Origin of the sequence: Mesorhizobium sp. LMG 17147 (genome assembly GCF_024297145.1) — a bacterium.
Taxonomy (GTDB): Bacteria; Pseudomonadota; Alphaproteobacteria; order Rhizobiales; family Rhizobiaceae; genus Mesorhizobium.
Genome location: NZ_JANCTC010000007.1, coordinates 54869 through 168997, shown reverse-complemented (window position 1 = coordinate 168997; position 114129 = coordinate 54869). Strand labels below are relative to the sequence as shown.

Here is a 114129-nt window from a genome sequence, read left to right as displayed (position 1 = left end):
GGTAGCGACGGTCGCACGCATACTCGCCGACTGCGGAGTCAAGCTCGCCTCGGCCGCCGAGTTGGCGGCTCAATGGAACGCGCCGTTTCGTTCCATATGACAATGACAAACCAAAGCCTATTTTCGGCGGCAAGGTCGCATAAGGCATAGAGAGGCGGCTGCAATGTCATCGCCACGGAAGAACGACATGTCCCCGCCCGCGGCGCGGCGATTGCAACAACAGTGCCGGTCGTTGTAACCATTCCGGCCGCTTGATTTTGGAGGAGACGCAGCATGGACCGATTCACCGGCGGGTGCCTGTGCGGCAACGTCCGAATTGTCGCGTCGGGACGCCCATACCGGGTCGGCCTTTGTCACTGTCTCGACTGCCGCAAGCATCATGGAGCCCTTTTTCACGCTTCCGCGATATTTCCTCAGGATGCGGTGATGGTCGACGGCGAACCACGCGACTACGCCGGGCGGTTTTTCTGTCCCCGCTGCGGATCGTCCATTTTCGGACGCACCGGCGACGAAATCGAAGTGAACCTGGGATCCCTGGATGCGCCTGACCAACTGATGCCAACCTACGAAAGCTGGATCATCCGTCGCGAGTCCTGGTTGCCGCCGTTTCCGGTCACGAGACGATACGAGCGCGATCGTGACGCCACGGGTCGCTTTGAGGAATAGGTCGCACGAACCGTGCGACGGCGCCGGCGCGTCACTCCGGAAGGCCGGCCTTACGGAAGCCGTCAACGAAATGCTCAAGCGTCGCAGCGTCGCGGAATGGCTCCGTCGCCGCCCAGTGGCGGGTTGTGAAATGCGGGTTACCGACGAGAAACAGTTCGACCTCTGCGCGCGCCTCGTCGAGCCGGCCGAGTTGGGCAAGGCTTGCCGCCAGGAAACGGCGTGAGCTTGTACGATAGGTCTCGTCCCTGCGCAGTGTCTCGACAGCGGCTTCGTATTCGCCGGCTGCATATTGCGCCTGGCCGAGCGCGAGATAATACCAACTTGCCGGGAACGGATTCAGCCGGAACGCCTTGCGAATGTGCTCAAGACCCTCCTCGACCCGTCCGGCCAGGACCACGATGTCGGACAATGCCGCCCAGGCATCGGCCTCGTTCGGGTCGAGCTCGATCGCCTTGGCGAATTCGGCATCCGCCTCGGCGAAGCTGCGCTCGTAGGCAAGCAGGTAAGCCAAAACCCAGCGGCAGCCGGGATCGTTGGGGTCGATCGCCACGGCTTTGCGCGCGAGTTCCAAAGCAGCGCTACGGGATGTTTCGGTTGGTCCGCCGGAATGCACCCATCCCATCCAGTGGTTCATGGCAAGCCAGCGATAGGCCTCGGCATATTCCGGATCGAGCGAAACCGCGCGGGTCAGCATCAGATGTGCTTCCTGCGCCGTCAGCGGCGAATCATCCATCAGCTTGCGCGCCCGCACGCAGAGATCGTAGGCCTCGAGATTTTGGGGCCGATTGCGCGGCGGCGGTGCGCGCAGCCGGCCGAGTAACGCCGCGACGATCTTGTCGGTGACCTCGTCCTGAACGGCAAAAATATCTTCCAGGCTGCGATCGAAGCGTTCCGCCCCTAGATGATCGCCACTCACCGCGTCGACCAGTTGTGCGTTGATGCGCACGTGCCCTGCGGCGCGCCTTGCGCTACCCTCCAGCAGGTAGCGCACGCCAAGGTCCTCAGCGATCCCGCGCACGTCCATCGCCTTTCCTTTGTAGGCAAAGGCCGAGTTGCGTGCGATGACGAACAGGCCGGAGACCCTCGACAGGTCGGTGATCAGGTCTTCGGTCAACCCGTCCGCGAAGGATTCCTGCTCGGGATCGTTGCTGACATTGACGAAGGGCAGCACGGCTATCGATGGTTTGTCGGGCAGCGGCAAAGGTTTTCGCTTCGCGACGCCGAGCTGTTCGACGGCGCCCGTGAAGCGGTAGCCGACGCGCGGAACCGTGGCGATCCATTCACCGCCGTCGGCGGCCGGGCCAAGCAGCTTCCGCAGCAGCGCGATCTGGACGGTTAGGTTGCCTTCCTCGACGGCTGTACCCGGCCACGCCGCGTCCATCAACTCAGCCTTTTCAAGGATTTCGCCGGACCGTCCGACGAGCGCCGCAAGCAGCTTTAGCCCGCGGTAGCTAACGGCAACGGGGACATCGTTCCGAAGGAGCGTTCCCGCACCCGGATCAAGCACGAACGGACCAAAGGCAAAGCGCGGTCCCTGCATACGGCGCATCTATAGCCCGTTTGGAAGTTTTGAGAACTATTTGGGAGAGCTTAATTACGACGCCGGTCGTATCCTGCAGAATTCAGCCTCTTTCAGGTCGAGGGCCCTACACTCCCAAAATCGTATGGGCCCCTCAAACCACATGGAGGTTGCCATGAACGATATTCCCACCTTTGCCTCGGCCCCGCTTGAGGCAACGCGGCCGGCGGAAGCATCGCCTCGGCGCTACAGCCTGGCGACGCTGCGAAGCATTATCGCGGCCTGGCGCGAGCCGACACGCTTTCGCTGGGATCTCAAGCGATTGGCGGAGACCAATCCCCATCTGATCGACGATATCGGTCTGACGAGGCGACAGGCCGAGGAAGAGATCGCCAAGCTGCCCTTCTGGCAGCGATAGGCGGATGCTGCACAACACCGGATCACCAACGACCAGCGGCTGATTGCAGATGAAGACGAAGCCGCCGCCCCGAAATGATGATCACAGGCTAGTGGTCGCGGCGACAATCAACCCGCCCAAGACGGCAACATTGGTGAAGCCGGTACGAAGCGCTTCGCGTTCATCGCCGCTGTAGGCCAGAAGTTGAGCGCCATGAACGACGCCGTAATGGCGAATACGGCCAGGGCCGCGGCGGGAAAGGGCCCACCAAGGCCCGTTGCGAGGCAAAAGCCGCCTGCGATCTCCAGCACCGGTCCGGCCGCGAGAAGAGGCTTGGGAGCAGGAAGCCCCGCCCGGCCAGGGACGCTGCAATCGCCCGAAATCTGAGGACATGCTCGGCGCCCGCCCAAATCAAGACGTCGCCGAGCAAAACCAACCCGAGGTGGGAGGAACGCGATCATTCATTGCTGCCGTCTTCGGTGTAAACCGCTAGCTCGTAACCGTCCGGGTCCGCGAAATGAAAGCGCCGGCCACCAGGGAACCCATAAATCGGCCTGACGATCTTGCCTCCCGCTTCCTCGACACGCTTGACCGTTCCCGGCAGATCATTGGCATAGAGAATGACGAGCGGGCCTCCTCCGGACCTCGCTGGGCCAGCAGCAAAGCCACCTGACAAGCGCCCATCGTTGAACTCGCAATATTGCGGGCCGTAGTCGGTGAAGGTCCAGCCAAACGCCTTTCCGTAGAAGTCGCGTGACCGCTGAATGTCTTTCACGTTGAATTCGACATAGTCGATCCGTTGGTCGTTTTTGTTGCTCATGACGCATACCTCTCATGTGATGTACGACGCCGAAAGATAAGCACGCATCTCGCTTGCCTTATTGAACAGAACGGCCATTGACGGCGCTGCCGACGGCGATGCACGTGCCATCGCCCCCACCTGCCCTCTTCGTTCCGGCCGGAAGAAAACAACCGATTCTTGCAACCGTTCTCGATTGGAAGACGTTGTCTCGAGCGACGGCCGGGCGCAGCCGCTGCGCCGTAGGTTCACCGCCGCTAATCCGAAGGGGAGCGAGATGAGCTATCCCGTCCCAGCGCAGGCAACGGGTTCATTTCAGCAACGTCCAGCGTCGGCGCGGCTTCGCGGGAGCTTTGCTTCGGTGTGGGTGCATCGAATGGACCCGGCGGACTCACCGCCAATCGTCATCATGCCCGACACGACGATCGATTTGCAATGGATCGGAGGCAGCTTCCGAATTGCCGGCCCTGACAAGGAACCGCAGACCGAGGTTCTAGCGGCGGACGAGGTCGTGATCGGCTTGCGCTTCCATCCTGCCGCGGCGGCGGCATGGCTCGGCGTGCCGCAAATCGAGCTGGTCGGCAAGAGGCTGTCGCTCGACGATTTGTGGGGGGCGCGAGCTCGCCGCCTCGCCAGCCGCGTGCGCGCCAGCGACAGTCTCGAGGATCTGGCCTGCTCGCTCCAACAGGTCGTCGCCGAGGAGGTGCCCGCGCCCGCGACCGACGTTCCCATGCAGGCGGCATATCGTTTGATCGAGCGCGGGCCGCCACCCGACGCGCCGCTCGTCCCTTGGTTGATGCGCGCGCTCGAGATGAGCGAAAGGACGTTGCGCCGGCGCTTCGACACGAGCTTCGGCTATGGCCCCAAGACGCTTGACCGTATCCTCCGCTACCAGCGCTTTCTGCGGCTTTCGAGCCGCTCCAGCAGCTCCACCGCCATGCTAGCGGCCGAGGCGGGCTATTCCGACCAGGCACATCTTGTCCGCGAGAGCCGCCGCCTGACGGGAAGCACCCCGCGACAGATTCATTATCTGCTGCACTGCCAGTGAATTCTCGGCGCGTTCTTCGACCAGAGGAGACTGCTATGAAACCGCACATTCGGTTTTGACTATCGCTGGCGCCGACCTTGGCGGCCAGCACAACCCCGAGGGGCTGACTATGTTGCTCCATCCAGATTGGCCTCGCCTGCATGACGCATCATGCGGCGAAAGCTCATTGAGATATGCGCCCGCCTTATGTGCCCTATGGACTCCCAGTCACCGATCTCGGCGGCGGCAAGGACCTCTTCCATTTCGCGGCGGAACGCGGTGAACTCCTCGACAAGGCCCAATTGCGGCATCATCTTCAGGACGACGCGCGCGACCTGAAAATACAGGCGCTCGCTGATCTCGCGCAGCGGCTGGTTGCCGGTCATCGCCGTGAGCTCGTAGAAAAAATCCATGTTGAGGCGCAGGAAAGCGCGCTGGTCGGGATTGAGTATATCGGCATCGCAACGCGCGATGAGCGCCCGTATCCGGTCGAGATCGTCCGCCGTGCGCGGGATCGGCGAAAGCTTGCCGACGAGGAGCGCCAGCTCCAGGCGCAAATGATAGACCTGCTGCAATTCCTCGATATCGACATCGGTGACGATCGTGCCGACGCCGTGGACGGATTGAACCAGACCCTCGGATTCGAGCCGCGCCAGGACACGCCGGACCGGCGTGCGGCTGATCTCGAATTCCTGGGCAAGTTCTTCCTCGGACAGATGGCTTCCCGGCGCATAATCGAGCAGGCAGATGCGGTCGCGCAGTATCCGGTAAATGCGTTCAAATCGCTCCCGGGCCGAGAGCGGACGTGGCGGCGCGGCGGTCACGGCTGTGGGCGTGGCATCTGTCTCAAGCGTCATCCAGCCTCCAGGACAGCGTGCAGGAACTGCCGTGTCCGCTCGTTCTTGGGGGTGCCGAACAACTCGCCTGGCGGCCCCTGCTCGCAGATCTTGCCCGCGTGGAAAAAGCAGACACGATCAGAGAATTCCTTGGCAAATCCCATCTGGTGGGTGACCATCAGCATGGTGAGGTCATGCTCCCTACCAAGTTTTCGGATGACTTCAAGCACTTCGCCGACGAGTTCGGGGTCCAGGGCCGAGGTCACCTCGTCGAACAGCATGATCTTGGGCCGCATGGCGCAAGCGCGTGCGATGGCGACACGCTGCTGCTGACCACCGGAGAGCTGCGAGGGATAGTGGTCCTTCTTATCCGATAAGCCGACCATGTCGAGCAGTTCGGCGGCACGCGCCTCCGCATCGGCCCGCTTCATGCCGAGCACGGTTATCGGTGCCTCGATGCAGTTCTGCATCGCCGTCATGTGCGGGAACAGGTTGAACGACTGGAACACCATGCCGATCTTGGCGCGGATCTTTCGGATGTGGGCGAGATCGGCGGGAACAAGTTTGCCGTTCCTTTCCATATGGGTCAGCGGCTCGCCTTCAACCCAGATGACACCGTCATTGATCGTCTCCAGCGTCATCAGCATGCGCAGCACCGTCGTCTTGCCGGAGCCGGACGGGCCGATGATGGAGACCTTTTCGCCGCGTGCTATTTCCAGATTAAGCCCGTCGAGAACGGTTAACGTGCCGTAGCGTTTCGATACATTGTCGAAGCGAACCATCGGTTGTTCCGTCATCGCATGGTCCTCCGGTTGAGCAGGCCTTCGAGGGAGCGAATGAGCGCAGCAGAAACCAGGCTCATGGCAAGGAAGAACAGGCCGACCAGCGTCATCGGCTCGGTGTAGCGGAAGGTTTCGGAGCCAATGATCTTGGCCGTCTGCATCAGCTCCAGCACGGCGATTGCGGACAGCAATGGCGTCTCCTTGAACAAGGCAACCAGATAGTTGCCGAGCGCCGGAACGATCGGCGGAATCGCCTGCGGAATGATGATGTCGCGGAACGTTGTCCAGGCCGAAAGATTAAGTGCGATCGAGGCTTCCCACTGGCCGCGAGGGATGTTGTCGAAACCGGCGCGATAGACCTCGGAGCAATAGGCGGCATAGTGGATGCCGATGGCCAGCACCCCGGCGGTGAAGGCGTCGAGCACGACACCGAATTTCGGAAAGACAAAATAGAGAAAGAATATCTGGATAAGCAGCGGGGTCGAACGGATCAGTTCGACCAGCACCGAAATTGTCCAGCCGGTCCACGGCACGGCGATACGGACGACGGCCAGCACCAGGCCAAGCGAGGCGGCAAGTGCAAAGCCGATCAGCGTCGCCTCGATGGAGACGATGGCCGCGCGGGCGAGCACCGGCAGGATTTCAAAAGCAAATGCCCAGTCCCAAATCATGCTGCCTTGCCTCGCGCCAGTCCGATCGATGCCCGCCTTTCGAGAAGCCGCATGCCGATGGTGAGAACCAGCGACATTGCCAGGTACATCAAAAGGACAAGTGTGAAGATCGGAATGGTCTTGAACGTATTCTGGTTCATTTGCTGCGCCTTGAAGGCGAGGTCGGACAGCGTGATCAGCGAGACCAGCGCTGTCGATTTCAGAAGCTCGATGAACAGATTGCCCCAGGGCGGGATCATCGCGACAAAGGCCTGTGGCAGGATGATCCGGCGCAACATCTGTGGGCGGCTCATGTTCAATGCCGTACACGCCTCCCACTGGCCGCGAGCGACCGACAGGATCGCGCCACGCACGACCTCCGACCCGTAGGCACCGACGTTCAGGCCGAGTGCCAGGACTGCCACCACGAAAGCGTTGATCGTGACGCCGAATTGCGGCAGCACGAAAAACAGCCAGAACAATTGTACCAGCGCCGATGTTCCGCGGAAGATTTCGACATAGACCGTGGCCAGCCATCTGAGCGGCGCCGGGCCATACATCCGTGCAAGTGCTGCAAGCACGCCCATGACGATTGCGAGCAGGCTGCCGAGGACGGCGATCTCGATTGTCAGGACCGCGCCTTGCAGCAGCCCCGGCATGAACACTCGATAGCTTTCCTGTGTTGCCAAGGCGCCGATCACGACGAGCGCGATGACCAGCATGGCAACGAGCGTACGGATACCCATGCGATTCCCCCGGGAAAAAAAGGGCGGCGCTTTCGCGCCGCCAGCAGTTGGGAACCTACTTGCCCGCGCAAAGCTCCGCGGTGGTCTTGTTGGGGAGGTAGTCCTTGCCGAAGCCGAGCGGCTCGACCAGCGCGATATGCTCCGGCGAACCGATGAACTTCTTCAGCTCGGCGTTGAACGCCTCCAGCAGATCTGTATCTTCCTTGCGGAAGCCGAAGCCGCCATGGCCTTTCACCGATTTGCCGGCAACCTCGCCGAAGGGCTTGGTCGATTCGACACCGTCGGCTTTCTTGGCCATGTCGGCGATCGAAAGAGCGGTCAGCGCAGCAGCGTCGGCGCGGCCCGACTGGACGGCCGCGACCAGGCTGGACTGGTCGGGCAAGGCGACGATCTGTCCATCGGCGACGCCCGCGTCCTTGGCGTAACCGCCTTCGACCGCGCCGGCCATCACGGCGAGCTTGAGATCCGGATTTTCCTTGAAGCTGGAAAAGTCCTTCACGCCTTTCGGATTGCCTTTTGCGACCAGCATGGCCTGACCGATGCCGTAGGACGGCTCGGAGAAATTGATCTCGGCGCAGCGCTTCGGGTTGATGAACATGCCGGCGGCGATGATGTCGAAGCGGCCGGCCTTGAGACCCGGGATGAGCGAACCGAATTCGGTCAGCACACCGTCAACCTGCGGGATGCCCATCTTGGCGAGCACCGCCTTGGCGACTTCAGGAGCCTCGCCGGTCAGCTTGCCGTCAGGCGTGGCGTAACCGAACGGCGCCTCGTTGGCGAAACCGACGCGGATGTAGCCGTCCTTCTTGGCCCGTTCGAGGGTGGTTTCGGCGTGAGCGGATAGCGGCGTCAATGACGTCGCGGCGAGCGCGATGCAGGCAGCCGCTTTCACGACCATGCGGCGCGATATTGATGAATTGAGCATGCTTTTCTCCCATTGGACAACTGTGGATGGTTCCCAGGGCGCGGCCTTCTTCGAGGTCGACGCCTGCTTGATAAGACGTATACAACTGCCCTAGACATTTCGCAAGCAGAGATATAGAAACCATGAAAACTCGGCGATAATTCGTAGTTAGCCAACAAATTGACGTCGAGTTGTGCACAATTTGGCCTGTTTGCCCATGTTGATCAAAGGGCAAGCGGCGTACCTGGAAGGCAAGCATTTCGGTGGCGACCGCGGACGGGTTCGGGACATTCACGCAAGCGGAGTATGGGCAGCGCCTCGCCGGCGTGAAGACACGCATGCAAAAAGCCGGCTTCGATCTCATCGTCTGTCAGGATCCAGCCAACATGTGCTGGCTGACCGGCTATGACGGATGGTCGTTCTATGTTCCGCAGTGCGTCCTCGTCCATCTGGAGGAGGATCGGCCGATCTGGTTCGGCAGGGCGCAGGATGCCAAGAGCGCGCGCCTGACAACCGGCCTGCCGGAGACAAACATCGTGCCGTTCTCGGAGCGGCTGGTGCAGCAGCCCGTCGAACACCCCTATGACGAACTCGCCCGACTGATCCGGTCGCGCGGCTGGGAAAAGGCCCGTATCGGCGTCGAGATGGACGCGCATTATTACACTGCGCGCTGCCACGCCCACCTTGTCGAGGGACTGCCCGACGCGCACTTCGCCAACAACCACGATCTCGTCAACTGGGCGCGGCTGGTCAAATCCGAAGCCGAGCTGGTGCTGATCCGCGAGGCGGGTGCGATCTGCACGCATGCGATGAACCGCGCCATCGAGAAAATGCGGCCCGGCGTGCCGCAGAACCATGTCATTGCGGAAATCTATCACGCACAGATCATGGGCATGCCCGGAGCGGGCGGCGACTATGCCGCGATCTGTCCGCTTATGCCCGTTGGCGAGGGCACCAGCACGCCGCATCTGACGTGGTCCGACGCGCCGCTGCCGGACAGCGGCCTCGCCATTCTGGAGATCGCCGGCGTGCGCCGCCGCTATCATGCGGCGCTGACCCGGACGGTACATTTCGGCGAGCCGCCGCAAGCCATCCTCGACATGGCCAAGGCGATCGTCGAGGGCGTGGACGCTGGCCTCGAGAAGGCGCGCCCCGGCAACACCGCCGAACAGGTGGAAGCCGCCTGGCAGGCAGTCCTGCGACGGAACGGGCTGAAGAAAGACAGCCGCGTCGGCTATCCGGTCGGGCTCGCATACCCGCCCGATTGGGGTGAACGCACCACAAGCTTTCGTCCGGGCGATACTACCGAGATGCAGTCTGGGATGTGCTTCCATTTCATGGCCGGCGTCTGGCTCGACGATTTCGGCATCGCCATCTCGGAATCGTTCGTCGTCACGGAACGCGGCGGCAAACGCCTCTGCGATGTGGCGCGCGAACTCATCGTCATCGACTGACATGGCGGCCGGGAAACCGGCTGCCGAAGGACCATGCCCGCCAGCAAGCCGGCAACAAGCACGAGGACGCCCGATGGACCGCAATCCTTTTTCCGAAGCCGAAATCGCCGGCCGCCTGGCAAAGGTCCGTACTGCACTGATTGAGCGTGAGCTCGACGCGGCAGTGTTTGCCTCGCCGGAGAACGTCTTCTATCTCACCGGGCTTGATCACTGGGGGTATTTTGCCCCTCACCTGCTGATTGTCCTGCTCCGGGGAAAACCTGTGCTGGTCACCCGCTCGATGGAGAAGGTGACAATCGAGAAGCAGGTGAAGGCAGCGGAATTCCGTGGCCATTCCGACAGCGAAACGGCAGCCGATCTTGCCGCGCGGGTGCTTGCAGAGCTCGGCCTATCCGGCAAGCGGATCGGCCTCGAATACTGGACAGCCGGCCTTAGTCATGGACTTGCCGTCGCACTCCAGATGAAAGCCGATGCAAAGTGGAGCGATGTCTCCGGTCTGATCGACAAAATGCGGCGGGTGAAGAGCGCTGAAGAACAGGCGCTGATGCGGCGGGCGGCACAAGTGACGGACGCCGCCGCCGGTGCCGCGATCGCGGCGATCTCGGATGGCGCTTCCGAACAGGAGGTCGCCGCCCAATGTGTTGCGGCAATGATCCGCGCCGGCGGTCATGCGCCGGGCTTCGGACCGTTCATCCGCCCGGCCGCGCGCCTGGGTGAAGAGCACACGACCTGGGGCGACGGGATCTACCGCAAGGGCGAGCCGGTCTTTGTCGAACTGTCCGGGTGCATCTCGCGCTACCACGCCCCGCTCGGCCGGCTCGTTCGCATCGGCCACATCAGCGATGAAGACGCCACAATGGCGGAGGTGACCGCCAAGGCGTTCAACGCGGTCGTCGAGGCGCTACGGCCGGGCGCCAAGGCGCGCGATGTCTACGCCGCCTGGCAGGCCGTCGCCGACGAGGCCGGTCTTTCCCACTATCGCCGCCATCACTGCGGTTACCTTGTCGGCGCCGGCCAGCCGCCGTCATGGACCGGTGGCAATTCGGTGACCGGCTTGCGACACGATTCCGGCCTCGAGATCGAAACCGGGATGAGCTTCCACATCCTGTCGTGGCTGATGGGCACGGGTCGCGGCAATGACTTCGTCTCCAACACGGTGCTGTTGACCGGGGCGGGCGCCGAAGTGCTTACCCGCACGCCGGCCGGCCCGATCATTCGATAGGCCTGCACACATGGCGCGCTACTCGGCATTTTCGGTTTTCCGCAACGCGCTGTCAGGCCAGAAGAACTGGCAGCGAGCCTGGCGGGCCGCGGAGCCAAAATCGTCCTATGACGTGATCGTTATTGGCGGCGGCGGACACGGCCTCGCCACCGCCTTCTACCTCGCCGAGAACCACGGCATCCGTGACGTCGCGGTGCTCGAAAAGGGTTATGTCGGCAGCGGCAATGTCGGCCGCAACACCACCGTCATCCGCTCCAACTACCTGCTCGATGGCAACACCCAGTTCTACGAATTCTCGATGAAGCTTTGGGAGGACATGTCTCAGGCGCTGAATTTCAACGTAATGTTCTCCCAGCGCGGTCAACTCGTCACCGCGCATTCGGCCGATCAGCTCGACGGTTTCAGCCACCGCGCCAACGTCATGCGGCTGAACGGCATCGACGCCGACATCCTCGACCGCGAAGACGTGCGCCGGCTGGTGCCCTATCTCGATTTTTCCGACACCGCCCGCTTCCCGATCCATGGCGCGATCTTTCAGGGCCGCGCGGGCACGGCACGCCACGACGCCGTCGCCTGGGGCTATGCGCGTGCCGCCGACAGCCATGGCGTGGACATCATCCAGAACTGCGAGGTGACAGGCTTTGTCCGTGACGGCGACAGGATCGTCGGCGTCGAAACGACGAAAGGCCGGATCGGCGCCGGCAAGGTCGGCCTCGCGGTCGCTGGCCACACGTCCGTGCTCGGCGCCAAAGCCGGGCTTGAACTGCCGATCGAAAGCCATGTGCTGCAAGCTTTCGTCACCGAGCCGCTGAAGCCACTGGTAGATCACGTCGTCGCCTATGGCGCCGACCATTTCTACGTCAGCCAGTCGGACAAGGGAGGATTGGTCTTCGGCGGCAATCTCGACGGCTACAATTCCTATGCCCAGCGCGGCAATCTCGGAGTCGTGCGCGAAGTGGCGGAGGCAGCGATTGCGCTGATGCCATGCATTTCGCGCGTCCGCCTGCTTCGACATTGGGGCGGCGTCATGGACATGACCCCCGATGCCAGCCCGATCATCTGCCCGACGCCCATCGAGGGTCTCTATCTCAACGGCGGCTGGTGCTATGGCGGCTTCAAGGCGACGCCGGCTTCGGGCTGGTGCTTCGCCCACACGATCGCCACCGGCAAACCGCATCCCTTGATCGCGGCCTACGGGCTCGATCGTTTCCGCACCGGCCACACGCTCGACGAGGCCGGCGCGGGCCCTTTAGCCTGGCTGCAATAGGAGGCGGGACAAAATGCTGCGCATCGAATGCCCCTGCTGCGGCCCGCGCGATCATGACGAGTTCCGCTATGGCGGCGATGCCTCGGTCAAGCGACCGGCCCATGACGATCCCGATCCGGAGGCCTGGTACCGTTATGTCTATATCAGGACAAACCCGGCCGGGCCGCACCGTGAATTCTGGCAGCACGTGACCGGTTGCCGGCAATGGCTGGTGGTCGAACGCGACACACGCAACCACGCCATCGCAGCCGTCGACTTCGCCAGAAAATTGCCGGCCAGGAAATCAACTCTCAGGAAGTCCCCGGCATGAGTTCAAACCGCAAACGGCTGTCGGTGGGTGCCCGCATCATTCGCGAGCAGCCGGTCGAGTTTACCTTCGACGGCCGCAAGCTGGCTGGATATCGCGGCGACACGCTTGCCTCCGCGCTGCTCGCCAACGGCGTCACGCTGGTCGGGCGCAGCTTCAAATATCATCGCCCGCGCGGCATTTTTTCCGCCGGACCCGAAGAGCCGAATGCGCTGGTTACGCTCGGGACCGCCGGGAGGCGCGAGCCGAACCTGCCGGCGACCACACTGGAACTCGCCGACGGTATGGTCGTGGAGAGTCAGAACCGCTGGCCATCGCTTGCCTTCGACATGCAAAGCGTCAACGGGCTGTTGGCACCGTTTCTGTCCGCCGGCTTCTACTACAAGACCTTCATGGGCCCGACGCGCCGCGCCTGGATGTTCTACGAGCACTTTATCCGCAAGGCTGCCGGTCTGGGCAGAGCCGGCACCGGCGTGGATCCCGACCACTACGAGGTTCGTCATGCCTTCGCCGATGTCGCCATCGTCGGCGGCGGCCCGGCGGGATTGTCGGCGGCGCGGGCGGCCGCCGCGGCCGGCGCGCGAGTCGCGCTGATCGAGCAGGATTTCCTGCTTGGCGGCCAGCTTCTGGCGGAACCGTCCGACAGCGCAGCGGCCGCATGGCTGAGGCAGGCCGAGGCCGAGTTGGAGGGCTTCGAAACCATCACGCTTATGAAGCGGACGACCGCTTTCGGCAGCTATGACGGCAATGTCCTTGGACTGGTCGAACAGCGCGATCCAACCAATCCGCAGCCGAATGGCGAGACACGGCAAACGGTTACTATGCTGCGCATCCGCTCGATCGTTTTCGCCACCGGCGCCATCGAGCGGCCGATGGTGTTCTCGAACAACGACCGGCCCGGCGTCATGCTTGCCTCGGCCGCCCGGACCTATCTCAACCGTTTCGCCGTCCTGCCGGGCAAGAAAATCGTCGTGGCCACCACCAATGACGGTGCCTGGCGCACCGCCTTCGACTATGCCGCAGCCGGCGCGGAGGTGACGGTTGCCGATCTGCGCCCCGTCCCGCCCGCAGCACTTGCCGCAGAAGCCGGACGGCTCGGCGTGGTGGTGCGGGCCGCAACGCGCATCGTCGACCTGCATGGCGGCCATGCCGTCAGGCGCGTAACGCTCAATGGTCCGGAGGGACAATCTTCGGCCGCCTGCGACTTGGTCTGCATCTCCGACGGCTGGTCGCCAACCGTGCATCTCACCTCACACCTCGGTGTCAAACCTGTGTATCGCGACGACATTGACGGCTTCGTGCCGGGCGTCTTTTCAGCCAGCCAGTTCGGCGCCGGTGCAATGATAGGAGCCTATGCGACAGTCGCTGCCATCGAGGACGGCCATCGCGCCGGCATCGAAGCGGCAGCCTCCTGCGGCAAGTCGGCACCAGTGTCCGCTCCATCGAAACTCGATCTCGGTGAGACCGGCTCGAGCGTCCTTCGCGAAGCCCTGCCCGCTGGACGTGCAAAGGCCTTCGTCGATTTCCAGATGGACGTGACAACCGGGGATATCGAGCTCGCCCATCGCGAGGGCTATGAATCGGTCGAGCACCTGAAGCGCTACACTACGCTCGGCATGGGCACCGACCAAGGCAAGACCAGCAATTTTCCCGCACTTGCCGCGATGGCAGCGCTGCGCAACGCAACGATTCCTGAGACCGGCACCACGACCTTCCGCCCGCCCTATACGCCGGTTGCCATCGGCGCGCTTGCCGGGCGCGCCATCGGCCATCATTTCAAGCCGATCCGCCGCACGCCGATGCATGACTGGCACATGGCGAACGGCGCCGAGATGCTCGAGGTCGGGCTCTGGATGCGGCCCTATTTCTACCGGCAGTCGGGACGTGACGTGAACGACGCGTATGTCGCCGAAATGCGGAATGTGCGCCAGGCCGCGGGGCTGATGGACATCTCCACGCTCGGCAAGATCGATGTCCGGGGCCCGGATGCGGCAATCTTCCTCGATCGCGTCTACGCCAACGGCTTTGCCAAACTGGCGGTAGGCCGCGCCCGCTACGGCATCATGCTGCGCGACGACGGTATCGTCTTCGACGACGGCACCACGACGCGGCTGGCGGAAAACCGGTTCTTCATGACGACCTCGACCGCCAAGGCCGCGGATGTGCTGTCGCGTCTCGAATTCCTGCTCGACACGGCCTGGCCGGATTTGCGGGTAGCCGTGACCTCCGTGAGCGATGAATGGGCGGCGATGTCGGTTGCCGGGCCTAACAGCCGCGCAATCCTCGGTGCTGCTTTTCCTGCCCTTGACGTTTCCGATGAGGCACTTCCGCACATGGGACTACTCGAAAGCGAGTGGGAGGGTCGTGGGCTCCGCATCCTGCGTCTCAGTTATTCCGGCGAGCGCGCTTACGAAATCTATGTCGGCGCCACTGCCGGTGAACAGCTCTGGAGCTGTCTGCTCGAAGCCGGCAGACTGCTTGCCCTGAAGCCCTACGGCGTCGAGGCGCTTGGCGCGCTGCGGGTCGAAAAGGGCCATGTCGCCGGACCGGAGATCGACGGGCGCACGACGCTCGACGATCTCGGCCTCGGCCGCATGGCGGGCAAGCGCAGCGGCTTCGTCGGCGACGTCCTGCGACGGCGCCCTGCCCTCCAGGCCCCCAACCGACAGCGCCTGGTCGGACTGGAATGCATTGAGGACGGAAAACGCCTGCGCGGCGGCGCCATCCTGTTCCTGCCGGATGAGAAACCCCATGGCCATGGGCGCGGTCGCGTCACCTCCGTCACTTTCAGCCCCGAACGCGGCCATTATGTCGGGCTGGCCCTGCTTGCCGGTGATGTCGCGGCAGAAGGAAGCGAGGTCGTAGCAGTTTATCCCATGAAGGCCGAAACGGTTCGCGCCCGCGTTGTCTCGCCGGTATTCGTCGATCCACAGGGAGAACGGCTGCATGGCTAGCTTGACCTCTTCTCGGGATTTCAGCCTGTCCCTGGCAGATTGTCCGCTCATCCAGATCGAGGGCTGGGACGCGACATTGACGCAATTCGAAAAGAGCGTCTCGGCCCGCTGGGCAAGAAACTTCCCGCTTCGGTCGGAGAGACGGTTCGCCACAAGGGGCTTCTAATTATCCGCGTTGCACCTCGCCGCCTCTGGCTGGCTCTAGACGAAGGCACGCAAGCGCCTGCGCTTGCCGTCGACCCCGATCTCGGCTGTTCCGTTCCCCTCGAGGAAGGTCGTGTTCGTTTGAAAATGGCCGGCCCTGGTATCGCAAGGCTTCTGTCCGGCTGCATTGCCGTCGACTGGCACGCGCCGGCCGCCGCTCCGGGCCGCGCCGTGCTGACATCCTTCCATCACGTGTCCGTGCTCTTCCTGCGCACCGGCGAGACCGCGTGTGAACTTATCGTGCCGCGAAGTTTTGCCCGCAGCCTCTCGGATTGGATCGCCGACGGCTAGCCCTGGCCGAGATCCGCCAATTCGAGGGCGCAGCTGAGGTCCGCCCTAGACTCTAACTGACGGCAAAGCTGCAACGGGCTGCCAGGCCCTCGCCAGGCGCAAGCACCGACAATCCATTCCATTTGTCGATCGAACCACGATTGTGAGCATCGACAGCATGACTGACCGGTTCAAAACAGAAGAAGTCGCTCTCGTCCGATGGCGAATAGACCAGGTAGAAATTCAAGGGCGATGAAGCTTCGATCCGCAGGCTGCAACTGTGCTCCGGCCACGATATGGTGGCGACGCCGCTCCAACCGGCAAACAGATTGTTTATCCATCCACTCGGCAATACGACTGGGGCGCCGAAATCCCAATCGGGATGGGTTTTGACATCCACAAACCGTTCAGGGAGATGGTTGGGCAGTTCGAGACAAACCTGCGAGGCCGGCGCATGAAGCGCGGTTCGTGCCGTTCTCGGGAACCATGGATGGATGCCAAGCCCGAACGGCAATCTGATCGATGCCTGATTGACGATGCGAAGGTTCAACTCGAGTCCCTGTCCGGCCAGCGCGTAGCTCACCTCGGCGCGATATCGGTATGGGCCGGGCCCGTTGCTGATGAGGGAAAGCTTAGCGTTGTCTTGCGCTACGCTGTCGACGTCCCACTCGCTGGAAAATCCATTGCCGTGGATGGGAAATGGCTCGCCTGCAACATTGGCAGGCAGTTCGTGGAATTTGGAGTCGAATGTGAACCCGCCGCCTGAGATGCGATTTGACCATGGCAAAAGCAGGTTGCAGGCAAGGTCGAACGGTTTGCTGCTCCCGCCGTTTGGCCAAGGCCTGAAGAGCGGCACGCGCCCATAGTCCAGTCTCGCAAGACCGGCCCCAAGCGCTGGGACGATTTCAGCAGACAGGTCTCCGCTTCTGATCTTGATCGTCCCGACCATCCGCTTCAGACGGTATCGGCCTTGGCAGCGGCGATCGGCTGTTGACGGCGGCCTTTGCGAGCCACTGCAAGAAGGTCGTTCGACGCGATCCCGATGAGCGCCCTCATCTGATCGTGAGCGTCGTCGGCCCTGCGCATCCTAATTGCCTCCAGCACGTCGCCATGCGCGCTGAGCGTCTGCTGGTAATTGGCGGTGGCCGATGTGGTCAAGCGGAAGGAGAAGCTGAGAGCGGCCGCAAGCATATTGCCGAGATTGGCGAACACCGGGTTGCGGCTGGCACGAAGAATGGCGGTATGAAACCTGACGTCGGCATCGAGACACGCAGCGAGATCGTCCTGCGGAGCAATGCGCATGGCTTCATAGGCCGCTTCGATGACTGCGAGATCGCCTGACGTCGCCATCTTGGCCGCAAGTTGGGCGGCAGCGGGTTCAATGACCAGTCGCGCCTCGATCAATCCGCGGACGAAATCGAGATCGGGCTCGATATCGCGCATCCATTCCAGAACCTGTGCATCCAGCCGGTTCCATTCGCTCGACGCGCGTACACGCGTCCCGGCCCGCTTGCGTGCCTCGATCAATCCTTTCGCCGAAAGCGTCAGAAGAGCATCGCGAAGTGCAGTGCGGCTCGCCCCGTAGATGACGCAAAGTTCGGCTTCCGTTGGCAGCACGGAATGCTGCGCGTAGGAACCGGCGAGGATGCGCTGTCCTAGATCGCGTGCGATGCGATCCTTGAGCGATGACGTGGTGCCATCTGCGGCAGGAATGTCCTGCTTGCCCTGGCCAGTCGAAGCGATCGCCGCGTCCATCGTCATGTCCTGTTCAAGTGGTACTCGGCAATTACCACAGCAAGTATCAGCAGCGAGCCCTTGGCAAGCAACTGATAGAAGGTTGGCACGGACGTCAGTATCATCCCGTTGTTGAGGACGCCAATGATGGCGACGCCCAGCAGCGCGCCGATGATCGTACCCTTCCCGCCCTGCAAGGCGCAGCCACCCAGCACGGCCGCTGTGATGGCCTCGAGTTCCAGACCTTGGGAACCGGATACGGGCTGCCCCGAGCCGGTACGGGCAGCCAACAGAATCCCGGCCAATCCGGCCGCCACGCCACTCATGATGTAGATGCCGACGCGGTAGCGGTTGATGTTGATGCCGGAGAAGCGCGCTACAACGGGATTGCCGCCCAGGGCATAGATGTTACGCCCAACGATCGAGCGGGCAAGGAAGAGATGGAACACGATCGCGGTCAGCAAAAGAATCCAGATCAGCAGAGGCAGGCCGAGGATTCGTCCGATCCCGATGAAGCGGAACGTGTCGCTGAAGATCGCGATCGATTGCCCATCGGACATGATGAATGCGATGCCGCGGAAGATCGCCATCGTACCGAGAGTCGCGATGACTGCGTTGACCCGCCCATAGGTGATGATGATGCCGTTCACAAGACCCGCAAGACCGCCCAGGACCAGGCCGGCAACAATGCCCACCGCAGGCGAGCCCGTCGACTGGATGGCCATTGCCGTCGATACAGTGGTCAGACCAACAATTGCGCCAACGGCGATATCAAGTCCGCCCGCGACAATGACCACCGTCTGGCTCATCGCCAGAACGCCCAGGATGGTGATGCCGAGGCCGATGTTCAGCAGGTTTCGGCTGGAGAAGAACACATCGCCTCTGATCGTGCCGAAGATGAGCACGAGGATGGCGAGAGCAACCAGTAGGCTTATGTTGTGAATGCCGATGCGCTCCGCGATGCGCAAGGACGCGCGCCTTTTGTCGGTTTGTGCTGTTGCTGTCCTGAGCTCAAGGCTGTTCACTGAATTTGTCCTCCGAGCGATGGTACAGATTGCGGCATTGCGTGTTTCAGGATCGTGGCCTCGTCGATGTCGGGGCGGGAAAGTTCGGCGGTGATCCGGCCTCCAGCCATGACGAGCACCCTGTCGGCGAGCCCGATCAGTTCCGGCATTTCCGAGGAAATCAGGATTATGCCGATGCCGCCGGCGGCGAGTTCATCGATCAGGCGATAGATTTCCGCCTTGGCGCCGATGTCGATGCCGCGGGTCGGTTCGTCGAGGATGAGAAGCATCGGCTGCCGCGCAAGCCAGCGCGCGAGAACGACCTTCTGTTGGTTGCCGCCCGACAGTTTCGAAACCTGTTCGTCGAGGTTAGGCGCCTTGATCGACATCTTTGCTGCGAGCGGTGAGACAATCTCCAGCGCCTTGCGCCGGTTGAAGAAGCCGAAGGTCGACGTCCTGTCGGGCACGCAAAGCGAAGCGTTGTCAAGAATGCTGCGGAACAGCAGCAGGGCTTCGTGCTTGCGGTCTTCCGGGGCGAAGCCGATGCCCGCCACGATCGCGGCATGCGGGCTGTTAGGGCCAACGGGCACGCCATTCATCGTTATGGTTCCGCCGAGGCGCCGATCATAGCCGACGATCGCCTTCGCCAGTTCGGATCGGCCCGCCCCCATAAGGCCGGCGATGCCGAGCACCTCACCGCGGCGGACCGTGAGGCTCACATCGGTGACGCGGTTGGTGGTCAGGCCCGTCACCTCCAGCAACGGTTTTCCCGATTGCCACGTCTCGCGCGTAAACAGATCGGCGATGTCGCGGCCGACCATGAGCTTGGCTATGGTCTGCTCGCTGGCACCGGCAGCGGGGGAATCATCGACCAGCCGGCCGTCCCGCAAAACGACAACGCGGTCTGCTAGGTCGATGATTTCGTTCAGCCGGTGAGAGATGTAGACGATCGAAGTGCCCTCTTCGCGCAGCCGGCGGATTACTGAAAACAGACGGCGCGCTTCGTCGTCGGTCAGTGACGAGGTCGGCTCGTCGAATGCGATCAACTGGCCGCCGGCATGTATTGCGCGCATGATTTCGATCATCTGACGCTGCGCCGGACCGAGCGTGCTGCAGAGTTGCCGCGGCCGCATATCCTGTTGCATGCCGAAGGTCGCAAGCACTTTATCGGTCTGCTCCTCCAGCCTGTGCCAGTCGAGCAGGACGCCTGCCAGCCGCGGCAGTTCCCCAACGAAAATGTTCTCGGCCACGGTCAGGTTCGGAACGATCTCCGGCTCCTGATGGATGACGCGTATTCCGGCTCTGTGGCTGTCGCGCGGTTCGCTGAAAACGATCGGCGTGGAACCGTGCCGCACAGTGCCGCTGTCGGGCTCGAACACGCCCTCGAGAATTCGCATCATCGTCGATTTGCCGGCCCCATTCTCGCCAACCAGGGCGAGCACCTCTCCCGGCCGAAAGGCAATCGAGACGTTGTCGAGCGCCTGCACGACGCCGAAGCGTTTGGATATCCTATCGAGCGAGAAGAAATCCGATTGCATCAAAGCTCACTCCCGAGGATCGATCCCGTGTCGGTGGCGTGTGCGCGCTGACAACCTGCCGGCCCAAAGAGCGTCACGCGCCCTGCGGCGCATGACGCGTAGCCGGCTCAGTGGCAGAGCTTGGCTTTGTAGTCCGACGCAAAATTATCGGCGGTGATGTATTCCGGGTCGGTGAAGGATTGAACCGGCAGCTTCGTTCCATCCTTGATCGAGGCCAAGAGAATCTTCACCGCAAGCGCGCCGTGATTTTCCGAATTGAGCCACATAGTCCCACGGAATGCCGAGGGCTTTCCTGATCCGAAGGCGTCGCAGGCGCGGCTCCCGTCGATGCCTATCCCCATGCCCTGGTCTGCGGTATAGCCGGCATTCTCCAGTGCTCGCGCACCACCCAGCACGCCATCATCGTTGCATGAGTAGAATATCCAGTTCGTGACGCTGGGATTGGCCGTCAATGTGGTGGTCATCACGTCGATGGCGTTGACCATCGTGTTGTCGTAGGGGACGCGCACGATATTCCCGGGCTTGAAATCGGGCACCGCCTTCAGGAACGCTTCCTCCGCGCCCTTATTGCGCTGCATGCAGGTATCGGCCTTGCGGTCCTCGATCGAGGCAATGCGCACCTCTTTGCCCGCCCAGCCGTCGGCCTTGTAGAGCTTGGCGAGCTCTTCGCCCACCCGCGCACCGATGTTGTAGGCATTCATGCCGACATAGGGGACCTGGGTGCCATCCTGGTAGTAGATGTCGTCGTCGACCGCCACCAAGGGAATTTTTGCGGCCTTTGCTTTCTCCGCGATGACCGGTCCCAGCGCCTTGTCGGGGACGACGATGGCGATGCCTTTCACACCATCGCCGACCATCGTATCGAAGGTCGTGATCGTCAAATTGGCGTCGAACTGGACGTCCTGCGACACGAACGCGGCCCCCGCCGCCTCAGCCGCTTTCCTGGCGCCGCCAACTTCGGCGACAAACCATGGGTGGTCTCCCATCTTGTTGATGTAGCCGATCTTGATTTCGTCTGCGCTTGCTGCACCACTCATCAGTCCGGCAGCCAGTACCGCAAATGTCGCCAAAGCCTTTGTTGTGGTTTTCATGAAGATCCTCCCTGAGAGCTCTTTTGTGGTTGCTAGTCGTGGTAGAGAACCGAGCGCCCACCATCGATGGTGATCGTCTCGGCATTTATGAACGGCGCTTCGTCCGAAGCGAGGAAAACCGCCGTCATTGCAACCTCGTCCGGCCGACCGATGCGCTTGGGCGGATGGAGGTCGTAGGCTCGCCGCTTCTCCTCGGCGGGGTTCGGGAATGTGTTCCAGTAGGCGTCCGCGATCGGCGTCTCGATATAGCCGGGGGCGATCGCGTTCACGCGGATACCGCGTGCGGCGTATTCGATGGCCAGCGAACGGGTCAGGCCCAAAAGTGCATGCTTGGCGACCGGGTACGGGAACGTATGGGGAATGATCTGGAAGGCGTGACAGCTCGCTATGTTGACGATGGACCCCGAGCCCTTCGCCAACATCGTCGGCAAAACCGCCTTGGCGCAGAACCACGCGGCCTGGAGGTCGAGCTTGAGGCAGCGCTCCCATTCCTCATCCGGCATCATCAATGGTTCGTAGAAGACGTTGGCACCGGCATTGTTGACCAGAATGTCGACGCCACCATAGGCCGTGATCGTCCGCGCGACCATGTCCGCGACTGCGGATGCGTCGGTGACGTCAGTCTCGACGAACAGAGCGTCCGCGCCTTGTGCCAGCAGTTCGTCGGCGATCGCTTTCCCGCTTGCCGCATTCAGTTCGGCAATAACGGTCTTTGCCCCATGCATCGCAAAGGCGCGGGCGGTGGCGGCACCAATGCCCTGGCCCGCTCCCGTGACGATTGCGATCTTTCCTTGCAGCCGGCCTGCCATCGCATTCACCAGTCGACCACGGTGCCGTCCGGCATGACGGCATTACGGGCATGCAGCACTTCCTGCTTGAAGGGGTGGCGCGCGATCACGTCCTCATTGACGGTGACGCCAAGGCCCGGCAGTTCGGGCAGATCCCAGCGGCCTGGTTTACGCTGAATTGGCCAGGTGACGACGTCGTCATACCAGGCGACGGCACCGGACATCTCCTCCTGAATGACAACGTTCGGCGTCGATATGCCGAAATGAAGAGCAGCCACACCGGCGATCGGACCAAGCGGGTTGTGCGGCGCAAGGCCGATGCCTGCGGTTTCCGCCATGGCCGCGATCTTCTTCGTCTCGAGCAGACCGCCAGTGTGGCAAATATCAGGCTGGGCAATGTTGAAGGCGCGGACTGCGATCGAGTGCGTAAATTCGCGGCGTCCGATCAGCCGCTCGCCGGAGGCGATCGGCACGGCTGATCGCGCGGTGATATGCGCCAGTCCGGCAACATCTTCGGGTGGAACGGGCTCTTCCGCGAACATGATGCGGGCCGGCTCGATTGCCTTGAGATAATCCATCGCCGCGTTAACCGATGCAGGGCGTCCGTGGAAATCGACCATGATGTCGATATCCGGGCCCACCGCCTCGCGAAGCGAGCCAACCATATTGGCAACGGAGTCGACTGCCTTGGCGGGCGATACGTAGTGGGTGTAGGGAACGCAGACGACCTTGACCGCATCGTAGCCTGCTTGCGTCACGATGCGTCCGCGTTCCACGATGGCATCCGCGGATCCGGTCTCATAGACCGCCTTCATCTCCCCGAGGCCGAGATGCGTGTAGGTGCGCAGATAGTCGCGGACCTGGCCGCCCAGAAGGCGCCAAACGGGGACGCCCAATGACTTGCCCAGGATGTCCCAGAGCGCGATCTCGATGCCGCTGACGGCAGACATTCCCTCGACGCCAAGACGCCAAAAGCCGTGGCGCGTAAGTATCTGGTAGCACTGCTCCACGTTGCGCGGATCTTGCCCGACGAGCAGGGCCTCAAGATCCTGAAGCGCCCCAACGACGGCTCGGGTCTTCCATTCCAGCGTCGCCTCACCCCAGCCAAACAGCCCGGGCTCGTCGGTTTCGACCCGAACGAAGACCCAGTTGCGCATTTCCGCATTGCAGACGCGCGCCTTGATGGCCGTGATTTTCATCGGTCCTCCCAGACCTGCCGTCTTTTTTGAAGGCAATATGTATGATTTATTACCAATAATATGGACGAGTCAAGCGCAACGTCGATGTGGGACCAGGGCCGCACCTCGATGTCAGCTCGCAAACGTCATGTCCTCGCCGCCCATCCAGCGCAGGTATCGGCAGCTCACTCAGCTTGCCTGATCGTGGCGGCGAACGTCATTGCTGTCGCACCGACAATGCGCCGGCGGCGATGATCGACCGTGTCGGGAGCCTTACTCGCATTCATGATGAAGCTCTATGATGACCAACAAGCGGGAACGACTAAACCGCCCCATTGGCCAACAGGAAATATTGCGCTTATTTCGATGGTGACTGCGCCGAATCCAGTATTGCAACCACTCGGCCCGGGGGCAGTGCGGCGAGTTCTGACGGAATGTCAGTAAGGTCCAGCGTTTCCTCGATTTCCCTTCGGAGAAATTCGAGATGTAGACCGTCCCCGCGCTTGGAAGCGGCTGGATGTAGCATCCGCAGAAACGGCAGCATGAGAATGACTCCTGATCTTCTGTGGGGAGAGAGGGAAATGTTGCGTCTGATCTTATGCTCGGGCCACCCCGGCTTCAGACGAGGCCCTCACGATCCATTGCGATGCGCACAGCCGGTCGGGCAGCCATTCGGGCGCGAAGGGCTTGCAAAGGCGCGGGAACAGGGACGTGGAAGCGCGCCGCCCAAAGCAGCATTACGAAAAGATAAAAATCCGCGACGCTGGGTTTGTCGCCGAACAGATAGTCGGTCTTGAGCCCGTCTGCGAGGAACTCGAGTTGGCTCGTAATCGTCGCGCTCGCCTTGGCCTTTTCAGCATCGCTGCTTTGGTGCCACATCGGCTTGAAGCTTCGATGTATTTCAGTCGAGACATAGGTCAGCGCTTCGAGAACGCGCGTACGGCCCAAAGGCCCTTCCACTCCCAGTGCCGGGTACCGCGACGCGAGCCAATCGAGGACGGCGATGTTTTCCGTCAGCGTCTCGCCGCTATCCAGCACGAGGGCTGGAACATAGCCCTTGCGCGTCACGGTGGTGAAATCATCCCCGGACGCCGTCCGCTTGGTTTTGAGATTGACGGTTTCGCGCTCGAAGGATGCACCAGCCTCCTCCAGCGCGATGTGGTCGGCCAGGCTGCACGCGAGAGGGCTGTAGTAGAGTTTCACCGCTTTCCCTTTTCTGAACCCGATTGAATCGCGCTGGTCGTCGCCGGGCGGAAAACCTGCCACGCGAGACAACCGCTCCAAGAACTCGCACCTGGCGGGGACGGCGACTACGACACCGACAGCTAGACGTGCCTATGCCGAGGTATGGTCGGGCTGAAGTTTGGGATCGCCGTGCGCAATGCCGGGGCAAATCCCAGCTCAGTGGCCAACGGTTATTGGGAGGAATCCAGAACCTTCCATGATGGCATCATCGCCAGCCCGGCCAGTCCTTCGCTCAGGAAATCCTAAACGAAAGTATTGGACGCGCGCGCCGTTGGCACGATGGCTCACACCCGGCCACGGCCGGCATATTTCGGGCGATATGAGCAGACTGGAAAGGCGAAAGCCGTGGCCTGCTTTTGCTCGATTGCCACCAACTCGATGACGCAGCTTCCAGCAACAGGAGTCGCCACCATGGCCGACCTTTCCGAAACCTCCACAGCCGAGCACACATTGCGCGTCGAAGCGCCCGCCGCGATCGAGGTCGACGTCTCATCGCTGACGCCGGGAACGTCGCTGATCGTCGACTGGCATGGCAAGCCGGTGGTCGTACGCAACCGCTCCGAAAAAGAGAGGAAGGACGCCGAGGCGGTCAGTCTCGCCGAGCTCAAGGATCCAATCGCCCGCAATGCCAACCTGCCGGCCGATGCGCCGGCGACCGATGCCAATCGAACCACGCCGGGCAAGGAAGCCTGGGTAGTGATGATCCAGGTCTGCACCCATCTCGGCTGCATCCCGCGTGGTCAGGAAGGCGATTTCGGCGGCTGGTTCTGCTCCTGCCATGGTTCGCAATACGACACCGCCGGCCGCATCCGGAAGGGGCCGGCACCCGAGAACATGGCGGTACCGGTGTTCCAATTCGTCTCCGACACCAAGATCCGTATCGGCTGAGGCAGAGGGCTTTCGATGAGCGGCGACAAATACTCGACCTATACGCCCAAAACCAGAATCGAACGTTGGCTCGACGCCCGCCTGCCGCTGCCGCGGCTGGTCTATGACAGCTTCATCGTCTATCCCGTCCCGCGCAACCTGAACTACGCCTATACGTTCGGCGGCATTCTCACGATCATGCTGGTTTCACAGATCCTGACCGGCATCGTGCTGGCGATGCATTACGCTCCTGATACGGGGCTGGCCTTCAATTCGGTCGAGAAGATCATGCGCGACGTGAATTCGGGCTGGCTGCTGCGCTATCTCCATTCCAACGGCGCGTCGTTCTTCTTCATTGCCGTCTACATCCATATCTGCCGCGGGCTCTACTATGGTTCGTACAAGGCGCCGCGTGAGCTGCTGTGGGTGCTCGGTTGCACCAACCTCCTGCTGATGATGGCGACGGCCTTCATGGGCTACGTGCTGCCTTGGGGACAGATGTCGTTCTGGGGCGCTACTGTCATCACCAACTTCTTCACGGCCGTCCCACTGATCGGCGACTGGCTCCAGCAGCTTTTGCTCGGCGGCTTCGCGGTCGATAATCCGACGCTGAACCGCTTCTTTGCGCTGCATTACCTGCTGCCATTTGTGCTTGCGGGCGTGGTGACCTTGCATATCTGGGCGCTTCACGTCGTCGGCCAGAACAATCCGACCGGCATCGAGGTCAAATCGAAAACCGATGTCGTGGACTTCACGCCCTATGCGACCGTCAAAGATGCCTTCGGCATCCTCGTGTTCCTGTTCTTCTTCGCCTACTTCGTCTTCTACTTGCCGAACTATCTCGGCCATCCAGACAACAACAGCATCGCCAATCCGCTGAAGACGCCGGCCCACATCGTGCCGGAATGGTACTTCCTGCCGTTCTACGCGATCCTGCGGGCCATCACGTTCAATATCGGGCCGATCGATTCCAAGCTCGGCGGCGTGCTCGCGATGTTCGGCTCGATCGCGGTGCTGTTCCTTGTGCCGTGGCTCGACACCTCGAAAGTGCGCTCGGCGGTCTATCGCCCCTGGTACAGGGTGCTCTTCTGGCTATTCGTTGCCAATGCCCTCTTTCTCGGCTGGCTCGGCTCCCGGCCGGCGGAAGGCGCATACGTCGTCATGTCCCAACTGGCGACGCTTTACTATTTCGCGTTCTTCATCATCGCCATGCCGGTGCTCGGGCTGATCGAAAAGCCGCGACGGCTGCCGAATTCGATCACCGAAGCAGTGCTCGAAAAAGACAAGGCCAGCGGCAGAGGCCCGATCGCCGGGCCGGAGACCAAACATTGAACTGGGCATTGCGGTGATCGTTCATGAACTGGTGGAACTCTCCTCTGGTCTACATCGTGTTGCTCGGCCTCGCCGGGATCGTCGTTTGGTCTCTCATCCCCAGACGCTTCGCCAATGCGAAGCTGGTCGTCCAACTTGGCTTTTTCCTCGCGATGTCGGCCATGGTTCTCCACCTGCGCGTCGTGCCGTACGAGGCCGCAGGGAACAACGAAACAACCGGGGGAGCGATCCTCATCGGCTCGGTCAAGCTGCTCTGGTGGGTTCACCTTGCCTGGGCGCTGATCGGATTTGTCCGCATCTATCTCGTCTTTGAGCGAAAGCCGCGCGAGGCACGTCTCCTGCAGGACGTCGTGGTCGGAATCGTCTATGCTGGAATGTTCCTGTCGATCCTGGCGTTCGTCTTTGCAGTGCCGGTCGGAACGCTCATTGCCACGTCGGGCGTGTTTGCCGTCATGCTGGGACTGGCGCTCCAGAATACGCTTGGTGACGTATTTTCTGGGATCGCGCTTAACCTCGGCCGCCCTTACGTGCTTGGAAACTGGATCATTCTGGGCGACGGAACCGAAGGCCGCGTTGTCGAGACCAACTGGCGGTCGACTCAACTCCTTACCCCGACCCACAATGTCGTCGCGCTGCCAAACAGCCTTCTCGCCAAGATCGGGGTAACAAATTTAAGCGGTCCGGACGAGAGCCATGGACTTGCCGTCACCGTCAAGATGGCGCCAACGAAGACGCCGGCGATCATCGTAGATCTCATGCGCACTGTCTTGCTGAGCTGCAATTCAATCCTCCAGGACCCTTCGCCTTCGGTTACCATCAGAAGCCTGGATGCTGCAGCTATCGAGATCGAGTTGTCGTTTCGCGTCGCAAGTATTGACCAGCGAAGTGCCGCTCGGAACGACATCTTCGATCTCATTTATCGCCATTCAAAGTCGACCGGCATGCTGCTGGCGCAGCCACTTTCGGGCTCGATTGCCATGACCAACCGGCCGAGCGACGAGACGGCAGCCTCGCAAGGCTTCACCCCGATCGAGCTTATCAATTCCATACCGGTATTCTCGGCACTGACGGGTACCGAGCAGGAGTCGCTCGCCAAAGCGGCCTCGGTTCACACCTACCATAAGGGCGAGATCATCGCACGACAGGGAGAGATGCTGCCGTCGCTCATGATCGTACGGACGGGCGTCATCGTCCGGCAAATTGGCGAGGACGACGATCAACTGCAGGAGATCGGCCGGCTTGCACCTGGCGATTTCTTCGGCGAGACCGGCCTGCTCGCCGGCATTGGCGAGATGTCGAGTTTGCGGGCAATGACCCCTGTCACGGTTTACGAGATAGACCAGGAAAGCTTTGCACCGCTGCTGCACGACCGGCCCGAAATGGCCGAAGATCTTGCCGCGATCCTGTCGATGAGGGTGTCGGCTTTTAATGAAAGCGGCATCGCCGGACAGCACCACGCGAGCTCCAAATTCGCGCTCCTCAAAGCCATTCAGACGGTCTTTCGCGCCGCTCCGTTCAAGCGCGTTCGAGCACCTGGCTGACAAGGCATGCAGAAGGACAGAGATCCATGACCATCCGCCAAAGCGATATCACAGGCATCGATCCAGCCGGCTATCTGTGATTTTGCGGACGGACTGAAGGTAGGGCGCGTATTGCCTCCTCGAATCGCCTCATGGTCGGGCCCTTCGTCCTGTTCGACCATTTCGGCCCGCTATATTCGACGCAGGTCACGGCTTCGATATGGCACCGCATGATAAGGCAGCGGATGGTGACCTCTGCGCCGCGACAGCTTTACGCCGCTGGCACGAGCAGACCACTACGACATCAAGTAGAGAGCGTTCATCGTTTCCTCATCGAGCAAACCGTCGAACCAGACGTCGAAGATTGTCTCGAGCAGGAACTCCTCGTTGCTTGCTTCGGAAAACAGCGTGAGGGACGCGTGCACCTTCTTCGCATCAACCTCACCGAAGACAGCGCGAGCGCTCAGGCCGGAGAGCCGTTGCAGGGTGCCGACGCATTCCCGATAACGGCCTCCCAGTATCGGGGATGAGAGATAGGCGCTGGCTTCGTCGAGCGATGTGATTGCATATGGCTCAGGCGCTGCACCACTTCGCCTTGCGGCCAACCTTGGGAAGATGAACTCCATATAGGGAGTGCACATCATCCCTCGACGTAGAATGGCCAGCGCGTCGTCGTAGACCGGATCCTGTGCGCTGACGAACCTCTGCAGATCATACTCGTCGGGCATTTGGATAGATCCTTGGGAAACCCTCAACATTCGTGCCCATGACTAGCCGCAGACGACATCTGCATAGTCCGGGTGCTTGGCGAAAAAGCGGCTCATGAAGGGACATTTCAAGATCGCTTTACGGCCGGTTTTGCGGAGCAGTTCGAAGGTCCCTTGGGCCAATTGCGACGCGATCCCCTGTCCGGAAAATTCCGACGGGACTTCGGTGTGTATCAGCGCAACCTTCCCGCCTTCGAGCCGATAATAGGCCGCCGCAAACATATCGCCGGCGATCGGCAGCTCGAAACGGTGCTGTTGGACGTTTTCGACGACTTGTGCATCCATCTTTATCTCTCGATTGTATGTCACGTTTGTCACCGGAGGCAGATTGGCGGGCCGCTATCGCATCGCAGGCAACCGCAGAGTGACGGTCGTACCTGCTCCAAGTGTGCTCTGAATATCGATGCTTCCGCCTGATTGCTCGGCAAAGTGCTTCACCATCGGCAAACCGACGCCGCCGAGGCCTTCGCTTTTGGTGGTGAAGAACGGATCGAAGGCGCAGACCATCGTCTCGCTGGTCATCCCGATACCGTTGTCCGCGACACGGATATCTACCTGACTGGCGGCGGAGGTTTCAGAGGCCAAGCCGGCATCGATCGAGATGAAACCGCCGTCAGGCATTGCATCGCGTGCGTTGAACAGAAGATTCAGAACGGCATTTTGCAACCCAAAGCGATCGCATCGCACCAAAGGCAGGTCGGACCCGACCCGAAGCTCAAGACCGAAATTGGCGTCCAAGGCGCTCCGTACGAGGGTCTCGATCTCAGCCAGGCAAGCACCTACGTTTGTGTATTCGATTTCAGCGTGGCTCTCTCGGGCCAGGCTGATGGTTTGCCGGACAAGGCCCCCGGCCCTTTCCAAAGCCGTTTTGGCGCCGGCTATTACAGACCTGAGCGCCGGAGCCGCTTGGATGCTCGGATCGCGGGCCAGGTGGTTCAACGCCGACGAGGCGACCTGAATGAGATTTCCCAGGTCATGGACGATGCCGGCCGTCGACATTTGCACGGACATACCACTTCCAGGGCCATCGGGCGGGCCGTCGAAGACATCTTCTTTTATGTCCGGACGAAACATTTCATTCCCCGCTGGCTAAGTCGTCACCTATTTGCTTCAATACGCTATAATTTGCGACATTTTCTACTATATCTAATAAGACTCTGATGCATACTTCCGTATATTCAATCGCGAGACCATGCTCTATTGGTATCCGACCCCGCTGATGTAGTTGGCAAGCAGCCGTTCCTGCAGTTCCTCTTGTTTAAAGAGCGCCTTCATCGCATCACGGATATCGAGGACGCCTAGCGGTTTCGAGTCAGCCCCGAGCACCGGCACATTCTGCAGGCCTTGCGCGGCCATGGTCTGCCAGACTGAATGAAGATCATCATCGGGACCACAGGACACGATGGACCGGCTCATCAATGCCGCAATCGGCGCTTCTGTTGGCCCTGAATTCGCCAGATGGCGGACAAGGTCGGACTTGCTCAGCACGCCTGCCGCCTCCCCACTGCCGTGGCACACCACGACCAGGCCTATTGCGGGCCTGGAAAGTGAGAGTGCCGCACTGCGGAGTGGAGCGTCGACATCGACCACCATAAGACGGGCCGATATTACTGGATGCAGACTGTCAATGCGCATGACGCCCTCCTGAGAGCGCCTCGCGGCCGCGGCCGGGAGGCTGAGATCGGTTCCAGTGTTGGTCGCCGAGCTCGGCGACTTTGCCCGGCCGCTCAGAATGGCTCACAAACAAGCGCCATTCTGACCCATTCCAAAGATTAGCTCAGTGCTGCTTTGCTCAGGCCAAACTTCGCATCGCCCGAGCCCGGGACGGGTTTGAAGCCGATGTTCAGACGGTTCCAAGAGTTGACCGCCATGACAACGAAGGTCAGATCGGAGATTTCCTTCTCGGAAAGCTGCGACCTGACCCGATCGTAGATCTCGTCCGGGACACCCTGCTCGGGCAACTTCGTCAAGACTTCCGTCCATGCCAAGGCTGCACGCTCGCGAGGAACGAACAAGGTCGAATCCCGCCAGGCTGCCAGGTGGTAAAGGCGCAGTTCGCGCTCGCCATGAATCTTTGCCTGTTTGACGTGCATATCGAGGCAGAAGGTGCACCCGTTCAGCTGCGCGGCTCGGACGGCAACAAGATCCCGGATTGGCTCTTCGATCGACCCCTCTCGCGTCGCACCAAGAAATTCAATAAATTTCTTCAGAAGTTCGGGCGACTGCTCAGCATAACTCGCGCGTTGGGCGGCGGCTTTTCCTTTCGGAGCGACCGGTGACGCTGCAATATTCATTACTTTATCTCCTTGAGGTGTTTGCAATCCATTGCAGCGTAAGGATGAGCGGCGAGCCAAATTGTTGCTATCGTGCCCGATGATATGTATTGCCATTCAATAGGTCGGCGCGCCTAAACCGAAGTATAGGAAGCGGTGGAACGCTGCCCTCGGCAATTCGCTTTGCCGCAGGCATGCGACAGGCGCACAGCGTTTTGGGTCATATGAAGGGGTCGGCTGAGCTGGCCGGCGTCGATCGGGAGACCTGGATCGAAACTGCGTTCACTCTTCGAAGGGAGCGTTCATCACAAGATCAACTGCCGAAGTCGCTTTGTAGCCTGAAACAAAGCGCTCGCCGAAGTCCCGGGCAAAGTTGTCGTAGGTGGTTTCGGGCCTGATCTCGGCGATATGGCAAAAGCATCGCGTCATCCGCCGCTTCATCCCGAGGCGCGGAAACTCACCGATGATCTTTGCAATCTCGGCTGACGAAATGAGGCTGTATTGCAAGCCGACGACATCGAGACAGATGCCGGCTGTGCAAAGCGCCACCTCAGCCTCCTTGTAGAGGCCGATCGACGGCGTCGAATTGAGGGCGACGCTGTCCCAGATCAATTGGGCGCGCCGCTCGTCGAAGCCACCTTCCCGAACGAAGGTGCGGGCAAGATCGGCGCCTTCCACTTCGAAACGGCGCGGCCCGGCGAAGTCCTCATTGAGCGTGATGTCATGCAACAGGGTTGCAACGGCAACAACCTCCGCGTCGTGCTGGATATTCTGCATCTGTCCGATCCGGGCCGCGAAAAGCCAGGATCGGACCACGTGGTTGAACAGGTAGGGTTCACATCGCTGGCGGGCATGTTCGATCGCTCGGCCAACAAGCGGTGTATCGGGGACCAAAATCCCCGCAAGTGTGCGGCTGGCGATCGAATTCATGTCACTGACCGTCCTTTCGCATACGCCCCGATGGTCCCAGGGGCTACGATTTCATTTCGCGTTCGTCGTCAGTTCCGTCTCGCTGGTGTCGACGACGAAAATAGCAAGCAGGCGAGCGCCTTCCGTCTTGCTGGCGTTTTCGCTGACGGCATGACGGTCGCCCGGGAATTCCGAGAAACTCTCGCCGACGCGATAAGTCTTCACCGGCCCATCGTTGACCTGGCTTCGGATCGCCCCCTCCAGAACCGTGGCATAGATGAACGCAGATTTGGGATGGGTATGGGCCGGCGACGTACCCCCCGGCGCGTACTCGACGAGCACGGCCTTCATGCTCTTGCCGGGCACGTTTGGAAGGGCCTGGTCGTAGACAAGCTTCACGCTGGCGGCGTCATTGGCCATTGCTGCGGTGACGGAAGCGGCGGTGAGCGCGGCGCAGAGAAGTGTTCTGATCATATCTGGTCTCCTTGTTGTGAGAATGGCCTATCCGATGATTGCTTATTTCGGTGGCGTGTATCGGCTGAGCCAATCATCGAAACGCACGGCGCCGATGCGCGCATTCTCGCCGGGCACCAGTGTTCGATCGTCGATTGCCACTTGGCCGTAGTAGAGCGCACCGGGATCCGGGACGACTTTGCGCGGGTCGTTGGTGGCCTTCAGGAAGCGCTCGACAAGTTCGCTCATGCGAACCCGCTCCGGGCCGGCAATTTCGATCATGCCGTTCAACGGCGCGGCAAGCGCGACGTCCGCCATCGCATCGGCAACATTGTCAGCCGCCATGGGTTGGAAGTAGGCCGGCGACATATGAATGGTATCCCCGACGGCGCCCGTGTTTGCGATGGCGGCGGTGAACTCGAAGAACTGAGTGGCGTGAACGATGGTGTAAGGAATTCCGGATTCCCTGATCAGCTTTTCCTGAAGCAACTTGCCGCGGAAATAGCCCATGCCCTGCAGCCGGTCGGTACCGACGACGGACAGCGCCACGTGATGACGGACGCCGGCGGCCGTTTCGGCGGCAAAAAGATTACGCCCGGATGCCCCGAAGAACTCCAGGGCAGCCTTTTCCTCGAACGACGGCGAGTTCGCCAGGTCGACGACGACCTGCGCACCGGCAAGCGCGGCCGCCAGACCCTCTCCTGTAACGGTGTTGACGCCCGAATTCGGCGACGCCGCAAGCACGTCGTGTCCTTTATTTCGCAGCCTCTCCACGGTCTTTGAACCGATCAGCCCGGTTCCGCCGATGACGACGATCTTCATGTCTGGTCTCCTGGTGTTGCGTGTTTGTTTTCGTTGCTCGATCGGATGCAGGCGCTTCCAGCTTGCTACTGACTGACCGATGCAGCAGCATCCTCGATGAGTGACGTGACCTCGTCGGGATGCGAAACCATGAGCGCGTGGGACGCACCCTCGATGACGACGGTCTTTACCGCGTGCGCACGCTTGGCCATGAAGCTCATGACGGCTGCCGGGATGTTGCGGTCATCCGAGCCGTAGATCATGTAGGACGGCAGCGTCTTCCATGAGGCGACGCCCGAGGTTTCAGCCAGAGCCGCCTGAGCAACAGGACGTTGAGTGGCAGCCATCAGCAAAGTCTGCTCTTGCGGAACGTCGGCGGCGAACTGGGCGCGGAACTTGGCCGGCTCGATGAAGAGGTCTTGCCCGCCGTCCGGCAACGCTACCGGAGCAAGCGCGCTCCCCAAGGTGCTGCCGGGAAACATGCTGGACAACGTAAGGCTCGATTCGCCGGTATCCGGCGCGAAGCCCGCCACGTAGACCAACGCCTTTACATTGGGATTGCCATTGGCGGCCTCGGTGATGACAGGCCCGCCGTAGGAATGCCCCACCAGCACGACCGGCCCGGAAACCGACCGGACGATGGCTGAGACTGCTTTCGCATCGCTGGCAACGCCGCGGAGCGGATTAGCTGCGGCTATCGCTACATAACCGTCTTTGCTGAGCTTGGTGATGACTGCGTCCCAGCTCGACGATTCCGCGAAGGCGCCGTGCACCAGTACGATCGTCGGCTTGGGCTGAGAATCGGCGGCCTGCGCCATGCCGCCGCCCGACGCGGTCAGCACTGCGGTGAGCGCCAGGGCTCGAGTTATGTTTCGCATTTGCTTTCTCCCGTGTGGCCTGTGGTGACCAATGCTCAGGAGAATGCGCCTATGCAGCCCGCCAACCTATTGTGCGGAAGGGTCTGTCATACAATGCCAAGGTGCAGGGTAGGTCACCGGGGAGATCAGGTGCACTGCAGCATAATTGAGGTATCTATGCCGGGTGTGCATTGTCGGCGGACGCCGGAACAGACACTGAGGGCGCGCGGCCGGAGAGCTGTGTTTGCAAGACGCCGCTGCCGCCGTGGCGAGATCTGGCGATCCGACTTCTCTTGCGCGTCGATCCCTGCAATGCGACTTGCTATTTACGTGGCTCAATTTGCGCCACGTCGACAAAACGTGTCGCCTCCGACCTATTTGGCGCGACTCGTGCGGCAGCTTCCCAAAAAATTTTCGTGAGGAAGACCGATTGCTCAGCCGATAACCGGCAGTCTATTGGCGCGATCTCGCAGTCATGGCTCACAGCACTGCCATCCCGCCATCCACCCGCAGATTGATGCCCGTGACGAAACTGCTCGCGCCCGAGGCAAGGAACAGGGCGGCTTTTGCCAGCTCGTCCGGCTGCCCCATCCGGCCCAGGGGTATTGCCTCCGCCATCGCCTTTTCAAACAGCCCGCGCTGCTCAAACGGTATGCCTAGCTTATCGAGAATAGCCGTATCCACGGGACCTGGGCTGAGCACGTTGACCCGGATGCCGCGAGACTTCAGTTCGATCGCCCAAGCACGCGCAAAGGCATTTATGGCCGCTTTCGAGCCCGCGTAAACAGCATGACCGTCCAGAACCTTCTCGCTGGCGAGCGAGCCTGTGAGGATGATTGCGCCGCCGTTCCGCATGATCGGAATCAGCTTCTGGACGCCGAAGAAGACGCCTCGCGTGTTAACGGCAAATTGCGCATCATATTCTGCCTCGGAGACGTCGGCCGAGTGCGTAATGGTGTTTATGCCGGCGTTCGCCATATAGATGTCGAGCGCCCCGAACCTCTGGCGGATCTGCTGCACTACCTCGTCATGGTGCGACACGTCGGCCACATTTCCCTGAATGCCCAGCGCGCCTGCCCCGATCTGTGCGACCGCTTCCTCGACCGCCTGCCGCCGGCGGCCGGTAATGACGACTTGCGCGCCCTCGGCCGCAAAGATTTTTGCAGCCGATAGTCCAATCCCGCTGTTTCCGCCGGTGACCACCGCGATCTTGCCTGAGAGTGCGCCCATGTCGTTCCTGCCTTCGAAAAATTGTGCCGGTGCTGCTGCGATCGTCGCAACTGCTGGCCAAGAAAATTTCACGCCGAATTGAGACCGCCAAAATGAGCGACAATCGCAAAAGGCTACCGATTGATAAACTCCTGGCGATTAGCCAGTTTGACGTCCTCGAGAGCGCTTTGGCCTTCAAGGCGCGGCGGCGACCCCGGCGATCGCCTCCGCGCTGCACAGGCGCAGTCGCCCGAATGGCAGCCCTGTCGCAGCATATGTTTGCCGCCTTTGCCAGCGCTCCAACTCGATTGCGCAGTGGTTCGGTTCCACAATCCGGGACATGAGTCGACAGAACCGGCATTCAGGCCACCGCTCGGCTATGCGAGCGCACAAGGTTTGACCTCGCGCGCCACCTGAAATGCTGTTCAGGGCGCGCGAAATATTGCCAAAGGTGGTCATCGGCGGCTCCAAGGAAGTGCGGACAACATGCGGTCGTGTCTGAGGGCGTACTATCCTTTGATGAAGGCGAGCAGGTCAGCATTGACCTGATCCTGGTGTGTGGCCGTGATCCCGTGGGGCGCGCCGGGGTAATAGATATCCTTTGCGCCTTTGATCAATCGGGCCGACTTGACTGCCGAGTCCTTGACGGGGACGATCTGGTCGTCGTCGCCGTGCAGGACCAGGGTTGGTACGTCGAACTTCTTGAGGTCCTCGGTAAAATCGGTCTCGGAGAACGCCTTGACGCTTTCGTACGCGTTGACGAGACCCGCCTGCATGCTCCAGAGCCAGAACTGATCCAGAGTCCCCTGGGAAACCTTGGCGCCCGGCCTGTTCGCGCCATAAAACAACGGCGCGAGGTCCCGGTAGTACTGCGAACGATCCTTGACGAGGCCAGCCCTTATGCCGTCGAATACCTCGATCGGCAGGCCTTCCGGATTGGCCGGCGTCTTCACCATGATCGGCGGAACAGCGGCGATAAGAACAGCCTTGGCCACCCGCTTCGTCCCGTGCCGTCCGATATAGCGAGCAACCTCGCCTCCTCCGGTGGAATGGCCGACCAGCGTGGCGTCCCGGAGATCCAGCGCCTCGATCACGGCTGCAAGATCGTCCGCATAGCCGTTCATGTCGTTGCCGGACGTCGCCTGGCTCGATCGGCCGTGGCCGCGCCGGTCATGCGCAACGACGCGAAAGCCGTTATGGGCAAGAAAGAGCATCTGGCCGTCCCAGGCGTCGGAATTCAGCGGCCAGCCGTGCGAAAATGTGACGACAGGACCCTTGCCCCAATCCTTGTAGTAGATTTCGGTGCCGTCCTTGGTCGTGATGGTGCTCATCGTCTTGGTTCCTTTGATGGAGGGGGAAGAGGAAAGCTTTTGTTTTCGGCTCGTTGCCGAAGCAGCGCGGGGCAGTCCGGCGGCTACCGCAGAGATCAGGCCTGCCAGCAAGACATCGCGGCGAGATCCGCCGACGGAGAAAAGTCCGTCTTTGTTCATCATGTCCATCCATGTGCTTTGAACATCCTGCTCACCATCACGACCGTCGAGTCGGCCTATGCGGTCGCGTTCGGGGAGGAGCGAGCGAGGAGCGGTAGAAACGCGACGGTCGTGATGGCTTGCGAGGAACAGGATGCACCGATCCGGGCCGCGAACCTATTCTACCGAAGCATCTGTCATACGATGCCAAGGTGCAGGGCAGGCACGCCGAGGATAGGGGCGGGCCAAGGCAAGCTCTTATAGACACACGTCAATTTAGGCTTGGGTAGCGGCGCGGGGACCGACGCGGCATGGCCGGCCTCAGTTGTTGTTGCATGGAATGTTGCGAGTTTGTCGGTCAGGCTGGGCCGCCAAGGAGCGCCGCTCAATGGTAACCGATGTTGGCGCGGGCCTTGCCGCGAAACACCCAACAGGACTACCGATGTACATCAGGATCACCCGCACCAGCACGAGCGTACCGACAGCAGGAAGGCCTGGGCGCGCAGAGGAAGCAATTTCCCGCAGCCTGAAGCAGCCGGGCGCGCCGGGCGATCCTATTGGATGGGGCGTGGATCGGCTTGTGCCAAATTCTAGGCCTGGCGCATCGGCGCGGGCAGCGTTTCCCATGTCCTGATCAGCTCACCGATGGAAGCGGCCTCCATCTTGCGCATGACATTGCCGCGGTGAAGCTTGACCGTCACTTCACTGATGCCGAGGTCGAAGGCGATCTGCTTGTTGAGGCGTCCGCGCGCCACTTCTCGCAGAACCTCGCGCTCGCGCGGCGTCAGCGTCTCGACGCGCTCTACGTTGCGCTTGACGATCACCGCATCCGCCCGCCGCTTGGCGTCCACCGCAATGCCCGTGATCACGGCGTCAAGCAGCGTCTGATCCCGCACCGGCTTGGTGAGAAAGTCCACGGCGCCGGCCTTCATCGCTTGGACAGTCATCGGGATATCGCCATGCCCGGTCAGGAAGATGATGGGTTTGGGGTTGCCGTTTTTCGCAAGATGGTGCTGCAGATCGAGACCGCTCGTCCCTGGCATGCGCACGTCGAGGATCAAGCAGCCGGGACTTTCCAACACATCGGCGTCAAGCAATTCGCGGGTCGAGGTAAAGCTGACCGGCAGGAAACCCGCCGACAGGATCAATTCCGACAGCGCCTCCCGAACAGAGGCATCATCATCAACAATAATGACCAGCGGCTGCTCGGCTTCAGCCCTCCGCTGCTGTGATGACGGCGTCGATCTCCGTAATGGCAATTGGTCAACTGTCATGTTTAGGCTCCGTTTTTGGGTTGCGTAAAGCATCGCCGATCGCCGCAAGCAGGGCCTGGCCATCGAAGGGCTTGCAGAAAAGCCCGCCAATGCCCTTGGCGCGGTGCTGATCCACTATCTCGTGGCGACCGGTGATCAGGAACACAGGCAGGTCCGGACGCGCCTTCTTGACCAGGTCACGAAGTTCAAAGCCGTCCATGCCGGGCATCCCGATGTCGGTGATGAGCATGTCCAATCCAGACAGGCCGCTGACCAGCAATGCCCCCGGCGACGAGAAGCTGCGGGCCACATAGCCGGCGGACTCCAAGAGGTCCTCCAGCGACTCGAGCAGTCTTGGGTCATCGTCGACAATCGCAACGACAGGCCTCCGCTTGCTCACCCTCAGCTCCCCCCTGCCCGGCGCGAGTGCGTGATCGGTATTCCCAATCGCTCGGCGATGCGCACTAGGTCGGCGAGCGACGCCGCGATCATCTTCTGCATGACGTTCCTTCTATGAATTTCCAGCGTAACTTCGCTGATCCCTAGTTCAGCGGCGGCCTGCTTATTGAGCAGGCCGCTGACCACCAGCGGCAGCACCTCACGTTCGCGCGGCGTCAGCTCGAGATAACGTTGCTTCAACACGCCCAGCTCGGCGCGCTCCGATCGCTGTACCCGATCCTGGGCAATCGCCGCATGGATTGCGGCCATGAGGTCTGCATCGCTGAAGGGCTTGGTCAGGAAATCCACGGCACCGTGCTTGATCGCACGCACGGAGGACGGGATATCGCCATGTCCTGTCAGGAAAACGATCGGCGGATGATTGCCCTCGGCAATCTGCCGCTGGAGATCGAGGCCGTTAATATCCGGCAACTCGATATCGAGGATGAGGCAGGCAGGGACGTCCGGCTTGTCAGCGCGGATATAATCGCCCGCCGATCCGAACGCTGCGGCACGCAGGCCATGTGCGGCCAGCAGCTCACTAAGCGCCTCCCGGATGCGTTCATCGTCATCTACGATGAAGACAATTTGGCCGTCCGTCGTCATGACGCCGCTTCCATTTCAACCGGCAACGTGAAGATAAACGTCGCTCCACGTGGTTCGTTCTTCTCGACCCATAGACGCCCGCTGTGGGACTCGATGATCGAACGGCAGATCGCCAGTCCCATGCCCATCCCTTGCTCTTTCGTGGTAAAGAACGGTTCGAATATCCGGTCGGGAAACTCGACGCCCCGGCCGCGATCTCTGACTTCGGTCTGGACAACATCCCCGATAGGGCGCACGCGGATGCTGATAACTCCGTCATCCGCACCAGAGTCCATCGCCTCCATGCCGTTGCGAATGAGATTGACCAGAACCTGCTGGATCTGGACGCGATCGAGCGCGACTAGCGGAATGTCGCTTTCGACATCAACGCTGATGCGAACGCCCCGCCGCATCGCTTCCTCAGTCACGAGGTCGCGTGCCTCTGCGATGACACTGCTGAGCGCCCCATTGGTCCTCGTCTCGGTGGATTGCTTGAACAGCGCGCGGATGCGGCCGACGACGTCCGCCGCCGAATTGGCGTCCCGGATAATGCGCTCGGCCGTAATCTTCGCGCGTTCGACGTTCGGCGGGACGGCGCCCAGCCAACGGTGGCATGCATGGGAATTGGCGACGATCGCGGCCAGCGGCTGATTCACCTCGTGCGCGATCGAAGCGGAAAGCTCGGCGAGACTTGCAGCCTGAGTGGCTTGCGCGAGTTTGTCGGAGGCTTGTCGCAGCGCTTCCCGCGCGCGCACCTCTTCGTCGATGTCGAGGGAAACCCCGTACCATTGCACAACCGCCCCGTCTTCATCACGCCGCGGCTCGACCCTGCACTCCGCCCAGCGATAACCATCTTTTTCGCGCCAGCGAAACCGCATCGCGGAACCGCCGCCTGTTTCGAAACAGGTCAGCAACGTGCGCAGCACCTCGGGAGCATCTTCGGGATGAACCAGTTCTTGCAGCAATTCCTCGATGCGCGGCTCTCTGAGTCTTTCGACATTGGCGATGACGGCGCGGAAATGGTCTTGGTATCGCTTGTTGAAGTAGACCGGCCCGCCGGTCGGCACCGCGCTCCAAATGCGGACCGGCACAGCGTCGATCATCTGCTGAAGCTGCAATTCGCTCCGCCGCAGCGCCTCTTCGGCTTGCATCTGATCGTCTATGTCGTGACAGAGGCCGTACCACTGCACGATCAGGCCGGCGTGATCGCGCATCGGCTCTGCCCGGCTCGACATCCAGTGATAGACGCCATCGGCGCGGCGCAGGCGATACCTCATGGAGAAGCGCTCGCCGGTAGCAAGGCAGTGACTGAGCGTGTCGCCGAATGCTGCTGCGTCGTCCGGATGGACGGTGGCCGCTATCATCGCCGCCAGCCGGCCGATGCCCTGTTTGTCCAAATCCGTTACGTCAAGGCCGAGAAAGTCGACCATTCGCTTGTTGAAAAAGGTCGGCTCGCCGTCCGGCGTCAGGCGCCAAACGTGGCTCGGAACCATGTCGACAAGCTGCGAGAGCTCCCGCTCCCGGTCGCGCAATGCCTCCAGGCTTTCGCGCAAAGTGAGCACCGCCGCCTGATGCTGCCTGGAAATGGCGGCCACGACGAGCGCCGAAAATGCAGAGATGCCCAGAAAAAGCTGCAGCATGATCTGGTTGTGCTTCTGGGACTCGGGATCGCCGGCAAATTGGCTGGCGCCGGATATCGTGAATACCGCCGTGATCAGAGCGAGAACGGTCAATGCTACGGCGGCGCCTCGGAACTCAAAGCGCACCGCGGCCCAAAGAAGAGGCGGCATGATGATGTAGGCGAAGGGTAGATAGCCGCTCAAGGAAAGGGCGGCGATCCCAAGAAAGATCAGCCCTAGGACGCAAGCTTCCATCCACCGCGCTGCCGAGAGCTGCGCCTTGCCGCGCCAGTTCTGGAACACGACCAGCGCCAGTGGCGCTACGATCAGGACTCCCGTCGCGTCTCCGATCCACCACAGCGGCCAAGCCGTCGCAAAGCTTTGCGATTGTATGCCAAACCACGCAAGCGCCGCACTTCCGACCGTGGCGCTTGCAACCGGCGCAACTCCAGCGGCCAGTACGACGAATGCGAGGACGTCCCGCAACGTTTCCAGCCGAACTGGGCGCTTGCAGGTCTGGTTCACAAGCCATGCCCCGGTCACCGCTTCAAGAGCATTGCCGGCAAAGATCAGGAAGGCCGCGGGCAGCGGAGTGTGGAACCACAAGAAGTTGCTGAACAGTTCTGCCACACAGGCCCCCAACACCCACCACGGCCAGCTGTACCTGGAGGCGAAGACAAGCGTAGCGATGAAAAGCCCGCTCGGAGGCCAAATGGAAATCCCTGTTCCAGGTATAATTGCGAGCGACTGGGCGAAGCCGCAGCCCAGGACATAGGCCGTAATAAAAAGCCCCAGATGCAAGAATTGAGGGCGGTGCGACCAGACGCGCGACAACCTGCCTCTTTCAAGATCGCTGATCATGTTGCCGCGAATCAGGCCCGGTTCATTCGTCGCGAAAGGTCGGCCACTTCCTGGTCCGGATCGGTCCAAGTCATGCGTTAACGCGAGCGTTGCGTTGGAATCGGTCTCGCCAAGTGAGTTGGGCGCTATCGTCATCGGGTGCCCCTGACGGACAAACAAAATCTGGAGATTGTCGGCGCTTCGTGTAGCACTTGTTCTTGATAGCTGGACTGGGCTGACGGACTCACGTCGCCACCCTAATCCCGCCACGCCCCAACCGCACCTCATGGAAATCCATGCATTGCACGGGGCGGCGGCGCCCCTTCACCGAGAGCCGAAAACCAAGCGCTTACTGAGCGCCGCCGGTGGCCGAGGTGTCGCCCGACTTATTGCGCAGCTTTCGCTTCAACCGGGAGAGTGAAGATGAATGTCGCCCCACGCGGCACGCTATTTTCCACCCAAAGGCGTCCGCCGTGAGACTCAATGATCGAACGGGAGATCGCGAGCCCCATGCCCATCCCGTTCCCTTTCGTTGTAAAGAACGGCTCGAATATCTTGTTAGGACGTTCGATACCCGGGCCTCGGTCGCTGACCTCGGTCTGGATCGTGTCCTCTATCCGGTGCACGCGCATCCCAAGAACCTTGTCGCCCGCGGTGGTGTCCATCGCCTCCATGCCGTTGCGAATGAGGTTGACCAGGACCTGCTGGATCTGGACGCGATCGAACGCAACCAGCGGAAGGTTGCTTTCGACGTCGATGTCCATGCGAACGCGACGCCGCATGGCTTCCTCGGCCATAAGGTCACGGGCTTCCGCAACGACGCTGGGGATCGGCGTACTGGTTCTCATTTCAAGCGAAGGTCTGAACAAGGCACGGATGCGGCTGACGACATCCGCCGCCGAGTTGGCGTCGCGGATGATGCGCTCGGCAGTGATCTTCGCGCGCTCGACGTTCGGGGGCTCGGCGGACAGCCAACGGTGGCATGCGTTCGAGTTGGCGACGATGGCGGCCAGCGGCTGGTTCACCTCATGAGCGATGGATGCGGAGAGTTCGGCAAGGCTCGCCGCCTGACTCGCACGCGCAAGTCTCTCTTGTGCCAGTCGAAGCTCCTCTTGTGTCCGCACCTCATTTTCGATGTCGAGGCAGATAACGTTCCATTGCACTATGGCGCCTTCAGCATTGCGCATCGGCGCGGCACGCGTCTCGACCCAGCGATATTCACCATCGAAGCGCCGCAGACGGTGCCGTCGCGCATACGGCTCGCCTGTGGACAGACAATGGGCATATCTTTCTTTGACACCTGTCAGGTCGTCGGGATGAACACCGGCGTCGAGTGTGCCAGCCAGCCGCGACTTTCCCGCTTCGTCCAATTCCTCAAGATTGTATCCGAGGAATTCGCGGAGCTGCTGGCTGCGATATATCGGTTCGCCATCCGGCGCGGCGCAATCGATCATTGCCGGCAGCGTTTCAACGAGCTGCCAGAGAGCGCGTTCTCTCTCGCGCAGCGCCGCTTCGACGCGCAGCTGATCGTCGATGTCGTGCGTAAGACCGTACCACTGGACAATGCGCCCGCCGTGATCCCGCAGCGGCTCCGCGCGGCCCTCCATCCAACGATAAACGCCATCGGCGCGGCGCAGGCGATACCTCATGAAGAAACGCTCGCCGGTGGCAAAGCAGCTGTCGAGTGCTTCCTTCAGGCTGGCTGCATCGTCGGGATGGACGACGGTGGCAATGAAGGCCGCCAGCAGGCTCGTGTCCGGCTTTTCCGCGTCCGCTATGTCCAGGCCGAGAAAATCTATCAGGCGCTTGTTGAAGAAGGTCGGCTCACCGTTGGGGGACAGCCGCCAGAGGTAGCTCGGAACCATGTTGACGAGTTGCGAGAGCTCTCGTTCCCGGTCGTGCAACGCCGCTTGCGTGGTCACCAGGTCATGGATGTCGACGCTCACACCGTACCATTGGAGAATGCTGCCATCTTCGTCGCGCAGCGGCTCGGCGCGAGTCTCGGTCCAGCGATAGCCGCCGTCGGCCCGCCGTTGGCGATATCTCTGAACGTAAGGCACGCCCGTTGCGAATGAATGGCGGATCGCCTGCCGTGCGGTGTCGATATCGTCTGGATGGATGACGCTCAGCGACGGCGAGCCGTCCGGGGCCGTGATGTCATGGAGCGTGGCCCCGGTTACATCGGTGAACCGCTTGTTGACGTAGGATGGCGTCCCTTCCGGTGTCGTACTCCAGATCAAAGCGGGCACGGTGTCGATAAGCTGCTGAAGGCGCCGCTCACTTTTGCGCAACGCCGCCTGCGCACGCACCTCATCGTCGATGTCGAGAGAAACCCCGTACCACTGCACAACCGTTCCGTCGTCATCGCGCCGCGGCTCGACCCTGCACTCAGCCCAGCGATAGGTGCCGTCTTTTTCGCGCCAGCGAAACCGCATCGCGGAGCCGCCGCCAGTTTCGAAACAACTCAGCAACGTGCGCTGCACCTCGGGAGCATCTTCGGGATGAATCACCTCGTACAGCAACGTTTCGATTCCCGGCTCGCCGAGCGCGTCAAAGTTGGCGATAACGGAGCGGAAATGGTCCTGGTATCGCTTGTTGAAGTAGACCGGCCCGCCGGTCGGCATCACGCTCCAGATACGGACCGGCACGGCGTCGATCATGTGCCGAAGTTGTTGCTCGCTCTGCCGCAACGCCGCTTCGGCGTGCATCTGATCGTCTATATCGTGACAGAGGCCATACCACTGGACGATGCGGCCGGCGTCATCGCGCATCGGCTCCGCCCGGCTCGACATCCAGCGATAGACGCCATCGGCACGGCGCAGGCGATAGCGCATGGCGAAGCTCGCACCGGTAGCGAAGCAACCGCGGAGTGCATCGCCGAATGCTGCCGCGTCGTCCGGATGAACGGCGGCCTGTATCATCGCCGCCAGCCGGCTCATGCCCGGTCGGTCCAGATCCGCTACGTCGAGGCCAAGAAAGTCAACCATGCGCCCATTGAAGAAGATCGGCTCGCCGTCGGGATCGAGCCGCCAGATGTGACTCGGGACCATATCCACGAGCTGCGAGAGTTCCCGCTCCCGGTCGCGCAATGCTGACTCGGCCCGCTTCTGGTCCTCAATGTCTATTGTCGTGCCGTACCATTGAATGATGCGCCCCTGGCTATCGCGAAAAGGTCGTCCTGAGCTTCGAAACCAGCGATAGGCGCCATCGGCGCGCCGCAGGCGATGCTCGGTATCATAGGGATCGCCGGTCTCGAGGCAATGCCGCCATCTGGCGGCTACAGGATCATAATCGTCGGGATGGACGGCTCGACGCCAGCTGAACTCATCGTTGTCTTCGGAGGTGTTGAGACCCTCATGCGTGTTGCCGATGAACGCCAGGGTATTTGGGCTGACATAGGTGAACCTTCCGATGGCATCGGCTGCCCACGCGTTGCCGGGCATGCTCTCGATGATTTGCAGCGCGAGCGTTGCTTCGGGGTCGATTTCGCCAAGTGAGTCGGACGCTGCTGTCATTGGCTTCTCCTGTCGGACAAAAAAGCCTGGGGAGGGTCAGCGCTTGATATAGCACTTGTTTTCAATATCTGGACAGGCGAACTCACCGCCTAAATCTAGTTCCGCCATGCCTCGGCTGCATCTCATGGAAATCCATGTATTGCGCGGAGATATCGCCGCTACGAGGCCCCTAACGATGGCCTCGCGTGAGGCTAACGCGGTGCGACACGCAGCCCGGCGGCATCGAAGAGATGCATGCGCTCCGGCGGCAGAGCGAGGTTGATCGGCGGCCCTTGCGTTTCAACGCCCTGCTGCTTGAGAACGGCGATCAGTTTGCTGTCGCCGGCAATGGTGGCGTGGACAACGGTTTCCGGTCCCAACGCCTCGGCCAGCGTTACCCGCGCTTCCACCGATCCCTTGCTGCCATTCGAAAGTTGGATGTCGTGTGGCCGGATGCCAAGCGTCGCGTCGTCTCCCGGTTTCAGCGCGACCCCATCGGCCGCGATCGAGGCTGAGAGCCCGCCTGGACCTTCGACACGCACCTCGGCGCCGCTTGCCGAACGCACCTTCACCGGCAGCAGGTTCATCCGCGGCGCACCGATGAAGCCGGCGACGAACAGGTTGGCCGGCGCGTTGTAGAGATCGAGCGGCCGGCCAACCTGTTCGATCCGCCCCGAGCGCATGACCACGATGCGGTCCGCCAGCGTCATCGCCTCGATCTGGTCATGGGTGACGTAGATCATCGTGGTTGCCAGCCGCCGGTGCAGGCCCGCCAGTTCAGCGCGCATGGTGATGCGCAGTTCGGCATCGAGGTTGGACAGCGGTTCATCGAGTAGAAAGGCGGTCGGATTGCGCACCACCGCACGGCCGATCGCCACGCGCTGCTTCTGGCCGCCCGACAGTTGACCGGGCCGGCGGTCGAGATAGGGAGCGATTTCCAGCATGCGCGTCGCTTCCGTGATCCGCGCGTCGATCTCGGCCTTGGGCATACGGATGTTTTCGAGGCCGAAAGCGAGGTTCTGGCGCACGCTCATGTGCGGGTAGAGCGCGTAAGACTGGAACACCATTGCCAGACCGCGCTGCGCGGCCGAAACGTTGGTGACGTCGACCCCGTCGATCTCGATCTTGCCGTCGGTCGGTCGATCGAGCCCGGCAATTAGCCGCAGCAGCGTGGACTTGCCGCAACCCGACGGGCCGACGAGGACCAGCATCTCGCCGTCACCGACGTCGAGGTTGATGCCGTGCAAGATCTTCATCTTGCCGTAAGCGCGATCGATGTTGGTCAGCGTTATCCGTCCCATGACATCCTCACTTCAGCCCGGTGCCGGCAATGCCGGAAGTGATGTAACGCTGCAGGAAGACGAAGACGAGGACGACGGGGATCATCGTCACGACGGTCATCGCCAGGATGTAGTGCCACTGCACGTTTAGCTGGCCGGCATAGGTGTTGAGGCCGACCTGGAGTGTGTAGAGTTCCTTGCGCGACAGCACCACCAGCGGCCACAGAAAGTCGTTCCAGCGCCAGACGACCGAGAAGATCGCCAGCACGGCGAGCGCCGGTGCTGCAAGCGGCAACACGATGCGCCAGTAGATCTGCCATTCGGAAGCGTTGTCCATGCGCGCCGCATCGAGCAGCTCGTCGGGGATGGTCAGCATATATTGGCGCAGCAGGAAGACGCCGGTTGGCGTCGCCACGGTCGGCAAGATCACGCCCCACAGCGAATCGAGCAGCCCAACGGCGCCCACCACCGAATAGAGCGGCACCAGGATGACCGACAGCGGCACCATCAGCGTACCGACGATAACAAGCATCGTCAGATCGCGACCGCGGAACTTGTATTTCGACAAGGCGAATGCGGCCATCGAATTGGTGAGCAGCGTGATCAGCGTCGCCATTGCCGTCACAAAAACCGAATTGCGCAGATAGCGCAGGAAGTCGAAATGGACGAAGGGCTCGGTGTAGTTCTCCGTCGCGAAGCCGATTTCGCGCACCGGCTGCCGGTCGGCGATGTTGACCTTCACGACATCGTTCGGCGCCTGCGGGTCTACCATCTGCGCCATGATGCCGATGCGCCGCACCTCGGCCAGCACCTTGGTCGAACCATCCGGCAACTTCACCCTGTAGAGGGCCAGCGGCTTGTCGTAGCCTTCGACCGTCGCCTGTTGGCTGACATAAGGCATTATGGTCGGCGGGAACTCGGCGAGCTGTGCCGGCGTCTTGAATGACGAACCCACCAGCCAGACGGCCGGACCGAACATGATGACAACGCCGCCGAGCAGCCACAGCCAGCTCACGATATCCGTCCAGTGCCAGCCGCGACCGCCGCGCCGGCGGGTCAGGAATGTCACGACCCGGCTCATTCGCGGGCTCCTTTCCGCTCACCCCGGCGTCCGACCTGCAGCTGAACCAAGGTGAGCACGACCAGCACCAATCCCATCAGGATCGAAGCCGCCGAAGCCAGCCCCGGATTGCGCAACAGGGAGGCGAAGCCGATCTCATAGATATACTGCGTGATATAGAGGGTCGAAGTTCCCGGCCCTCCACCCGTCAGCACATAGACTTCGTCGAAGATCTGCACAGCGCGGATCAGCGTCAGTACGATGACGACAAGCAGATTCGGCATCAGCAGCGGCAGCGTGATGCGCCAGAACACCCGCGCCGGCTTCGTGCCGTCCATCTCGGCCGCTTCGTAAAGGTCGCGCGGGATCGCCTGCAATCCGGCAAGCAGGATGAGCGTGTAAAAGCCCATATGTGCCCAGACCGAAACGCTGACGGCGGCGGTGAAGGCCCAGAAACGGTCCGTCAGCCAGTTGTGCGGCTCGCCGCCCAGATCATGGACGATCAGGTTGAGCAGGCCCTGGCGCTGCAAGATCCAACGCCAGATCAGGCCGGTGACGACGGGCGACAGCAGCACCGGAAAGAAGAACACCGCGCGCCAGAAGCTGCGCCCGACGATCTCGCGGTTGAGGATCAACGCTGTCGCCATCGACACGACCGTCATCAGTGCCACCTGCACGACGACGAACAGGCCCGTATTGTGCACGGCCTTCCAGAAGAGATCCTCGTGGCAAGTGGCAGTGTCCAGGTAGTTGCCGCAATCGAGCAGGCGCTGGTATTGCTCGAGCCCCACATAGGTTCGGTCCTGCAGGAAGTAGGCCGTTCCCGACGTGGCCGAATAGAAGAAGTTGATGATCATCGGCACCAGGACGAAAATGCCGAAGATCGCCATGTTTGGCGCGAGGAAGAACGCGGCCATGCCACCGGTGCCTGTCGCGCGCTGCCAGAACTTCAGCGGCACGTTGACGATCGATGCCAGCCAGACGACCGGCGCCGCGAGCGCGGCGCCAGTCCATGCCTTCAGTGTCGCGGCGGCGGTCACTTCGCCTCGGCAACCTTGTCGGCGATATCCTGGTCGATCCTGCCCCAGGCCTCGTCGAGGCTGAGTTCGCCGGCCATCACTTGGCTGACGCGCGTCACCAGCGCGGCGAAGTAAGCGTTGGCCCACTTCCACGGCGGCAGCGCATCGGCCGCCGGCATGGTTTCACCCGCCGCCTTGACGAACTTGTCGAGCGCCGGACCGACGTTCTTGTCGGCCGAGACCCATTTCAGCCCGCCCTTGTCTACGACGCCCTTGTGCGCGGGCAGAAACAGCGTGCGCTCGCTGAATTCTTTCACCACGTCTTCACGGGCCAGATAATCCATGACCTTGGCGACGTCCTTGGGATTCTTGGTGTATTTGATGGCAACCAGCGCCGCGCCGCCCTTCACACCCGAACATCCTGCGGTACCGCAGGGCGAGCCGGTTGCCACCCAGTCGAAACTGTCGCCGATCTTGGTCGACAGATTGGCGACCTGCCAGCTGCCCGAATAGTAGAATGGGATCTGGGCGTTGATGAAGTCGTCGGCGGCCGCGCGATAGGTCGAGCCTGCCGCCGACACCCAGGTATCCTTCAGCATCAGGCCCTTGGCGGTCCAGTCGACGAGCTTGCCGACGAACGCCTTGGTGCCGTCGTCCACTTTCGCCGGCATGCCATCGGAGCCGATATAGTTCGCTCCGAAGGAGACATTCGGACCCGAAATGCGGTGACCGGAACGGTCGATGGCGAAGGCAGCCGGAAGCTGCTGGCTCTTCGCCACCTCGGCGGCGGCGGCGATCCAGTCGTCCCAGGTCGCCTTGTCACCGGGCAGCGGCACGCCGGCCTGTTCGAACAGCGTCTTGTTGGCGAAGCCGCCAGTGAGCGTGAGCTGGGTCATGAAACCCGGGATGGCGTTGGAGCCATCGGGGCGCATCCAGTCCAGCGTGTCAGCGAAATTGGCCTCCCAGTATTTCGGATCGGCCACCAGTGGCCTGAGATCGAGCCAGTGCTGGGCAAGCTCCTTGATGTTCGTGACGCGGGCGATGTCCGGCCCCTGGCCGGCTTCGAGCTGGATGGGCAGCTGCTCCTGGATCACCTTGTAGGCGACGTTGTCGAGCGTGACGTGGATGTCGGGATTGTCCTTCATGAAGCGGTTCAGAATGTCCTGGATGACATCGCCCTCGACACCGTCCGAATACCACATGATGCGCACGTCACCGGCAAACGCGCTGGTCGATGCGAGCAGACTGACCGATAGCGCGGCCAGCAAAGTGCGGGTCTTATTCATGCTTCGTCTCCTCCTTTAGCGGGGCGGGCCCCGATGGTTCAAGCGGCCACGCCCTCTCCTCTTGAGCGTCGCAGCCGATTTCCTCCCTATTCTCCTTGCTTCATGCGCATCGCCTCACCGCGCACGATCCAATTGGCCGGATCGAGTGTACGTCCCTCAGCCACGATCCTTGCGTCGGCCAGGAAATGCACCGTGCCGTACTCCGGATCCTCGACGGTCAACTCGCCGTCGGGACCCGACCGCACAGACAGGCCGGCAAAGGCGCCCGCCCAGGCGTCGAGCGCCGGCAGATTGGCATTCCGATCACCGAGGCGGACGATCCATGTCGTCCTGCGTCCCGCCGCCCGCAACTCGTTGCCGGCGGTCGGGCCGGCCACGACCTGCGTGAGCGGAACATCCGTCTTCAGCATAACGAAGGCGTCGCCAGATTGCGCGAACGCCCGATCGCCACCCACTTGCACGGCGTCGAAGGCACTTGCGGGGAACCAGGCGTGTGTAAAGTCGGGCTGTTCATCCGAGCAGGAGAAGCTGACTATGGCGAGGTCGCGGTATTGGTGAAGCCGGGGCAAAGTGCCTGAGCCGCCCCAATATGATGGTCTGCCATATCCCGACTGCAGCACTTCGCCGGGGTGGTTGATCCAGATCTGCGCATCCGGATTCTTGCCCAGCCGGGCGTGAATGACGGTTTCCTGATAGCCCCATTGGTTCCAGCGGTAGCCAGCGGCGCTGCCCATCGCATGGTTGCGCGTCTTGTAGTGGTAGAGCCGCGCGAAGCGGTCTTGTCCCTGCGCGAAAGTCCATTCCCACGCCGTATCGTCGGTGAGGGAAGCAATTGCAGCCAATCCATCGGGAACGCTCAAATCATGATCCCGCAGACAGAGTGCCAGCTGCGGCAGCGCGTGAAAGCGCATGCCGTAATTGCCCTTGCCCCAAAGCATGCGGCAGATGCCGGATAATTCCAGGGAACGCGCGGCGCGCAGCGTGTGCTCATAGGAGCGGCCCTGCGCCCCGGTGAGGATACCGCGATGCGCCGAGCGCGCGACGATTTCAAGCAGGCGTATGATTGCCCTGCCGGCACGTTCGGCGATGTCCTTGTCAGGGGCAAGCGCGTAGAGCGCGCACAGGCCCTTGAGGTCGATCGGGAAATAAGGCGCCGAGTTGAACTCGGCCATCTCCCATGCCTCGAAATGGTCGAGCCAGGCGCGTACACGCGCGGCTCCAACCGCGGACTGTTCGCGGCCAAGGCGGCCCGACCGCACGAACCGCACATCAGGCAACAGGCCCCCAGCAATATAGGCGGCGGTGTGGAAGAGCAGCGCGTGGTTCTCGGAAAAGTACCACTGTACATCATTGCCGGGCTCGTCCATCCAGTAGCGATAGCCGAGGATGGCGTTGTCGACGCGCGCGCGCAGGCGCGCTTCCAGCCGATCGCTATAGGCCTTGCGGCACCACAGCAGCGGCACCAGGATGAAGTCGGCGCAATCGTGACAATCCTCGATCGCCGGCAGCGTGCCGGCGATCATGGCGTCGGTCTCGGCGCCCTGCTGTCCGATCGCCAGGCGCGCCAGCGCGCGCACGGTGTCGGCCTCGGCGTGATCGGCGACCTCGTGCAGGGCTTCATCTATACGCGCGGTAAGCGTTTCCGGCGCATCGCCCTGACGGCGCGCGTGGCATATCTCGACGCCGAAGACACGCGCTACGGCATGGTCGGCGACCTTCAGTGTCACCTTGAAATGGCGAAAGTCGGCCGGCAGCTGCTCGGTATCGGCGATCGGCAGCCGCGCCTGGCCCGCCGGCAGATCGAAGGCGAAGCGCACCGGCGCCTCGATCGACATGAAATCGCCTTCGATCTCGACCTCGACTTGCGCGTCGCGCGGCAGGGCCACGCCGGTGACCAGAGCCACCTGGCCGCCGTCATAGGCGGGACGCTCGAAATGCATGTCGTCGAGGGCTGCTTCCATCGCATCGGCAACGCCGCTCTCGGCCTCGATCGGCAATGCGACCGAAGCAGCCGGACCGGATAGATAATCGAGCTGGAAATAATAGCGGGCGTCGCGCTCGGCGAGATCGTCGAACCACACGCGAACGTCGTTACGGCCGGCCTTCAGCGCGATCTTGAAATGCGCGGCACTTTCCAGATTGCGGCCGTAGGGCGCCATCCAGCCGGCTTCCCCACCGTTGGCAAAGAGTATGGCGCCGCCGCATGTGCGCAGCCGCACCACCGCCTCGCCAGTCGAGGCCGCCTCGATAGTGGTCTCGGCCCAGGTTCCAAGCACCGTCGGCCGAAACCAGAAGCCCGACAGGTCGATGCGCGGTGAGGCGAAGGGCAGCCAGATGCGCTCGGCGCCGAATTCGGCGCTGACCTGTGGTCGCTTGCCGCGGCGTTCCGCTGCGAACTGCGTGCGGCACGGATATTCATGCGGAATGAAATTCTTGTGCTTGGTCAGGAAGAAGAAGGGATCCATCTCGCCTTGCATGGGCTGGTCGGCCACGTCGTAGCGCTGCCCGGCGATGGACCCGAGCCGCCAATAGACGATAGGCTGCCCCGCCGTGAGCGGCCGGCGCAGCGTAAAGTCCGTCCGAACGCCTTGCGCGGCCTCGCTCATCGCAAATCCTTCACGGCAACTGGATCGACATCGGCATAGGCCTGGTTCTCGCCAGTCATGCCCCAGACGAAAGCATAGGGGCCGGTGCCGGCACCCATATGGATAGACCAGGCGGGCGACAGGACGACGTCGCCGTCAGCGACCATCAGGTGGCGCGTCTCGTCAGGCCGGCCCATCAGATGGACCACGCGGTCGGCCTCGGCGAGGTCGAAGTAGCAATAAGCTTCCATGCGCCGCTCATGCAGATGCGGCGGCATGGTGTTCCACACACTGCCCGGCGCGAGGTCGGTGATCCCCATCAGCAAGAGGCAGGACGGGGCCACTTCGGGATGGATGTACATACGCAGCGTGCGCCTGTTCGCACGGGCCTCGTCGCCGAGCACAAGCGGCTTGGCTTCGCTGCTGACGATAAGGCGATGCGCAATATCGGCGGCGGCTGGCACCGAGTTCATGTAGAAGCGTGCCGGCCTCTCCGGATCGTCGCTCTCCAGCGTCACCTCACGCGCTCCGCGTCCGACATAGACGATGTCGCGGTTAGCCACGTGAAAGCGCCGGCCGTCCACCGCGACCGCGCCATTGCCGCCGAGATTGGCGATGCCCATCTCGCGCGCGTCAAAGAAGAGCGGGGTGCCGACTTCGGCCCCGTTGCCGAATGCCAGCGGGTTGGCCAGCGGCACCGCACCACCGACGATCATGCGGTCGACATGGGTGTAGACGAATTCGATCGCGCCGGGCCGGAACAACCCGTCGACGAGGAACTCGGCCCTCAGCCGGTCCGTGTCCATGCCGGCAATATCGGCCGGCGACGCGCCATAGAGCGTCCGCATCACGCCGCCTCCACTTTCGACTGCAGATGCCGCGCGCCTTCGGTCAGGCACAGAATGGCCAGCGCCTGCCCGTAGCCCGTCGGATGGATGGGGATATCGCGATAGAATTGCAGGTCGGCGCCCATGCGTGTGCCATAGGACACGTTCGCAACCACACCTTTGTCATCGATGTTGGCCACCACGGCTTCCAAGGCGCGGAGGCCGGCGGCACGGCACTCTGTCGAGCCGATTCCGAGCCGCGCGGCTTTCATCAAGCCGTAGCCGAAGCCGGCGGTGGCGGAAATCTCCTCGTAAGACGTCGGGTCGTCGAGCAGAGTGTGCCAGGCGCCCGAACTCGCCTGCACCTCGAGCAGGGCGTTGATCTGCGTCTCCAGCACGCCGAGCAGATAGGCCCGAACCGAAGGCGCAACTTCGGCGAACTCCACCAGTTCGAGGATACCGACGGTAATCCAGGCATTGCCTCTCGCCCAAAGCGCGCGGGCGAAATTGTGCCGGCCCGCGAACGTCCAGCCGTGGAACCACAGCCCTGATGCCGGATCGGCAAGATAACGGGCGTGAACCAGGAATTGGCGTTCCGCTTCCTCGACGAAGCGGCGCTGGCCGGCAGCCTGGCCGTAGGATGCGAGGAACAGCGCCACCATGAACAGCGTGTCGTCCCACAATTCGTCGTCGTTGACCCGGTCCGAAACATCATGCTGGAAACCGCCTTCGGGCGTCCGCGGCAAGGCGGTGACTACCTGCTCGGCCCATTCGCGCAGGACCGGCTCGAAGCGCGGCTGGCGCCGGCGTCGCCACAATTCGCTTAGCGCCAGCAGAGGCGCGGTGGTGTTGACGTTCATCGCCGGGAGACCGGCAGCGATGCGTCGATCGTACCAGGCCTCGATCGTCTGCAGCAGCCGATCGTCGCCGGTCTGCGCCCACAGCCGAACCAGCCCGTAGAGCCCCACGCCTTGCGGCCATTCCCAGCTGTCGAAGCTGACATAGTCGCCCGGCGTGCCGTCGAGATTCGGCTCATGGAACCGCCCGTCATGACGCAAGCCGGTCATGCCCGCCACGAGGCTGGCAAGCGCGGAATTCAGGCGTTCGGCCGATAGCGGCATCACTCCTCCCGTTTCTCCCGCTTCATCAGAACTGTTTCACAGCCATTTTTCTTGCGCAATCTGAAAATTTTTTGCATTAATCGGATGACTATGCCGGAGATGACGGAGCGGATGAGTATCCAGGGCAAGCGCGGCCGCCCCAGCCGCCGCATTCGACTTGAAGAGATCGCGGCGCGTTGCGGCGTGTCGGTCAGCACCGCCTCCCGTGCGCTGAGCGGCGTCGGCGGCGTGAGAGATGAGCTTCGCACCAGGATCATCGAAATAGCGAAGTCGATGAACTACGCCATTCCCGCCTCGGTTGCCGGCCGCAAGGTCATCCTGGCTGCAAGCAGCGTGGCAATGGTGGACAGTGCCCGCAATCAGTTCACCTACCATGTCCTTGATGGACTGAACGAGCGTGCCCGGTTGCTGGGCGTCGAACTGGTGACCCGGCCGGTTTCGGCGCCCGAGGACGAAATCGCGCTGCTGCGTGAATCCGAGCGCGACGACAGCGTCGCCGGTTGCCTGTTTCTGACGCTGGACGATGACGATGTGCTGACGCTGACAGCCGGCTTCGCTAAGCCGATCGTGCTCGTCAACGGCGACGATCCCTCGATGCGCCATTCGAGCGTGACGCCCTGCAATCGCTCTGCCGCCATGCTTGCCGCGCAGCATCTGATCGGCCTTGGCCACCGCCGCATCCTGTTCCTGATGCGGCGTGGCCGGCGCACAATCGAGCGGCGCTATGAAGGTTGGCGCGACGCGCTGATCACGGCCGGCATTGCCGGCTTCGACGACTTCGTGGTCGAGGTGCAGGACTGGCTGCCGGAACTTGCGAACAGAGCCGTGACCGAGCGCATCGCGGCCCGCGGCCTCGATTTCACCGCCGTGCTGACGGCCGGCGACAGCCTGGCGTTTGGTGCCATCGCCGGCGTCCAGGAGGCCGGATATTCGGTGCCTGGCGATGTGTCCGTGGTCGGTATGGACGACTTGCCGCTCGCTGCCTTCTGCAACCCGCCGCTGACGGCGATGCACATTCCCATGCGCGAGATCGGATCGGCAGCACTTAGCCTGCTGCTCGACGACATGGCCCATTCGGGGTCGCCGCCGCGCCGCGTCGAGCTTGCCTGCAATCTCGTGGTGCGCCAGTCGACGGCACCAGCCCGGAGCGGCGCCGGCGGTCATCAACTGGCCTCTTGAGCGCGCGACTTGCCGCCAGCAAAGAGCAGCGGCAAACCCTCTTGCGTCTCCAGTTCAAGGACACGTCCAAGCAGGATCATATGGTCGCCAGCCGGGAAACGGTCGGCGACGCTGCATTCGAACCGCGCCAGCGCGCGCGGCAGCAATGGCACGCCGTGCTCGCTCCACGACAGGTCAAGATCGGCAAAGTCCGTCCCCGACTTCGAAAAACGCCAGCACAGATCGATTTGATCTTCCGCCAGCACGTGAATGGCGTAGTGCGCGGAATTGGCGAAGGCTTCGAACCGGCGCGAGTGGCGGCCGATTGACCAGAGCACCAGCGGCGGGTCGAGCGACACGGATGAGAAGCTGTTGGCAGTGATTGCGACCGGGCCGTCGGCCGTGCCGGTGGTGACGACCGTGACGCCGGTGGCGAAACGCCCGAAGGCATTGCGCAAAAGGCGTCGATCGCACACGACATGCTCCATCAGCGGCGCTCCCCCGTTCCCAGTGGTGTCGCCGGGATCCGTTCCGGCACCCGGCCATAGGCGTGCGGGAGCGAGCATGTCTTGAGCTCGGGCAGCACCTTGGTGCCGAAATGACGCGCCTCGTCGAGATGCGGGTAGCCGGAAAAGATGAAGGCGCGGATCCCCATCTTCATATACGCCTCGATTTCCGACAGAACCTGATCGGTCGAGCCCACCAACGCCGCGCCGCAGCCGGAGCGCGCTCGCCCGACGCCCGTCCACAGATGCGGCTCGACATAGCCTTCGGCATCGGCGATCTGGCGGTTCCTGGCCTGGTGCGATACGCCGAGCGATCGGGCGTCGAGCGCGCGCTCGCGGATCGCCCTGCCCTGCTCGTCGTCCAGCTTCGAAACCAGCTCCCGGGCATATTCCTTTGCCTCGGCCTCGGTGTCGCGCACGATCATGTGGACGCGCAGGCCGTAGTCGAGCGTCCGCCCATGGCGCTCGGCGCGTTCGTGGACGGCTTTCATGCGGCCGGCAAGTTCCACCCTGGTTTCAGGCCACATCAGGTAGACGTCGCACTGTTCGGCGCAAAGCTCGAGTGCGTCGGGCGAATAACCGCCGAAATAGAGCAGCGGACCGCCATTTTGCTGATAGGGCTTCGCCGGTGCCGTCGAGAGCCCCTTGAAACGATAGACCTCGCCCTCGAAATCGATGCTGTCTCTGGTCCAGGCCTGGCGCAGTATCTGCACCACCTCGCGCGAACGCTGATAACGGTAGGCGCTGTCGGCTGTCTCGCCCGGAAAGTCCGACGAAATGATGTTTACCGTCAGCCGGCCTTCCAGCATGTGATCCAGCGTCGCAATCGTGCGCGCCAGCATGATCGGCTGCATCTCGCCGCAACGCACAGCGGCAAGCAGATTGATCTTCGACGTGATCGGCGCACAGCCGGCTACGAAGCTCAACGTGTCCTGGCCGACCTGATAGGACGACGGACACAAGATGTTGCGGAAACCGAGTTCCTCGGACGTCTTCACGATCTCGGAGCAATGCGCCCAGCTCGAGCGCAGCGCGCCGTCCGGAACGCCGAGATAGCGATAGTCGTCCGAGCAGAGTGCGGCGAACCACGAGACTTCGGCTGCATCGAGATCCGGCGAGGTGATTGGGACGATGCTCATTGCCACTCTTCAGAAAAGAAGCCCGGGCCACTCTTCAATGACCTCAGGAGCTACGAATAGGGCTTGCGTAGCATTCGTTTTGGTGTAGATCAATACTGTATCAATTTTGGAGCCAAACGCGAAACCAGGATGCGGTTGGAACACCGGATGCATTTGACAAGGGCGGACCCCGGCCACCGATCCAGCCAGATGCGCGGCCCCCTGCCTGTGCACTTGCAGACCAGTGAAATGCTGATCCGCGAAATCGCGGCCGGACGGCTGGCCGACGGGGCGCGGCTGCCGCCCGAGCGCGCGATGGCCGCGAGCCTCGGGATTGCCGTCGGCACGCTCAGGCGGGCGCTGGCAGATTTGACCGAAAAGGGCCTTCTCGACCGCATCCAGGGCTCGGGTAACTATGTGCGGGCGCGCGGCGACTTGCTCGGGATCTATGCTTTCTTTCGCCTGGAGCGTATCGGTGGCGGCGGCTTGCCGAGCGCCGACGTGCTATCCGTCGAGCGACTGTCCAAGCCAGCCGACCTGCCGCAATTCGGCAGCGCCGGCGAAGCCCATCGTATACGCCGGCTGCGGCGGCTCGACGGAGAGCCTGCCGCGGTCGAGGAGATCTGGCTGGACGTCAGCCGTGCCGAGAAGCTCAAGCGCGAGGACTTGTCTGAATCCCTCTATCTCCACTACCGGCTCGCGCTCGGCTTTTCGATCGTTCGCGCCGAAGACCATGTCGCCGTCGCGCCTGTGCCGGACTGGGCCCCGCTCGAGTTCAGGCCACCGCCGGGGACGGTCGTGGGTTTCATAGAACGTATCGCCTGGGCTGGCGACGGCGCCAGCGCGGAATATTCCCGCAGCTGGTTCGATCCGGGCGCGGCGCGGTACGTCACACGTTTCAGATAGGCCGGAGCAAGAGCGTGACCAGATCATCGATCGGCTACGGCATCATCGGCTGCGGCATGATGGGCCGGGAGCATATCCGCAACATCGCTCTGTTGCCCGACGCGCATGTGGCCGCGATCTTCGAGCCGGACCCCGACATGTTGGCGGCGTCACTGGCGGCGGCGTCAGGCGCGCGATCGGCGGCATCGATCGCCGAGCTGCTGGCGATGGACGAGGTGGACTGCGTCTTGATTGCCAGCCCCAACCACCATCACCTCAGTCAGATGGAGGAGATCGCCGCACTTCGACCACTGCCGGTGCTGGTGGAAAAGCCGCTCTTCACCGCGGCCGCCGACGAGAGGCGGATCGCAGCGTTGAAAGCTCGGCTTCCGCTCGTCTGGGTGGCCATGGAATACCGCTATATGCCGCCCGTCACCGCATTCGTCGAGCAGGCGCGCCACGCCACCGGCGGCATCCGCATGCTGACGGTCCGCGAGCACCGCTTCCCGTTTCTGGCCAAAGTCGGCGACTGGAACCGCTTCAACCGCAACACCGGCGGCACGTTCGTCGAGAAGTGCTGCCACTTCTTCGACCTGATGCGGCTGATCCTCGGATCCGACCCCCTCCGCGTGATGGCGAGCGCTGGACAGGCCGTAAACCATCTCGACGAACGCTATGGCGGTGAGAGGCCGGATATCCTTGACCATGGCTATGTGCTGGTTGATTTCGCGAGCGGCGCGCGCGCCATGCTGGAACTGTGCATGTTTGCCGAGGGCAGCCGCTACCAGGAGGAACTCTGCGCTGTCGGTGGCGACGGAAAGATCGAATGTCTGGTGCCCGGACCAGGCCGTTTCTGGCCGACCCACCTTGGCCCTGCGCCAGTGCCCCAGTTGATCGTCAGTCCGCGCGTTCCGCCTGGACCACGACTGCTGGAGATTCCCGTCGACCCCCGGCTGCTCGAGGCAGGCGACCATAACGGTTCGACCTTTTTCGAGCACGCTCGCTTCACCGCTGCGGTGCGCGGACAAGGCAAAGTGGAAGTGACTTTGCGAGACGGCTGGTGGGCCGTCGTCATGGGCCTCGCCGCCGAGAGATCGGCCCGCGAAGGCCGCGCCATCGAACTCGCCGGTGAATTCGCATTGCCGACCTAAGGCCAACCACGCATTCACCAAACCATCGGGTCAGATGTGCCGACCGGTTGCTGCGTCGAACAGATGCGCACATGCGCGGTCGATCTCGATCCGCACCCCTTCGCCTTGCTTGAGCGCAAGCCTTTCTCGGAAGAGGCAGGAGATTTCTTCACCGGAGCAGTCGACCCTGGCGAAGATTTCCGAGCCGGTCGCCTCGAGAAGCGTGATCGTGCCCGGCACGCCCTGCCCGGTTGCCCGGATATGTTCCGGTCGAATGCCGTAGACGAGTTCGCGTCCTGCGGCATCCGCCGGCTGGGCGCCTTCCGGCAACGGCAGGATCAACCCGCCGGCGCTGCGGAACACGCCCTCCTCGATGCGGCCGGCAATGAAGTTCATGGCGGGCGAGCCGATGAAACCGGCAACGAAGAGGTTGGCCGGATGGTCGTAGAGGTCCAGCGGCGCGCCGATCTGCTCGACCAGGCCGTCATGCAGCACGACGATCTTGTCGGCCATGGTCATGGCCTCGATCTGGTCGTGCGTGACATAGATCGTCGTAGTACCCAGCCGCTGGTGCAGGGCCTTGATCTCGCCGCGCATCTGGACGCGCAATTTGGCATCGAGGTTGGAGAGCGGCTCGTCGAACAGGAAGACCTGTGGGTCGCGTACGATCGCGCGGCCCATGGCAACGCGCTGACGCTGGCCGCCAGAAAGCTGGCGCGGATAGCGGTCAAGTAACTTTTCCAGGCCAAGAATGCCGGCTGCTTTCCGGACCCGGCCAGCGGTGTCGGCCGGATCGGCTTTCTTGATCTTGAGGGCAAAGCCCATATTGTCGGCAACAGTCATATGCGGATAGAGCGCATAATTCTGGAACACCATGGCGATGTTCCGGTCCCGCGCGCGCAGATTGTTGACCATGCGTTCGCCGATGGCGATCTTTCCGCCGGAGATCGTTTCAAGGCCTGCGATCATGCGCAGCAGCGTCGATTTTCCGCATCCCGACGGACCGACCAGGATGACGAATTCGCCGTCGGCGATGTCGACGCTGACGTCGTGAATGATCTTGGTGGCCCCGAAGGCCTTCTGCACGTTGTTGATTGTTACCGATGCCATTGGATCTTTCCTGGAAAAGAGTGATGTCGGGACGCGCCCTCAGCCGCCCTTGACGGCGCCGGCGGTCAGCCCCGCGACGATCTGCCTTTGCGCGAACATGGTCAGGATCAGCACCGGCAGCGTCACCACCAGCGCCGCCGCGGCGAGCGGCCCCCAGCTGACCTGCTCGTAGGACAGCATGTTGTAGACGGCGACCGGGAGTGTGCGCGTCTCACGGCTGGCGAGCACCACACCGAAGACGAAATTGTTCCACGAGAAGATAACGGACAGGATGAAGGCGACGACGATGCCCGGCTTGGCGATGGGAAGGGCAACCAGCCGGAAAACCTGCCAGGAGCTGGCGCCGTCGATGTTGGCCGCCTCCTCCAGTTCCATCGGCGTGGTCTCGAAATAGCCGATCATCACCCAGACCACGATCGGCACCGTCACCACCAGATGGATGATGATCTGCGGCCAGAGCGTGCCGAGGATCCCGATCCATTGAAACAGCAGAAACAGCGGGATGAGATAGGATAGTCCGGGGGTCATGCGGGCGATCATGATGACGACCGCCGATCGTTCAGCCTTGAGCCGTGCGATACCATAGCCGGCCGGTACGCCGATCAACAGCGCCAGCAAGGTCGCCGTGCCGGTGACCAGAACCGAATTCCAGAGATACAGCAGGAAATTGTTCTCCTCGAACACTTTCACATAGTTCGACCAGGCGAAACGTTCGGGGATCAGGATCGGCGGATAGGCACCGTTATCGATTTCGAATTTCAGCGACAACGAGATCATCCAGAGGAAGAACAGGATCGCCGGCGAGACGAAAACCAGGGCAGCGAAAAACAGACCGATCTGGTTGAGCAGCCGTGAACTCATCTATTTGCCCTCCGTATCGATCCACTGCGAGCGTTGGCGCAGCAGCAGCAGGACAAAAGACAGGGCCACGATGACGACGAAGAACACCACGGCCATGGCCGAACCGTAGCCGATATCGTAGTAGGAGAAGGCGGTGTTGTAGAGATAGATGTTGATGGTTTCCGACGCCGTGCCCGGCCCGCCCTGGGTCATCGCGTAGATGATGTCGAAGCTCTTCAAAGCATCGATGGTGCGGATGATGACGGCAATCATCAGGAACGGCGCGATCATCGGCAGAGTGAGATAGCGGAATTGCTGCCAGGCGTTGGCGCCGTCGATCTCGGCGCTTTCGAAGGGCTCGCGCGGCACCGAGGCCAGCCCGCCAAGCACGATCAGCATGACCAGCGGCGTCCACTGCCAGGTCTCGACCGCAACCAGCGACGGGATGACCGTGTTGGCGTTGAATATCCATTCCTGAGCCGGGATGCCGACCAGCGACAGCAGGTAGTTGAGCACGCCAAGCTGAGGATGGAACATCATTGTCCAAACCAGTGCCACGGCAACGGGTGTCGCCATCATCGGCATGACGAAGACGCCGCGCAGCAAGCCGCGCAGCGGAAACCTGGCGTCGAAAATCAGGGCGGCCAGAGTGCCCAGCAGCATCGGCGCTGCAACCGAGAGGAAGGTGTAGGTCAACGTATGAACAAGGGATTCCCAGAAACGTGGGTCGCTGGCCAGGCGGAGATAGTTTTCCATCCCGGCAAAGCTCCGCGATTGGCCGAGCGTCCAGCGGTTGACGCTCATCCACAGGGTGAAAGCCCAGGGGAAGACGATGACGGCGCCGACGACGACGAGTGCGGGGACAACGAAAGGCCAGTAGTTGGGAGCCAGCCGGATGGTCTGGCTCCCGTCGATAACCGGCATCGTCACCCCGGTCTGTTCTGGGGTGGTGGCCGACATCAGCCCTGCTCGCTCCTCTCGAGAACCGGCTGGAACTGCTCGGTGGCCTTCTTCAGCTCCGCGGCGGGATCGGCGCCGGCAATCATGTTGGTCAGCGCCACGCCATAGATGTCGCGGAATTCGGTGACGGGGATGATGACCGGCAGCGCCAGCCGGCTGATATTGCCCGAGCCGACCACGGCATCGAGCCAGCTTGCCGGCATGGTTACGCCTTCGCGCACCTTGGGATCCTCCAGCACGGATTTGCGGAACGGAACGCCGGCGCCGGCCTGCAACAGCCGCGCGCCCATGGCTGGCGATACCGCCCACTGGCAGAACAGATAGGCAGCCTCCTTCTTCTCGCTGGCAGCGGTAACGCCAATCCCGTCGCCGAAGGTGCCCGAAGCATGCGCCTTGGGACCCTTGGGCATGACGCCATAACCGACCTTACCGACTACCCGCGACTTTTCCGGGTTTTCCATCGGCGGGGCAAAACCCACACCGTCGAACCACATGCCGATCTTGCCCTGCAGGAAGGCAGACTGTGCTTCGGCCCAATTGAACCCCGTGACGCCCGGAGGGGCGGACTTGGTCATCAATCTTTGATAGAGCGCGGCAGCCTCGACCGCCTCGGGAGCCTCGGTGCGCAGCTTGCCCTTGTCATCGAGCGGCGTCATGTCGTAGCCGAGCATCAGCGACGTCCACACCGGCGTGTTTGCGTTCTTGAGCCCGCGGGCGACGAAGCCGTATGTATTGGTCGAGGGGTCGGTTAGCGCTTCGGCGGCGGCCACCAGTTGCTCGAAGGTCTCGGGGTATTTGAGGCCCTTGGCCTCGAACAGCTCCTTGTTCCAGTAGAGTATCCAGTAGTCCACCGAGAAAGGTAGCGAGCGCAGCACACCCTGGCCGTCCTTGGCAAACAGCATGCCGGCTTCGGCGAAGTCGCTTTCGACCAGCGCCGGATCGGTGAGCGACGGGTCGGCGAGATAGCCGGCGATGTCGGCCAGCCAGCCGCCCTTCTCGAACTGGCGCTTCTGCACGTGGTAGCTCAGATGCACGACATCGAAGCTCGGCTTGCCCGAGCTCAACTCGATCACCGTCTTCTGGCGCTGCTGCTGCTCGGGCGTTGCCTCGGCATTGACCTTGATGCCGGTCAGTTCCTCGAACTCGGCAAGATATTTCAGGATGGTGTCGCTGCGCGGGCTTTTCACCAGATTGACGTCAAGCGTCGTCCCGGCAAAGCGTTTCCAGTCGACGCCTGCGGCAAAGCCGGGGCGAAGCCCCACAAGGCCGGCAGCGGTTAGCGCTGCGGTTCCGGCAAGGAGTTGCCTCCTGGTTGGGTTGAACAGATTGGACGACATTTCTTCCTCCCGGTTGCTGTCGTTGTGGATGCGCCGCGAACCCGCGGCGCGGCTATATTTCCTCAGATCTGGAGCGCCAGCCGGCGCGCATTGTCGATATGCAGACTGATCGCTTCAACCGCCTTTTGCGGATTGCGGCTCTCCATGGCTTCGATGACCGCCAAATGTTCGCGCATCACCGGCACCACACGTCCGTCGATGCGGAAACGCTCCTGGTGGATCAGCCGGATTTTCACCGAGTTGACCAAGTAGGCCTTGGCGATAATCTCGTTGCCGAGCGCATTGATGAAGGTGTCGTGCATTGCCCAGTCGATGTTCTGGGCCTTGGCCTCCATTTCCGGCGTCGGCGCCTGTCCCAGAGCTTGAGCCAGCATCTCCTCATGTTCGCGCCGCATGCGGGCAAGTTCGGCATCAGAAGCGCTGGTCGTGAATAGCGCCACTGCCTCGCGTTCCATGAACAACCGAAACTGAAACGCCTCGCGGATCAAATTGATGTCGATATGCGCGATCTGCATGCCGCGCTGCGGGATGGTGGTCAGCAGTCCCTCAGCCTCGAGACGCGGGACGATCTCGCGAATGGCGCCCAGCGGCAGTCCGGTGAAAGCGACCAGTTCGCGCTGTGACACGAACTGCCCCGGCCGCAGATCACGGGCCAGCAAATGCCGCGTGAAGCTGGCATAGGCTTTCTCCCGGAGAGTGATCGGTTCGCTGCCGTCTTCCACTTCAGCTCGCTTCCTTGTCGGTCAGCCCGGCCTTGTCGGTCAGGCCGCCTCTGTCGCAAACAGCCTGTCGTATGCAGCAGCAAGCTGCCGCTGTCCTTGCGGGCCGATCGCCTCCAGGGGCGGGCGAACCGCCAGCCAGCGCTCGTCGCCGATCTTGCGCGCGACCATGACCTTCACCGCCGGCGTGACCGGGTATTTGAGCAATTCGAGCACGAAGTCCTCGACGCGTGAGTCGTCGCGGCCCTCTTCGACCATTGCGCGGATTTCGCCGGTAACAAAATTAGCCATGCCGGAAATCGCACCCTGTCCGCCGCGGCGCACGCTTCTCGCCAGATGCCGTTCGTCGCCGATGAGGATCACCAGATCGCCGTGCGCTTCAAGCAGCGCCTCACTGTAACTCCAGTCCCCGCCGGAATCCTTCACCCCGGCCACCGCGGCGGGAAAAGCGGTGCGCAGCCGGCCGATCAGCCCAAGCGGGAGTGGCACCATGGTGACTGAGGGGATGTTATAGAGGAGCACGTCGCGCGCCAGCGGACCGAGTGCGGCGAAGACGGCGGAAAACCATCCGAACAGCCCGTCCTCGCCAACATTCTTGAAGTAGCTCGGCGGAGCCAGCAGAATGTTGCGAACGCCGCGCTGCAAAGCGTGCCGGGCCTGATCGGCGGCATCTTCGGCTGCATCGACCAGCACGCCGGTAACGAGCTGATGTGCCGGAATACCGGCCGCCAGCATGGCCTCGATCACGATCCGCCGCTCGTCGGTGCCGACCGAGGCTCCTTCGCCGGTGGTGCCGAACAGCGTCACACTGCTGCAGCCGGCGCCAAGGCAGGCTCGGGCATGGGCGATCATCGGCGCGAGCGCTATCTGCCCCGACGGGTCGAAGGGTGTGGTTAGGGCAACCGAAAGACCAAAGCGGGAAGCCAATACGAACTCCGTTGAAATCAATGTGCACGTAGCGTTAGCATACTAACATGTCAGATGTAAACTGGCGATCGGCATCGCCGACTGGCGCTGCCGCGGCAGCGCCATCGCCGATCATTTCCCGCGTCTGAGCATCACATAGGCTGCTGTCCCGAGCCTCTGCGGATTGGCTGGACGAGGTAGCCTAAGCTCGCTCAAGTGGCGACGAGGTGGCCGTCGCCAACATCTTCAAGCTTGAGCTTCCGGGGCTCGTCACCGATGCGCCGCACAGCGCTTGGAATTTCGCTGTCCAAGCGGGCGAACCGGGCGCGCCGGCGGCCTGGATCGGGAACCGGAACGGCTTCGATCAGCCGCTTTGTGTAAGGATGGCACGGGTTGGAGAAGATCTGGTCGCGGGTGCCCATCTCGACGATCTGCCCCAGATACATTACCGCCACACGATCGGAGATGTTTTCTACCACCGCCATGTCGTGCGAGATGAAGAGATAGGCGACGCCAAATTCGCGCTGCAGTTCCTTCAGCAATCTTAACACGCGCGCTTGCACCGACACGTCGAGAGCAGAGACGCTCTCGTCGGCAATGATCAGCTTTGGTCGCAGCGCCAGCGCCCTTGCAATACAGATTCGCTGGCGCTGCCCGCCGGAGAATTCGTGGGGATAGCGCTCCATCTGGTCAGCGGAGAGGCCCACGCATTCGAACAGGGCGGCGATCTGGGCACGCCGTTGCTCTCTGTCGCCAAGGCCGTGGATCAGCAGAGGCTCGGCGACGAGATCGCCTACTCGCATGCGCGGGTCGAGGGACGCGAAGGGATCCTGAAAGATCATCTGCACATTGCGGCGGACAGCCTTGCGCTCCTTTCGGCTGAGTGCCGACAAGTCCTGGCCGCCGATTGAAATGCTGCCGATGTAGGGCACCAGCCCGGCGATCGCCTTGGCCGTCGTCGACTTGCCGCAGCCCGATTCGCCGACCAGCGACAGGGTTTCGTGCGGCGCGATCGAGAAACTGACGCCTTCGACCGCGTGCACCCTGCGGTCGACGCGGCCGAAGAAGCCGCCACGCAGGTCGAAGCGGACGTGAAGATCGCCGACATGTACAAGCTCGGCCGGCATGTTGGCGGCATCTTGTCGGTCTTCGGCCATCCGTCCGCCGCCGATACGCGGCACGGCGGCCAGAAGCTCGCGCGTATAGTCGGCCTGCGGGCGATTGAAGATGTCAGCCGCCCTGCCCTGCTCGACCATCCGGCCGTCGCGCATGACAATGACGCGGTCCGCCATCTCGGCGACGACGCCCATGTCGTGCGTGATCAGGATAACACTGGTGCCGTGCTCGCGCTGCAGGTCGCGCAGCAGCTCCAGCACCTCGCCCTGAACAGTGACGTCGAGGGCGGTCGTCGGCTCATCGGCGATCAGCACATCCGGGTTCAGGGCCAGAGCCATGGCAATCATCACGCGCTGACGCATGCCGCCTGAGAGTTCGTGCGGATAGTGCTCGAGCCGCCGTTCGGCATCCGGAATTCGGACTGCCTTCAGCGCCTCGAGCGCCCTCAGCCGCGAGTCGGAGCGCGGCAGCGAGGGGTGTGCCTCGATCGCCTCCGTGAGCTGACGGCCGATGGACAGAACCGGATTGAGCGATGTCATCGGTTCCTGAAAGATCATTGCAATACGGTTGCCGCGGATGCGGCGCATTTCGCTCTCGCTGAGGGCCGCGAGATCCTGATCGCCGAGCCGTATGGAGCCTGATCTGATGCGTGCCGCCGGCTGCGGCAGCAAGCCCATGATGGCCAGCGCCGTCATCGACTTGCCGGAACCGGACTCGCCGGCAATGCAAAGCGTTTCGCCGCGCATCAGGCCGAATGTCAGGTCGGAAACGACGTCGCGCTCGCCCTCCTCGCCACGCACGGCGACGCTCAGACCTGAGACGCTGAGTACCGGCCTAATGGAGCCACTCTCCGAGGCGGCCTGCCCGGATCGTTTGATGTCCTCCACGTTCATTCAAAGACGCAGCGGGGGAAGTAGAACGAAGCCACCCAGTTGGGCATGTCGACGATCTCGCTGATGCGCAGGTCACCGCAAACCGAGACGAGCATATAGGCGTCTATCGGATCCATGCCGTAGCGGCCGGAGAGCAGGTCGATCATCTGGGAGACGGCGCTCCTGGCGCCGTCCATCAGATCCGGCCCGATACCGGTTGTCACCTCATAGCCCTTGGCGTCGAGATGCCGCGACACCGGACCGGGCGTTGTGAAACGCGGCGTCCGCAGCCGGGCATCCTTGACCAGATCGAGCGTCAGCACGGCATTCATGGGGCTCTCGATTGCCGTGCCGCAGACCTCGCCGTCGCCTTGCGCGGCGTGCGTGTCGCCGACCGAGAACAACGCTCCCGCGACCTCTACGGGCAGGTAGAGCACCGTGCCGGCAGCGAGATCGCGTATGTCCAGATTGCCGCCCACGCGCCGCGGCGGGACCACCGAATGCAGACCCGGCTCAGCCGGGGCATTGCCGATGGTGCCGGCGAAGGGCTTGAGCGGCACCCGGCCGCTCCTGCCGAACAGCGCCGGCTCGAGCGAGGCGGCGTCGTACTTCCAGATATTCAGTGCCGGTTGAGTGAAGTCATCCGCCAACAGACCGAATCCCGGGATATTTGCCGTCCACCCGAAGCCGGACGGCTTGAACGCCTCGATGGTGATTTTCAGGGCATCGCCCGGCTCCGCCCCGTCGACATAGATCGGCCCAGTGACCGGGTTCACCTTGGCAAAATCGAGCACAGCAACGTCGTCGACGGTGCTCTCCATCGTCAGCTGCCCGCCGGACGAGTCCAGGCACTGGAACTCGATCGTCGACCCTGGCGCCACTCGTTCGGCCGGGACAAAGGAATTGTCCCAGCCGAAATGATGGTGGCGCCCGTGGATGGTGTAGTCGCAGTTATTGCACATCGGTCACATACACATTGTCGTAGTTGATCGGGATGTGGACCGGGTCGACATAGAGGTTGTCGGCGCCACCCATGCGGGCTGATTTCATGGTGAAACGCTGCTCGTTGAACACCGGTGCCCAGGGCGCGTCTTCCATGATCTTGCCGTAGATCTCGCTCCACATCTTGGCGCGCTCGCCAGCCTTGGCCGGGTCGACGATTGAGTCGGCTTCGGCCGCTTTGGCGTCGAGCTCCTTGTTGCAATACCACGACCAGTTCCAGCCGCCCGGGACGGCACCAGCGCAGCCGAGGATCGGTCCGTAGAAGTTCGACGGATCGGGGAAGTCGGCGATCCAGGCCATGCCGCCGGACCAGATCATCGGCGCACCGGCCTTGTCGCCGCCGGCAGCGATCACGTTGGCCTGCGCGAGCGACTGGATACTGGCCTTGATGCCGACCGCCGCCAGATCCTGCTGAATGGCCTGCGCGATGCGCGGGTTGGGATCGGTGTTCATGGCAAACAGCTGCGTGTCAAATCCGTCGGGATGCCCGGCCTCGGCAAGCAAAGCCTTGGCCTTGCTCACGTCATAGGGATAGCCCTTGAATTCCTTGTCGTAGCCAGGCATCGACGGCGGCAACGGCTGATTGGCCGGCACCGCACGGTTGTTGATCAGTTGGACGATGCGGTCCTTGTTGATCGCCATGTTGACCGCCTGCCGTACCTTCACATTGTCGAAGGGCGCCATGGTGGTATTCATGGTGATATAGCCGGTGTGCAACTGGCCGCCCTCGACGACACGGGCCTTCTGCTCGGGATCGGCCATCACCTCCTGGAATTTCGCCGGGGGAATGCCGTCGCCGGGAACGTCGATCTCGCCTTTCTGCAGCCGCAGCAGCGCCACGATCGGCTCCTGGCCGATCTCAAAGGTGATCTTGTCGAGATGCGGCAGACCCTTATGCCAGTAATCCGGGTTGCGCTCGAAGACCACGCGCTGGCCGAGCGTCCATTCGGCGAGCTTGAAGGCGCCGGTTCCGACCGGATGCTTGCCGAAATCCGCGCCGTATTTTTCGACCTCTTCCTTCGGCACGACGTGCGAGAAGTTGATCGCCATGACATGCAGGAAGGTGGCGTCGGGCCGGGTCAGCTCGAACTTGATCGTGTAGGGATCGACGACGGTTATGCCGGCCAGGCTTTCCGCCTTGCCCGCAGCGACATCGTCATAGCCTTTGATCGAGCCGAAGAAGCCGGCACCCGGGCTCTGTGTCTTTGGATTGGTGACCCGGTCGAGCGAATATTTCACGTCGTCGGCGGTCATCTCGCGGCCGTTGTGGAATTTCACTCCATGGCGCAGCTTGAAGGTGAAGGTCTTGCCATCAGGCGCAATCTCGTAGCTCTCGGCAAGGTCGGGCCGCAGGTTGGTGGTGCCCGGCTCGTAGTCCATCAGCCCGTCGAACAGGCTCTTGATCATCGACCAGTTCTGCCAGTCATAGCCGATGGCCGGATCGAGCGTGGCGACGTCGTCCTTGTAGGTGATGGTGATCGCGCCGCCCTGCTTGGCATTCGGATCGACAATGTCTTCGGCGCGTACGCTCGTCATGCCAAGCGCCAGCGCAAGCGCCGATGCCGCCACGGTGGATATCAGATATCTTCTCATGTCATGTTCCCTTTCTCTGGTGTTCTTGGTTTTCATCTGAGCTTGATGCGTGGGTCGATGAACGGTGCGACAGTGTCGGCCAGGAGATTGCCGAGCACGATGGCAAAGGCCGAAACCAGGGTGACCCCCATGATGATCGGAATGTCGATGCGCTGAATGGCCTGCCAGGCTAGCTGGCCGATGCCTGGCCAGCCGAACACGCTTTCGACAACCACGATGCCGCCCATGAAGATGCCGATATCGATGCCGATCATGGCGATGACCGGCAGGATGGCGTTGGGCAGCGCGTGCCGGAAGATAATGGCGCTGCGTGCAAGACCCTTGGCACGCGCGGTACGCACGTAATCCTGGCGCAGCACGTCGATCATCGACGAGCGCATCATGCGGGCGTACCAGCCGGCGCCAAGAATTCCCATGGTCAGCGACGGCAGCACCAGATGACGCCAGGTGCCGTAACCGCCGATCGGGAACCAGCCGAGCCGTACCGCGAATACATAAAGCAGCAGCAGGCCGACGACGAACTGCGGCGCCGAGACGCCGACGAAGGAGGCGACCATCAGCGACTGGTCGGTGGCGGTGCCACGCTTTACGGCGGCGATGAGGCCCATCGTCAGCCCGATCACCACTTCGCAAGCAATGGCGCCGACCATCAGCAGCAGGCTTGCCGGCAGCCGCGAGACGATAAGCTCCGTGACCTCCGAGCGCTGAATGTAGGAGCGGCCCAGATCGCCGCTGAGAAGGCTGGTCAGGTACTGCCAGTACTGGACGACAAAGGGCTGGTCGAGACCGAGCTGCCGGCGGATGCTCTCGACCGTCTCGGGCGTTGCGCTGCGGCCGGCGATCTGGCGAACAGGATCGGCGGGCAGCAGATAGAGCAGCGCAAAGGTGATCAGGGAGACGCCGAGCAAGATGAGAACCGACTGGACAACGCGGCGGCCGAGATAGGCGATCATGCCCGCCCCCTTTGCGTCGGATCGAGGATGTCGCGTAGCGCATCGCCGACCAGGTTAAAGGCTAGCGCCAGCGCCAGGATCGCCGCACCCGGAAAGAAAACCAGCCAGGGCGCTGCCTGAAAATAGGTTTGATTTTCGAAGATGATGTTGCCCCAGGAAGCAGTCGGCGGTTGCACGCCGATGCCGAGATAGCTGAGCGTCGCTTCCAGAAGCACCGTCGTCGAGATGCCGAGCGTGCCCCAGACGATGATCGTCGGCAACAGGTGGGGCAGGATATGGCGAAACAGGATACGTGGAGCGCTTGCGCCGATGGTGCGCTCGGCATCGATGAACTCGCGCTCGGAGAGCGAACTTGTCTCGGTGTAGATGACGCGGGCGGTCTGCACCCAGTTCACCAACGCGATCACCATGGCGACGATCCACAGGCTCGGCTGGAGCACCGCCGCCAGGCAGATGGCGAGCAGCAGCGCCGGGAAAGCCATCATCAAATCGGTGAAGCGCATAAGCGCGCTGCCGATCCAGCCGCGGAAATAGCCGGCGGTGATGCCGACCAGCGTACCGATCAGAAGCGCCACGCCATTGGCGACGATGCCGATGATCAGCGACGTGCGCGCGCCGAATAGGAGACGGGTCAGCAGGTCGCGGCCAAGCAGGTCGGTGCCTAGCCAGAACTGGGCTCCCGGCGGCAGTGGCGCGCCTTCAAGCGTGAGCCCGTCGAACATCTGCTCGTTCGGATCGTAGCCTGTCAGCCACGGTGCAAGAATGGCGCCGGCCAAGACAAGGGCAATAATCCCGAGGCCGAGCAAAGCGAGAGGCCGTTTTAGCAGACGTCGCCAGACGCCGGCGCGAGGCTTGGCTGGCATACGCCCGGCGGCTGAAAGCTCAGGCGCGATCGGATTGGTCATCGTCGCCTTCACCTTGTGTCATCGCCACGATCCTGCGCGCGGCTTCCTCGACGCTGATTTGCCAGCTCATCGCCAGCGAGCGGAGCTGCGCATAGGCACGGCCGTCCTCGGCGCCCTTCGACAAGGCCTCCACCGCGCGTACGATGGTCTGGCGCTCCGCGACCCGCTGACGAAGCGAGGCGATCTCGCCGGCCAGAAGCTTGCGCGCCTCGAAACTCTGCCTTGCGATCAAAAGCGCGCTATAGACGCCGGCATTGCCGACCGGTTTCAGCAATTGGGCATCGGCCTTGTGCGACAGTGCCCATTCGACACGCCCCGGCGCCTCGGACCCGATCAGCGCTATCAGCGGCATCGGGGCCTCGCCCGGCTTCCACGGAAATTGCTCGTCAAAGCCGAGGTCGACGTCGAAGAAGACGAAGTCCGCCGCCAGCGCTTCGGCCGGCAGTTCCGGCCAGAAGCCAATCGCCTCAAGGCCGATGGCCGACAATTGTCTTGTGATCGCCTGCACGGTCGGATGTGGACGATGCAGGACAAAAGCCCTGGCGCCTCCAAGGTTCGGGATACGCGCCATCTTGCTCACGACACCACCCGCAGGCGTGGCCGCCCGAACGTCTCCGTCCGGTCATAGCGGGAAAGGTAGGGATCGGGTGCCACGCCCTTCGTCAGCGTGACCGTTTTGAACGATGTTCCATCGATACGTCCGATCTGCACCGGCAACGTAGCATGCTGGGTTTGCGGGTCGATGGCGATGTCGCCCAGCGGCGTTCGAAATGATGTTCCGGCAAAGACCTTGGGAAGGTCCATCCATTGTGCACCGGGGTTGCGGGTGAGTATCTCTGCGAGCGTACGCACCGAGGCATAAGCCGCCGCCTCGAAGGATGAGGCAGGCATAACGGAAGACACTGAAGCCGCTCCGCGATCCGCGCCCGAGATGTCGTGAAAATAGGGCCCAACCGAAAGATGGCCATCGCCTGCCCCGTTGAGCGCCGGCAATTCGCATTCCGTGAGATTGCAGGACAGGATCGGGCAACGCTCCGGCCTGAAATGCGGGTCGCGCCGGCCAAGCTCGGCATAGGCGGCGATAAAGGCATAGGACGAAGGGCCGATGAGATTATTCAGAATGAAATCAGGTTTCGTCGCCTGTACCTCCGCGATCAGCCGCGCAACATCGACCTCCCCTAGCGGCAGGTAGCGTTCGCCCAGCACCTTGCCGCCGGCGTCCGCAATCAGGTCGCGCGCCACACGGTTGGTCTCCCAACCCCAGATGTAGTTGGAACCGAGCAGGAAGCCGTCGGCGCCGAAACGAGGCACGACATAGGCAAGCAGCGGTACGAGATGCTGATTGGGGCAGGCGTGCGTGTAGACGACGTGCTCGTTGGCTTCGAAACCTTCGTACGGGCAGGCGTACCACAGCGTGCCGCCTGCCCTTTCCAGGATTGGAATGACCTCCTTGCGGCTCCACGAGGTGACGCAGCCAATGATGTGACGCGCGCCACTGTTGGCGAGAATGTCCGCGCAGCCGCTTGCATACCGGTCGATGTTGCCCTGCGGGTCGCGCTCGACCGGGACGAATTCGAAGGGGACAGCGGGATCGGCATTGACGTCGGCGATGGCGTTCATCGCGCCCGCGCGGCAGGATTCGGACACCAGCCGGTAGTTGCCGGACCGCGAATAGAGAATGCCGATCTCGATATGCCGTTTCAAGCAAAGCCTCAAAATGACAATGCCCCGCAGCCACCGCCGCAAGGCGAGGCATACGAGGCATTCTTGCCGCCCGGCGGCCAGAGCCGGTATTTGTCCTCACCGTATTCCGCCCGCGCCCGCAGTCAAGAGCCGCCGCACGAAACTTTGGCTAGCCGAAACGGTTCGACGTGGAGCACGCAACTCACGCCGGTCGTCCGCCAGGAACCAAAATTGCTGATGCCCAGGTATGAGGCCCGGACAACCAGGTTCGCTACCATTCAAAGCAACGACTTTAATATCGGTTTACCTGAATCTGCTAGCAGCAATGACGCCGGTTTTTCGTCGATCAAGCAAAGGGTTCACCTTGCCGCAGCAATTCAGCACTCCGTTCGGTCACCCGGGCGATCGCAACTGGCCGAGGTTCCACGGCTTCATGGGCGTCGAATTGGAACGCGCGCCCGATGTTCTCGTGCCTCGTGTCGCCTTGGCCCGGAAGCTCGGTGGGCGGAACTTTGGTGGCGGGAGCCGGGCTTGAGCGTCATTCGCGCCTTGCAAGGCGCCGATCTCCCAGCAGTCGCGAACATGTTTCAACGCGTGCTGTTGAAGGAAAGGACCGAAGCGCCGGCCTCTCTCGTGGAATACATGAAACGGTTTTATCTGGATGCGCCCGGTTGCGGAGATAGCCTCCGGTCGCTTGTCCACGTCAACGACGCCGGTCGTGTCTCCGGGTTTGTCGGTGTTCATGTGTTGCCGATGACGTTCAACGGCCGTCAAGTACGCGCCGCCATCTGTAGCTCGCTCATGGTCGAGGACCATGAGCACGACCCGCTGGCCGGCGCCCGCTTGCTGAAAGCTTACCTGGATGGTCCGCAGGACATCTCCTTCAGCGAGACGGCCAACGATATCTCCGTGAAATTGTGGACCCGGCTGCGCGGCGTGGTCCTGCCGCAATACAGCCTCGACTGGGTGCGTGTGATGCGGCCAGCGACCTTCATGCTCAGCCTTTCCGCCAATCGCATGGAGCTTGCCCGAGTGCTCAATCCGTTGGCGCGTGCCGTCGACCGATTCTATTGCAGGAGGATGACGTCCAGCGAACGACGCTGGTCGGGTGTGGCGGCGGACGGGGCAGGTCACGGGGGATTTCGCATGTCCGAAATCGATAGCCACACATTTGCCAAGCTAATCGAGCCGTTTATCGCGCGTTTCGCGCTACGCCCGGAATGGACGGAAGACCAACTCGAGCACATCCTGACCGATGCCGCACAAAAGCCGGATCTGGGCGAGCTTGTCTACGTTTGCGTGACGTCGCCGGTCGGCACCGATGTCGGCGCTTTCGCCTATTACGCACGGAAGTATGAAATTGGCCGCGTGCTGCAGATCCTCGCCCTGCCCGGCCAGGCGGGCTCCGTGATAGACTGCCTGATCGATCATGCCGCCGCGCGCGGCGTCAGCGGCCTGCGTGGACGTGTTCAACCTGCACTTCTAGAGGCGATGCTTGGACGACGGATCGCTTTCCTGACCGTTGCTTCAACGGTGGTGCATTCACGTGATCCAGAGCTTCTTGACGCCATGAAGAACTCGCAAGCCTTCCTGAACGGGCTTGCGGGCGAGCAGTGGAGCCGGCTTATCGGGAGCCGTTTCAGCTAGAGCGGGATGCATGCAAATCGAACCGTGCACACCGCTCTACCTGTTTGTCAGGTGCCGATTTCCTCGACGACATCAACGAGTTGCGGACGCTGGTGCAGATAACGCGTCGCCCTGCGTTTGGCGATGATATCGGCCCAGACACTTTCCACTTGTGTGGCGGCCAACCCCGCCGCCTCCCCAACTACCTCAGCCGCCACGCCGTTGTTAAGACCGTAAAGGCAAAGATCCATACGGTCATAAGGAAGCGAAAAGTAAAACTCCTCCTGGGTCTGCGCCAGCGAGTAGGTATCGGTGGTCGGAGGCCGGTTAAGGATTTCCTCCGGAACACCGAGATGGGCCGCAAGCGCATAGACCTGCGTTTTATAGAGATGGGCGATCGGCTTGACGTCCGCGGCGCCGTCACCGTTCTTCACGAAGAAACCCTGATCGTATTCCAGCCGGTTCGGCGTTCCAAGAACGGCGAAGTTCAAGCGATCGGCATGATAGTATTCAATCTGCTTGCGGGTGCGTTGTTTCATATTGGTAGCGGCGACGACGCCGAGATAGACAGGCAGCGGCATTCTCAGTTTCGTCTGCTTGCCGTCCGGATCCTGCACCACCAGGGATGAGATGTTGTAACCCCCGCCCTCGAGCGCGTTCGCGATGACGATCTTCGAGGCCCAGCCTTCGCCGTATTCCGGGACCACTTCGCGGATGAAGGCGTCGCGACGCTTGTAGCAGCCCATTGCGCGCAGGATCGGCCCGATATCCTCCGTCACAGCCTCGACACCGAAAGTTTCGGCGACGAGGCGGCCGAGCCGCAGGCTTTCAGGATCGGAATCGCTCTCCGGCATGAACAGGCAAAGCACATTCTTGGGCCCGACGGCTCGTGCCGCTAACGCGACCGACACACTCGAATCGATCCCGCCCGAAAGACCGAGTACAAGGCCCCGCTTGCGAAGCCCGCGCAACTGCTGGCGCAAGGCCGTTACGATACGGTCCGTTTCAGTGATCAGGTCGATTGCCAGAGCCTGCGCCAGAAAGGTCCGCGCATCCTCGGTCGGGCGAACATTCATTGCGCGGCCTCCATGGTTTCTGCCGCAAGCCGACGGCTGACCTTGCCGGTATCGGTCTTCGGCAGCTCCCGGCGGAACTCGATGACCTTGGGGACCATGAAGTCCTCAAGGTGGCGTGCACAGTGACGGATGATATCCTTTTCGCTAAGCGCCGGGTCGGACCGTACGATAACTGCGCCGATCGCATGCCCGAGCACGGGATCCGGCACACCGACAACCACCGCTTCCGCGATGCCCGGATGAGCGTGAAGCACGGCTTCCACTTCCTTGGGCGCCACCTTCTCCCCCCGCGACTTTATGATGTCGTCCTTGCGGCCGACGAAATAAAGGAAGCCCTCCTCATCGGCCCTGAACAGATCGCCGGTGTAGAGAACCTTCTCCCAAGGGTTCGGACCCGGGCGCAGGGCTCGTGCTGTCGCAGCTTCGTTTCGCCAATAACCCTGCATGACGTGCGGCCCGCGAATGATCAGCTCGCCTGCTACGCCCGGCGGCACCCGTTGCCCGTGGTCGTCGACGACAAAGGCTTCGGTGTTCGGAATGGCTATTCCGACCGAGCCCGGCCGGCGGTCGAGCTCCTCGGGCGGCAGATAGGTGCAGCGCTTGCATTCCGTCAGGCCATACATCGAATAGAGCCTGACACCGGGGAAAAGGAACCGAAGGCGTTCTATGTGAGAGGGCGGCAAGGCAGCCGCCGTGTTGGAAATATAGCGAAGGCTGGGCAGGAAGCCCGGCGCCAGATCACGCATCTGCAGGATCATCGCTGCCATCGTGGGCACGAGCGGAAGCCCGGTCACTCGTTCCTGGCGGATGCGTTCAAAGACCGCCTGGGGAAAGGCGAAGGACTTCTCGAGCACGAGCGTGGCGCCGAGCCTGACGGCCATCAGCAACTGATAGAGGCCGTAGTCGAAGGCGAGCGGCAGAACATTCAAGATGATGTCGTCGGGCGAGTTGCGCAGATAAGTGGTGATAGAATCGGCCGCCGCGTCGCAATTGCGGTGCGTCATCATCACACCCTTGGGCCGGCCGGTCGAGCCCGAGGTGTAGATCAACATCGCAAGATCGACGTCAATGCCGCGATGGTCAATCTCGCCAGCTTGAAACGTCAAGCAATCCGCCAGGGATGTGGCTCCTGCCGGGCATTGGTTATCGGCAGCAACGGTGGAAGCCACGAAGATACCGGTCTTGCCGGAGTATCTTGACGCCTCGGCGACCACGGGCATCAGTCTTGCTTGCGTGAGGATCGCGGTGGCATCGCAATCGGTGATGATGTAGGCCAGCTTTTCGGCCTTGGTGGATGCGTTGATCGGACTGAAAGTCGCGCCTGCCTTAAGAACCGCGAAAATCGAAACCGCAGCCTCCCAGCAATTGTCCATGAAGATCAGGACCCGGTCGTCGCGCCTGACGCCATTCATGAAAAGGGCGGCGGCCAGGCGGCTCGAGAGATCGTCCAGCTCTTCGTAGCACATCCTTTTGTGCTCGGTGATCAATGCCGTTTTGGCTGGATGGGCAGCGGCTTTCGCCGTCAGAAAATGTTCGATCCGCACGGACGCTCCTCGCCAATGGCGCCTACGCAGCCAGCGCTTCTGCTTTTGCCTTGATGAAGGCTGAGATGCGGTCAATCGAATCCAGATTGGCCGGTACGATGTCGGCATCGACCATCGCTATGCCGAAATCATCCTCTATGAATGCCACGAGCTCCAACACGGCCGTCGAATCGATGATGCCGTTCTCGATCAGTGATGCGGAGTCCGCAAGCTCGTAGGACGTGTCGCCGAACAAGAAGTTGTCGACGATAAAGGTTTTGACCTTGTCCTTGATTGCTACCATGATTTTTCATTCCCTCGATTTCTCAGGCCGCTCGTGCTGCACCGACCTTTTCGCCGGTGAAAATCTTCTGCCACAGCTGCGTCGACAAAATGCCGACGAAAGCCGCATTGTCGCGGAATCCGGACGCGGGCTGCAAGCGGCATTTCTCGTGCAGGTTCGCCACCGCCTTGGCGTTGAATAGTCCTCCGGCGGCGATGCTCGCCTCGCTCAGCGAGTCGCGTACGTAGTCCAGTTCTCCGGGTCCAACGAAGGAGCGGGCTTCCGGCGCCCGGTAAGGCTGTTTGGTGCGCTCGCTGATGGCCGTCGGAAGCAGGTGCTTGGCAACTTTGCGCAGTATGTGTTTTTCCACCAGTCCCTTGAGCTTCATCTCCGGCGGAAGTCTTGCCGCAAACTCCACCAAGCGATGGTCAAGGAAGGGGAAACGCCCTTCGATACCATGCGCCATGGCCATGCGATCGCCCTGGCTGGACAGGATGTAACCCGGCAGGAGGAAGCGGGTCTCGAGATATTGCGCTTGATGCAGCGGATGCCACCGGGAAAACGCCTCAGGCAACCGGCCGGCCAGTTCCTCGACTGCGTTGTAGCCCATCAATGTCGCACGCAGGTCACCGGAGAAAAACATCTTGGCCGCTGATGTGGTCTTGAAACGCGGCCGATGCGAGAACAGCGGATCGTCCAGGGCTGCGCTGCCGGTGCCGAAGAACGCGGCCAGGTACTCTACGGACTGCTGCTGCAGACCTGGCAGATAGGGATAAAGCTTCCGGAACAGCTGTGGTCTTATGCGCGACGCCGGCTGTCGTCCGCAGAAACGGCGAACCCGCGCTTCCTTGAAGACATCATAGCCGGCAAAGACTTCGTCGGCGCCTTCGCCTGTCAGCACCACTTTCAAACCGGCCTGGCGAACGAGGCCGGACAGTTGATAGAGGGGGGCCGGGGCGGTGCGGATGATCGGCCGCTCGGTAAAGCGGATGACTTCGGGAAACACATCGGCGATATCACCGGCACGACAGGCTATGGTTCGATGGCGCGTGCCAAGTGCTGACGCCATTTCGGTCTGGAAGGCGCTTTCGTCATGCTCGGCGCTGTCGAACGTTACGGAAAATGTCTGCAGCTTAAGAGGAGTCATACCGGCCGCGAGTGCCGAAACGAGGGATGAATCGAGCCCGCCCGAAAGGTAAGAACCGACCGGCACGTCGGCGCGCATGCGAAGCCTCACCGCGTCGGTCAACAAGGTCCGCAGTTCCTCGGCCGCGTCGTCCTCATCGGTGATCTTCGATGGCGTATCTCGATGAGGATAGTCCAGATGCCAGTATGGTTTGACCGTCACTTGCCCCTCGGTCGCGATCATTACGCTTGCCGGCCCCAGCTCGTGGATATCGCGGAAAGCCGTGCGTGGAGCGATCGGCGCCCACAGCGTAAAGATCTGGTCGAGTGCAATCGGATCGATTTCGGCAGAGATGCCGGGTACCTTCAGCAGGGCTTTTATCTCGGACGCAAAGTAGAGCACGCCGTCCTTGCTGGTATAGAACAGCGGCCTAACACCCATGCGGTCTCTTGCAAGCACCATCCGCCGCCGCCGATTGTCCCAAATCGCGAAGGCGAAATCACCGTTCAGGAGCGGCAGGCAGTCTTCGCCCATCTCGTCATACAGCTGCAGGAGAACCTCGGTGTCGCTCGAGGTGCGGAAGCGTCGGCCTTTGGCCAACAGCCCTTCGCGCAATTCCACGTAATTGAAAATCTCGCCGTTGAACGCAATCGTCAAATTGCCGGTTTCGTCGGACATCGGCTGCTGGCCATCACCAATCCCGATCACCGACAGCCGCGCATGCCCAAGTCCAGCCTCGGGCGCTACGAATTTGCCTTGTTCATCCGGTCCGCGATGGGCGATCGCGGACGTCATGCGCGCAAGCAAAGCTTCCGCATCCCGGACTGAACCGAAATAGCCCCCGAATCCACACATCCACACAGCTCATATTGAACAGCAAGCCACGAAACATAGCGGTCATAAGCGCCTCAAAGGTTAATCGGATACCTTTCAGCGAGCATGTGGTTAACAGGATGTTAGGACAAAACGATGCTTTTGCGGACCGACTTGTGCTCACTCCAGGTGTCCCGCTTGAAGGCGTCACGGCGAGTGGTGCAAATCACTGCTTCGAGTACGGCCGGTACCAGTCGACAAACTTCTTCAGCCCGTCCTCTATCGAAACGCTAGGCCTGAAGCCGAAATCCCGCTCCAGCGCGGTCATGTCGGCGTAAGTCTTCTCGACGTCGCTCGCCTGCATCGGCTCGTTGTGGCGGATTGCCTTGACCTCGAGCAGCCTTTCCAGAATGTCGATGAAGTCGCCGAGGCGCACCGGCCGGTTGTTGCCGACATTGTAAAGCCTGTTCGGCGGAACGTCAGCTGACGGCGGCTTGTCGAGCACGGCGACGACCGCCTTGACCACATCGTCTATGTAGGTGAAATCGCGCCACATTTCACCATTGTTGAAAACCCGGATCGGCTTGCCCTCGAGCATCGCCCGGGTGAACATCCAATAGGCCATGTCGGGGCGGCCCCAGGGACCATAGACCGTGAAAAACCGCAGGCCGGTCTGCGGTATGCCGAACAGATGGGCGTAGGTGTGGCTCATCAACTCATCGGTTTTCTTGGTGGCGGCGTAGAGCGAAACGGGCTTGTCGACCTGATCGGCTTCGCTGAACGGCACGCTGCGGTTGCCGCCATACACCGAGCTCGACGAGGCATAGACCAGATGCTCGAATGCCGGTTCGGCGCGACAGAATTCGAGCACTTCGAGGTGGCCCATGACATTGGAGCGGACATAGAGCCGCGGATTGTCGAGTGAGTGACGCACGCCGGCCTGCGCGGCGAGATGCACGATCCTGACGATGCCTTGCCCGGCCAGAGCAGCCGCAAGCGCGCCCTGTTCGGCAATATCGAGCTGGTGGAACGAAAAATCCTTGCGGGGCAGAAGGCGGGCAAGCCGCCCCTTTTTGAGCGCCAGGTCGTAATAGTCGTTCATGTTGTCGACGCCGACGACCGCTTGTCCCCGGTCGAGCAGATAGTGGCAAACGTGACTCCCAATGAACCCCGCGGCTCCGGTGACAAGTATAGGCAACAAGCTTCTCCACGTGCACGGCCTGACGGGTATCTGGAGCGGCAGATCCAGCCCATTTCGTCGTGCTATAGTCGAAAGCCGACGTGGAGACCACCACTAAGCTGATGCGTCAGCTTGCCTCGCGCATGGCCTCAGCCGCCTGCAGGTCAACCGACACCAGTTGGCTGACGCCTTGCTCGGCCATGGTTACCCCGAACAGCCGGTCCATGCGCGCCATCGTGATCGGGTTGTGTGTGATGATGACGAAGCGCGTTTCGGTGGTTGCGGCCATTTCGTCCATCAGATTGCAGAAGCGTTCGACATTGTGGTCGTCGAGCGGCGCGTCGACTTCGTCGAGCACGCAGATCGGCGCCGGGTTGGTCAGGAACACTGCGAAGATCAGCGACATGGCCGTCAACGCCTGCTCGCCGCCGGACAGCAGCGTCATCGTCTGGGGCTTCTTGCCGGGCGGTCGCGCCAGGATCTCGAGCCCGGCTTCGAGCGGATCATCGGACTCGATCAGTTGCAGCTCGGCGGTGCCGCCGCCGAACAGATGCGAAAACAGCCGTTGAAAATGGCCGTTGACCACCTCGAAGGCAGCGAGCAGCCGCTCGCGGCCTTCACGGTTCAGGCTGTGGATCGCCTGCCGCAGCTTCCGGATCGCCTCGATGATGTCGTCGCGTTCGGAGACGATGGTCTCCAGCCGGTCCGACAGTTCCTTCTGCTCTTCCTCGGCGCGCAAATTGACGGCGCCCAACCGTTCGCGCTCGACCTTCAGCCGGTCGAGCTGACGCTCGATCTCGGCCATTTCGGGCATCGGGCTGTCGGGTTCGAGGCCGGTGTGGCGGATCACCAGATGCGGCGGCGTGTTCAGCGTTTCCTGGATGCGCGCTTCGACTTCCAGCCGACGCTCGTCGGCGGCGGTCAGCCGCTCTTCGGCGCGAACACGCGTTTCGCGCGCTTCGGCGAGCGATTGGATGGCAGCGGTCGCAGCCTTGTCCAGCTCGGACTGCCGGTTCTCCGCTTCCTGCAAGCGGTCGCCGGCAGCCTTGCGCAGGCTTTCGGCCTCGGCGAGCTGCGACAGCAAGGCGCGCCGCTTGGCGTCGATCTCGTCGGGGGCGTCGGCCAGCCGCTCGCGCTCGGCCTCGGCCTCGGCCTTGCGTTCGCCGAGCGCCGTGATCTGCGTCGACGCGTTTTCGGCGCGCTCCACCCAGTTGCGCCGTTCCGCGCCGATGGCGTCGAGCCGGCGCGCACGTGCCTCGGCTTCCCGCTTCAGGCCCTCGTGAACGGCGCGCGCATCGGCAAGGGCGGCGCGGTCGCGGGCGACGTTGGCGGCCGACTGGTCGAGTTGCGACTGCAGATCGCCGAGATCGGGCGCGTCCTGCAGCAGCATTTCCGCCTCGACGAATGCTGTCGCCGTTTCCTCATGGCTGTCGACAATGCGGGCGCGCGCCTCGTCAAGTGCTGCACGCCGGCTCGACAGTTCGCCGCCGGCCTTTTCGGCCTCGGCCAGCGCATTGCGAGCAGCGTCCAGCCCGTGCTGGGCGTCGCGCCCGGCCTGTCGAGCGGAGCGTTCGGCTTCGCTCGCCTGGGCAAGCGCCTGTTCGGCCCGGGCAAGAGCCTGTTCGGCGTCGCGCAGTATGCGGGTGGCATGGATCGCTTCGGCGTCGAGTTCGGCCAGCCGGTTTTTCTGCGCCAGCCGCTGCGCGGCGGCGGTCGGCGCATCGGCGCTGGCGGTAAAGCCGTCCCAGCGCCACAGCGCGCCTTCGCGGCTGACCAGCCGTTGACCGGGGGCCAGCAGCGTCTGCAGCCTTCTTCCGTCGGCGGCTTCGACAATGCCGATCTGGGCCAGCCGGCGGGCCAGCTGCGCCGGCGCGCGCACCACGCTGGCGAGGCTCTTTATACCTTCGGGCAACGCGGCGTCGCCGGGCTGGATTTCGCTCTGGCCCCAATGCACCGGCGCGCTGCGGTCGAGCGGCACGTCGAGATCTTCGCCAAGTGCGGCACCCAGCGCCGTCTCGTAGCCGCGCTCGACGCTGATCTGCTCCAGCACCGAGGGAAACAAGTCGCCGCTCGCAGCATTGAGGATCTTGGCAAGCGTGCGGGCCTCGGTTTCGATCCGCGCCAGCTCGGCTTTTGCGTCCTGAACCGGTGGGCGGGCAGCACCTTCGCCCGCACGCGCCTCGGCGACCGCCCGTTCGGCCGCAATCGCTGCTGCCTCGGCCCCTTCGAGCAGTGCCAGCGCCTGTTCGACCAGCAGCCGCTTCTCGGCGGGATCGGGCAGGCCGGCGACCCTGGAGACGATCTCCGACAATTCGCGGTCGACATCGGCAAGCTGGCGGGCAAAGCGGTCGCGGCGCTCAGCGGTGTCGCGCAGCGTCCGTTCGATCTGGTTGCGCGAGGCGGCAGCCTCCGCCCGTTCGGCGGTCAGCGCGGCGAGCCTGGCCTCGCTCGAGGCAAGCGTCGATGCCGCCTGCTCGAAAGCCGCGCGGGTGCTGGCCTCGCGCTCGGCGGCGCCGGCGTTTTCGGCGTTGAGCGCGGCTTCTTCGGCCGCGAGACGTTCGAGAATATCCGCATTGTCGCGGACCATGCGCTGCTCGCGGGCAAGGTCGCCATCAAGCTGTTGCAGTCGGCGGTCGAGCTCTGCCTGGCGGGCGCGGATGCGGCCTGCCTCTTCCTCGATCTGCGCCTTGGCGATCGACAGACGCTGGAAGGCTGCGGCGGCGGCGGCTTCCGCATCGCGCAGGTCCGGCAGCCGGTGGGCGTTGATGCCTTGTTCCCTGGCGGCAGCCATCTGGGCGGCGGCACGGTCGCCGACCAGCGCGGTGGCAATCGCCAGCGCCGAACGCGCTTCGCCTTCCTGCGTCTTGGCCAGCGTCCAGCGAAGATGCAGCAGCGTCGCTTCGGCCTTGCGGATGTCGGCCGACAGGTTCTTGAAGCGCGAGGCTTGGCGGGCCTGGCGTTTCAGGCTTTCGATCTGGCTTTCCAGTTCGCCGACGACGTCGTCTAGCCTTTCGAGGTTCTGTTCCGCCGCCTTCAGCCGCAGCTCGGCTTCGTGGCGCCGTGTGTGCAGTCCGGAAATTCCGGCTGCCTCTTCCAGCAGCGCGCGGCGCGCCTGCGGCTTTGCCTGGATCAGCTCGCCGATGCGGCCCTGCCCGACCATCGACGGCGAACGCGCGCCGGTCGACTGGTCGGCGAACAGCAGCTGCACATCCTTGGCGCGGGCTTCCTTGCCGTTGATGCGGTAGAGCGAACCCGCCTCGCGTTCGATGCGGCGCGAAACCTGCAACTCGTCTGCATCATTGAAGGCCGAGGGCGCGCTACGGTCGCTGTTGTCGAGAAAAAGCGTGACTTCAGCGGTGTTGCGGGCCGGTCGTGTTCCGGAACCGGAAAAGATGACGTCGTCCATGCCGGACGCACGCATGTTCTTGTAGGAGCTTTCGCCCATAACCCAGCGCAGCGCCTCGACGAGGTTCGATTTGCCGCAGCCATTCGGCCCGACGATGCCGGTCAGACCGCGTTCGATGACGAACTCGCCGGGTTCTACGAAGGATTTGAAGCCGAGCAGGCGAAGGCGCGAGAACTTCATTCGCGCCGGCCCATAGCCAAGTTTCGCAACACTGTTCCGGGGTTTTGCAAGGAGAACCCGCGGCAAAACAAAGAAGTGCGCACGCCGAAGCGACGCCGCTTCGGCGCTGCCGAAACGTCAGAGCAGAGGGTCGATGATGGCCGACATTTCCGCAATCGACATCGCCCCTTTGTAGGTCTTTCCGTTGATGAAAAAGGTCGGTGTGGAATCGACCTTGAATTCGTCGGCGCCGCGCTTCTGGACGGATCTCACATCGTCCAGAAGTTTCTGGTCCGTCAAGCAGGCCTCGAAGGACTCCTGTGTAAAACCGGCAAGCTTGGCGATTTGCAGCAGTGCGTCCTTGGTATTGTTCACACCGACCCAGTTCGCCTGCTGCCTGAACAGCACGTCGACCATCGGGAAATAGTTGTCCTTGGAGCAGCGCGCCAGCATGAAACCGGCCTCGGCGCTGGGATCGAACGGAAACTCGCGCAGGATGTAACGGGCTTTGCCGGTGTCGATATATTTCGTCTTCAGCTCCGGAAAAGTGGTCTCGGCGAAATGCGCGCAATGCGGGCAGGTCATCGATGCATATTCGACGATGGTGACCTTTGCATCGTCCTTGCCGAGCTGCATGTCGGGCAGCGCGCCGGGCTTCAACAAGGCTGCCATATCCACCGTGCCCTGAGCTTCAGGCGCTTTGGCGGCGGCCGGAGCGGCCGGCTTCGCAGGTTCCGCCGGAGCCGCAGGTTTCACATCCTGCGCCTCGGCTTTCTCGCCCGAGTCGCTGCAGGCGGCAAGCAGGGCCGCCGCTGGTATTGCGGCGAGCGAAGTCAAAAGGTGTCTGCGGGACAAGGAACGAAGCATACGAATCACCTGGCAATAGTTGGATTTTGCAATGCAAAGGCTACAAAAAGCGAGAGTTGGCGCGAATTAAGGCATTACCGCCCCTATTCCAATCGCCAAATCCGGGCATACCATCACGATAGCGCGAGATCACGGCTTCTTTTGACCAAGAATGGTGGCGCCAAGCCGCTCCAACGAGGCGCGCAGCCCGTCGTCCTCGATCAAACCGACAGTGCCCGACAGCTTCGCCTTCTCCGCCACGGTCAGCGGCCGCAAACTGGGTTTCGGCTTTTCCTTGCCCGCCATTACCGGCTTCTGCACGATCCTGATCCGGCCGATCGCATTGAAACCGAGAAACGCATTGACCCGGTTGATGATCTCGCCGGTCTCGTGCTGCAGATGCAGTGCTGCCACACCCTCGCAGGCAATTACCAGCACGGCCGGCTCGAACGGATCGTCCTCGTGCATGCGACGCGGCCACTGGATCTTTTCCGGGCGTGAGCGGCCGGCAAGCCGCGGCCCGGCAATCTCTTCCCACGACTGGACCAGCCCGATCGACATGCCGGCTCGCTTGCGCAGCACCGGGTCGAGGATCTCGGTTGCGAGATCGCTCACCGGAACGGGATTGCCGAAGGGCCTTTTCCCTGCCATGTGCGTTCTCCAGCTTCAGCACCAGTGGATTAGGGCCGACCCTCGATCAATGGCACTGCACGACCAGACCCGCAAGGCCGTATCCGGAGACAATGGCGAGATCGCGTTCCGGCTGCTTGGCTGGTACGACGCGCATCACCGCGAGCTGCCGTGGCGCGTTCCGCCGCGTGCGCTGGCAGGCGGCGCCCAGCCCGATCCCTATCTCGTTTGGCTTTCCGAAGTGATGCTGCAGCAAACCACGGTCGAGGCGGTAAAATCCTATTTCCGGGCTTTCGTGCAGAAATGGCCAACTGTCGAGGCACTGGCGGCGGCACCGACCGAAGACGTCATGAAGGCCTGGGCCGGGCTCGGCTATTATTCCCGCGCCCGTAACCTCAAAGCCTGCGCCGATCTCGTCGCGCGGCAAGGCGGCCGCTTTCCGGACAGCGAGTCCGGCTTGAGGGAACTGCCCGGCATCGGCGCCTATACGGCGGCGGCGATCGCGGCGATCGCCTTCGACCGACCAGCCGCGGTCGTCGACGGCAATGTCGAACGGGTCGTCTCACGGCTGTATTCGATCGCCACGCCTCTGGGCGACGCCAAGGGCGAGATACGCGGCCAGGTCGAATGCATGGTTCCCCCGACAAGGCCCGGCGACTTCGCGCAGGCGATGATGGACCTGGGCGCGACGATCTGCACGCCGCGCCGGCCCCGCTGCATGCTCTGCCCCGTCAGGCAGGATTGCAGCGCCACAATCTCGGGCGATCCCGAGCGCTTTCCGGTCCGCCTGCCCAAGGCCGAGAAACCCTTGCGCCGCGGCGCCGCCTTCGTCGCAGTCAGGGGCGACGGCGCCATCCTTTTGCGCAAGCGCGCGGATAAAGGCCTGCTGGGCGGCATGACCGAAGTGCCGACGACCGGCTGGACCGCGCGGATCGATGGCGCCACCACGGCGGCGGCAGCCCCGTTCCCCGGCGACTGGCGGCAGGCCGGACGCATCGGCCATATCTTTACCCATTTTGCGCTTGAACTCGACGTGTTCAAGGCGGAGACGGACAGTGCCGCCCCGGCCGGGCATTTCTGGTCGCTGGCCCATGAAATTTCCGGGGAGGCGCTGCCGAGCGTCATGAAAAAGGTAATCGAAGCGGCGATACCGGGCGCGACGAAAAAGCAGCGGCCGCATTGAAAGAGAGAAGAATGTCCGAAATCCGCCACATCGTTTTCGACATCGGCAAAGTGCTGATCCACTATGATCCGAACCTGCCCTTCAGCCGCTTGATCCCCGATCCCGACGAACGGAAATGGTTCTTCGAAAATGTCTGCACGCACGACTGGAACATCGAGCAGGACCGCGGCCGCAGCTGGGAAGAGGCCGAAGCGCTGGCAATCGCTCAATATCCCGACCATGCCGAAAACATCCGCAATTTCCGCCGGCACTGGCACGAGATGGTGCCTCATGCCTATGAGGACAGCGTCGCGATCATGATCGGGCTGATCGAGAGCGGCCACGACGTGACGATGCTGACCAATTTCGCGGCCGATACGCTTGCCGAGGCCCGTGAGCGGTTCGATTTCCTCAATAGGCCGCGCGGCGTGACCGTGTCGGGCGACATCCGCCAGATCAAGCCGGATCGCGCCATCTACGATCACCACGTCGCCGCGTTCGGCCTCGATCCGGCAGCCACGCTGTTCATCGACGACAGCCAGAAGAATGTCGACGGCGCCAAGGCGGCCGGTTGGCAGGCTGTGCTGTTCACCGACGCAAAGACGCTCAGGGCGGACCTTGAGCGCCTTGGGATCAAAGTGTGATTTGAATCGCTTCCAGAGGTTGGGTGAGCCTTGGCATAACCGATCTATCGCAACTCGGAGCCTCAGGCCCCTGCCCGCTCCATGCCCAGCCGCGCAATGCGGCGAAGCTCGTCGATCGGGGTCAGGCCGCCGCTGCGCTCATAATGCCAGAAGGTCCAGCCATTGCAGGCGTCCAGCCCCTGCACGTGTGCGCCGATCTTGTGGATCGACCCGGCATTGTCGCCGATCGCCAGCGTGCCGTCGGCACGCACTTTTGCCGCCCAGCGCTTCTTGGCGTCGTAGAGCGTGGCGCCGGGCGCCACCAAGCCATTGTCGAGAAGCGTGACGAATGCGACGCGCGGCTCGGCCCGCTTGCCGGTCAGCACCGTCAAATTGGCGCCTTCCAGCGGCCGGACCGCATCGATACGTTCCATGGCGGCATCGATATAGGCCTGCTCACGCTCGATGCCGACGAAGTGGCGGCCAAGCCGCTTGGCCACAGCCCCAGTGGTACCTGAACCGAAGAAGGGGTCGAGCACGATGTCGCCCGGCCTGGTCGATGCCGTCATGACGCGGGCAAGCAACGCTTCCGGCTTCTGCGTCGGATGCAATTTGTCACCATTGTCGTTCTTCAGGCGCTCGCCGCCGGTGCAGATCGGAAATAGCCAGTCGGAACGCATCTGAATGTCGTCGTTCGACGCCTTCAGCGCCTCGTAGTTGAACGTGTAACCCTTGCCCTTTTGGTCGCGCGATGCCCAGATCATCGTCTCATGCGCGTTCTGGAAACGGCGGCCACGGAAATTGGGCATTGGATTGGTCTTGCGCCAGACGACGTCGTTGAGGATCCAGAAGCCCAGGTCCTGCATCTTGGCGCCGACCCTGAAAATATTGTGGTAGGAGCCGATGACCCAGATCGTGCCGTTGGGCTTCAACACGCGGCGCGCCGCCAGCAGCCAGGCGCGAGTGAAGGCGTCGTAGGCCTCAAAACTGTCGAACTGGTCCCAATGGTCGTCGACGGCATCGACCTTGGATTGGTCTGGCCGGTGCAGATCGCCATCGAGCTGCAGATTGTAAGGCGGATCGGCAAAGATCACGTCGATCGACTTTTCCGGCAGCCGTTCGAGCGCGGCGACGCAGTCGCCCTTCAGGATCGTATCCAGCCACTCGGATTGCTGGGGAGCATCGGAAAGGTCGTCGAGAAGACGCACGGCAGACATTGTGACACCCAAGGCACGCGTTACTGTTTACTGTCCGTTATGGTTACCGATCAGCGTAAATATTCAGTGAAGCAGCACGCCGAATTTGCGAAGCCCGGCCTGTTGGTGTATGCCGCGCCGCCTGAGCCGTTTTGACCAAAGGCTCTCGGCATTCCCCTCGTCCCGCTTCCCGGATCACCATGCCCCAGCCAGATCTTGTCATCTTCGATTGCGACGGCGTGCTCGTCGATTCCGAAATCATCGCCGCGCGTATCGATGCCGAGCTTTTGACTTCGGCTGGCTACGAAATATCGGCCGAGGAGATTTCCGAGGTCTATGCCGGGCTGACTTTCAAGGACATCATGATGCGGGTCGAGGAAAAGTCCCGGATCCCGTTCCAGGCCTCGCTGATCGACAAGGAGGAACAGCTTGTCGATCGTAGGCTGCGCAGCGACGTGCGTGCCATTGACGGAGCGCACGAAGCTGTCGCCGCGGTAGCAGTGCCGCGCTGCGTCTGTTCGAATTCGCGTTCTGAGCGGATCGAATTCATGCTGGAGAAGGTGCAGCTTTTGCCGTTCTTTGCCGGCCGGATCTTTTCCTCGCTGGAAACCCCGACCGGGAAAACCAAGCCGGCGCCGGACGTGTTTCGGTTCGCCGCGGAAAAGCTCAAGGCCGATCCGGCGAACACCTTTGTCATCGAGGATTCGGTGCATGGCGTCACCGGCGCCAAGACGGCGGGAATGCGCGTCATCGGCTTTACCGGCGCGGCGCACAGCTATCCCGGCCACGCCGATGCGCTGACCGAGGCCGGCGCGGAAACGGTCATCCGCCGCTGGGCGGAACTGAAAAGCGTGATCGCCGCGCTGTCGGAATGGTCGGCGGACGCGTGAGAGGCCGCCTCCAGCCGCCGTAGCGCGAATGCAGCGGCTTAGTTGGTCGCGGCGGCTTTCTTCTTCCTCGGCTTGTCTGTCGCTACTCTCGGGGCGCCCTCGTCATACCCGGCATATGCCTGGTAGTCCTTCGCCGTCGGCTCCGGAACGACGACGTTGGAATCGGTGAAGACGAACTGCGTGGCACTCGAAGGATCGGTAACCTGGACCTGATAGGAGTGAAGCTGCGAATAGAGAACTTCGGTGCCGTGCATCACCGCGATGCGGATCGGCATGGTGATGGTCCCGGGGGTGAACATCGGGCCAGGCACGACCTTGCCGGCGACGGCTATCTTCATCGACAAGGAGCCGTTGGCGCGGCTGCAGTCGCGGGTCACATCGGTGATCGAAGCCTGATAGATGATCTTGGCGGAATCGTCCGGCTGATCGACGCCAGCCGCGTCCGTTGCCGGCTGGGCGGCTTCCTCGGCGGGGACATCGGTTTTTTTCTTCGGCTTCGGACCGCTCTTGGCGTAGGTATTGAAGAAGGCGGTGCCGTCACGCAACGTCACTTTCGGGCAATAGGCCTGCAGCTGGCTGGAAAGCACCTTGGGATCGGGTGGCGGTGGCGGCGTCGTGTCCTTCTTGCCGAAGCCGAGAATACCATTGTCGCTCGATTGGCAGCCTGCGGCGGCAAGCATAAAGCCGGCGAGCCCCAGACCCGCGACAAAACGACCGTTGAATGAATGAAACGCCATGAACTGCACTTCCCTCTCGCAAAGCCGGTGACGTATATCAACCGCGCGGCAAAAATGCGACTGAGCCCGCGCAGAAATCCACCACCTCGCGGCGGGCCAAAATTCCCGGCAGCAATGGAAACGTGACGATGCAATATGTGAGTACCCGCGGGGAAGTGCCCGCGCTTGGATTTTCCGACGCCGTGCTGGCCGGACTGGCGCGCGACGGAGGGCTCTACCTGCCGAGCGCCTGGCCGCATTTTTCCGCAGCCGAGATCCGCGCCATGCGCGGCCTTGCCTATCCCGATCTTGCCATCCGGGTGCTGTCGCCGTTCCTCGGCGGCGAGATCGCGGCGCCGGTGTTCGAACGGCTGGTGCGCGAAGCCTATGCGAGCTTCCGCCATGAGGCCGTCTGCCCGCTGGTGCAGACCGGGCCGAACAGCTTCGTGCTCGAGCTCTTCCACGGCCCGACGCTCGCGTTCAAGGACGTGGCGATGCAGCTTCTTGCGCGGCTGATGGACCATGTGCTGGCCGAGCGCGACCAGCGCGCCACCATTGTCGGCGCCACCTCCGGCGACACCGGAGGGGCCGCCATCGATGCCTTTGCCGGGCGCAACCGCACCGACATCTTCGTGCTTTTCCCGCATGGCCGCGTCTCGCCGGTACAGCAGCGGCAGATGACGACCTCGACCGCCGCAAACGTCCATGCGTTGGCGATCGAAGGTAATTTCGATGACTGCCAGAGCCTGGTGAAGGACATGTTCAACGACCACGGTTTTCGCGACCGGGTATCGCTGTCGGGCGTCAATTCGATCAACTGGGCCCGCATCATGGCCCAGATCGTCTATTATTTCTCCTCCGCGCTGTCGCTCGGCGCGCCCGACAGACCGGTTTCCTTCACCGTGCCGACCGGCAATTTCGGCGACATCTTTGCCGGCTATGCCGCCAAGAAGATGGGGCTGCCGATCGAACGGCTGATCATCGCCACCAACGACAACGATATTCTGGCGCGCACGCTGGCGACCGGCGAATACCGCATGAAGGGGGTTTTTTCGACTACGTCGCCCTCGATGGACATCCAGGTGTCTTCGAACTTCGAACGCTTGCTGTTCGAAGCGTCCGGCCGCGATGCCTCGACCGTGCGGCGCTACATGAACGGGCTCAAGCAGTCCGGCGCCTTCACCATCGAGGCTGGCGAAATCGCCAAGATCCGCTCCGAATTCGACGCCGGCCGCGCCACCATGGACGAGGTCGCCGCCACCATCCGCACCACACTAGCGGCGAGCGGCTATCTGCTCGACCCGCATACGGCCGCGGCCGTGCATGTGGCCGCCGGCAAGGCTGCGGGTGAGGTGCCGATGGTGGTGCTGGGCACTGCGCACCCGGCAAAGTTTCCCGCCGCCGTCGAAGCCGCCAGCGGCGTGTCGCCTGCCCTGCCTGCATGGCTAGGCGGGTTGATGAGCGCCGAGGAAAAATACACGGTACTTCCATCCGACCTGAAAATGGTGGAAGATTATCTCGGCCGCCACACGCGGGCGGCGCGTTAGGGAGTAATTGCCATATGGGTGTTGAGGTAAGCCGTCTGTCGAACGGCCTGACAGTCGCCACCGAAACCCTTCCAAGCCTCGAATCTGTTGCCCTTGGCGCCTGGGTCAAGTCGGGCGCACGCAACGAGCGTGACGAAGAGCACGGAATGGCGCACTTGCTCGAGCACATGGCTTTCAAGGGCACCAGGCGGCGAAGCGCCTTCGAGATTGCCTCGGAGATCGAGGACGTCGGCGGCGAGATCAATGCCGCCACCAGCGTCGAGACGACCTCCTATTATGCAAGAGTTCTGAGCGACGACGTGCCGCTGGCGGTCGATATTCTTTCCGACATCCTGCAGGAATCCGAATTCGATCCGCAGGAGTTGGAACGAGAGCAGCATGTGATTCTGCAGGAGATCGGCGCCGCGCACGATACGCCCGACGACGTCGTTTTCGATCACTTTACCGAGACCGCCTTTCGCCACCAGACTATCGGCCGCTCGATTCTCGGCACGCCGGAAACCGTCAAATCCTTCACTTCGAAGCAGTTGCACGACTTCATCGAACGACAGTACGGCGCCGAGAATATGGTGATGGTGGCGGCCGGCGATATCAAGCACGACGATTTCGTGCGGGAGGTCGAAAAGCGTCTCGGCAGCTTCCGCGGCAACGCCGACGGCACCATCCCGCAATATGCGCAGTATGTCGGCGGCGATTTTCGCGAGGACCGCGACCTGATGGACGCCCAGATCGTGCTGGGTTTCGAGGGCCGCGCCTATCACGTCCGCGATTTCTATGCCTCCCAGGTCCTGTCGATGATCCTCGGCGGCGGCATGTCGTCGCGACTTTTCCAGGAAGTCCGCGAAAAACGCGGGCTGTGCTATTCGGTCTATGCCTTCCATTGGGGTTTTTCCGACACCGGCGTCTTCGGGGTCCATGCCGCGACCGGACAAAGCGATATTGCCGAGCTGGTGCCTGTGATCATCGACGAGCTGCAAAAGGCCGGCGAAAACATCCTGCAGGAGGAGCTCGACCGGGCGCGGGCGCAATACCGCGCCGGGCTGATCATGTCGGCCGAGAGCCCGGCCAGCCGCGCCTCGCAGATCGCCAGGCAGTTGCTTCTGTTCGGCAGGCCGATCGCCAAGGAAGAGCTGATGGAGCGCCTGTCGGCGTTGACCGTCGAGCGGCTGACGGATCTGTCGTCCCGGCTTTTTTCGACCAAGCCGACGCTTACAGCTGTCGGGCCGGTGGGTACGCTCGCGCCCTATGAGGCGATCCTCGATTCGCTTTCGGGCACGCAGACCACTGCCCGTAAGCTTGCCGTCTAAGCCCATTCGAGCATCGTGTTCGCGCTCCCTTTCTTTCGCCGCGACCTGCCGGCACTGAAGGGCGAGCTGGTCACGCTGCGCGTGCCGCTGACCAACGACTATCGCGAGTGGTCGGTGTTGCGCAGTGAAAGCCGCGCCTTCCTCGAGCCGTGGGAGCCGCGGTGGACGCCTGACGAGCTCGACCGCACGGCGTGGCGGCACCGTATCGGCCGCTACCGCGAGGACTACGCGCAGGGGACGGCGATCGCCTTCTTCATCTTCGAGAAAAGCAGCGGCAAGCTGGCCGGCGGTATCACCCTCGGCAATATCCGCCACGGGGTCGCCCAAAGCGGACATATCGGCTACTGGATCGGCGAGCGGTTCAGCGGACGCGGCCTGATGACCGATGCCGTCAAGGTGGTGACGCGTTTTGCCTTCGAAACGCTGCGGTTGCACCGGATCGAAGCTGCCTGTATCCCCGATAATGCCCGGTCGATCCGCGTGCTTGAAAAAGCCGGATTCCGGCGCGAAGGACTGCTACGATCCTATCTCAGGATCAACGGCATCTGGCAGGACCATTACCTATACGCCCGAATCGCGGACGATCCGCCGGGCGTTGGAACAAAGGACTGATTTTTGACGAATTTTCTGCGCAACGGGTCGCTGCTTGCCTTTATGCTGGCGGCAATCGTCACGCTCTGCGCGGCATCGTCGGCGTTTGCGGTCGAACCGATCAAGATCGCCCGCGACGACGTGGCGCTCGACCTTTCGGGCGCCGTCGCAATCTACCGCAACCAAGGCGAGAATTTCCAGGTCTCGACGGCACCCGGCCCGGACGGCATCGTGCGGCGCATCGAGGTCGAGGCCAATGACGCGCGCTCGACCGGCGACTGGGCGGTGTTCGCGCTCGCCAATACCACCGACCAGCAGCTCGACAGGCTCATTGTCGCACCGCATTTCCGGTTGGTGAATTCCGGCCTGTTCTGGCCGGATCTCGGCTCGACCCGTATCGCCGCGATCACGCCCAGCGAAGGCTTTGCGCTCGACCGCCAGACCAGCCCCGACGCCGACGTGTTCCGGGTGACGTTGAACCCCGGAACGGTGATCACCTTCATCGCCGAGCTCGCCTCGCCCAAGCTGCCGCAGGTCTATCTGTGGGATCCTGAATCTTACAAGGACTCGGTCAATTCCTACACGCTGTTTCGTGGCATCGTCATCGGCATCGCCGGCCTGCTGGCGCTGTTCCTGACCATTCTTTTCGTCGTCAAGGGGACCTCGATGTTCCCGGCGACGGCGGCCCTTGCCTGGGCGGTGCTTGCGTATATCTGCGTCGATTTCGGCTTTCTTAACAAGATCATAGAAATATCCCCGGGCAACGAGCAGATGTGGCGCGCCGGAACGGAGGTGGCGCTTGCTGCGACCTTCGTGGTGTTCCTGTTTGCCTATCTCAACCTCAACCGGTGGCACGGCCATTTCAGCTATGGCGCGCTGGTCTGGATTCTCGGGCTGGTGCTGATCGCCGGCGTCGCCATCATCGATCCGGCGGTTGCCGCCGGCATTGCCAGGCTGTCCTTCGCCGCCACCGCACTGACCGGGCTCGGCCTGATCATCTTCCTCGGTATCCGCGGTTACGACCGCGCCATCATGCTCGTGCCCAGTTGGGTGATGGTTCTGCTGTGGCTATGCGGATCGTGGATGGCGATCACCGGCATGCTGGACAACGATATCGCCCAGCCGGCGCTGGGCGGCGGGCTGATCCTCATCATCCTGCTGATCGGCTTCACGGTGATGCAGCACGCTTTTGCTGGCGGCGCCCTGCACCAGGGCCTGTTCTCCGATCTCGAGCGGCAGGCGCTGGCGGTTGCCGGATCGGGCGATACTGTGTGGGACTGGGACGTGCTGCGCGACCGGGTCGTCACTCGTCCTGACGTCAGCATTCAGCTCGGCCTTGCTCCCAACAGTCTCGGCGGTCCCGCCCGCAACTGGCTGCCGGTGCTGCATGCCGACGACCGCGACACGTTTCGCACGACGCTCGACGTGGTGCTCGAGCACCGGCGTGGCCGGGTGTCGCAAAACTTCCGCCTGCGCGGCGCCGACGGGCACTATCACTGGTTTGCGCTGCGCGCCCGGCCGGTGATCGGCTCGGACGGCGAGGTCATCCGCTGCGTCGGCACCATGGTCGATGTGACGGAGCAGAAGAAGTCCGAGGAACGGCTGCTGCACGACGCCGTGCACGACAATCTGACCGGCTTGCCCAACCGCGAGCTGTTCATGAACCGGCTGGAGGCGATCATTTCGATCGCCCGCACCGAAGAGAAGGTGCGCCCGACCGTCTTCGTCATCGACATCGATCGCTTCAAGCAGGTCAATGACGGGCTCGGCATCTCGGCCGGCGATACCATCCTTTTGACCATAGCGCGGCGGCTGCACCGGCTGCTCAAGCCGAAGGATTCGCTGTCGCGCTTTGCCGGCGACCAGTTCGCGCTGATGCTTTTGTCGGAGCAGGATCCGGCTCGCATCGCGGCCATCGCCGATGCCATCAAGCACGCCATCAACAACCCGATCACCTTCGCCAAGCGCGAGATCGTGCTGACCGCTTCGATCGGGCTGATCACCTGGACGTCCACGCAGACGTCGGCCGAGGACATGGTCAAGGATGCCGAGCTTGCCATGCATCAGGCCAAGCGCTTCGGCGGCGACAGGATCGAGCCGTTCCGGCCCGCCTTCCGCACCGTCGGCACCGACCGGCTGCAGTTCGAGTCCGACCTGCGCCGCGCCATCGAGCGACGCGAATTCACGCTTGCCTATCAGCCGATCGTGCGGCTGGAGGACGGCAGCGTTGCCGGCTTCGAAGCGTTGCTGCGCTGGGACCATCCGCGGCGCGGCATGATCCCGCCGGCGGATTTCATTCCGGTTGCCGAAAACTGCGGCCTGATCGTGCAGCTTGGGCTGTTCGCCATGCAGCAGGCTGCCGAAGACCTGGCCGGATGGCAAAAGCAGATCGGCGATGCGCCGCTGTCGGTCTCGGTCAATCTGTCCAGCCGTCAGCTCATCCGCCGCGACCTGGTCAGCGACGTCCGCTCGGTGATCGCGCGAGCCAACCTGAAACCGCGCTGCTTCCGGCTCGAACTCACCGAATCGCTGGTGATGGACAATCCCGAGCAGACCGCCCATGTGCTGACCAAGCTGAAGCAGCTTGGGATCGGCCTGTCGCTGGATGATTTCGGCACCGGCTACTCATCGCTGGCCTATCTGACGCGCTTTCCGTTCGACACCATCAAGATCGACAAGAGCTTCGTGGACGACGCGACGCCGAAACGCGCGGTGCTGCTCAAATCGATGGTCAACATGGCGCATGAGCTCGGCCTGTCGGTCGTTGCCGAAGGCATTTCGGACGAAAGCGATGCGCTGGAGCTGCGGCAGATGGGCTGCGAATACGTGCAAAGCTTCATGTTCGGCGCGCCGATGCCCGGCGACCAGGTGCTGAAGACGCTGAAGGAACAGTATCCGCTCACTCAAGCGTGACAAGTTTCGGGGACGTGATGAGGGCTCAGGCGTGACCGGCAGCCAGGCTGAGATGCGCGAGATCGATGCCGATCGAGGCAAGGATCCGGTCGTATTTGCGGTCGATGTCGGCGTCGAACAGAAGCTCGGCACTTGCCGGGCAAGTCAGCCATCCATTCTCGGCGATCTCGTTTTCAAGCTGGCCCGCACCCCAGCCGGCATACCCGAGAGCCATCAGCGCCCGCCGGGGTCCGCGGCCGGAGGAGATGGCGCGCAAAATGTCGACGGTCGCGGTCAGGCAGACGTCGTCGGACACGGCGAGCGAGGATTCCACCCGGTAGTCGCCCGAATGTAGAACGAACCCGCGGCTGCGATCCACCGGTCCGCCATTGCGCACGACAAAGTCGCGCGCCGGCGCCGGCAGACGGATCGCCTCCATCTCATTCATGATGCCAAGTTGCACGAGCAGGTCCGGAAACAGCATCTGCTGCGTCTGGTTGATGATCAGCCCCATCGCGCCTTCGTCGCTGTGCGCGCAAATGTAGATGACAGAGCGCGTGAAGCGGTCATCCTTCATGCCGGGCATGGCGATCAGGAACTGGTCGTCGAGAAAGCCGGGTCCTGTGGCCGTCCTTTTATGGCGCAACAAATCCATGGCCACAGCGTAACGCGTTTCCGAAGCGTCGAAAAGATGGGCGGCGCTCGATTTGATCAGGCTCGTAAATCGAAGGTCACGCAAATATGATGCCGGCCGCGTCATGAAATCATTGTGCGGCCATCAACGGACGATCAAATCACCGTCATGCAAAGCTTGAAAATCCTGCTGCTTGTTGTGGCCATTGGATCGGCGACCGGTCTCCCAGCCTCAGCCTCCTCGTCGGCCTGGTACAACAGCGAAGGCGGCAGGGTGAGGCTGGTGACGAGCGGCAAAGCCGACGAGGCCGGACGTCTCCAGGGCGTCCTCGACATTGCGCTGAAGCCTGGCTGGAAAACCTATTGGCGCGATCCGGGCGATGCGGGCGTGCCGCCACAGATCGACGTCTCGGCCAGCACCAACATTGCCGACGCGACTCTTTTGTTTCCGCCGCCGCAGCGCCATGATGACGGCTATGGCAAATGGGCCGGCTACGACCACCCGGTTTCGTTGCCGGTGACGTTCACGCTTGCCACGCCCGGCCAGCCGGCCGTCATCGATGCGGACATTTTCCTCGGCATCTGCGAAACCATCTGCATCCCGGTGCAAACAAGACTGACCGTCGATCCCGGCGCCGATCCGGACAACGCCGAGGACGCGGCACTGGTCAAGGCAGGCCTTGCCACCCTGCCCGCCACGGCAACGCCCGATTTCGGCATAAATGTACTGCCGGGCGATCACGAAACGCTGATTGTCGAAGCGAGCGTTCCGGGCAGCCCCGAGGGCGCCGACTTCTTCGTTGCCGGCGAACGCGACTACATGTTCGGTGCCCCGGCACGCAGTGTAAAGGATGGCAAGCTGATCTTTACTGTGCCGATCCTCGACAGGCCGTCGACAACGCCAACCGATGGCGGCCTGCACTACACACTGACAAGTGCCGCAGGCGCGGTCGAAGGCCTGTTGCCATTCCCGTGATGCCAACGTCTGGACGGTTGCCGGGCGCGCCTTAATTCGCTATCGCAAGGACACTCCCTTCCATTTCCAAACGAGGACCATCATGACGATCTCCGTTGGCGACAAACTGCCCGATGCGACCTTCAAGACAATGACCGCCGATGGTGCAAAGCCGATCACGACGGGCGAGATATTCTCAGGAAAAACGGTCGTGCTGTTTGGCGTTCCAGGCGCTTTCACGCCGACCTGCAGCAACAATCATCTGCCCGGCTACCTGGACAATTACGACGCCATCCTGGCGCGCGGCGTCGACACTATCGCCGTTGTCTCGGTCAACGATGTTCACGTCATGGGGGCTTGGGCCCGCTTCAGCGGCGGTGAAGGCAAAATCCTTTATCTTGCCGATGGCAATGGCGATTTCGCCAAATCGGTCGGCCTCGACGCCGACCTCTCCAGCGGCGGCATGGGGCTGCGCTCGAAGCGTTTTTCGATGATCGTCGAGGACGGCAGGGTCACCGCACTCAATGTCGAGACAAAGCCCGGCGTCGACGAATCCGGTGCGGCTCACATTCTCGGACAGCTTTCCGTCCTGGCGACAGCTTAGGCCTGGGACGGCGGCGGGGCGCCTTCGAGCGCTCAACGTCCAAAGGACGCTGACTTTTGCATCGGCGCATGATCCTTCCGAAAGCCGACCCGGTTTTCGGGGCCATGTGTCGGCCCTTCCGGACTGCTTGCTTTTGGGGACCTCGATTATGTCTGACATCTTGTGGCGCAGCGTCGCGATCGGCATCGGCGCAACCGCGCTTATGGATGTCTGGGCGATTTTCCTGAACAAGGCCTTTGCCCAACCGCGCCCGAACTGGGGGCTGGTCGGCCGCTGGGTCTGGCATCTCAGGGAAGGCAAGGTCTTCCATGATGACATTGGCGAGGCCCTGCCCTACGCGCATGAATCGGCGATTGGTTGGGCCTTTCATTATGCTGTCGGCATCGTCTACGGCATCATACTGGTCGTGCTGGCCGGGACGGCCTGGCTCACCGCGCCGACCTTCCTGCCGGCCTTTATCCTCGGCATCGTCACCGTCGGCGCCGGCTGGTTCCTGCTGGCGCCCGGCATGGGCGCCGGCTGGGCCGCTTCGAAGCGGCCCAATCCGATGCAGGTCCGCGCCCTCAATCTTGTGTCGCATACGGTGTTTGCCATCGGACTGTTCGGCACCGCCCTTCTGATCCGCTGACACGCCAGTTCAACCGGATCAATAACTCTGGGTCGAGCGCCGAACCTTCTTGGCCGCCGATTGCCTGGACTGGGTGCCTTCCTTCGGCGGCACGGACGCGAGCACGGGCTTCGCCGACTTCGTCTTGAATGGCGCCATGCCGAGCCGCGCCAATTCGTCGGCGCGCTCGTTCTCAGGATGGCCGGCATGGCCCTTGACCCAATGCCAGGTAACCTGATGGCGGTTGCGCGCCGCGTCGAGCTGCTGCCACAGCTCGGCATTCTTCACCGGCTGCCGGGCGGCGGTCTTCCAGCCGTTGCGCTTCCAGCCATCGATCCAACCGAAAATGCCGTCCTTGACGTAGTTGCTGTCGGTATAAAGGTCGACGACGCAAGGCTCCTTGAGCGCGTTGAGCGCCGAGATCGCCGCCAACAACTCCATGCGGTTGTTGGTGGTCAGAGCCTCGCCACCATGGAGCTCCTTGATGGCGCCGTTGAAGCGCAGGATTGCGCCCCAGCCGCCAGGCCCGGGATTACCCGAACAGGCACCATCGGTGAAGATTTCAACGTGCTTGGTCATGTCAGTCCATATTCGGAAGGAGAGTTGATCGCCCGGTGGAAGCGCATCCGGCGGATATACTCGGTCGGGTCGCGTTTCATCACCAGCCCGCCATCCGGAACCGTCAGCCAGTCGTAGAGCCGGGTCAGCATGAAGCGCAGCGCCGAGCCGCGCGCCAGCATCGGCAGCGCAGCTTTCTCGTCACTGCTCAACGGCCGCACGCTTTGGTAGCCGGCAAGCAGCGCCGTGCCCTTGGTCAGATTGAAGGAAAAATCCTTCTCGAAGCACCAGGCGTTCAGGCACGTGGCAACGTCATAGGCGTAGAGGTCGTTGCAAGCGAAATAGAAGTCGATCAGCCCGGACAGTTTCTCGCCGAGGAAGAACACATTGTCCGGGAAAAGATCGGCATGGATGATGCCTTGCGGCAGACCGCTCGGCCAGTTCCGCTCGAAATCGGCGAAATCGGCATCGACCTCGGCCGCCAGTCCCGGCTCGACCTCGTCGGCGCGGGCGCGGGCGGCATTCCACAGCTTGCGCCAGCCATCGATGGCAAGGGCGTTGGGGCGGGTCATCGGAAAATCCGCGCCGGCGAGATGCAGTGCCGCCAGCGCCTTGCCGACCTCGCCGCAATGCGCAGCCGTCGGCCGCCGCAGCGACAGGCCTTCGAGAAAGGTGATGATGACCGCCGGCCGACCGGCAAGTGTTCCAATGACACTGCCATCATGTGCGGTGACCGGGAGCGGGCACGAAATGCCCTTTCTGGCGAGATGGGCCATGAGGCCGAGAAAGAACGGCAGGTCAGCCTTGTCGACGCGCTTCTCGTAAAGCGTCAGGATGTAGGAGCCGCTGCTGGTGTGCAGCAGAAAATTCGAGTTTTCGGTGCCTTCGGCGATGCCCTTGTAGGACAGGAGGTCGCCGACCGGATAGTTCCTGAGGAATGCGCCGAGCTCGCCCTCGTTGACGTCGGTGTAGACCGCCATCGTTGTTACGCGGCCCCGTTGACGAAGGCCATGTCGGCGGCCGTCAGTTCGACATCGCGCAACACCCGCATCACCGGAAAGTCCTCCGTCTCCGTCGCCGTTACGGCCAGCTCGATGGTCACGTCGAAGCGCTGCCTGAACGCATCGACGATCTCGTCGACGATGATCTCCGGCGCCGAGGCGCCCGCCGACAGGCCGAGCGTCGAAATGCCGGCAATCTCATTCCACGGAATTTCGGAGGCGCGCTGCACGAGAAGCGACATCGAGGCGCCGGCGCGCTCGGCCACTTCGACCAGGCGCCGCGAGTTGGAGGAGTTAGGTGCGCCGACAACCAGGAAGAGATCGGCGCCGGCCGCTGTTTCCTTGACCGCTTCCTGGCGATTGGTGGTGGCATAACAGATCGATTCCGCCGCCGGCGCATGCAGCTCGGGAAAACGCTGCTGCAGGGCGCGAATGATACCAGCGGTGTCCTCGACCGACAGCGTCGTCTGGGTCACGAAGCCGAGCGCCTGCGGGTCTGCAGGCACGAAGCTTGCGGCGTCGGCTTCGGTCTCGATCAGAGTGACCGCGCCATCCGGCAACTGGCCCATTGTGCCGATCACCTCGGGATGCCCGGCATGGCCGATCAAAAGCACGTGGCGGCCAAGCCGCTGGTGGCGCATTGCCTGCTTGTGGACTTTCGAAACCAGCGGGCAAGTCGCGTCGAGATAGAAGAGGTTGCGCGACTGAGCGTCGGCCGGCACCGATTTCGGCACGCCATGCGCCGAAAAGACGACCGGGCTCTGGCGATGCTCGGGCGGGATCTCGGAGAGCTCCTCGATGAACACCGCGCCGAGGCTTTGCAGCCCTTCGACGACGTAGCGGTTGTGCACGATCTCGTGGCGGACATAGACCGGCGCGCCGTATTTCTTCAGCGCCAGCACGACGATCTGGATGGCACGGTCGACGCCAGCACAGAAACCGCGCGGCTGGCAAAGCCGGATGGTCAGCGGTGGCTTTGTGTGAAGCATGATTGCATCTTACGCTGATTGTAGGCCGGTTGATCGGACTGTGACTTCTGAGCTCTAGGCGCGAAATGAGGTGCGCGGCCCTGCCCTGTCAAGGGTAGTGGCGGCGATCATTGGTCTTTCGCCGGGCGGCGGAGCCAGGAGATAAGGACACCGGCAAGGGCGGCGGCAAGGCCGTACCAGGTTATCGCATATTGCAGATGGCTGTTCGGCAGGTCGATGACGGTGACGCCGCCGACCGGCAGCCCGCCGGGGTTGGGCGTGGCGTTCGCATCGATGAAGATCGGCACCAGCGCCGCACCTGCCGGAAGGCCGGCGCTAGAGGCCATCGCATCACGGTCCTTCCAGTAGAAGATGTTCTTCTGCGGATCATTGTCGGGAAGCATCATCGAGGGCCTGGCCGGCAGCGGGTTGCGGGCGAGCCCTGTCACCGTCAGTTCGCCCGTTACCTGCCCCTGCGGCCGCTTGGCTGGGTCCTTGAAATCGTAAGGCACGAAGCCGCGGTTGATCAGTACGAAGCGGCCATCGTCGAGCTGCAGCGGCGTGAAGACATCGAAACCGGACTGGCCTTCCCAGGTGGCGAGGAAATGCCGCTCGCCTTGATGCAGGAAAGTGCCGGTCACCGTTACCGGCGTGTAGTCCACGTCGCCGGTGGCAGCAAACCGCTTTTCGACCTCGGCCAATGGCACGGGCGCCGAATGCGTGCGCTGGTCTATCGTCTCGAGAAGGCCCTCTTTCCAGTGCAGGCGCTGAACCTGCCAGGTGCCGAGCGCCAGCAGGATCAAAAACACGATGATACCCAGGCCGAGCGCCAATGCGCGCTTGGGCGGCGACCGGCCGGCCATCAAACCTGATGCCTCGCTCATTCGCCGCGGTCCAGCCGGCCCTCGGCCGCCTTGTTGCGGTATTGCAGCGTCAGCAGCACGCCCTTGATCAGCCGGAGCGCCGCCAGGCAAAGCACCAGCGTCAGCGGAATCCACAGCAGCAGATGCAGCCAGAGCGGCGGATTGAGCGTCACCTCCGTCCACAACGCCAGGCCGACGACGATGAAGCCGATGATCAGGATAACGAACACCGCCGGCCCGTCGCCGGCATCGGCGAAGGAATAATCGAGGCCGCAATTGGTGCAGCGATTGCCGACCGTGAGGAATCCAGAAAACAGCTTGCCCTCGCCGCAGCGCGGGCAGCGGCCATGCAGGCCGGCCGAGACCGGATCGATCGGTGGCCAGATCGCCTTGTCGTCGCTCATGGGATCATCTTAGGAGCATTTGCCGCAAAAGATAAGGCGGCCACGTCGCCGCAGCCGCCTTGTCGATTTCCTCAGGTCGATCTCAATGCGGTTCGATCATCGCGCCGTTCGAGGCCCAGACGTAGATCGAGGCAAACAGGAACAGCCACACCACGTCGACGAAGTGCCAGTACCAGGCGGCGGCCTCGAAGCCGAAATGCTGCTTGGGCGTGAAGTCGCCCTTCATGGCGCGGATCAGGCAGACCAGCAGGAAGATAGTGCCGATGATGACGTGGAAGCCGTGGAAGCCGGTCGCCATGAAGAAGGTGGCGCCGTAGATTGAATCCCTGAAGCCGAACGGCGCGTGCATGTACTCGTAGGCCTGCACCATGGTGAACAGCATGCCGAGGCCGACGGTCAGCACCAAGCCATTGATCAGGCCTTTGCGGTCGCCGTGGATGAGCGAGTGATGCGCCCATGTCACCGTGGTGCCCGACAGAAGCAGGATGACGGTGTTGTAGAGCGGCAGATGGAAGGGGTCGAGAACTTCGATGCCCTTGGGCGGCCAGACGCCGCCGGTGAAGGCGGTGCGGGCGTATTGATGGACCTCGCCCGGAAACAGGCTGGCGTCGAAGAAGGCCCAGAACCAGGCGACGAAGAACATCACCTCGGAGGCAATGAACATGATCATGCCGTAGCGCAGATGCAGCGACACGACGCGGGTGTGGCGACCCTCATGCGCCTCCTTGATGGTGTCAGACCACCAGGCGAACATCGTGTAGATGACGATCAAAAGGCCAATGAAGAACAGCCACGGATTGGCAATGTTGAAACCGAAGATCGGGAAATCGCCGCCCTTGAGATACTGCATGTAACAGACGCCGCCGATCGCGGTCACCAGTGCCCCAACGGAGCCCAGGAAAGGCCACGGGCTCGGGTCGACGAGATGATAGTCATGCTGTGGTTTTGCGTGTGCGTCTGCCATATCAACCCCCGAGGCTTGCTTCGGTATCTGAAATCTTGTTGCGGCGGCCGTCGGCCGGCACCGATGATGCGACCGGCTTGGTCTTGTCGACCGGGAACATCGTGTAGGACAGGGTAATCGTCCTCAAATCCTTCAATTCCGGCGCGTTGACGATGTCGGGATCGACATAGAACACGACCGGCATGTCCAGCGTCTCGCCCGGCTTCAGCGTCGTGTCGGTGAAGCAGAAACACTCGACCTTGTTGAAGTAAGGTCCGGCCAGTTCAGGCTGTACATTGAAGGTGGCGCGTCCGGTGATGGGCCGGCTGAATTTGTTCGTCGCGCTGAAATGCGCCTCGGCGGTCTCGCCGATCTTGATGGTGATCGAGCGGTCGACCGGCTGGAATTGCCAGGGAACGCCGGCGGTGTTGGCATCAAAGCGGATGGTGATGTCGCGGTCGAGCACCCGATCGGCATATTGCTGGGTCGCCCGTTTGACGGTGCCGCCGTAGCCTGTCGCCTGGCAGAACATCGCATAGAGCGGCACTGCGGCGTAGGCCATGCCGATCATGCCGCCGAAAAACGCGATGCAGACGCCGGCGACGACGCGGTTCGTATTCTTCTTCGTAGGATCGGTGACTGTTTTCCTGGTCATCGTCAGCTCACATCGAGCCAGGGAAACTGTGGCCAAATTTCACGATGGTCGCGACGTAGAATATGACGACCAGCGCCGCCAGCGCGAAACCGATTGCGGCCGAGCGATTGCGGCGCGCCTTCTGCTGACGTTCGGTCAGCGTGACCAGTTCAAGCTGCTTTTCGGCCATGCTCATGCTCCGCCGACGGTCAGCGCGCGCGCGACGACGCAATCGCCAAGGTAGGTGGCGAAGATGGCGAAGAGATAAAGCAGCGAATAGCCGAACAAGGCCTTGGCCGGCTTCATCGCCCTGTCGTCAGCGGCCATTTGCAGCACCTTCCACGCATACCATACGAAGCCGGCGCCGAGCAGCAACGCAACGATGCCATAGGCCGGCGTAGTGAAGCCAAGAACCCATGGCAGCACGCCAACCGGCGCGAGGACCAGCGCATAGGCAAAGATCTGGCGCCTGGTCGCGGGATGGCCGGCGACATTCGGCATCATCGGAATGCCTGCCTTGGCGTAGTCCTCCGACTTGAACAGCGCGAGCGCCCAGAAATGCGGCGGCGTCCACAGGAAGATGATCAGGAACAGCACCAAGCTTTCGAGGCTGACCGATCCGGTTACCGCCGCCCAGCCGATGACCGGCGGAATGGCGCCGGCAGCACCGCCGATGACGATGTTCTGCGGCGTCCAGCGCTTCAGCCACATCGTATAGATGACGGCATAGAAAAAGATGGTGAAGGCCAGAAGCGATGCGGCCAACCAGTTGACCAGCACGCCGAGCGTCATCACCGACAGAACCGACAGCACCAGCCCGAAACTCAATGCCTCGCCTGGCCGGATGCGGCCGGCCGGCACGGGACGGCCGGCGGTGCGCGTCATCACCGCATCGATGTCTGCGTCGTACCACATGTTGAGCGCACCGGACGCGCCAGCACCAATGGCAATAGCCAGGATCGCGATCACCGCCAGCAGCGGATTGATGGTGACCGGAGCGGCGACCATGCCGACAAACGCGGTGAACACCACCAGCGACATGACGCGCGGCTTCAGCAGGGCGAAGAAATCGCCCGCCGTCGCTTCCGACATGCGGAAGCCTGGCTCGTCAATCAGTCTGTCTTCGGCAAGGGCCATGCGTACTTAAAGTCCATCATTCCGTTGGCCAAAACCGCCGGTCGGCCGGCGGTTCCGTATTAAAGGAGGCAACCGCCTACTTGATCTTCGGCAACTGTTCCCACTGGTGGAACGGCGGCGGCGAAGGCAGCTGCCATTCCAGCGTGGTCGCTCCCTCGCCCCAAGGATTGGCGCCGGCGACACGCTTCTTCTGGAACGCCTCGAAGACGCCGAACAGGAAGATGACGACGCCGACAGCCGAGATGTAGGAGCCGTAGGACGACACCATATTCCAGCCGGCGAAGGCATCCGGATAGTCGATATAGCGACGCGGCATACCGGAAAGGCCGAGGAAGTGCTGCGGGAAAAAGACCAGGTTGACGCCGACGAAAGTGACCCAGAAGTGGGTGTTGGCGATCACCGGCGAATACATGTAGCCGGTCATTTTCGGGAACCAGTAGTACCAGCCGGCGAAGATGGCGAAGACCGCGCCCAGCGACAGCACGTAGTGAAAGTGCGCGACCACGAAATAGGTGTCGTGCAGCGGGCGGTCGAGGCCGGCATTGGCCAGTTGCACGCCGGTGACGCCGCCAACGGTGAACAGGAAGATGAAGCCGATCGCCCACAGCATCGGCGTCTTGAGCGAGATCGACCCGCCCCACATAGTGGCGATCCACGAGAAGATCTTCACACCCGTCGGCACCGCGATGACCATGGTGGCAAAGACGAAATAGCGCTGTGTGTCGAGCGAGAGGCCCGTCGTGTACATGTGGTGGGCCCAGACGATGAAGCCCACCGCGCCGATGGCAACCATCGCATAGGCCATGCCTAGATAACCGAACACCGGCTTCCTCGAAAAGGTCGAGATGATGTGGCTGATGATGCCGAAACCCGGGAGGATCAGAATGTAGACCTCCGGATGGCCGAAAAACCAGAACAGGTGCTGGAACAGGATCGGATCGCCGCCGCCGTCCGGGGCGAAGAAGGTGGTGCCGAAATTGCGGTCGGTCAACAGCATGGTGATGCCGCCGGCCAACACTGGAAGCGACAGAAGCAGCAGGAAGGCGGTGATCAACACCGACCAGGCGAACAGCGGCATCTTGTGCATGGTCATGCCGGGCGCGCGCATGTTGAAGATGGTGGTGATGAAGTTGATGGCGCCAAGAATCGAGGAGGCGCCGGCGATGTGGATTGAAAGGATCGCCAGGTCCATGGCCGGTCCGGGCTGGCCCGATGTCGATAGCGGCGGATAAAGCGTCCAGCCGCCGCCGACGCCGTAGGCGCCGGGCGCACTCGGGACGAAGGCCGAGATAATCAGCAGGATGAAAGCCGGCGGCAGCAGCCAGAACGAGACGTTGTTCATGCGCGGGAAGGCCATGTCCGGCGCGCCGATCATGATCGGCACCATCCAGTTGGCAAAACCGCCTATCAGCGCCGGCATCACCATGAAGAAGATCATGATCAGCGCATGCGCGGTGGTGAAAGCATTGTACATGCTCTTGCCGCCGTCGATGGCGGCGTCACCATTCATGCCGTAGACCATCTGCGCCAGGCCCGTGAATATCTGGATGCCCGGCTCCTGCAATTCCATGCGCATGACGACCGACAAGGCGCCACCGATGCAGCCCGCCATGATCGCGAAGATCAGATAAAGCGTGCCAATGTCCTTGTGGTTGGTCGAATACACCCACCGGACCCAGCCATGATACGGCTTGTGGTCGTGGTCGTCGTGAGCTGCAGCGTCTGCCATGATCGGCTCCGTTCCCTGAATCTTTTCTGGTCGCGGCATCAGTTGCCGGCGGCCGCTACCTTGTTCGTGCCATCGACCTCGGCCATCAGCGCCTTGTTGGCGCCGGGAAGGTCGGTCTTGGCTGCCGCCAGCCAGGTCTTGTATTGCGCATCGGAGACGACGCGAATAGCGATCGGCATGAAGGCGTGGTCCTTGCCGCAGAGTTCCGAACACTGGCCATAATAGAGGCCTTCCTTGTCTGCCTTGAACCACACCTCGTTGATGCGGCCCGGCACAGCATCGGTCTTGATGCCGAAGGACGGCATGGCAAAGGCATGAATGACGTCGGTCGCCGTCACCAGCACCCGGGTCATGGTGTTGACCGGCACCACCATCTCATTGTCGACGGCGAGCAGGCGCGGATACGCGGCGCGATCTTCCTTGCCGGCAGCAGCCCTGTCGGCATCCTGAAGGATCGCGGAATTGAAGGAAAGCGTATTGTCGACCTGGTATTCGTAGTCCCAGTTCCACTGATTGCCGGTCGCCTTGACGGTCAGCTTGGCTTCTTCCGGCGGCGTGTACTGCGCGGTCAGCAGCTGGAACGAGGGAATGGCGAGACAGAGCAGGATGACGACGGGACCGACAGTCCAGATGACCTCGATCAGCGTGTTGTGGCTGGTGCGCGACGGGGTCGGGTTGACGCTCGCCCGGAACCGCAAGATGCAGTAGGCGATCAGGAAAAGCACCAAGGCGGTGATCACAATGATGAACGCGAACGAGTAGTTCCCGAACCACTCGATCTGCCTCATAATGTCGGTCGCCGCAGGCTGAAAACTGGTTTCCCAAGGCTGGGGCTGGGCTGCACGAGCCGATGCAGCGGCAAACAACGTGGCGGCGGCACTAGCTACGATTTTGGCGGTTGCCAGGAATTTTCTCATCGCCCTCGTCATCTCCCAGTTCCTCGCGATCGGACCGCAAGAATGTCGAACAATGCCGGGACGGGAATCCCGGACAATTCAAGGCTGGTTCAAACCATACTCTATTTGCCTCCGCAAGAAAGGAGCGCCGGAACCCGTGCGGCATTTTTGCGCGCAAGCGCGGCGGTGGCTTCGTGCGGTGACGGCTCGCCGCGAATCACCAGAGCGGCATCCGAGTAGAATGAGCCGCGCGGCGCGCGGAATCGTCGCAATTAGGGCGAAATTGGCACGGAAAAGCGCATTGTCGCCTGTGTCGGGGCAGATCGCCGGGGTCTCGTCCTTTACTTGGGTTTAGTGCGGCTTAAAGTGCCGTGATTCGCAATGGAGCCGTCATGAACCCTTGGCTTTCGAGAACCTTGGCGAAGGTCATCCTTGTTGCCGCCGCAATAGCCTTGCCCGGCGCCGGCTTGGCCAATGCCGCGCAGCCAAGCGGCACCGTGAAGTCGACGCATGGGGCGTGGTCGATCATCTGCGATACGCCGGCCGGTGCTACGTCCGAACAATGCGTGATGATGCAGAACGTCGTCGCCGAGGACCGCCCGGAAATGGGTCTTTCCGTGGTCGTGCTGCGTACAGCCGACAATAAGGCCGAAATCCTTCGCGTGCTGGCGCCGCTCGGTGTGCTGTTGCCCAACGGGCTCGGCCTCAATGTCGACGGCAAGGATATCGGCCGCGCCTATTTCGTGCGCTGTTTCCAGGACGGCTGCTATGCCGAGGTCATCCTGGAAAAGCCGCTGCTCGACACGCTGAAGACCGGTACGTCCGCCACCTTCATCGTCTTCCAGACGCCGGAGGAGGGTATCGGCATTCCCGTCGACCTCAAGGGTTTCGCCGACGGCTTTGCCGCCCTGCCTTGAGGCTGCACGTTTGACGCTGAAACTGCTCGATGCGGACGACTTCGAGATATTCAAGCGAATTCGCCTGGAGGCTTTGCGCGCTGCGCCCGAAGCCTTCGCCAGCAGCGCAGCGGAATGGGAGCAACTTCCCGACGAGGAATGGCGGCGGCGCCTGACGAACAACCTGGTCGTCGTCAGCTTTCGGAGCGGGGAGCCTGTCGGCATAATGGGCCTGATGCGCCAGCCGGCCAGCAAGATGATGCACCGCGCGACGATCGTCATGGTCTATTTGCGCGGCAGCGAGCGTGGCGGCGGATACGCCGTCAAGATGCTCAATCTGCTGCTCGATCACGCCCGAGCATTGGGCATAAGGCAGGTCGAGCTGGCTGTAAGTGCTGAAAATCCAGCGGCCATACGATTCTATCAACGAGAAGGTTTTCACGAAATAGGCTGCATACCGGCCGGCTTTCTTCATGACGGCAGGGAGATCGACGAAATCATGATGGCACGCCGCTTGACTTAGGTCGTGGTGTTCCACCGTGAAGTTGCCGAACGGCGCCCAGGCGCCTACATGCCGTAAAATCACTTCTCAAGAGGCCAGCGCCATGAACAGCCTGATCGGCCAATTCGACATTTCCGACGATCGCATCAAGCAGATCGTCGCCGAGACTATAAACGGCGCCGACGACGGTGAACTGTTTCTCGAATACAGCGAAAGCGAAGCGCTGATGTTCGACAATGGCAAGCTGAAGACCGCCAATTTCAACACCGACCAGGGTTTCGGCCTGCGCGCAGTCGCCGGCGAGGCCAGCGGCTACGCCCATTCCAGTGATCTCTCCGAAGCCTCGCTGCTGCGCGCCGCCGATGCGGTTTCGACGGTCAAGAGCGGCTATTCCGGCACGCTTGCTGCGGCTCCCGCCCGCACCAACCGCCATCTCTACGGTGACGGAAACCCTATCCCCTCGCCTTCCTTCGAGACCAAGGCCAAGCTGCTTCAGGAAATCGACGCGTGGCTGCGGTCGGAGGACCCGCGCGTCCGGCAGGTGACGGCGTCGCTCGCCGCCTCCTGGCAGCATGTCGAGATCGTGCGCGCCGACGGCCAGATGGTGCGCGACATCCGCCCGCTGGTCAGGATCAACGTGTCGGTGGTGGTCGGCGACGGTGACCGCCAGGAGAGCGGCTCCTACGGCATGGGCGGGCGCAAGGATTTTGGCGAATTCCTGATCGAGGACAGCTGGAAGCATGCGGCCAAGGAGGCGCTGCGGCAAGCACTGGTCAATCTCGAAGCGGTTCCCGCGCCTGCCGGCACTTTCGACATCGTGCTGTCGAGCGGCTGGCCGGGCGTCATGCTGCACGAGGCCGTCGGCCACGGGCTGGAAGGCGATTTCAACCGCAAGAAGACATCTGCCTTCGCCGGCCTGCTTGGCCAGCAGGTGGCGGCGAAAGGCGTCACCGTCGTCGACGACGGCACCATTCCCGAACGGCGTGGTTCGCTGACCGTCGACGATGAAGGCACGCCTTCTGCCCACAACGTGTTGATCGATGATGGCAAGCTGGTCGGTTACATGCAGGACCGCCAGAACGCGCGTCTGATGGGCATGAAAGCCACCGGCAACGGGCGGCGCCAAGGTTACGCGCACGAGCCGATGCCGCGCATGACCAATACCTACATGACCGCAGGCGACATGGAGCCGGAGGAAATCATTGCCTCGGTCAAGAATGGCATCTATGCCGTGTCGTTCGGCGGCGGCCAGGTCGACATCACTTCGGGCAAGTTCGTGTTCGGCTGCACCGAGGCCTACATGATCGAGAACGGCAAGGTAACGCAGCCGATCAAGGGCGCCATGCTGATCGGCAACGGGCCGGATGCCATGCATCGTGTGGCGATGATCGGCAACGACATGAAGCTCGACACCGGCATCGGCATGTGCGGCAAGGCCGGACAGGGCGTGCCGGTCGGCGTCGGCCAGCCGCATCTCAGGATGAACCAGATGACGGTCGGCGGCACCAGGGTTTGATGCGGCCGGCTTCGAACACCCTGTCCGTCCTGTCGATTTTCACTTATCTTACGTTCGTCTTACATCCAGAGGAGCGCCATCATGGCTGCCGCGGAAAAGCTCGTGACCACCGTCTCGACCAAGGGACAGGTCATCCTGCCCAGTTCGATCCGGAAACGGAGAGAATGGGACGCCGGCACACGGCTTCTGGTCGAAGATACCCCGGAGGGCGTGCTACTGAAGCCTGCGCCAGTCTTCGCCGAGACGCGGCCAGAGGACGTGTTTGGATCGCTGCGCTATAGCGGCAGGCCGAAGACGTTGGAAGAAATGGACGCGGGCGTGCTCGCCGAAGCGCGGCGGCGCCATGCTCGCGATTGATACCAACCTGATCGTCCGCTACCTGACGGACGATCACCCGACTCGGTCTTCCCGCGCCCGCGCGTTGATCGATAGCCAGCCAGTCTTTGTCGCCGTCACGGTAATGCTGGAGGTTGAGTGGGTGTTGCGCAGCGCCTACGGTTTGGCACCGCTCGAAATCGCCCGCACGCTACGGGCGTTTAGCGGGCTCCCTACGGTAGAGGTGGAAGACGGGACGGTCGTGTCGTCCGCGCTCGACCTCTCGGAAAGGGGATTGGATTTCGCTGATGCGCTGCATCTGGGCAAATCTGCTCACTGCGTTGGCTTCGCGACTTTTGATCGTAAGTTCGTCACGGCAGCGCAGGCGGCTGGATATGACGGCGTGCAAGAAGCATAGCAGTTTATGGCCACCCAGCCTGGCATGAAGGCGCGCCGTTCAGGCATAGATACCGGAACGAGCGGCCTTCAGGTAAGCGAGATTATCCGTCTTGCCTTCGCAAACCAGATCATAGGCGGTCTTTCCCACCCAGCCGGGATCGGCTGATGTTTGAACCAGATCGCTGCCCGCACTTGATCGCCGGTCATCTCGCCGGCCGTCGCCAGAATACGAATGATGGGGCTCAATGCGGCGTCGACCTTGCGCGCTCCGGTCTTAGCGGCAAACGTGTTGCGGGCGATGCCGCTCAGGCCCGCCAGTTCGGTTTGGCTCATTATAAATGTCCTAGAATATTTGACCGGCGTACGCTCAAATGCGCTTTTCTAGTGCGCATTTCACGCCCGATAAATGCTGCTAGCGCCTTCTCTTGGGCTTCTCCAGCAATGCCACTGCCTCGACATGTGGCGACCACAGGAACTGGTCGATCGGGGTTACGCTCTTCAAGGCGTAACCGCCATCGAGGAGGATGCGAAGATCCCGCGCCAGCGTTGCCGGATTGCAGGACACCGCGGCGACGAGCGGCACGCCGGAGCGCGCGATCTGCTTCGATTGATCCTCGGCGCCGGCGCGCGGCGGGTCGAAGACTACGCCGTCAAAGGCATTCAACTCCTTGAATGTGAGCGGCCTCCGGAACAGGTCGCGACGTTCGCCGGTCACCCGCTTCAGGCCGCTGGCGAAACGGAATGCCCGGTCGAGCGCCGCGAGTGCTGCCGCATCGCCTTCCACCGCGTGAACCTCCGATCTTGTGGCCAGGCGCAGCGCGAAGCTGCCGCAGCCGGCGAAGAGATCGGCGACCCTTTTGGCGCGCGCGAAATGCTGGCCGACAATGTTGGCCATCGCCTGTTCGGCAGCCTCGGTTGCCTGCAGGAAAGCGCCCGGAGGCACTGCGACGGCGACGCCATCAAACAGGACGATCGGTTTCTTTGGTTCGATAATGATCTCGCCGTCGATCGACAGCCTGGCTAGCCCCTCGGCGATGACGAAGTTGGACGCGACGCGGCGCTGGTTCTCGCCGAGCTTGCCGGAATCGTGAACCGCGACATCAAGGCCGGAACCGGTCACCGTTACCGCCATGTGGAACGATTTGGTCGTGGTGCAGATCAGCCCGGCAAGCATCCTCAAACGGTCGAGCGCAGCGACGATCTGCGGCAGCGAGATGGGGCATTCCTCGATCGAGATGATCTCGGATGACAGCGCGCGAACGAAACCGAACTGCATTCCCGCCTCGCTACGCCGGGCGGTGAAGACGACGCGGCGGCGCGTGTGCGGCGCGCACGGCACCAGCGCGCCGACATCGCAAGCGATGCCCTTGCTCTTCAGCGCATGCACGACCTTTTCGCGCTTCCACCGGTGATAGGCTTCAGTCTCGAGATGCTGGACGGCGCAGCCGCCGCACGCGCCGAAATGCCGGCACGGCGGATCGACCCGCAACGGCGAAGCCTCAAGGACCGACATCAAGGTGGCGCGATCTTTCTCCCGCGCGGCGGTGACGACCTCTCCCGGCAGCGCGAACGGAATGAAAACCTCGCCGGTTTCCGTCTCGGCGATGCCGTCGCCCTGCGAGCCCAACCTTGCGATCGTGAAACGGGTGCTCATCGCTTCTGGGTCTCGACGTCCTTGATGCCGCCGAGCAGGAACTCGCGGTTGCCGTCGCCGCCCTCTATCGGCGACAGATGCAGC

The 114129-nt window shown here is 62.3% G+C and carries 110 protein-coding genes and 1 pseudogene (2 of these 111 only partly in view); 32 read left to right on the top strand and 79 right to left on the bottom strand.

Going from position 1 to position 114129, the window contains the following annotated elements; translation table 11 throughout:
• Together NMG46_RS15660 and NMG46_RS15655 are read left to right on the top strand one after the other, a co-directional pair.
• On the top strand, positions 1–100 hold the 3' end of the coding sequence (locus NMG46_RS15660) for a 3-keto-5-aminohexanoate cleavage protein (protein WP_254818537.1). It extends 749 nt beyond the left edge of the window; only the last 100 of its 849 coding nucleotides appear in the window; the start codon falls outside the window, past its left edge; its stop codon occupies positions 98–100.
• 173 nt (positions 101–273) lie between these two features.
• A complete protein-coding gene (locus tag NMG46_RS15655; protein WP_254818536.1) occupies positions 274–666 on the top strand; it encodes a GFA family protein in 393 nt (130 codons plus the stop codon).
• Between the two features lie 31 nt (positions 667–697).
• On the opposite strand, the gene NMG46_RS15650 is transcribed toward NMG46_RS15655, so the two are convergent.
• The gene (locus tag NMG46_RS15650; RefSeq protein WP_254818535.1) at positions 698–2215 is read right to left on the bottom strand and encodes a winged helix-turn-helix domain-containing tetratricopeptide repeat protein; all 1518 of its coding nucleotides are present in this window, start codon (positions 2213–2215) and stop codon (positions 698–700) included.
• A gap of 145 nt (positions 2216–2360) precedes the next feature.
• Between NMG46_RS15650 and NMG46_RS15645 the strand changes: the two genes are divergently transcribed.
• Entirely contained in the window at positions 2361–2603 is a 243-nt protein-coding gene (locus NMG46_RS15645; RefSeq protein WP_254818534.1) for a DUF1127 domain-containing protein, read from the top strand.
• A 107-nt stretch (positions 2604–2710) separates the two neighbouring features.
• On the opposite strand, the gene NMG46_RS29910 is transcribed toward NMG46_RS15645, so the two are convergent.
• Positions 2711–3043 (bottom strand): DoxX family membrane protein, encoded by a 333-nt coding sequence (locus NMG46_RS29910; protein WP_368389299.1) that lies wholly within the window; start codon positions 3041–3043, stop codon positions 2711–2713.
• Positions 3040–3402, bottom strand: coding sequence for a VOC family protein (locus NMG46_RS15640; RefSeq protein WP_254818533.1), 363 nt, complete (start codon positions 3400–3402; stop codon positions 3040–3042). The genes NMG46_RS29910 and NMG46_RS15640 overlap by 4 nt, the downstream gene beginning before the upstream one ends.
• A gap of 355 nt (positions 3403–3757) precedes the next feature.
• Here NMG46_RS15640 and NMG46_RS15635 point away from each other — a divergent pair, with 355 nt between their 5' ends.
• Positions 3758–4429, top strand: coding sequence for a helix-turn-helix domain-containing protein (locus NMG46_RS15635; RefSeq protein ID WP_254818532.1), 672 nt, complete (start codon positions 3758–3760; stop codon positions 4427–4429).
• A gap of 107 nt (positions 4430–4536) precedes the next feature.
• Here the strand turns inward: NMG46_RS15635 and NMG46_RS15630 are convergent, their stop codons facing one another.
• The 5 genes from NMG46_RS15630 to ehuB are packed head-to-tail and all read right to left on the bottom strand — an operon-like array spanning position 4537 to position 8347.
• Positions 4537–5265: a GntR family transcriptional regulator gene (locus NMG46_RS15630; protein WP_254818531.1), complete on the bottom strand. Its 729-nt coding sequence runs from the start codon at positions 5263–5265 to the stop codon at positions 4537–4539.
• Positions 5262–6041 (bottom strand): ectoine/hydroxyectoine ABC transporter ATP-binding protein EhuA, encoded by a 780-nt coding sequence (gene ehuA, locus NMG46_RS15625; protein ID WP_302895675.1) that lies wholly within the window; start codon positions 6039–6041, stop codon positions 5262–5264. The genes NMG46_RS15630 and ehuA overlap by 4 nt, the downstream gene beginning before the upstream one ends.
• Positions 6038–6697 (bottom strand): ectoine/hydroxyectoine ABC transporter permease subunit EhuD, encoded by a 660-nt coding sequence (gene ehuD, locus NMG46_RS15620; protein ID WP_254818530.1) that lies wholly within the window; start codon positions 6695–6697, stop codon positions 6038–6040. Before ehuD ends, ehuA begins: the two co-directional genes overlap by 4 nt.
• Entirely contained in the window at positions 6694–7422 is a 729-nt protein-coding gene (ehuC, locus tag NMG46_RS15615; protein ID WP_254818529.1) for an ectoine/hydroxyectoine ABC transporter permease subunit EhuC, read from the bottom strand. The genes ehuD and ehuC overlap by 4 nt, the downstream gene beginning before the upstream one ends.
• A 55-nt stretch (positions 7423–7477) precedes the next feature.
• Positions 7478–8347 carry an ectoine/hydroxyectoine ABC transporter substrate-binding protein EhuB gene (gene ehuB / locus NMG46_RS15610; protein ID WP_254818528.1) on the bottom strand — a complete coding sequence of 290 codons (870 nt, stop codon included), beginning with the start codon at positions 8345–8347 and terminating at the stop codon, positions 7478–7480.
• Between the two features lie 242 nt (positions 8348–8589).
• Between ehuB and NMG46_RS15605 the strand changes: the two genes are divergently transcribed.
• The 6 genes from NMG46_RS15605 (at position 8590) to NMG46_RS15580 (ending at position 16025) form a co-directional block, all read left to right on the top strand.
• Positions 8590–9780 carry a M24 family metallopeptidase gene (locus NMG46_RS15605; protein ID WP_254818527.1) on the top strand — a complete coding sequence of 397 codons (1191 nt, stop codon included), beginning with the start codon at positions 8590–8592 and terminating at the stop codon, positions 9778–9780.
• Between the two features lie 73 nt (positions 9781–9853).
• On the top strand, positions 9854–11002 hold the full coding sequence (locus NMG46_RS15600) for a Xaa-Pro peptidase family protein (RefSeq protein ID WP_254818526.1): 1149 nt from the start codon (positions 9854–9856) through the stop codon (positions 11000–11002).
• Positions 11003–11012: 10 nt separating this feature from the next.
• Positions 11013–12269, top strand: coding sequence for a sarcosine oxidase subunit beta family protein (locus NMG46_RS15595; RefSeq protein WP_254818525.1), 1257 nt, complete (start codon positions 11013–11015; stop codon positions 12267–12269).
• A gap of 13 nt (positions 12270–12282) precedes the next feature.
• Entirely contained in the window at positions 12283–12579 is a 297-nt protein-coding gene (locus NMG46_RS15590; protein WP_254818524.1) for a sarcosine oxidase subunit delta, read from the top strand.
• Positions 12576–15530, top strand: coding sequence for a sarcosine oxidase subunit alpha family protein (locus NMG46_RS15585; RefSeq protein ID WP_254818523.1), 2955 nt, complete (start codon positions 12576–12578; stop codon positions 15528–15530). The genes NMG46_RS15590 and NMG46_RS15585 overlap by 4 nt, the downstream gene beginning before the upstream one ends.
• Before the next feature lie 291 nt (positions 15531–15821).
• The gene (locus tag NMG46_RS15580; RefSeq protein WP_254818666.1) at positions 15822–16025 is read left to right on the top strand and encodes a sarcosine oxidase subunit gamma family protein; all 204 of its coding nucleotides are present in this window, start codon (positions 15822–15824) and stop codon (positions 16023–16025) included.
• Between the two features lie 52 nt (positions 16026–16077).
• Here NMG46_RS15580 and NMG46_RS15575 read toward each other — a convergent pair whose 3' ends face one another.
• The 8 genes from NMG46_RS15575 to NMG46_RS15540 form a co-directional block, all read right to left on the bottom strand.
• The gene (locus NMG46_RS15575) at positions 16078–16953 is read right to left on the bottom strand and encodes an aldose 1-epimerase (RefSeq protein WP_254818522.1); all 876 of its coding nucleotides are present in this window, start codon (positions 16951–16953) and stop codon (positions 16078–16080) included.
• Between the two features lie 5 nt (positions 16954–16958).
• Complete coding sequence (locus NMG46_RS15570) at positions 16959–17759, bottom strand: FadR/GntR family transcriptional regulator (RefSeq protein WP_254818521.1); 801 nt, start codon at positions 17757–17759, stop codon at positions 16959–16961.
• Positions 17760–17761: 2 nt separating this feature from the next.
• Positions 17762–18763, bottom strand: coding sequence for an ABC transporter permease (locus NMG46_RS15565; RefSeq protein WP_254818520.1), 1002 nt, complete (start codon positions 18761–18763; stop codon positions 17762–17764).
• Positions 18760–20280, bottom strand: coding sequence for a sugar ABC transporter ATP-binding protein (locus NMG46_RS15560; RefSeq protein WP_254818519.1), 1521 nt, complete (start codon positions 20278–20280; stop codon positions 18760–18762). Before NMG46_RS15560 ends, NMG46_RS15565 begins: the two co-directional genes overlap by 4 nt.
• Positions 20281–20387: 107 nt before the next feature.
• On the bottom strand, positions 20388–21371 hold the full coding sequence (locus NMG46_RS15555; protein ID WP_254818518.1) for a substrate-binding domain-containing protein: 984 nt from the start codon (positions 21369–21371) through the stop codon (positions 20388–20390).
• Positions 21372–21403: 32 nt separating this feature from the next.
• Positions 21404–22180 (bottom strand): SDR family oxidoreductase, encoded by a 777-nt coding sequence (locus NMG46_RS15550; protein WP_254818517.1) that lies wholly within the window; start codon positions 22178–22180, stop codon positions 21404–21406.
• Positions 22181–22185: 5 nt separating this feature from the next.
• Positions 22186–23358 carry a galactonate dehydratase gene (gene dgoD, locus NMG46_RS15545; RefSeq protein WP_254818516.1) on the bottom strand — a complete coding sequence of 391 codons (1173 nt, stop codon included), beginning with the start codon at positions 23356–23358 and terminating at the stop codon, positions 22186–22188.
• Positions 23359–23955: 597 nt separating this feature from the next.
• The gene (locus NMG46_RS15540; RefSeq protein ID WP_254818515.1) at positions 23956–24603 is read right to left on the bottom strand and encodes a glutathione binding-like protein; all 648 of its coding nucleotides are present in this window, start codon (positions 24601–24603) and stop codon (positions 23956–23958) included.
• Between the two features lie 390 nt (positions 24604–24993).
• Between NMG46_RS15540 and petA the strand changes: the two genes are divergently transcribed.
• From petA to NMG46_RS15525, 3 genes are read left to right on the top strand one after another with little or no spacing between them, the layout of a single operon-like run.
• A complete protein-coding gene (gene petA, locus NMG46_RS15535; protein ID WP_254818514.1) occupies positions 24994–25470 on the top strand; it encodes a ubiquinol-cytochrome c reductase iron-sulfur subunit in 477 nt (158 codons plus the stop codon).
• Between the two features lie 15 nt (positions 25471–25485).
• Positions 25486–26781: a cytochrome b N-terminal domain-containing protein gene (locus NMG46_RS15530; protein WP_254818513.1), complete on the top strand. Its 1296-nt coding sequence runs from the start codon at positions 25486–25488 to the stop codon at positions 26779–26781.
• 23 nt (positions 26782–26804) lie between these two features.
• A complete protein-coding gene (locus NMG46_RS15525; protein ID WP_254818512.1) occupies positions 26805–28322 on the top strand; it encodes a mechanosensitive ion channel family protein in 1518 nt (505 codons plus the stop codon).
• Positions 28323–28597: 275 nt separating this feature from the next.
• Here the strand turns inward: NMG46_RS15525 and NMG46_RS15520 are convergent, their stop codons facing one another.
• The 23 genes from NMG46_RS15520 to NMG46_RS15410 form a co-directional block, all read right to left on the bottom strand.
• A complete protein-coding gene (locus NMG46_RS15520) occupies positions 28598–29029 on the bottom strand; it encodes a DUF1810 domain-containing protein (protein ID WP_254818511.1) in 432 nt (143 codons plus the stop codon).
• 42 nt (positions 29030–29071) lie between these two features.
• Entirely contained in the window at positions 29072–29353 is a 282-nt protein-coding gene (locus tag NMG46_RS15515) for a GNAT family N-acetyltransferase (RefSeq protein ID WP_254818510.1), read from the bottom strand.
• A gap of 54 nt (positions 29354–29407) precedes the next feature.
• Positions 29408–30142 (bottom strand): sensor histidine kinase, encoded by a 735-nt coding sequence (locus NMG46_RS15510; RefSeq protein WP_254818509.1) that lies wholly within the window; start codon positions 30140–30142, stop codon positions 29408–29410.
• A gap of 123 nt (positions 30143–30265) precedes the next feature.
• A complete protein-coding gene (locus NMG46_RS15505) occupies positions 30266–30703 on the bottom strand; it encodes a cyclic nucleotide-binding/CBS domain-containing protein (protein ID WP_254818508.1) in 438 nt (145 codons plus the stop codon).
• Positions 30704–30840: 137 nt separating this feature from the next.
• Positions 30841–31362, bottom strand: coding sequence for a carboxymuconolactone decarboxylase family protein (locus tag NMG46_RS15500; RefSeq protein WP_254818507.1), 522 nt, complete (start codon positions 31360–31362; stop codon positions 30841–30843).
• Positions 31363–31623: 261 nt separating this feature from the next.
• A complete protein-coding gene (locus NMG46_RS15495) occupies positions 31624–32118 on the bottom strand; it encodes a hypothetical protein (protein ID WP_254818506.1) in 495 nt (164 codons plus the stop codon).
• 204 nt (positions 32119–32322) lie between these two features.
• Positions 32323–32724: a cupin domain-containing protein gene (locus NMG46_RS15490; RefSeq protein WP_254818505.1), complete on the bottom strand. Its 402-nt coding sequence runs from the start codon at positions 32722–32724 to the stop codon at positions 32323–32325.
• Positions 32725–32766: 42 nt separating this feature from the next.
• On the bottom strand, positions 32767–33525 hold the full coding sequence (locus NMG46_RS15485) for an SDR family oxidoreductase (protein ID WP_254818504.1): 759 nt from the start codon (positions 33523–33525) through the stop codon (positions 32767–32769).
• A 65-nt stretch (positions 33526–33590) separates the two neighbouring features.
• Entirely contained in the window at positions 33591–34322 is a 732-nt protein-coding gene (locus NMG46_RS15480; protein ID WP_254818665.1) for an alpha/beta fold hydrolase, read from the bottom strand.
• A gap of 519 nt (positions 34323–34841) precedes the next feature.
• Positions 34842–35591 carry an SDR family NAD(P)-dependent oxidoreductase gene (locus tag NMG46_RS15475; RefSeq protein ID WP_254818503.1) on the bottom strand — a complete coding sequence of 250 codons (750 nt, stop codon included), beginning with the start codon at positions 35589–35591 and terminating at the stop codon, positions 34842–34844.
• Positions 35592–36079: 488 nt separating this feature from the next.
• Positions 36080–37069 carry an alpha/beta fold hydrolase gene (locus NMG46_RS15470; RefSeq protein ID WP_254818502.1) on the bottom strand — a complete coding sequence of 330 codons (990 nt, stop codon included), beginning with the start codon at positions 37067–37069 and terminating at the stop codon, positions 36080–36082.
• A 560-nt stretch (positions 37070–37629) separates the two neighbouring features.
• A complete protein-coding gene (locus tag NMG46_RS15465) occupies positions 37630–38313 on the bottom strand; it encodes a response regulator transcription factor (RefSeq protein WP_254818664.1) in 684 nt (227 codons plus the stop codon).
• Positions 38303–38692: a response regulator gene (locus tag NMG46_RS15460; protein ID WP_254818501.1), complete on the bottom strand. Its 390-nt coding sequence runs from the start codon at positions 38690–38692 to the stop codon at positions 38303–38305. Before NMG46_RS15460 ends, NMG46_RS15465 begins: the two co-directional genes overlap by 11 nt.
• A gap of 2 nt (positions 38693–38694) precedes the next feature.
• Positions 38695–39336, bottom strand: a complete 642-nt coding sequence (locus NMG46_RS15455) for a response regulator transcription factor (RefSeq protein WP_254818500.1) — start codon at positions 39334–39336, stop codon at positions 38695–38697.
• Positions 39333–41768, bottom strand: coding sequence for an MASE1 domain-containing protein (locus tag NMG46_RS15450; protein ID WP_254818663.1), 2436 nt, complete (start codon positions 41766–41768; stop codon positions 39333–39335). The genes NMG46_RS15455 and NMG46_RS15450 overlap by 4 nt, the downstream gene beginning before the upstream one ends.
• A 392-nt stretch (positions 41769–42160) precedes the next feature.
• A complete protein-coding gene (locus NMG46_RS15445) occupies positions 42161–45289 on the bottom strand; it encodes a PAS domain-containing protein (RefSeq protein ID WP_254818499.1) in 3129 nt (1042 codons plus the stop codon).
• Positions 45290–45480: 191 nt separating this feature from the next.
• Positions 45481–46569, bottom strand: a complete 1089-nt coding sequence (locus tag NMG46_RS15440; protein WP_254818498.1) for an ABC transporter ATP-binding protein — start codon at positions 46567–46569, stop codon at positions 45481–45483.
• Between the two features lie 7 nt (positions 46570–46576).
• Positions 46577–47629, bottom strand: coding sequence for a carbohydrate ABC transporter permease (locus NMG46_RS15435; protein WP_254818497.1), 1053 nt, complete (start codon positions 47627–47629; stop codon positions 46577–46579).
• Positions 47626–48630 (bottom strand): carbohydrate ABC transporter permease, encoded by a 1005-nt coding sequence (locus NMG46_RS15430; protein WP_254818662.1) that lies wholly within the window; start codon positions 48628–48630, stop codon positions 47626–47628. The genes NMG46_RS15435 and NMG46_RS15430 overlap by 4 nt, the downstream gene beginning before the upstream one ends.
• Positions 48631–48644: 14 nt before the next feature.
• Complete coding sequence (locus NMG46_RS15425; RefSeq protein WP_254818496.1) at positions 48645–49913, bottom strand: ABC transporter substrate-binding protein; 1269 nt, start codon at positions 49911–49913, stop codon at positions 48645–48647.
• 86 nt (positions 49914–49999) lie between these two features.
• Positions 50000–52519 carry a hypothetical protein gene (locus NMG46_RS15420; protein WP_254818495.1) on the bottom strand — a complete coding sequence of 840 codons (2520 nt, stop codon included), beginning with the start codon at positions 52517–52519 and terminating at the stop codon, positions 50000–50002.
• On the bottom strand, positions 52516–53346 hold the full coding sequence (kduI, locus tag NMG46_RS15415; RefSeq protein WP_254818494.1) for a 5-dehydro-4-deoxy-D-glucuronate isomerase: 831 nt from the start codon (positions 53344–53346) through the stop codon (positions 52516–52518). The genes NMG46_RS15420 and kduI overlap by 4 nt, the downstream gene beginning before the upstream one ends.
• Positions 53346–54446, bottom strand: a complete 1101-nt coding sequence (locus NMG46_RS15410) for a glycoside hydrolase family 105 protein (RefSeq protein WP_254818493.1) — start codon at positions 54444–54446, stop codon at positions 53346–53348. Before NMG46_RS15410 ends, kduI begins: the two co-directional genes overlap by 1 nt.
• Before the next feature lie 111 nt (positions 54447–54557).
• Between NMG46_RS15410 and NMG46_RS15405 the strand changes: the two genes are divergently transcribed.
• On the top strand, positions 54558–55625 hold the full coding sequence (locus NMG46_RS15405; protein WP_254818492.1) for a LacI family DNA-binding transcriptional regulator: 1068 nt from the start codon (positions 54558–54560) through the stop codon (positions 55623–55625).
• Here the strand turns inward: NMG46_RS15405 and NMG46_RS15400 are convergent.
• Both NMG46_RS15400 and NMG46_RS15395 read right to left on the bottom strand, forming a co-directional pair.
• Complete coding sequence (locus NMG46_RS15400; protein WP_254818491.1) at positions 55610–56080, bottom strand: flavin reductase family protein; 471 nt, start codon at positions 56078–56080, stop codon at positions 55610–55612. The genes NMG46_RS15405 and NMG46_RS15400 overlap by 16 nt on opposite strands.
• Positions 56081–56091: 11 nt before the next feature.
• Complete coding sequence (locus NMG46_RS15395) at positions 56092–57249, bottom strand: LLM class flavin-dependent oxidoreductase (protein WP_254818490.1); 1158 nt, start codon at positions 57247–57249, stop codon at positions 56092–56094.
• Positions 57250–57477: 228 nt separating this feature from the next.
• Here NMG46_RS15395 and NMG46_RS15390 point away from each other — a divergent pair, with 228 nt between their 5' ends.
• Together NMG46_RS15390 and NMG46_RS15385 are read left to right on the top strand one after the other, a co-directional pair.
• Complete coding sequence (locus NMG46_RS15390; RefSeq protein ID WP_254818489.1) at positions 57478–58134, top strand: GntR family transcriptional regulator; 657 nt, start codon at positions 57478–57480, stop codon at positions 58132–58134.
• Between the two features lie 14 nt (positions 58135–58148).
• Positions 58149–59264: a Gfo/Idh/MocA family protein gene (locus NMG46_RS15385; protein ID WP_368389298.1), complete on the top strand. Its 1116-nt coding sequence runs from the start codon at positions 58149–58151 to the stop codon at positions 59262–59264.
• A gap of 30 nt (positions 59265–59294) precedes the next feature.
• On the opposite strand, the gene NMG46_RS15380 is transcribed toward NMG46_RS15385, so the two are convergent.
• The 13 genes from NMG46_RS15380 to NMG46_RS15320 all read right to left on the bottom strand — a co-directional run bounded on the left by NMG46_RS15380 (position 59295) and on the right by NMG46_RS15320 (position 73260).
• Positions 59295–60353: an ABC transporter ATP-binding protein gene (locus NMG46_RS15380; RefSeq protein ID WP_254818488.1), complete on the bottom strand. Its 1059-nt coding sequence runs from the start codon at positions 60351–60353 to the stop codon at positions 59295–59297.
• A 39-nt stretch (positions 60354–60392) separates the two neighbouring features.
• The gene (locus NMG46_RS15375) at positions 60393–61214 is read right to left on the bottom strand and encodes a carbohydrate ABC transporter permease (RefSeq protein WP_023674179.1); all 822 of its coding nucleotides are present in this window, start codon (positions 61212–61214) and stop codon (positions 60393–60395) included.
• The gene (locus NMG46_RS15370; protein WP_254818660.1) at positions 61215–62117 is read right to left on the bottom strand and encodes a carbohydrate ABC transporter permease; all 903 of its coding nucleotides are present in this window, start codon (positions 62115–62117) and stop codon (positions 61215–61217) included.
• 35 nt (positions 62118–62152) lie between these two features.
• Positions 62153–63490, bottom strand: a complete 1338-nt coding sequence (locus NMG46_RS15365) for an extracellular solute-binding protein (RefSeq protein ID WP_254818487.1) — start codon at positions 63488–63490, stop codon at positions 62153–62155.
• 62 nt (positions 63491–63552) lie between these two features.
• Positions 63553–64212 (bottom strand): GntR family transcriptional regulator, encoded by a 660-nt coding sequence (locus NMG46_RS15360; protein WP_023674176.1) that lies wholly within the window; start codon positions 64210–64212, stop codon positions 63553–63555.
• A gap of 39 nt (positions 64213–64251) precedes the next feature.
• Positions 64252–65136 (bottom strand): dihydrodipicolinate synthase family protein, encoded by an 885-nt coding sequence (locus NMG46_RS15355; protein WP_254818486.1) that lies wholly within the window; start codon positions 65134–65136, stop codon positions 64252–64254.
• 191 nt (positions 65137–65327) lie between these two features.
• Positions 65328–67124: an ABC transporter ATP-binding protein gene (locus tag NMG46_RS15350; protein ID WP_254818485.1), complete on the bottom strand. Its 1797-nt coding sequence runs from the start codon at positions 67122–67124 to the stop codon at positions 65328–65330.
• On the bottom strand, positions 67121–68065 hold the full coding sequence (locus NMG46_RS15345) for an acetamidase/formamidase family protein (RefSeq protein WP_254818484.1): 945 nt from the start codon (positions 68063–68065) through the stop codon (positions 67121–67123). The genes NMG46_RS15350 and NMG46_RS15345 overlap by 4 nt, the downstream gene beginning before the upstream one ends.
• Entirely contained in the window at positions 68055–69698 is a 1644-nt protein-coding gene (locus tag NMG46_RS15340; RefSeq protein WP_254818483.1) for an ABC transporter substrate-binding protein, read from the bottom strand. Before NMG46_RS15340 ends, NMG46_RS15345 begins: the two co-directional genes overlap by 11 nt.
• A 32-nt stretch (positions 69699–69730) precedes the next feature.
• On the bottom strand, positions 69731–70651 hold the full coding sequence (locus tag NMG46_RS15335) for an ABC transporter permease (protein ID WP_254818482.1): 921 nt from the start codon (positions 70649–70651) through the stop codon (positions 69731–69733).
• Complete coding sequence (locus tag NMG46_RS15330; RefSeq protein ID WP_254818659.1) at positions 70648–71514, bottom strand: ABC transporter permease; 867 nt, start codon at positions 71512–71514, stop codon at positions 70648–70650. The genes NMG46_RS15335 and NMG46_RS15330 overlap by 4 nt, the downstream gene beginning before the upstream one ends.
• A gap of 19 nt (positions 71515–71533) precedes the next feature.
• Positions 71534–72136, bottom strand: a complete 603-nt coding sequence (locus tag NMG46_RS15325) for a transcriptional antiterminator (protein WP_254818481.1) — start codon at positions 72134–72136, stop codon at positions 71534–71536.
• Positions 72133–73260 carry a transporter substrate-binding protein gene (locus NMG46_RS15320; protein ID WP_254818480.1) on the bottom strand — a complete coding sequence of 376 codons (1128 nt, stop codon included), beginning with the start codon at positions 73258–73260 and terminating at the stop codon, positions 72133–72135. Before NMG46_RS15320 ends, NMG46_RS15325 begins: the two co-directional genes overlap by 4 nt.
• 510 nt (positions 73261–73770) lie before the next feature.
• Between NMG46_RS15320 and NMG46_RS15315 the strand changes: the two genes are divergently transcribed.
• Entirely contained in the window at positions 73771–74886 is a 1116-nt protein-coding gene (locus tag NMG46_RS15315; RefSeq protein WP_254818479.1) for a hypothetical protein, read from the top strand.
• A 47-nt stretch (positions 74887–74933) separates the two neighbouring features.
• Here NMG46_RS15315 and nadE read toward each other — a convergent pair whose 3' ends face one another.
• The 8 genes from nadE to NMG46_RS15275 all read right to left on the bottom strand — a co-directional run bounded on the left by nadE (position 74934) and on the right by NMG46_RS15275 (position 85928).
• Positions 74934–75941, bottom strand: a complete 1008-nt coding sequence (gene nadE / locus NMG46_RS15310) for an NAD(+) synthase (protein WP_254818478.1) — start codon at positions 75939–75941, stop codon at positions 74934–74936.
• A complete protein-coding gene (locus NMG46_RS15305; protein WP_254818477.1) occupies positions 75938–77485 on the bottom strand; it encodes a class I adenylate-forming enzyme family protein in 1548 nt (515 codons plus the stop codon). The genes nadE and NMG46_RS15305 overlap by 4 nt, the downstream gene beginning before the upstream one ends.
• A gap of 22 nt (positions 77486–77507) precedes the next feature.
• Positions 77508–77771 (bottom strand): acyl carrier protein, encoded by a 264-nt coding sequence (locus tag NMG46_RS15300; protein WP_254818658.1) that lies wholly within the window; start codon positions 77769–77771, stop codon positions 77508–77510.
• Positions 77772–77790: 19 nt separating this feature from the next.
• Positions 77791–79728, bottom strand: coding sequence for an asparagine synthase (glutamine-hydrolyzing) (gene asnB, locus NMG46_RS15295; protein ID WP_254818476.1), 1938 nt, complete (start codon positions 79726–79728; stop codon positions 77791–77793).
• A 184-nt stretch (positions 79729–79912) separates the two neighbouring features.
• Positions 79913–80884 carry an NAD-dependent epimerase/dehydratase family protein gene (locus tag NMG46_RS15290; RefSeq protein ID WP_254818475.1) on the bottom strand — a complete coding sequence of 324 codons (972 nt, stop codon included), beginning with the start codon at positions 80882–80884 and terminating at the stop codon, positions 79913–79915.
• 109 nt (positions 80885–80993) lie between these two features.
• Entirely contained in the window at positions 80994–84452 is a 3459-nt protein-coding gene (gene smc, locus NMG46_RS15285) for a chromosome segregation protein SMC (RefSeq protein ID WP_254818474.1), read from the bottom strand.
• A gap of 117 nt (positions 84453–84569) precedes the next feature.
• Positions 84570–85298, bottom strand: a complete 729-nt coding sequence (locus NMG46_RS15280; RefSeq protein WP_254818473.1) for a DsbA family protein — start codon at positions 85296–85298, stop codon at positions 84570–84572.
• 129 nt (positions 85299–85427) lie between these two features.
• Positions 85428–85928 (bottom strand): DUF721 domain-containing protein, encoded by a 501-nt coding sequence (locus NMG46_RS15275; protein WP_254818472.1) that lies wholly within the window; start codon positions 85926–85928, stop codon positions 85428–85430.
• A gap of 49 nt (positions 85929–85977) precedes the next feature.
• Between NMG46_RS15275 and mutY the strand changes: the two genes are divergently transcribed.
• The gene (mutY, locus tag NMG46_RS15270; protein ID WP_254818471.1) at positions 85978–87090 is read left to right on the top strand and encodes an A/G-specific adenine glycosylase; all 1113 of its coding nucleotides are present in this window, start codon (positions 85978–85980) and stop codon (positions 87088–87090) included.
• 11 nt (positions 87091–87101) lie between these two features.
• On the top strand, positions 87102–87713 hold the full coding sequence (locus NMG46_RS15265; protein ID WP_254818470.1) for an HAD family phosphatase: 612 nt from the start codon (positions 87102–87104) through the stop codon (positions 87711–87713).
• 62 nt (positions 87714–87775) lie between these two features.
• Here NMG46_RS15265 and NMG46_RS15260 read toward each other — a convergent pair whose 3' ends face one another.
• Positions 87776–88909, bottom strand: coding sequence for a site-specific DNA-methyltransferase (locus NMG46_RS15260; protein ID WP_254818469.1), 1134 nt, complete (start codon positions 88907–88909; stop codon positions 87776–87778).
• A 179-nt stretch (positions 88910–89088) separates the two neighbouring features.
• On the opposite strand from NMG46_RS15260, the gene NMG46_RS15255 reads away from it, so the two are divergent.
• Positions 89089–89778 carry an HAD family phosphatase gene (locus NMG46_RS15255; protein ID WP_254818468.1) on the top strand — a complete coding sequence of 230 codons (690 nt, stop codon included), beginning with the start codon at positions 89089–89091 and terminating at the stop codon, positions 89776–89778.
• Between the two features lie 38 nt (positions 89779–89816).
• On the opposite strand, the gene NMG46_RS15250 is transcribed toward NMG46_RS15255, so the two are convergent.
• Positions 89817–90515, bottom strand: coding sequence for a hypothetical protein (locus NMG46_RS15250; RefSeq protein ID WP_254818467.1), 699 nt, complete (start codon positions 90513–90515; stop codon positions 89817–89819).
• A gap of 128 nt (positions 90516–90643) precedes the next feature.
• Here NMG46_RS15250 and thrC point away from each other — a divergent pair, with 128 nt between their 5' ends.
• The 4 genes from thrC to NMG46_RS15230 are packed head-to-tail and all read left to right on the top strand — an operon-like array spanning position 90644 to position 96852.
• A complete protein-coding gene (thrC, locus tag NMG46_RS15245; RefSeq protein ID WP_254818466.1) occupies positions 90644–92041 on the top strand; it encodes a threonine synthase in 1398 nt (465 codons plus the stop codon).
• A 14-nt stretch (positions 92042–92055) separates the two neighbouring features.
• Complete coding sequence (locus NMG46_RS15240; RefSeq protein WP_254818465.1) at positions 92056–93348, top strand: pitrilysin family protein; 1293 nt, start codon at positions 92056–92058, stop codon at positions 93346–93348.
• 15 nt (positions 93349–93363) lie between these two features.
• On the top strand, positions 93364–93960 hold the full coding sequence (locus NMG46_RS15235) for a GNAT family N-acetyltransferase (protein WP_254818464.1): 597 nt from the start codon (positions 93364–93366) through the stop codon (positions 93958–93960).
• 3 nt (positions 93961–93963) lie between these two features.
• Positions 93964–96852, top strand: a complete 2889-nt coding sequence (locus NMG46_RS15230; RefSeq protein WP_302895658.1) for an EAL domain-containing protein — start codon at positions 93964–93966, stop codon at positions 96850–96852.
• Positions 96853–96877: 25 nt separating this feature from the next.
• On the opposite strand, the gene NMG46_RS15225 is transcribed toward NMG46_RS15230, so the two are convergent.
• Positions 96878–97486 (bottom strand): YqgE/AlgH family protein, encoded by a 609-nt coding sequence (locus tag NMG46_RS15225; protein ID WP_254818656.1) that lies wholly within the window; start codon positions 97484–97486, stop codon positions 96878–96880.
• A gap of 147 nt (positions 97487–97633) precedes the next feature.
• Between NMG46_RS15225 and NMG46_RS15220 the strand changes: the two genes are divergently transcribed.
• The 3 genes from NMG46_RS15220 (at position 97634) to NMG46_RS15210 (ending at position 99651) form a co-directional block, all read left to right on the top strand.
• The gene (locus NMG46_RS15220; protein WP_254818463.1) at positions 97634–98440 is read left to right on the top strand and encodes a protein-disulfide reductase DsbD domain-containing protein; all 807 of its coding nucleotides are present in this window, start codon (positions 97634–97636) and stop codon (positions 98438–98440) included.
• Positions 98441–98522: 82 nt separating this feature from the next.
• Complete coding sequence (locus NMG46_RS15215; RefSeq protein ID WP_254818462.1) at positions 98523–99023, top strand: peroxiredoxin; 501 nt, start codon at positions 98523–98525, stop codon at positions 99021–99023.
• 148 nt (positions 99024–99171) lie between these two features.
• Positions 99172–99651, top strand: coding sequence for a DUF2938 domain-containing protein (locus tag NMG46_RS15210; RefSeq protein WP_254818461.1), 480 nt, complete (start codon positions 99172–99174; stop codon positions 99649–99651).
• Between the two features lie 18 nt (positions 99652–99669).
• Here the strand turns inward: NMG46_RS15210 and rnhA are convergent, their stop codons facing one another.
• The 11 genes from rnhA to coxB all read right to left on the bottom strand — a co-directional run bounded on the left by rnhA (position 99670) and on the right by coxB (position 108784).
• Positions 99670–100209, bottom strand: a complete 540-nt coding sequence (rnhA, locus tag NMG46_RS15205) for a ribonuclease HI (RefSeq protein WP_254818460.1) — start codon at positions 100207–100209, stop codon at positions 99670–99672.
• Positions 100206–101168 carry a homoserine kinase gene (locus tag NMG46_RS15200; RefSeq protein ID WP_254818459.1) on the bottom strand — a complete coding sequence of 321 codons (963 nt, stop codon included), beginning with the start codon at positions 101166–101168 and terminating at the stop codon, positions 100206–100208. Before NMG46_RS15200 ends, rnhA begins: the two co-directional genes overlap by 4 nt.
• A 5-nt stretch (positions 101169–101173) precedes the next feature.
• On the bottom strand, positions 101174–102178 hold the full coding sequence (gene ispH / locus NMG46_RS15195) for a 4-hydroxy-3-methylbut-2-enyl diphosphate reductase (RefSeq protein WP_254818458.1): 1005 nt from the start codon (positions 102176–102178) through the stop codon (positions 101174–101176).
• Positions 102179–102285: 107 nt separating this feature from the next.
• On the bottom strand, positions 102286–103041 hold the full coding sequence (locus NMG46_RS15190; RefSeq protein ID WP_254818457.1) for an SURF1 family protein: 756 nt from the start codon (positions 103039–103041) through the stop codon (positions 102286–102288).
• On the bottom strand, positions 103038–103424 hold the full coding sequence (locus tag NMG46_RS15185) for a DUF983 domain-containing protein (RefSeq protein WP_254818456.1): 387 nt from the start codon (positions 103422–103424) through the stop codon (positions 103038–103040). Before NMG46_RS15185 ends, NMG46_RS15190 begins: the two co-directional genes overlap by 4 nt.
• Positions 103425–103506: 82 nt before the next feature.
• Complete coding sequence (locus NMG46_RS15180) at positions 103507–104388, bottom strand: cytochrome c oxidase subunit 3 (RefSeq protein ID WP_254818455.1); 882 nt, start codon at positions 104386–104388, stop codon at positions 103507–103509.
• A gap of 1 nt (position 104389) precedes the next feature.
• Entirely contained in the window at positions 104390–105022 is a 633-nt protein-coding gene (locus NMG46_RS15175; RefSeq protein WP_254818454.1) for a cytochrome c oxidase assembly protein, read from the bottom strand.
• A 7-nt stretch (positions 105023–105029) separates the two neighbouring features.
• Positions 105030–105191: a hypothetical protein gene (locus NMG46_RS15170; RefSeq protein ID WP_254818680.1), complete on the bottom strand. Its 162-nt coding sequence runs from the start codon at positions 105189–105191 to the stop codon at positions 105030–105032.
• 2 nt (positions 105192–105193) lie between these two features.
• A complete protein-coding gene (locus NMG46_RS15165) occupies positions 105194–106138 on the bottom strand; it encodes a heme o synthase (RefSeq protein WP_254818453.1) in 945 nt (314 codons plus the stop codon).
• Positions 106139–106214: 76 nt separating this feature from the next.
• A complete protein-coding gene (gene ctaD / locus NMG46_RS15160; protein ID WP_023716920.1) occupies positions 106215–107867 on the bottom strand; it encodes a cytochrome c oxidase subunit I in 1653 nt (550 codons plus the stop codon).
• 38 nt (positions 107868–107905) lie between these two features.
• Complete coding sequence (coxB, locus tag NMG46_RS15155; protein ID WP_254818655.1) at positions 107906–108784, bottom strand: cytochrome c oxidase subunit II; 879 nt, start codon at positions 108782–108784, stop codon at positions 107906–107908.
• Between the two features lie 371 nt (positions 108785–109155).
• Here coxB and NMG46_RS15150 point away from each other — a divergent pair, with 371 nt between their 5' ends.
• From NMG46_RS15150 to NMG46_RS15130, 5 genes are all read left to right on the top strand, one after another.
• Positions 109156–109680, top strand: coding sequence for an invasion associated locus B family protein (locus tag NMG46_RS15150; protein ID WP_254818452.1), 525 nt, complete (start codon positions 109156–109158; stop codon positions 109678–109680).
• 10 nt (positions 109681–109690) lie between these two features.
• Positions 109691–110182 carry a GNAT family N-acetyltransferase gene (locus NMG46_RS15145; protein WP_254818451.1) on the top strand — a complete coding sequence of 164 codons (492 nt, stop codon included), beginning with the start codon at positions 109691–109693 and terminating at the stop codon, positions 110180–110182.
• A gap of 82 nt (positions 110183–110264) precedes the next feature.
• On the top strand, positions 110265–111677 hold the full coding sequence (tldD, locus tag NMG46_RS15140) for a metalloprotease TldD (RefSeq protein WP_254818450.1): 1413 nt from the start codon (positions 110265–110267) through the stop codon (positions 111675–111677).
• An 81-nt stretch (positions 111678–111758) separates the two neighbouring features.
• Positions 111759–112034 carry an AbrB/MazE/SpoVT family DNA-binding domain-containing protein gene (locus NMG46_RS15135; protein ID WP_254818449.1) on the top strand — a complete coding sequence of 92 codons (276 nt, stop codon included), beginning with the start codon at positions 111759–111761 and terminating at the stop codon, positions 112032–112034.
• On the top strand, positions 112021–112410 hold the full coding sequence (locus NMG46_RS15130; RefSeq protein ID WP_254818448.1) for a type II toxin-antitoxin system VapC family toxin: 390 nt from the start codon (positions 112021–112023) through the stop codon (positions 112408–112410). Before NMG46_RS15135 ends, NMG46_RS15130 begins: the two co-directional genes overlap by 14 nt.
• Before the next feature lie 39 nt (positions 112411–112449).
• Here the strand turns inward: NMG46_RS15130 and NMG46_RS15125 are convergent.
• The 3 genes and pseudogenes from NMG46_RS15125 to NMG46_RS15115 form a co-directional block, all read right to left on the bottom strand.
• A pseudogene (locus NMG46_RS15125) lies at positions 112450–112712 on the bottom strand (DUF2384 domain-containing protein); the annotation flags it as partial.
• Positions 112713–112803: 91 nt separating this feature from the next.
• On the bottom strand, positions 112804–114045 hold the full coding sequence (locus tag NMG46_RS15120) for a class I SAM-dependent RNA methyltransferase (protein ID WP_254818447.1): 1242 nt from the start codon (positions 114043–114045) through the stop codon (positions 112804–112806).
• Positions 114042–114129: the final stretch of a TlyA family RNA methyltransferase gene (locus tag NMG46_RS15115; RefSeq protein ID WP_254818446.1), read on the bottom strand. Its footprint extends 692 nt past the window's final position; 88 of the gene's 780 nt are visible here — the last part of the coding sequence; its start codon lies beyond the right edge, outside the window; it ends in the stop codon at positions 114042–114044. The genes NMG46_RS15120 and NMG46_RS15115 overlap by 4 nt, the downstream gene beginning before the upstream one ends.

Coding starts and splice junctions, on each gene's coding strand:
- NMG46_RS15655 (WP_254818536.1), top strand. CDS start 274: ATGGACCGATTCACCGGCGGGTGCCTGTGCGGCAACGTCCGAATTGTC.
- NMG46_RS15650 (WP_254818535.1), bottom strand. CDS start 2,215: ATGCGCCGTATGCAGGGACCGCGCTTTGCCTTTGGTCCGTTCGTGCTT.
- NMG46_RS15645 (WP_254818534.1), top strand. CDS start 2,361: ATGAACGATATTCCCACCTTTGCCTCGGCCCCGCTTGAGGCAACGCGG.
- NMG46_RS29910 (WP_368389299.1), bottom strand. CDS start 3,043: ATGATCGCGTTCCTCCCACCTCGGGTTGGTTTTGCTCGGCGACGTCTT.
- NMG46_RS15640 (WP_254818533.1), bottom strand. CDS start 3,402: ATGAGCAACAAAAACGACCAACGGATCGACTATGTCGAATTCAACGTG.
- NMG46_RS15635 (WP_254818532.1), top strand. CDS start 3,758: ATGGACCCGGCGGACTCACCGCCAATCGTCATCATGCCCGACACGACG.
- NMG46_RS15630 (WP_254818531.1), bottom strand. CDS start 5,265: ATGACGCTTGAGACAGATGCCACGCCCACAGCCGTGACCGCCGCGCCG.
- ehuA (WP_302895675.1), bottom strand. CDS start 6,041: ATGACGGAACAACCGATGGTTCGCTTCGACAATGTATCGAAACGCTAC.
- ehuD (WP_254818530.1), bottom strand. CDS start 6,697: ATGATTTGGGACTGGGCATTTGCTTTTGAAATCCTGCCGGTGCTCGCC.
- ehuC (WP_254818529.1), bottom strand. CDS start 7,422: ATGGGTATCCGTACGCTCGTTGCCATGCTGGTCATCGCGCTCGTCGTG.
- ehuB (WP_254818528.1), bottom strand. CDS start 8,347: ATGCTCAATTCATCAATATCGCGCCGCATGGTCGTGAAAGCGGCTGCC.
- NMG46_RS15600 (WP_254818526.1), top strand. CDS start 9,854: ATGGACCGCAATCCTTTTTCCGAAGCCGAAATCGCCGGCCGCCTGGCA.
- NMG46_RS15595 (WP_254818525.1), top strand. CDS start 11,013: ATGGCGCGCTACTCGGCATTTTCGGTTTTCCGCAACGCGCTGTCAGGC.
- NMG46_RS15590 (WP_254818524.1), top strand. CDS start 12,283: ATGCTGCGCATCGAATGCCCCTGCTGCGGCCCGCGCGATCATGACGAG.
- NMG46_RS15585 (WP_254818523.1), top strand. CDS start 12,576: ATGAGTTCAAACCGCAAACGGCTGTCGGTGGGTGCCCGCATCATTCGC.
- NMG46_RS15580 (WP_254818666.1), top strand. CDS start 15,822: ATGGCCGGCCCTGGTATCGCAAGGCTTCTGTCCGGCTGCATTGCCGTC.
- NMG46_RS15575 (WP_254818522.1), bottom strand. CDS start 16,953: ATGGTCGGGACGATCAAGATCAGAAGCGGAGACCTGTCTGCTGAAATC.
- NMG46_RS15570 (WP_254818521.1), bottom strand. CDS start 17,759: ATGGACGCGGCGATCGCTTCGACTGGCCAGGGCAAGCAGGACATTCCT.
- NMG46_RS15560 (WP_254818519.1), bottom strand. CDS start 20,280: ATGCAATCGGATTTCTTCTCGCTCGATAGGATATCCAAACGCTTCGGC.
- NMG46_RS15555 (WP_254818518.1), bottom strand. CDS start 21,371: ATGAAAACCACAACAAAGGCTTTGGCGACATTTGCGGTACTGGCTGCC.
- NMG46_RS15550 (WP_254818517.1), bottom strand. CDS start 22,180: ATGGCAGGCCGGCTGCAAGGAAAGATCGCAATCGTCACGGGAGCGGGC.
- dgoD (WP_254818516.1), bottom strand. CDS start 23,358: ATGAAAATCACGGCCATCAAGGCGCGCGTCTGCAATGCGGAAATGCGC.
- petA (WP_254818514.1), top strand. CDS start 24,994: ATGGCCGACCTTTCCGAAACCTCCACAGCCGAGCACACATTGCGCGTC.
- NMG46_RS15530 (WP_254818513.1), top strand. CDS start 25,486: ATGAGCGGCGACAAATACTCGACCTATACGCCCAAAACCAGAATCGAA.
- NMG46_RS15525 (WP_254818512.1), top strand. CDS start 26,805: ATGAACTGGTGGAACTCTCCTCTGGTCTACATCGTGTTGCTCGGCCTC.
- NMG46_RS15520 (WP_254818511.1), bottom strand. CDS start 29,029: ATGCCCGACGAGTATGATCTGCAGAGGTTCGTCAGCGCACAGGATCCG.
- NMG46_RS15515 (WP_254818510.1), bottom strand. CDS start 29,353: ATGGATGCACAAGTCGTCGAAAACGTCCAACAGCACCGTTTCGAGCTG.
- NMG46_RS15510 (WP_254818509.1), bottom strand. CDS start 30,142: ATGTTTCGTCCGGACATAAAAGAAGATGTCTTCGACGGCCCGCCCGAT.
- NMG46_RS15505 (WP_254818508.1), bottom strand. CDS start 30,703: ATGCGCATTGACAGTCTGCATCCAGTAATATCGGCCCGTCTTATGGTG.
- NMG46_RS15500 (WP_254818507.1), bottom strand. CDS start 31,362: ATGAATATTGCAGCGTCACCGGTCGCTCCGAAAGGAAAAGCCGCCGCC.
- NMG46_RS15495 (WP_254818506.1), bottom strand. CDS start 32,118: ATGCAGAATATCCAGCACGACGCGGAGGTTGTTGCCGTTGCAACCCTG.
- NMG46_RS15490 (WP_254818505.1), bottom strand. CDS start 32,724: ATGATCAGAACACTTCTCTGCGCCGCGCTCACCGCCGCTTCCGTCACC.
- NMG46_RS15485 (WP_254818504.1), bottom strand. CDS start 33,525: ATGAAGATCGTCGTCATCGGCGGAACCGGGCTGATCGGTTCAAAGACC.
- NMG46_RS15480 (WP_254818665.1), bottom strand. CDS start 34,322: ATGGCGCAGGCCGCCGATTCTCAGCCCAAGCCGACGATCGTACTGGTG.
- NMG46_RS15475 (WP_254818503.1), bottom strand. CDS start 35,591: ATGGGCGCACTCTCAGGCAAGATCGCGGTGGTCACCGGCGGAAACAGC.
- NMG46_RS15470 (WP_254818502.1), bottom strand. CDS start 37,069: ATGGACATGATGAACAAAGACGGACTTTTCTCCGTCGGCGGATCTCGC.
- NMG46_RS15465 (WP_254818664.1), bottom strand. CDS start 38,313: ATGACAGTTGACCAATTGCCATTACGGAGATCGACGCCGTCATCACAG.
- NMG46_RS15455 (WP_254818500.1), bottom strand. CDS start 39,336: ATGACGACGGACGGCCAAATTGTCTTCATCGTAGATGACGATGAACGC.
- NMG46_RS15445 (WP_254818499.1), bottom strand. CDS start 45,289: ATGACAGCAGCGTCCGACTCACTTGGCGAAATCGACCCCGAAGCAACG.
- NMG46_RS15440 (WP_254818498.1), bottom strand. CDS start 46,569: ATGGGACGGATAACGCTGACCAACATCGATCGCGCTTACGGCAAGATG.
- NMG46_RS15435 (WP_254818497.1), bottom strand. CDS start 47,629: ATGAGCCGGGTCGTGACATTCCTGACCCGCCGGCGCGGCGGTCGCGGC.
- NMG46_RS15425 (WP_254818496.1), bottom strand. CDS start 49,913: ATGAATAAGACCCGCACTTTGCTGGCCGCGCTATCGGTCAGTCTGCTC.
- NMG46_RS15420 (WP_254818495.1), bottom strand. CDS start 52,519: ATGAGCGAGGCCGCGCAAGGCGTTCGGACGGACTTTACGCTGCGCCGG.
- kduI (WP_254818494.1), bottom strand. CDS start 53,346: ATGCGGACGCTCTATGGCGCGTCGCCGGCCGATATTGCCGGCATGGAC.
- NMG46_RS15410 (WP_254818493.1), bottom strand. CDS start 54,446: ATGCCGCTATCGGCCGAACGCCTGAATTCCGCGCTTGCCAGCCTCGTG.
- NMG46_RS15405 (WP_254818492.1), top strand. CDS start 54,558: ATGAGTATCCAGGGCAAGCGCGGCCGCCCCAGCCGCCGCATTCGACTT.
- NMG46_RS15395 (WP_254818490.1), bottom strand. CDS start 57,249: ATGAGCATCGTCCCAATCACCTCGCCGGATCTCGATGCAGCCGAAGTC.
- NMG46_RS15390 (WP_254818489.1), top strand. CDS start 57,478: ATGCTGATCCGCGAAATCGCGGCCGGACGGCTGGCCGACGGGGCGCGG.
- NMG46_RS15380 (WP_254818488.1), bottom strand. CDS start 60,353: ATGGCATCGGTAACAATCAACAACGTGCAGAAGGCCTTCGGGGCCACC.
- NMG46_RS15375 (WP_023674179.1), bottom strand. CDS start 61,214: ATGAGTTCACGGCTGCTCAACCAGATCGGTCTGTTTTTCGCTGCCCTG.
- NMG46_RS15370 (WP_254818660.1), bottom strand. CDS start 62,117: ATGCCGGTTATCGACGGGAGCCAGACCATCCGGCTGGCTCCCAACTAC.
- NMG46_RS15365 (WP_254818487.1), bottom strand. CDS start 63,490: ATGTCGTCCAATCTGTTCAACCCAACCAGGAGGCAACTCCTTGCCGGA.
- NMG46_RS15350 (WP_254818485.1), bottom strand. CDS start 67,124: ATGAACGTGGAGGACATCAAACGATCCGGGCAGGCCGCCTCGGAGAGT.
- NMG46_RS15345 (WP_254818484.1), bottom strand. CDS start 68,065: ATGTGCAATAACTGCGACTACACCATCCACGGGCGCCACCATCATTTC.
- NMG46_RS15340 (WP_254818483.1), bottom strand. CDS start 69,698: ATGAGAAGATATCTGATATCCACCGTGGCGGCATCGGCGCTTGCGCTG.
- NMG46_RS15335 (WP_254818482.1), bottom strand. CDS start 70,651: ATGATCGCCTATCTCGGCCGCCGCGTTGTCCAGTCGGTTCTCATCTTG.
- NMG46_RS15330 (WP_254818659.1), bottom strand. CDS start 71,514: ATGCCAGCCAAGCCTCGCGCCGGCGTCTGGCGACGTCTGCTAAAACGG.
- nadE (WP_254818478.1), bottom strand. CDS start 75,941: ATGAATGTTCGCCCGACCGAGGATGCGCGGACCTTTCTGGCGCAGGCT.
- asnB (WP_254818476.1), bottom strand. CDS start 79,728: ATGTGTGGATTCGGGGGCTATTTCGGTTCAGTCCGGGATGCGGAAGCT.
- smc (WP_254818474.1), bottom strand. CDS start 84,452: ATGAAGTTCTCGCGCCTTCGCCTGCTCGGCTTCAAATCCTTCGTAGAA.
- NMG46_RS15280 (WP_254818473.1), bottom strand. CDS start 85,298: ATGCTTCGTTCCTTGTCCCGCAGACACCTTTTGACTTCGCTCGCCGCA.
- NMG46_RS15275 (WP_254818472.1), bottom strand. CDS start 85,928: ATGGCAGGGAAAAGGCCCTTCGGCAATCCCGTTCCGGTGAGCGATCTC.
- mutY (WP_254818471.1), top strand. CDS start 85,978: ATGGCACTGCACGACCAGACCCGCAAGGCCGTATCCGGAGACAATGGC.
- NMG46_RS15265 (WP_254818470.1), top strand. CDS start 87,102: ATGTCCGAAATCCGCCACATCGTTTTCGACATCGGCAAAGTGCTGATC.
- NMG46_RS15260 (WP_254818469.1), bottom strand. CDS start 88,909: ATGTCTGCCGTGCGTCTTCTCGACGACCTTTCCGATGCTCCCCAGCAA.
- NMG46_RS15255 (WP_254818468.1), top strand. CDS start 89,089: ATGCCCCAGCCAGATCTTGTCATCTTCGATTGCGACGGCGTGCTCGTC.
- NMG46_RS15250 (WP_254818467.1), bottom strand. CDS start 90,515: ATGGCGTTTCATTCATTCAACGGTCGTTTTGTCGCGGGTCTGGGGCTC.
- thrC (WP_254818466.1), top strand. CDS start 90,644: ATGCAATATGTGAGTACCCGCGGGGAAGTGCCCGCGCTTGGATTTTCC.
- NMG46_RS15240 (WP_254818465.1), top strand. CDS start 92,056: ATGGGTGTTGAGGTAAGCCGTCTGTCGAACGGCCTGACAGTCGCCACC.
- NMG46_RS15225 (WP_254818656.1), bottom strand. CDS start 97,486: ATGGATTTGTTGCGCCATAAAAGGACGGCCACAGGACCCGGCTTTCTC.
- NMG46_RS15220 (WP_254818463.1), top strand. CDS start 97,634: ATGCAAAGCTTGAAAATCCTGCTGCTTGTTGTGGCCATTGGATCGGCG.
- NMG46_RS15215 (WP_254818462.1), top strand. CDS start 98,523: ATGACGATCTCCGTTGGCGACAAACTGCCCGATGCGACCTTCAAGACA.
- NMG46_RS15210 (WP_254818461.1), top strand. CDS start 99,172: ATGTCTGACATCTTGTGGCGCAGCGTCGCGATCGGCATCGGCGCAACC.
- rnhA (WP_254818460.1), bottom strand. CDS start 100,209: ATGACCAAGCACGTTGAAATCTTCACCGATGGTGCCTGTTCGGGTAAT.
- NMG46_RS15200 (WP_254818459.1), bottom strand. CDS start 101,168: ATGGCGGTCTACACCGACGTCAACGAGGGCGAGCTCGGCGCATTCCTC.
- ispH (WP_254818458.1), bottom strand. CDS start 102,178: ATGCTTCACACAAAGCCACCGCTGACCATCCGGCTTTGCCAGCCGCGC.
- NMG46_RS15190 (WP_254818457.1), bottom strand. CDS start 103,041: ATGAGCGAGGCATCAGGTTTGATGGCCGGCCGGTCGCCGCCCAAGCGC.
- NMG46_RS15185 (WP_254818456.1), bottom strand. CDS start 103,424: ATGAGCGACGACAAGGCGATCTGGCCACCGATCGATCCGGTCTCGGCC.
- NMG46_RS15180 (WP_254818455.1), bottom strand. CDS start 104,388: ATGGCAGACGCACACGCAAAACCACAGCATGACTATCATCTCGTCGAC.
- NMG46_RS15175 (WP_254818454.1), bottom strand. CDS start 105,022: ATGACCAGGAAAACAGTCACCGATCCTACGAAGAAGAATACGAACCGC.
- NMG46_RS15170 (WP_254818680.1), bottom strand. CDS start 105,191: ATGGCCGAAAAGCAGCTTGAACTGGTCACGCTGACCGAACGTCAGCAG.
- NMG46_RS15165 (WP_254818453.1), bottom strand. CDS start 106,138: ATGGCCCTTGCCGAAGACAGACTGATTGACGAGCCAGGCTTCCGCATG.
- ctaD (WP_023716920.1), bottom strand. CDS start 107,867: ATGGCAGACGCTGCAGCTCACGACGACCACGACCACAAGCCGTATCAT.
- coxB (WP_254818655.1), bottom strand. CDS start 108,784: ATGAGAAAATTCCTGGCAACCGCCAAAATCGTAGCTAGTGCCGCCGCC.
- NMG46_RS15150 (WP_254818452.1), top strand. CDS start 109,156: ATGAACCCTTGGCTTTCGAGAACCTTGGCGAAGGTCATCCTTGTTGCC.
- tldD (WP_254818450.1), top strand. CDS start 110,265: ATGAACAGCCTGATCGGCCAATTCGACATTTCCGACGATCGCATCAAG.
- NMG46_RS15135 (WP_254818449.1), top strand. CDS start 111,759: ATGGCTGCCGCGGAAAAGCTCGTGACCACCGTCTCGACCAAGGGACAG.
- NMG46_RS15130 (WP_254818448.1), top strand. CDS start 112,021: ATGCTCGCGATTGATACCAACCTGATCGTCCGCTACCTGACGGACGAT.
- NMG46_RS15120 (WP_254818447.1), bottom strand. CDS start 114,045: ATGAGCACCCGTTTCACGATCGCAAGGTTGGGCTCGCAGGGCGACGGC.